Consider the following 115343-nt stretch of genomic DNA (forward strand, 5'->3'; position numbering starts at 1 on the left):
CTCCTGCCCGTTCACCGTCGTGCGCAACGTCAGGTCGCCCGGGTCGCCGATCTCGTCGCGGCTGACGAACCACGGCCCGAGCGGCGTGCAGGTGTCGCGGTTCTTCACGCGCAGGTTCGGGCGGTAGTAGTTCTCGAGATAGTCGCGGATCGCGTAGTCGTTCGCGACCGTATAGCCGGCCACGTAGTCGAGCGCCTGCGCGCGGCGCACGTTGCGCGCGGGCCGGCCGATCACGACGGCCAGTTCGCACTCGTAGTGCATGTGGGTGGCATCCGCCGGGCGCACGGTATGCGACCGGTGGCCGACGAACGTGTTCGGCCCCTTCAGGAAGATCAGCGGCTCGCTCGGCGCCTTGAACGCGAGTTCCTTCGCGTGGTCGGCGTAGTTGAGGCCGAGCGCGAACGTCGTGCGCGGCGCGACGGGCGGCAGCCACGCAACCGCCTCCTCGGCCACGACGCGCCCGGTATCGAGGCGGATCGTGCCGTCGCCGGCCGGTTCGGCCGCATGCAGTGCGCCGTTGTAGATGACGCGCGCCGTCTTCATCGTGTTTCCTCCGCAATCAGCGTGTGCCGCAACGTGCCGATGCCGGCGGCGGCGATCTCGACCGTGCTGCCCGCTCGGGCGCGCGGGGCGCCGCCCGCGACGCCGAGCAGCAGCACGTCGCCCGCGTCGAACGACATGAAGGCCGTCACGTCGGCGATCAGGTCGCGCACGGGGCGGATCAGCGTGGCGGTCGAAGCGGATACGACAACCTCGCCGTCGATCCGCACGGTCAGCGCGAGCGCGTCGACATCGGCGAGCGCGGCAGCCGGCACGATGGCGGGACCCAGCGGACAGAAACCGTCACGGCACTTGAAACGTACGGCCGGACGGTAGTAATCGGGATGCGGCACCGACACGTCGCTCGCGAGCGTGAAGCCGTGCACGTAGTCGAGCGCCTGCGCGGCCGGCACGCGGGTGGCGCGCCGGGCGAACACGACGGCCACCGACGCGCCGATCTCCAGCGCGTCGACACCGGCCGGCACGACGACGGCCGCGCCGTCGGCCGCATGCGTGTTGGCCGGCTTGATGTACAGGATCGGCGCCTGCGGCGGGCGGCCATAAGGCGGTGCGTTCACGGCAGCGCCGAGCGCGGCGAGCGCCGCGCGCTCGTTGAGCAGCGCACCGTAGACGGTACCGATGGCGACCGGCAACGGCGGCGCCGCGGCGGTCGTGCAAGACAGCTCCATGCGTCATTCCCCTGCCGCGCGTCGCGGCGCATCGTCAATAGTTAATATCTTAAGTAAACAATCGAGCGCTGGCAACCTCGATTACCCTGATACGCGAAATTCACCACCTTCGGCTGTTAAGATTGATGCGTCCCCGTCCACTGTCCACCCCGATGAACCGTACGCTCGACCATCGCAACCTGGCCATGCTGCTGCTGGAAGCCCGCGAAACGCTGATGGGTTTGTTCCGCCCCATTCTCAAGGAATTCGCGCTGACCGAACAGCAATGGCGGATCATCCGCGTGCTCGACGGCGAACCGGCGCATGCACTCGAAGCGGGACAGATCGCCCGGCGCTGCTGCATCCTGAGCCCGAGCCTCACGGGCGTGCTGGAACGGATGGAGCGCGACGGCCTGATCACGCGCACGCGCGCACAGGAAGATCAGCGCCGGCTGCTGGTCAGCCTGACGCCGCAAAGCAGGAAACTCGTCACGGAAATCGGTCCGCGCATCGACGAGCAATACCGGCAGCTCGAATCGCGCTTCGGCCAGGACGGCCTCGAAGATATCTACCGCGCGCTCGACCGGCTGATCGAACTCGGCGGCAACGCGTGAGGATGACGCCCGTTCCCGTCAGACGCGGGAACGGGCGCCGGTGCAGCGCCGGCGGTCAGTGCACCGCGCCGCGCATCAGCTCGGTTACCGCGACGCCGCGCGACGTGCGCATGCATTCCTCGACGTAATCGATGAACGGCAACGGCTCGAAATCGATTTCATCGCGCACGCGGCGGTTGTCGAACACGCGATCGACCGTCGCGAATTCCCCGCAACGCTGCAGCGCCCGGCCGATCACGCGTTCGAGTGCCGGATCGGGCCGCCCGAGCACATCGCGCACCACAAGCGGCAACTCGGCCGGCGCGCATGCCGCGTAGCGCGGCGCGCCCGTCATCCCCGCCGCCTCGTCCATCGCACGCACGATCTGCGCGACCTGCGGCGCCTCGTCGCCGGCCGACACGTGATAGACGTCGTGCGCGAGCGTCGGCTTGACGGCCAGCAGCATCGTCGCGCGTGCCACGTCGTCCACCGACACGATGTCGATACGCGTCATCGGCCGTGCGGTGAAGCGGCGCGCGGCATGCGCAAGCCGGAACATCCAGAACGAATTCGGCGCGGGCCGCGTGCCGAGCACCGTGTGGCCGACGACGTGCGACGGCCGCACGACCACGAGCGGCAGCCCGAGCGCGCGCAGGCGCTGCTCCGTTTCCGCCTTCGCGTGCAGGTAGTCGGCCGCGAGCACCGCGCCCGGCAGGCCTTCGTCGTCCTGCGCGACGTCGTTCGCCGCGTCGCCCGCCGCCTCTTCCTGCACGATCCCGCCACGGCCCGCATGCGCGTAGGCCGTGCCGACATAGACGAAGCGCTGCAGGCGCGGCGCCCGTGCGAAGCGTTCGGCAAAACGCACCGAATCGGCGATGTCCGACTGCAGGTGTGCGCCGTCGGCCGGCGATGCATGACCCGCGCAGTGAATCACGTGGGTCGCACCGCCGAGACGCGGCGCGTCGGCGCCCTGCCACACATCGCCAAGCGCGCCGACGATCACGTTCGCTTCGGTCAGGCGCGACGCCCAGTACGGCGCGAGCCCCGCGCGCAACGCCGCTTCACGCAGTCGCGCGACGGCGTGGCCGCGGTTCTGCGCACGCACGACGCACACGATACGTTCGAGCAGCCCTGCATTGACGAGCGCCGTCAGCACGGTACTGCCGATGAAGCCGGTTGCGCCGGTCAGCACCAGCCGTCCGACGTTGGCCGCCGCGACCGGTGCGCTGGCCGGCGACACGAGGCTGGTCCGCCAGTTGAGCGACAACGCGGTTTTCCAGATCAGCACGATAGTCTCCTTCGAAGAATCGGCCGGGCGGCGCGGCACCCGCGGTTGCGGGCTGCGCACGGCTCACCGGCCGGGCCGGGGCTAACGCGCGCCCTGGCAGTCCCGATCGGGCGTGCGGCCCGCGATCGCGTCGATCGCGTCTCTGGCACGAGGCGGCGGCAGCCGCCGAGGACGGGCGTCCGCGGCACAGGATCGGGAAGCTCCCAGTGTGGGGCCCGACCGTATGCAAGTCTGTCCCGAAAGTTTCGTGAAAGTGTGCCGATTTGTACGCGATTGTCTGAGTGTGTCGTTCCGGCTGCGCCGTCAGAACACTGACACATCCGTTCGGGCGGCATTCGGGCTGTGCCGTGTCGCATCGGCTGGCGCGGTTTCGGCGGCCGGCCGCACGCGACAGATCGACGCGCCCCACGGCCATGTCATCGCATGTCTCGAACGTCGGCCATGCGGGCGTCGATACCACGATCGCCGGTGTCGCCTGCGATTGCGCGCGCCGCCGGAATAACCATGAATCGTCAGACGTCGTTTCATCCGAAACCGAAATAGACTCAATACGGATTTATTGCGGATTATCACTTGCGTTTCACACCAGTCTATCTAGACTGTTCAAGTCAAAACGGTCGAATACGTCAATTTCTTGGGAGACGATCCTATGCGCCTCACTATTCGGATTAATGGCAGCGAATCAGCAACCCGGCAATCGTTCGCGGTACTGTGGGTCGATACCGACGAGGGGCTGTGGTCGCGCGAGGCACATCAGGGCATGGATCTTCCGACCTGGGGCAAGGTCCGCGATGTCGAGGGCGCAATGGCGCTCTGCGCGGCCGACGGCGGGAATGCCGTATGCCAGCTGAAGGGCCTGTCGTTCGGTGCGACGCAGCGCGAACAGGGCCCTGCCGTGCTCGCCGGCGATCACGCCGGTGCATGGCGGCTGCAGGCCGTCGATCGTTGCACGACCCAGCCGGAATACCGGGAATTTATTTCCGTCGCGCGATAGCAATATTGACCTGAATCGTCTGCGGTTTTCGGGTTTATTCCAGGCTCACCGATATTCATTTCGATATTCAGTATTAACAGCGCCTCATTTTGGGGCGCTTTTTATTTTCTGCACCAAATAAATAATCGGCGACCGGGCAATTGATCGAGTACAAGCGACGTTCGCGATCGACCTGACCTGGATATCCTGCCCCCGGATCGACACACCGCCGATCGCCCGTCTTTCAACGTCTGCCGCGCGGCGAAATTCCGCTTCCGCCCGCCTTTCCCGCCCTCTTTTCCGCACGCCGCCGAATGGCCGCCGAACGCTCTTTCTCGGGGCCGGAACACACTTTCCCCACACGACGTTTACTCCTTTATTACAATTGCTTTATTCAGACTGACTTGCCGCCGCCCGGCGGCCCGACCCGGCCATTGCATGAGCGTAAAAAAGAAGACCCACCCCGCCGATCCGTACGCGGCCGCAACCAAGAATCCGATGCTCGCGTCGCGCCTGCCGATGTGGCGCTCGAAGCTGATCGTGATCGTGGTGTTCCTCGCGTTCGCCGCACTGATCGGGCGCGCTTTCTGGGTGCAGGTCGCCAACCAGGATTTCTACGTCGGCCAGGGCCAGAAGCGCTACCAGCGCACGATCGAGCTCGGCGCGATGCGCGGGGGCATCGTCGACCGCAACGGCGCGATGCTCGCGGTCAGCCTGTCGACCTATGAAATCTGGGCGAACCCGAAACAGGTCGCCGATACCGACTACCCGCAGATCGCGAAGCTGCTCGACATGCCGCTCGTCGAAGTGAAACGGCGCCTCGGCAACGACAAGTCGTTCGTGCTGCTCAAGCGGCAGGTCGACGCGGACACCGCGGGCCGGCTCGACAAGCTCGCGATCGACGGCGTCACGCAGATCGCCGATTCGAAGCGCTTCTACCCGGAAGGCGAATCGGCCGCGCACGTGGTCGGCTTCACCAACGTCGAGGACAAAGGCCAGGAAGGCGTCGAACTCGCGGCGAATGCACGCCTGTCGGGCACGTCGGGGCAGCGCGAAGTGATCCGCGACCGGCTCGGCCGCATCGTGTCGGACACGCGCCCGCTCGTGCCCGCGCAGCACGGCGCGACGATCGAGCTGACGATCGACCGCCGGATCCAGCAGCTCGCGTTCAGCCAGCTCAAGGCGGCCGTGGTCGAAAACAACGCGGTGGCCGGCAGCGTCGTCGTGCTCGACGCGCAGAACGGCGAGATCCTCGCGCTCGCGAACTACCCGACCTTCGACCCGAACGACCGTGCACGCCTCACCGGCCAGCAGTTGCGCAACCGCGCGGTGATCGACACGTTCGAACCCGGCTCGACGATCAAGCCGCTCGTCGTCGCGCTGTCGATCGACGAACGCAAGGTCACGCCGAACACGATCATCAACACGTCGCCGGGCACCTACAAGATCGGTCCGGCCGTGATCCACGACACGTCGAACCACGGGTCGCTGACGGTGTCGCAGGCGCTGCAGAAGTCGAGCAACATCGCGCTCGCGAAGCTCGCGCTGAACCTGCCCGCCGAGACGATCTGGAACAAGTACCAGGAATACGGGATCGGCCGCGCACCGGAACTGACGTTCCCGGGCGTCGCGTCGGGCCGGCTGCGCGGCTACAAGCGCTGGCGGCCGATCGAGCAGGCGACGATGGCGTACGGCTACGGCCTGTCGATGTCGCTGCTGCAGATCGCGCAGACCTACACGGCCTACGCGGGCGACGGCACGCTGCACCCGGTGTCGCTGCTGAAGAACGGCACCGACCAGCAGACGATCGACGCGCATCGCGGCCACCGCGTGACGACGCCGCAAACGGCCGCGTCGATCCGCTCGATGCTCGAGATGGCGGTCGGCGAAGGCGGCACCGGGCGCCGCGCGCGCGTCGACGGCTACCGGATCGGCGGCAAGACCGGTACCGCGCGCAAGCAGGTCGGCGCGACCTATGCGAAGGGCAAGTACCGCGCGCTGTTCGCGGGGATGGCGCCGATGAGCAACCCGCGCCTGATCGTCGCGGTGATGATCGACGAGCCGCGCGGCAAGGGCTACTACGGCGGCACGGTGGCCGGCCCGGTGTTCGCGTCGGTCACGAGCGGCTCGCTGCAGTTGCTCGGCGTGCCGCCCGATGCGCCGGTCGAGCCGGAGAAGCCGCAGCCGGCCAAGGCGGTTGCACCGCAAAAGACGGTCGCGGCGCCGAAGGCGGCGGCTCAACCGAAAACGGCTGCCGCGCAGAAAGCCGCCGTGCCGGTCAAGACCGCCGCGCAGGCCGGCACGGCCGCCGTGCAGGCGAAGGCGGCGGCAAGCTGAAACCGCCACGCGGGCGATGCCGCACGCCCCACACCCCCATCTCGCTTTCATCCCACTTACTAGGAACACACCGCATTATTTGAGCGTTCCCGCCGCGTCCTCCTACAATTTTTTCGCGCCGCGGGCGGCCTTGCCCGCGCGCCCGACTACAACAATGGAGTGAGACGCATGCGATTCCACTGGAAAACGCTCGTGCTGGCCACCGCGAGCCTCACGCTGTTTGGCGGTGCCCCGGCCCGCGCCGCCGATGCCGCCGACGTGAAAATCGGCTTCCTCGTCAAACAGCCGGACGATCCGTGGTTCCAGGACGAATGGCGCTTCGCCGAGCAGGCGGCGAAGGAAAAACACTTCACGCTGATCAAGATCGCGACGCCGAGCGGCGAAAAGGTGTCGACCGCGCTCGACAGCCTCGCCGCACAGAAGGCACAGGGCGTGATCATCTGCGCGCCCGACGTGAAGCTCGGCCCCGGCATCGCGGCAAAAACGAAACGCGCGGGGCTCAAGCTGATGTCGGTCGACGACCAGCTCGTCGACGGCCACGGCGCGCCGCTGCAGGGTGTGCCGCACATGGGCATCTCCGCGTACAAGATCGGCCAGCAGGTCGGCCAGGCCATCGCGGACGAGACGAAGCGGCGCGGCTGGAATCCGGCCGAGGTCGGCATCATCCGGCTCGCTTACGACCAGTTGCCGACCGCGCGCGAGCGCACGACCGGCGCGGTCGATGCGCTCAAGGCCGCCGGCTTTCCGGCCGCGAACGTGATCGACGCGCCCGAGATGACGGCCGACACCGAAGGCGCGTTCAATGCGGCGAACATTGCGCTCACCAAGCATGCGAACTTCAAGCGCTGGGTGGCGTTCGGCTCGAACGACGACACGACGGTCGGCGCGGTGCGCGCCGCCGAGGGGCGCGGCATCGGCGCGGACGCGATGGTCGCGGTCGGCATCAACGGCAGCCAGGTCGCGCTCAACGAGTTCGCGAAGCCGAAGCCGACGGGCTTCTACGGTTCGATTCTGCTGAATCCGCGCCAGCACGGCTACCAGACGAGCCTCAACATGTACGACTGGATCACGAAGAACCAGGCGCCGCCGCCGCTCGTGCTGACGTCCGGCACGCTGATCACGCGCGACAACGAGAAGCAGGCGCGCGCCGCGCTCGGTCTGTGAGACTGCACCAGGAGCCGACATGACACGTACCACCCTCGTGACGGGCGCCGCCGGCGGCATCGGCCAGGCGCTGTGCCGCACCTTCCTCGCGGCCGGCGACCGCGTGCTCGCGCTCGATCGCGACCGCGCGGCGCTCGACCACTTCATCGACACGCTCGCCGACGCGCACGCGACACCGATCGTCGACGACCTGACCGACGCGGCGCGGCTGCATTCGATGCTCGAATCGCATCCGGAAGTCGACGTGCTGGTCGCGAACGCAGGCACGGCCGCGTCGACCACGCTGCGCGATACGACGCCCGCCAGCTGGCGCACCGATCTCGATGCGAACCTGACGGCCACCTACGTGAGCGTCGAAGCCGTGTTGTCCGGCATGCGTGCGCGCCGGCGCGGCGCGATCGCGATCATCGGTTCGGTGAACGGCGTGCATGCGCTCGGGCATCCGGTGTACAGCGCCGCGAAGGCCGGGCTGATCAGCTACACGAAATCGCTCGCGATCGAATACGGCCGCGACGGCGTGCGCGCGAACATCGTGCTGCCGGGCACGGTGAAGACGCCCGCGTGGGAAGCGCGCGTGCAGCGCAACCCGCAGGTATTCGAGCAATTGAGGAAGTGGTATCCGCTCGACGATTTCGCGACGCCCGACGACGTCGCGCAGGCCGCGCTGTTCCTGTGCTCGCCGGCCGCGCGGATCATCACCGGCGTCGCGTTGCCCGTCGATGGCGGCCTGCTGGCCGGCAATCGCGTGATGGCGCAGGAACTGACGCTCGAGACGTTTTACTGACCGCCGCGCGGCCCGGTGCGCGGCGCGATGCCGCGCGCCATCTCAATGCGCCGCCGCGACCGGCTTCACCATCCTGCCGAGCACGTGCTCGGTCATCCCGCGCGCGAGTTCGGTCTCGCCCATGAACACGGTGCCGATGCCCTCGCTCGACAGCAGCGCGGCCTCGTCGCCGCTGTTCGTGCACAGCACGACCTCGAGCGTCGGGTTGAGCGTGCGCGAGATCTCGACGATCTGCCGCACGTCGAACACGTCGGGCAGCGTGACGACCAGCATCCCGGCACGCGCGATATGCGCCTGCACGAGCACGATCGGCTCGATCGCGTCGCCCGACACGGCCGCGATACCGTCCGCGCGCAGCTTCTCGACGAGTTCGCGGTTCTGCTCGACGACGACATACGCGATCCCGCGCTCGTCCAGCGCATGCGCGATGCGCGTGCCGACCTTGCCGTAGCCGACGATCACGACCTGCCCGGTGAGGTGCGTCTGCGGCGTCGACATCGGCAGCGCGGCGAGCGGATCGTCGCGCGCCTCGAGCCTGCGCGCGAACGCTGAATGCTTGCGGATCCATGCGAGTGCCGGATCGATCATCGCAAACAGCAGCGTATTCATCGCGATCGAGATCAGCGCGACCGCGAGAATCAGGCTCTGCCCCTCGGCCGACAGCAGCCCGAGCGCACGGCCGAGCCCCGCGAGGATGAACGAGAATTCGCCGATCTGCGCGAGGCCGGCACCGACCGTCAGCGCGGTGTTCAGCGGATAGCGGAACGCGATCACGAGCGCGACTGCCGCGAGCGTCTTGCCGACCAGCACGATCGCCGCGACCTCGATCACGTGCAGCGGCTCGTCGAGCAGCACCTTCGGGTCGAACAGCATCCCGACCGAAATGAAGAACAGCACCGAGAACGCGTCGCGCAGCGGCAGCGTCTCGTCGGCCGCGCGCCGGCTGAATTCCGACTCGCGCATCATCATCCCGGCGAAGAACGCGCCGAGCGCGAACGACACGTCGAACAGCTTCGCCGCGCCGAACGCGATGCCGACCGCGGCCGCGATCATGCACAGCGTGAACAGCTCGCGCGAGCCCGTGCGCGCGACGAGCCACAAAATCCGCGGAAACACGCGCTTGCCGACCACGAGCATCAGCGCGATGAATGCCGCGACCTTCAGCATCGTGACGCCGAGCGTGCCCCAGATGCTGCCGCCGGCCACATGCGCGTCGCCGGGCGGCGTGCCGCCGAGCAGCCCCGCGACGGGCGGCAGCAGCACCAGCACGAGGACCATCACGAGATCCTCGACGACGAGCCAGCCCACCGCGATGCGCCCGTTGACCGTCTCGACGAGCCCGCGCCCTTCGAGCGCGCGCAGCAGCACGACCGTGCTCGCGACCGACAGCGCGAGCCCGAACACCAGCGCCGCACCGACGCTCCAGCCCCACGTGAGCGCGAGCCCGCCGCCGAGCAGCGTCGCGACGGTAATCTGCACGACGGCGCCCGGCAGCGCGATCTTGCGCACCGCGAGCAGGTCGCCGAGCGAGAAATGCAGGCCGACGCCGAACATCAGCAGCATCACGCCGACTTCGGCGAGCTGCTGCGCGAGCGAAAGATCGCCGACGAAACCGGGCGTGCCGGGGCCGATCACGATCCCGGCGAGCAGATAGCCGACGAGCGGCGGCATTTTCAGCAGCGACGCGAAGTAACCGAAGATCATCGCGAGACCGAAACCGGCCGCGAGCAACGCAATCAGGCTGACGTCATGAGGCATCCCCCCTCCCAAGTTCTTGTAACTATTTAGTAAGGTTCAAGAATGGAAGGATAAGGGATGAGGCGGAACAATGGCGCGCCGCCGCGAAAATTTCACGTGGCGGCGCGGCTTGGCGGGGTGCAACCCCGGCGAAACGCAAGGCGCCGCGCGAGCGCGCAGGCGCGTTGAAACGGCCCGGACAAGCGGGGCTAACGCCCCGCCGCTCCCGTCAGCGCGATGCTTGCGGGAACCGTGCGCCCGGCGGCGGTTCGGGCCGGGTCGACGGGACGCTCTTGCGCACCTTCGCGACCTGCGCGGCCGTCACCGGCGCGCCCGTGTTGCCCCAGCTCGTGCGCACGAAGTTCGACACGTCCGCGACTTCCTGGTCCGACAGGCGCCAGCCGAGCGGCGGCATCGTGAAGGTCGACGGCGCGGTGCGCGTGCCCTGCAGCGCGCTGCCTTCCAGCACGACGTGGATCAGCGACGTCGGATCCTCGCCCTGCACGACCGGGTTGCCGGCCAGCGCCGGGAACACGCGCGTGTAGCCGTGGCCGTCGCTGCGGTGGCAGGCCATGCAGTTGTCGCGATAGACGGCCGCGCCCGGCTTGCTCGCGTCGCCGGTCTGCAGCGCCTTCGCGGCGGCCGCGTCGTACACGTGCGCTTGCTCGCCCTGCGCGTGCGGCGGCAGCGTCTTCAGATAACGCGCGATCGCGTTCAGGTCGTCGTCGGTCATGTGCTGCATGCTGTGGCCGACCACGTCCGTCATCCCGCCGAACGCGGCCGTGCGCAGCGTGCGGCCCGTCTTCAGGAACTGCACGATCTCGGTGTCCGTCCACGTGCCGAGCCCCGTGCGCGGCTCGCCGCGCAGGCTCGTCGGCACCCAGCCGTCGATCGCCGCGCCGCCGGCCAGGAAGTCCGGGCCGTCCGCGTCGGTCAGCCCGCGCTCCTGCATCGTCGGCGCGCGCGGCGTGTGACACGCGCCGCAGTGACCGAGACCCTGTACGAGATACGCGCCGCGCGCGACTACCGGGTCGGTGTACGGCGCCGCGTCGAACGGCTTCGGCGACGGTGCGAACATCTTGCGCCAGATCCCGAGCGGCCAGCGCATCGACAGCGGCCACACGATGTCGACCGCGCGGTTCTCGTGCTCGACCGGCGCGACGCCGTGCATGAAGTACGCGTACAGCGCCTTCATGTCGTCGTCGGTGAGGCGCGCATAGGACGGGAACGGCATGGCCGGATACATCGTGTCGCCGTTCTTGCGCACGCCCTCGCGCACCGCGCGAGTGAAGTCGTCGACCGTCCAGCCGCCGAGGCCCGTTTTCGGGTCCGGCGTGATGTTCGTCGAATAGATGCCGCCGATCGGCGTGTCGAACTTCAGCCCGCCGGCGAACGGCTTGCCGCCGGTCGCGGTGTGGCACGCGATGCAGTCGCCCGCGCGTGCGAGATATTCGCCGCGCTTGACGAGGTTCGCATCGGCGGATTGGGCCGCGGGCGCGGCCGCCGCGCCGGAAGCCGCCGCGGGCGCAGCCGCCGGCTGGGCGAATGCCGCCGTGCCCGCGAGACCGAACGCGGCCCAGGCCGCACCGGCCGCCAGCGCGCGTCGCACCGGCGAAAGGCGACGCGCGGCGTCGTGGTTCATCGTCCTCTTCATACGGTCACCAGCGGGGCGGGATTTTTCAGGTATTGCTCGCGGATCGCGCGTGCCGACCAGTAGGCCAGCGCCGCGATGATCCCGGTCGGGTTGTAGCCGATGCCCTGCGGCAGCGCCGAGGCGCCCATCACGAACACGTTGTGCACGTCCCAGCACTGCAGGTAACGGTTCAGCACGCTCGTCTTCGGGTCGGTGCCCATCACCGCGCCGCCGACGAGGTGGGTCGTCTGGTACGCACGCGAATCGAAGTGCTTGCCGAACTCGCGCGTCGATACGCCGATCGACTTCGGCCCCATCGCCTCCGCGATCTTCTTCATCTGCCCGGTCACGTACTGCGCCATCCTGATGTCGTTGTCCTTCCAGTCGAAGGTCATCCGCAACAGCGGCTGGCCGTACGAATCGCGATAGGTCGGATCGAGGTCGAGATAGACGTCGCGGTACGACATGTTCGAGCCGTGCGCGTCCATCGAGATCGTGTGTGCGTAGTAGTCCTTCACGGATTTCTTCCACGCCGAGCCCCACTGCGGCGTGCCGGCCGGCGTCGCGATGCCGCTGATCGGCTTCACGCCGGCCTGGTTCACCCACAGCGGCGAGCCGCCGACGAAGCCGAGCGGGCCGTGGTCGAAGTTGTCCGCGTTGAAGTCGTCCACCGCGACGCCGTTGCCGCCGGCGCCGATGAACGGATTCGTGTAGGTGTCCTTGTCGAAGAACGCCTTGATCGTCGACAGGTTCTGGTACGCGAAATTGCGGCCGACCACGCCTTCGCCCGAGATCGGGTCGTACGGCTTGCCGATGCCCGACAGCAGCAGCAGGTGCACGTTGTGATACTGGAACGCGGCCACGATCACGAGATCGGCCGGCTGGTGCACTTCACGCCCGGCCGGGTCGACGTACGTCACGCCCGTCGCGCGTTTCTTCGTGTCGTCGAGGTCGACGCGCAGCACGTGGCACTTCGAGCGCAGCTCGAAGTTCGGCGCCTGCTTCAGCGCGGGCAGGATGTTCAGGTTCGGCGACGCCTTCGAATACATGTAGCACGCGTAGCCGCTGCAGTAACCGCAGAAGTTGCACGGGCCCATCTGCACGCCGTACGGGTTCGTGTACGGGCCGGACGTGTTCGCCGACGGCAACCGGTACGGGTGCAGCCCGAGCGACCGGGCCGCATCGAAGAAGCGCTGCGCCGAATACGTATTGAGCTGCGCGGGCAGCGGGAAATTGTCGCTGCGGTTCGCCTCGAACACGTTGCCGTCGCCGACCACCTTGCCGCCGACCTTGTACGCCTGCCCCGACGTGCCGAACACCTTCTCGGCGAAATCGAAATGCGGCTCGAGCTCGTCGTAGCTGACGCCCGTGTCCTGGATCGTCATCCCCGCGGGGATGAACTTCTTGCCGTAGCGCTCTTCGTAGTGGCTGCGCAGGCGCAACTCTTCCGGCGTGATCCGGAAATGCACGCCCGACCAGTGCAGCCCCGCGCCACCCACGCCCTCGCCCGGCAGGAACGCGGCGAGCTGCCGGTACGGCAGCGCGGTGTCCTGCACGCCGTGGCGGATCGACACGGTCGTCTTCGACAGGTCGAGGAACAGCTTCTTGCGGATGTTGTAGGTCAGCTCGTCGATCGTGTTCGGATACGCGCCGTCCGGATAGGTGTCGCGATATTCGCCGCGCTCGAGCGCGACGACCTTCAGGCCCGCTTCGGTCAGTTCCTTCGCGAGAATCGCGCCGGTCCAGCCGAAGCCGACGATCACCGCATCGACATGCGGTTTTTTATCTGCGGCCATCAGCTGCGCTCCCCGTTGATCGAGACGGGGCCGTACGGATAGGCCTTGCCGTTCTGGTTGACGAAATCCATGAAGTCCGCGCGCGCGCCCGGAAAACCGATCATCTTCCACGCGGCCATGTCGTGATTGCCGCCATGCACCGGATCGCAGAAGTAGCCTTCGCGCGTGTTCTGCAGCAACTGGCCGAAGAACACCTCGGGCGGCACGTCGTCGATCTGCGCGCCGCCCTTCTCCAGCGCGCCGAGCACCGTGTCGCGCGTCGGCGCGTCGAGCTCCGCGAACACCTTGCCGTGGGCCTTCTCGCAATAGCGGTTGACGGCCGCGATGCCGAGCCGGTAGATGTCGCGCGGCACGAGCTTCAGCTGGTAACCGAGCTCGGGCACGCCCTGCTGGAACGGCCCCTGCATGTACCACGTCGCGCCCTGTGCATACGGCGTCTCCATCTGGCGGTCGATGAATTCGGGCACGCCCGATTCGAGCGCGCCGGGGCCTTCGGCGTCGGCCGGGATCAGCCGGTCGACGGCGGCCTGGACGAACGCCCATTCCTTCGCATCGAAGAAGGTCGGCTTGTACGGGGCGCGTTCGGCGCCGACCGATGCGGCGGGCGCGCTGCCGGCCGTCGTCGCGGACTGCGACGACGAGCGCAGGTCGCAGCCGGCAACCGACGCGATCGGCACGAGCGCGACCGACGTGCGCAGGAAACGGCGGCGCGAGTTGGGTTTGTCAGATGGCGTGGACATGGTCGGATGTTGATCGTTGGGGATCGGGGGCCGGACGCGCGCATTCCGCGTGCGGCGTGTCCGGCACGGCAGCCATGCCGCACGCGGCCGGCCGTCCTGTTCTTTCGGATGCTGCGAACAACCTCGATGCAGCCGCGTGCGCGCCGGGTTCCGGAGGCGCTGCGCGGATCGACCTCTACGTGGGTCTTATCGTCGGACAAATACCAGCCATCGGCCCGCATCTGCCCGCCATCGCCATGACCCTGATTCAACTTAGACGCCACGTTTGCCGACGGCAAGCGCAACGTGCACGACCCTCTTTCGGGTCCGGCGACGCGTGGCGCGAATTATAAATGGAACCGGTTCCATTACTAGGTGGCTCAATGCAATTCAATGCATCGAAAACTGCAACAATTGAAAAATCCGGGATGTGGAATGCGCAAGGACGGCGCGATGACAGGCCGAACCGCCCGCCGGGCAGACGATTGTTCTGCGTCGGGCCGGGCCAATGACTGTCTCTTTCCAGCCACGCTGGCGCAACGCGACGGTGCCGGTTTGCAACGCGGTCTGGTAGCCTCCGCGTCTCATGAATACACAGAACAACAAATCGCTGGCGCCCGACGCGACCAGTATCAGCAAAACCCTCAGCTACCTGCTGCGCCACGCACCGCAGACCATCGGCCTGCAACTCGACCCGGAAGGCTGGGCCGACATCGGCGAGCTGATCGCCGGCGTCGCCCGCGACGGGCGCAGCCTCGATCGCGCAACGATTGAAACCGTCTGCGCGACCAGCGACAAGCAGCGCTTCGCCCTCTCCGACGACGGTCAACGCATCCGCGCGGTACAAGGCCATTCGACATCCGCCGTGCAACGCCGGTATCCGGCCGCGCAGCCGCCCGAGCGCCTCTATCACGGCACCGCGACGCGCTTTCTGGATTCGATTCGTGCGCAAGGGCTGAAGCCCGGCGCCCGACATCACGTGCATCTGTCGCCAGACATCGGGACGGCACTGGCCGTCGGTACGCGCTACGGCGTACCCGTGATTCTCGAGATCGATGCGCAGCGCATGCAGCGGCAAGGCCACACGTTCTTCGTCGCCGAAAACGGCGTATGGCTGACCGATGCGGTGCCGGCCGAATGCCTCACACCGATCGATCCGCCTGCGTGCTGAGCCGCACGCCGCTCACCACGGCCAGAACATCGACGCGATGGACAGCGCGAGGGCCGCGCAAAGCGGCGAGTAGTACAGCGTGTCCATCCGCGCGAAACGCGACCCGCGAATCCGCTTGAAGAAGCCGACGTAGCGGAAGTCGCCGACGGCCCGCACCGCGAAGATCAATGCGAGCGCAACGACCGCGAACGCGATCGTGCCGGGATACGGGTTCCGCCCGAACCAGCCGGCTCGCATGGCGACCATGCATGCGCCGGCCAGCAGCGCCGCCGCGACGGCGAGCGTGCCGACGGCGGTCGGCCGCAGCAGCGGCTCGCCGTCCTGTTCCGGAATGGCCGCACGCTTGCCCAGCCGCCCGCCGAACGCCCAGTAGACGTGAACGAGCGCAATCGCGCAAAGCGTCGGCACGCTGAAATACGCACCGGTCATGTCGGTAAATGTCCTCGTCTCGATGTGTCGTTGTTCTGCCGGAACGGTTCCGGCACGCGGCCCCGGCCCGCGACACGCATGACGATACCGAAACCCGACAACGCGTGCATTGCGACGTCCGGTCGCAACCCGCGGCCGCGCATGTTGCGATGCAGTGCGACTGCATCGTCACGCCGGCCGGCCGCTTGACTTCCCTCCGCGCACTACTACGCTGTTATTCCAGTACTGCGGCCCGCACGCCCCTGCGCCAGCGGCCGCACGTGCATCGTCCGCCGCGCCGCGTGGATGCACGACAACGATAACGAAGGCCATGGAGGTGACTCATGCTGATCGGTGTGCCGAAGGAGATCAAGAACCACGAATACCGCGTCGGCCTCACGCCGGCCAGCGCACACGAACTCACGCGCCACGGCCATTCCGTGCTCGTGCAGCGCGGCGCGGGTACGGCGATCGGCCTGCTCGACAACGACTACACGGCCGCGGGCGCGTCGCTGTGCGACGGCGCCGACGAAGTCTTCGCGCGCGCCGACATGATCGTCAAGGTCAAGGAGCCGCAGCCGGTCGAATGCGCGATGCTGCGGCGCGGCCAGATCCTCTACACGTACCTGCATCTCGCGCCCGATCCCGATCAGGCGGCCGCGCTCGTGAAATCCGGCGCCGTCTGCATCGCATACGAAACCGTGACGGGCCCCGGCGGCGGCCTGCCGCTGCTTGCGCCGATGAGCGAGGTGGCCGGACGCATGTCGATCCAGGTCGCGGCGACCCATCTCGAAAGCCCGCGCGGCGGCCGCGGCCTGCTGATGGCCGGCGTGCCCGGCGTGCCGGCCGCGCATGTCGTCGTGCTCGGCGCGGGCGTGGTCGGCACCGGCGCACTGCAGATGGCGGTCGGTCTCGGCGCGCGCGTGACCGTGCTCGACACGAACGTGAACCGGTTGCGCCAGCTCGACCTGGTCTTCGCGAACCGGATCACGACCGTCTGCTCGAACGCGCACACGATCGACGAAGCCGTACGCGATGCCGACGTCGTGATCGGCGCCGTGCTCGTGCCGGGCGCATCGGCGCCGCGGCTCGTCACGCGCGACATGATCGCGACGATGCGCACGGGGGCCGTCGTCGTCGACGTCGCGATCGACCAGGGCGGATGCTTCGAGACTTCGCACGCGACGACGCACGCGGACCCGACCTTCGTCGTCGACGGCGTCGTGCACTACTGCGTCGCGAACATGCCCGGCGCGGTCGCGCGCACGTCGACCTTCGCGCTGAACAACGCGACGCTTGGGGCTGCGCTCGCGCTCGCCGACAAGGGCTGGAAGCAGGCGATGACCGACGATCCGCATCTGCGCGCGGGCCTGAACGTCTGCGACGGACACATCACGTACGAAGCGGTCGCGCAGGCGCTCGGCCTGCCTTATGTCCCGGCGGCCGGCGTGCTGGCCTGACCTGAACGCACGGCTGGCGGCACGCGCTGCCAGCCGCCTTCACGCACCCTTCGAGCGGCTGCGCTTCGACGCGCCGCCCGCCCCCATCGTGCGCGCCAGCAGCGGCCGCAGTTGCGCGAGCGTGCGCGTGTTCAGCACGTCCTGCCGCGTAAGCCAGCCGCGTCGCGCCTGATCGACCCCGTACGCGAGATTGTCGAGTTCATCCGCGCTGCACGCATCCGAACCGATCGCCACCGGCACCCCGGCCTTCGCGGCCTCGCGGCACCAGATGTCCGGCAGGTCGAGCCGGCGCGGCTGCGCATCGAGTTCGACGAAGCAGCCGCGCGCCGCGGCCTGTGCGATCACACGCGGCAGGTCGAGTTCGCATGCGTCGCGCTCGCCGAGCATGCGGCCGGTCGGGTGCGCGAGCATCGTGAAATGCGGATGGTCCATCGCGCGCAGCATGCGCTCGGTCTGCGCGTCGCGCGACAGGTCGAAGCCGTCGCGTACCGCGCCGACCACGAGATCGAGCCGGCCGAGCATCGCATCGGGCACGTCGAGGCTGCCGTCTTCGCGAATGCCGGCCTCCACGCCCTTGAGCAGCACGAAATCGTCGAACGACGCATTGACGCGATCGATCTCGTCGAGCTGCCGCGCGAGCCATTCGAACGCGTTGCGGCCGCCGCCGGTAGGCGGCGTCCGGTCGGTGACGGCCAGATACGCGAGCCCGCGTGCGCGCGCCGCATCGGCCATCGCGCGCAGGCTGTCGCGGCCGGCCGACGCGTCGGTATGCGCATGCAGGTCGCCGCGGACGTGCTTGCGCTCGACCAGCACCGGCAGCGTGCCGGCGCGCGACGCGTCGATCTCGCCACGATCCTCGCGCAGTTCGGGCGGTACCTCGTGCAGCCCGATTGCTTCGTAGACCGATGCCTCCGTCGCGCCGGCAATCCGTTCGTCGCCGCGAAACACGCCGTATTCGTTGATCTTCAGCCCGCCGGCCTGCGCGATCCTGCGCAGCGTGATGTTGTGCGCCTTCGATCCCGTGAAGTAGACGAGCGCCGCGCCGAACGCATCGGCATCGACGACGCGCAGGTCAACCTGCAACCCGTTGACGAGCACGACGCTCGAGCGCGTCTTGCCGTGTGCGAGCACGCGCGCCACGTCGCCGTAGCCGACGAATGCGTCGGCGACGGCGACCGGATCGCGTGAGGTAACGAGGATGTCGAGATCGCCGACCGTCTCGCGGCGACGGCGAAAACTGCCGGCCGGCACGGCCTTGCCGACGCCTGCAACCGCGCGCAGCCGTTCGAGCAACGGCATCAGCGCGTGCGCGGCATCCGGCAGCAGGAAACGTTGCGGATCGCGCAAGCGCTCGTCGATCGCGTCGAGCAGGTGCGCTTCGGTTCTCGCGCCGAAACCCGGCAGCTCGCGCACGTGCCCGCTCTTCGCTTCGGTGCGCAGCTGTTCGAGCGAATCGACGTGCAGCGCGTCATGCAACGCTTTCACGCGCTTCGCGCCGAGCCCCGGCACCTCGAGCAGTTCGACGATCGCGCCCGGCAGCGCATGGCGCAGCGTTTGCTGCAGTTCGCAGGTGCCGGTCGCGGCGATCTCGCGCAGCTTCGACGCGAGGTCGGGCCCGATCGACGGAATCTTCCCGAGATCGTCGCCGTTCGCGACCATCGCCGGAATATCGCGCCCGTAGTCGGCGATCGTCCGCGCGGCATTGCGGTACGCACGCACGCGGAACGGATTGGCGCCCTGGATCTCGAGCATGTCGGCGATCTCGGCGAACACGGCCGCGCACTCGGCATTGCGGATCGGCATGATCGGCGTGGCTCCCCTCCACGTGGATGACACCGTGCGCGTGCGCGACGGCATCTGCCTGCCCGGCGCCGCATGTCGACGCCGCCGGGCGCCCGTTCGTCATCGTACGCCGACCGCGCAGCACGTGCAGCGCGCAGGCGGCCGTCACGTCAAAGCGATGCGCGTGGTGTCGTGGCGTACCGTCGTTCGTAGATCGACTGGCAATGCGTGCAGCGTTCGGCGGTCGGACGCGCGAGCAGGCGCGCGTAGGCGACTTGTGCATCGCAGTCGATGCATTCGCCGTAGCTGCCGTCGCGCATCCGCTGCTGCGCGCGACCGACGGCACGCAGTTCGGTCAGCTTCATGCCGATCAGTGCATGGTCGACGTCGACGAACAGGTCCGCGTTTGCCTCGTCGCCCTCGTCCGGCGCCGCGCCGGCAAGGTCCGCATAGGATTCCGACGCGCGCTGGTCTTCGCTCGTGCGGATTTCCGCACGCAACGTCAACTCGCTCTCGTTCAGGCGCTGTTGCAGCGTCCGCCGTTGTTGTTGGTCGAGCGCCATGGCCATCTCTCCTGTTCCGGGTTCCGCGCGGAAATGCGGCGCGCGGTGTCGCGCCGGTGTGCGGCGGGCATGGCAAGACCGGCGCCGCCGCGCCCGGATGCACGCCCGGACACGTGAAGCGCCGAACGCATTCGATGCAGGATAAACCCATTGAACACGTGTGTGTTGACGGGAATCAGCGGGCCGTCGACGCGCGCGACACGCTCGCGGAAACTGGGGACCGACGCGAAATCGCCACGCTCGATGTGTGCCGGGAAGCCCGGTGGCGCAACTGCAGTGCAGCAATTCGCTGCGCCACCGCAGGCTTCCTTCGACACACTCGTACCGCCGCCAACCCGTTCGTTGGCGGCTTTTCACACGACGCACCACTTCCTGGATGATTCGCAATCCTCAGAAAGCATTCCGCCCGGTGAAACCGCGCACGACCGTCAACAGGATGATCTTCATGTCGAACCAGAAGCTCCAGTTCTGCATGTAGAAGAGATCGAACTTCACGCGCGCTTCCATCGCCTCGACCTTGCGCGTCTCGCCGCGATAGCCGTTCACCTGCGCCCACCCGGTGATGCCGGGCCGCACGCGGTAGCGGTACATGTAGCTGTCGATCAGTTGCCGATAGAAGTCATCGTGCTCGATCGCGTGCGGACGCGGGCCGACGACCGACATCTGCCCGAACAGCACGTTGAAGAACTGCGGCAGCTCGTCGAGCGACGTGCGCCGCAGGAACGCGCCGACGGACGTGATCCGCGAATCGTTGCGCGACGCCTGCCGCACGACGCCCGGCTGCGCGCGATGCACGCGCATCGTCCTGAACTTCAGGATGTTGAACTCGCGGCCGTCGACGCCCTTGCGGCGCTGCCTGAACAGCACGGGCCCCGGCGACGACAGCTTGACCGCGATCGCCAGCATCGACAGCAGCGGCAGCAACGGAATCAGCACGCCGACCGCGAACAGCCGGTCGAACGCGAACTTCGCCCACAGCTCCGGCGCGGAGCGCGGCGTGGTCGCGAGATTGATCGCCGGCATGCCGAGCACGTCGGTCGCGGAGCGATCGATCACTGCCATCCGCCGCACGTCGGGCAACAGCCGCAATTCGACGAATTCGTCGCGCAACTCGCGCACGATGCGCTGAATCCGCCACTCGTGCGACATCGGCAGCGTGAGCCACACCTCGTCAATCTCGCCGCCGCGAATCAGGTCGCGCAAGGTGTTCCAGTCGTCGATCACGGGCACGCCGCCGATGCCGCCCGCGGCGGCCTGTGCGTCGTCGTCGAATACGCACGCCGCCACGAAAGGGCCATTCGGCGCAAGCTGCATCCGTTCGATCGCCACGCGTCCGTACGCCGTTGCGCCGACGACGGCGACGCGGCGCTGCCGCGCGCGCGGGTCGTCACGCGTCAGCGCGAGTGCCAGCAGCACCGCGCGGCCGAGCAGCAGCGCCGCGTCGCCGGCCAGCACCGTGCGCACGATCCAGCGGGTCGTGACCGTGCCGCCGCGGTTCATGATCCACATCGTGCCGGCCACCGTGAGCACGCTCGCGCAGACGACGGCAACCATCGTCTGCGTCAGCGCGTGCACGCCGCCCTGCGCCGCCATGCCGCCGCGCACGGTGCGCAGGTAGCGCGGCAGCAGCGCCGCGGTCAGCACGCACAGCAGCGCAATCGCGCCGCGCTGCGCGTCGGACAGCTCGCGCCAGGCAAGGCCCGACGCCGCCTGCGCTGCAAGCGCGCCGGCCAGCACGAGCACGACGTCGGCCGCCGCGATCGCGGCACGCCGCATCGCATTCGTTCCACCGGACATCGACTGCATCGTCACGCACCATGTGCCGGGAATCCGCAACGTACCTCCGGCAGGCGGGGGCGAACCGGCGTCGGCCTCGTATTCCCGCGCGTGCCGAGCAACCGGCGATAGTCGGCGCGAATCAGGTCGTAGCATTCGCATGCGTGATGTTCGAGACCGTCGCGGTCGAGCACCGTGATGCGGCCGCGGCGCTGCCGGATCAGCCCGGCTTCCTGCAGGCTGCCGGCCGCTTCCGTCACACCCTCGCGCCGCACGCCGAGCATGTTCGCGATGGTTTGCTGCGTGACGGCCAGCTCGTCGCCGTCGATACGGTCGTGCGCCAGCAGCAGCCAGCGGCTGAGCTGCTCGCTGACCGAGTGATGCCGGTTGCACAGCGCGCTGCGCGAAATCTGCGCCATCGTCGCCTGGCAGTAGTTGAGCAGCAGCCGGTAGGTCGCCGGCGAGCGCTCGAATTCGGTGCGCATCACGCAACTCGGCACGCGATACGCCATCCCGCCGATGCGGACCTCGATCCGGCTCGACGCCGCGGCGCCGCCGACCAGCGTCGCGAGCCCGACCACGCCCTCGCGGCCGACCACCGCCACCTCGACCATCGCACCGTCCTCCATCAGGTGCTGCACCGACATCATCGCCGTCGTCGGGAAATGCATGTGACGCGCCGGCTCGCCGACCCGGTCAAGCATGCCGGCCTTGATCCTGACCAGTTCGAGGTGTGGTGCGATGGCGCGGATGCTGTCCTCCGGGAGGGCATCGAGGATGGCATTCGCCGAGTAGCTCGAGTGAAGATGAAGCATGTCTGTATCCTTTTATTGTCCGTGCAGCCTGCAGCCGCGTGCACGGAACTCGTTATCGCGATGCGCGCCCGGACGTTGACAGTGGTTGCGGCCCACAACCCTGAATCCGATTGACCATTGGCTTGTTGCCGTTGGATTGAATCGACCGTCCCGTTTCGACACGCCAGCCCGAATAAGCGATTTACGTGCCAATACCCGCCCATCCTTAATATATGAATCACGTCCGATTTAGATCGATCGAATTAGCCGTCTAAAAGCAAAAAAAGCGTCTCATTTCCGGACACTCTTCCGTGCGACGGACACTCTTCCGTGCAAAGGACCCGGCTCGCCATTCGACTGATCAAATCGCGCACGTCGTGCTGGAGCAGTCGCTTCGGAGCCTGCGAGGCTTATCGTTCAAATACTTACAGCCGATTTTCAATTGTTTCCGTGATGTGCTGGGCGGCGCTCCGCAGCGACCCCACGCCTCAGACACACGTTTGAAACTGTCTCAAATTTGAATCTGCACACTAACTCCCGGATCTGTACGCCATCGCACACATCGCACGCAAGCCATTGATCCATATGACCAATTTTTCATTGCTCGAGCATTTGTCAAATAGTGTTCAATGTGCGCCCGGCACTTTTCGCTGCACGATGCGCTGCGTCGCGCGATTGATTCCCGTTCGACATCGAATGGTTCGCCGGCCTGTCATTCCGTTTCCGGATGATTAATTTCGCGGAAATGAATCATTAAATCCATATAACGTTTGCGCTCAATCCCAATCGTCAAACTTTGTGAGATGACGCAAGGTGCAATTGTTTTAATTCAATTGCGTGTTAGCCTTTTCGCCAGAATCGTCATTTTATTTTCGATGAACACAAGTCCGCACGATCGTGCGAAATCCCGTTTTACGGGGTATCGCCGCGACGACGCGCGACCGCCACCCTACGAGGATGTGCCGTGACTCTCCAGGCCCTTGACGCCGTCGCGCACGCGAACGGCATGATCGAGCTTTCCCACAGCTTCGATGCCAACCGGTTTCTCGCGGCCATCGATCGGGACGAGCTCGCCACGCTGGTCCCCCACCTTCAACTCGTCCATCTGAAATCGGGGCAAGTGCTCTGCGAACCCGGCGAGATGCTGGCCGCGGTCTACCTGCCCGTCACGACGGCGATTTCGCTGCAGTACGTGTCGTCCGGCGGCATGACGCTGGAGGTCGCCGAAATCGGCAGCGAGAGCGTGGTCTGCGACGACGTGATTGGCGGCAGCGGCCGGATGCCCTGCCGTGCGGTCGCCTGCCGCGACGGCTTCGTCTACCGGCTCGACCGGCGTGTATTCGCCGCCGCATTCGATGCGTCGCCGGTGATCCGCCATCTGGTGTTCGTCTGCGTGCGGCTGCTGATGGCGCAGGTATCGCAGATCACGTTCTGCAGCCGTCATCACGTGCTCAAACATCAGTTATGCAGATGGTTCCTGCTGGCGTATGACCGGACGCGCAGCATCGAGATCCAGGTGACGCACAGCATGCTGGCGCAGATGCTCGGCGTGCGGCGGGAAACGGTGACGGATGCCGCCGGCGAAATCCAGAAGCTCGGCCTGATCCGGCAATACCGGAGCTCGATCGAGCTGGCCGACCTCGACGGCCTCGAAAAAATGTCGTGCGGCTGCCGCGCGATCGTGCGCGACGAGATGAAGCGCATCCTGTCGGCCGATTCGGGCGTGCCGGCCGCGGCGCGCGTCTGATCGGTGTGCCCGATCGGCGCGACGCTGCGGCGCCGGCTGAATCAGGGTTAGCTGATTGTAGGGTGGCGAACAGAACGCCGTGCCTGCCAATGGTCTACTGATGCCGGACTGCCGGGGGGATGTCAGCGCATAGCGCGCGTCTGCCCGAGCGGACGACACCACGCACGCCGGAGCAGCACGTGAAAAACGAAATCAGAACCATCCTCAGGCACGTCGCCCATCTCGAAGCCGCGATCGATTCGATCGGCGACGGGGACGACCTCTACGAAGCGGGCCTCTCCTCGCTCGATACGATCCAGCTGATGCTCGCGATCGAAAAGCAGTTCAACATCGAGATTCCCGACGAGATGCTGAACCGCAACCTGTTCCGCAGCATCGATGCGCTCGCGGACACGATCGCCACACTCCAACGCACCGAGCATTCCGCATGAGCGGGCTGCTTCCCGAACTCGCGGCCGACAGCGACGCGCATCGGCTCGACGAGGCCGCGCACGCCGTTGCGCAGATCGCCACGCAGCACGCGGATGCGGTCGATCGCGACGCGCGCTGCCCCGTCGAGGCGATCGAGGCGATGCGCGCACGCCGGCTCCTGAGCGCGATGGTGCCGACCCATCTGGGCGGCGCCGGCGCATCGCTGGCCGACGTCGCATCCGCCTGCTCGATCCTCGGCCAGGCCTGTGCATCGTCGGCGATGGTGTTCGCGATGCACCAGATCCAGGTCGCCTGCATCGTCAACCACGCCGTCGACCAGGGCTGGCACAAGCTGTTCCTGCAGCAGCTCGTGCGCCACCAGTGGCTGCTCGCGTCGGCGACGTCGGAAGACGGCGTCGGCGGCAACCTGCGCGCGAGCCAGTGCGCGCTCGAAACCGACGGCGGCGAGTTCCGGCTGCGCAAATCCGCGCCGACGATCTCGTACGGCGACTACGCGGACGGCATCCTGGCCACCGCGCGACGCGACGCCGACGCGCCGCCTTCCGAACAGGTACTCGTCACGCTGCTGCGCGACGGTTATACGCTCACGCGCCGCGGCGAATGGGACACGCTCGGCATGCGCGGCACGTGCAGCAACGGCTTCGCGCTCGATGCGCAAGGCGCCACCGTCCAGTGCCTGCCCGTGCCGTTCGCGAAGATCGCCGAGGAAACGATGGTGCCGGTCTCGCACATCCTGTGGGCCGCGGTATGGATCGGCGTGGCCGGCGACGCGTTCCACCGCGCGCACCAGTTCTTCCGCGCGCAGGCACGCCAGACCGACGGCGCGCCGTCGCCCGCGGCGCGGCGCATCGCCGAATCGCTCGCGCTGATGCAGGCGATGCAGACCCGCGTCGACCACGTGCTGCACCTTTATGCGAACGCGTCGGCCCGTTCGTGGTCGGCCGGCATGGCCTGGGCCGCCGAGATCAACACGCTGAAGACCTACGTGTCGGCGACCGCGCTGGAAGTCGCGCACCAAGCGATGATGATCTGCGGGATGGCCGGTTACAAGCAAGGCACGCCGTTCAGCATCGGCCGCCATATTCGCGACCTGTACGCGGCGCCGCTGATGATCAGCAACGACCGCATTGCCGCCAACACCGCGAGCCTGCTGCTCGCGCTGCGTCCTGCGACGCTGGAGAAACATACGTGAACGATCGCCTCGCCGTGCCTTCCGCCGCCTCCGCTCCCGCCGATGCACCGCTCGACCGCGCGGGCGTCAACCCGCTGCGCGATGCGCTGATCGATGCGGGCCTGCTGGTCTCGACCGGCATCCAGGGCCTGTTCGGCCGCAGCGAACGATTCGAGCGCGTCGTGGAAGCGCTCGACGCGTTCGTCACGCGCGTCGGCGCCGACCAGCAGGCCGAAGTGCTGCGCTTTCCGCCGGCGATGAGCCGCCTGGAGTTCGAGCGCAGCGAGTACATGAAGAGCTTTCCGCAGCTCGCGGGCAGCGTGCATGCGTTCTGCGGCGACGAGCATCAGCACCAGCGCCTGCTGCAGTGCCTCGATCGCGGCGACGACTGGACCGAAAACCAGAAGCCGACCTACGTCGTGATGACGCCGGCCGCGTGCTACCCCGTCTATCCGGTCGTCGCGCGCGCGGGTGCGCTGCCCGGCGACGGCCGGATCGTCGACGTGTTCTCGTACTGCTTCCGCCACGAGCCGTCGCTCGACCCGACCCGCATGCAGCTGTTCCGGATGCGCGAGTTCGTGCGGATCGGTACGCCCGAGCAGATCGTCGCGTTCCGCGAGACCTGGATCGAACGCGGCACGCGGATGATCGAGGCGCTGCGCCTGCCGAACGCGATCGATCTCGCAAACGACCCGTTCTTCGGGCGCGGCGGCAAGATCGTCGCGAACAGCCAGCGCGAGCAGAACCTGAAGTTCGAGCTGCTGATCCCGATCGAGCACGACGACCGCCAGACCGCGTGCCTGAGCTTCAACTACCACATGGACCATTTCGGCCTGCTGTGGGACATCCGCACCGCGACGGGCGACGTCGCGCATACGGGCTGCGTCGGTTTCGGCCTCGAACGGCTCACGCTCGCGCTGTTCCGCCATCACGGCTTCGACCTCGACGCATGGCCGCGTGAAGTCCGCGACGTGCTGTGGGGCACGCGATGAGGTTCGTGTCCCGCGACGGCGAAGACGCGTCGTTCGAGGATGTGCGCCACCGCGCGCGCCACTACCGGCCGCACCCGCTGCACAGTCAGGAGATGGTCTGGAAGCAGACCAACTGCTACGTCGACATGTGGCTCGAAGTGCTCCGGTGGTGGGGGTTCAATCCGTACGCGGCGCTGCCGTTTACGATCGCGCTCGATTTCGAGGGCGACCAGTTCACGTTCTTCAAGTTTCCCCACGACGAACTGGAGCGGCTCTACGGCGTCGTCGTGCAGGAACACTCGATCTACGAACCGCTCGACCAGCACATCGAAACGCAGGTCGCGCGCGGTCACCTGATGATCGTCGAGGTCGACGCGTGGTTCCTGCCCGACACGCGCGGCAGCAGCTATCGCACGCAACACACGAAGACGACGATCGGCATCGATGCGATCGACCGCGACAAGCACCAGATCGGCTATTTCCACAACAGCGGCTATTACGTGGCCGAGGATTTCGACTACAACGGGCTCGTCGGCGACAGCTCGACGATGACGCTGCCGCCGTACGTCGAATGCGCGAAGCGGCGTTTTGCGCCGCTCGACGAGCGCGCGCTCTGCGAAGCGTCGCTCGGCGCGCTGCAGCGTCACTTGCGGCGCCTGCCGGTCGTCAATCCGATCGCGGCCTTCCGGCGGCAGTTGCAGACCGATGCGCGCACGCTCGCCGATTCGCCGCTCGAGCGCTTCCATGCGTACTCGTTCAATTCGGTGCGGCAGCTCGGCGCGAATTTCGAACTGTTCGGCCATTACGCGCGCTGGCTGCAGGCCAGCGGCTGCGTCGGGCCGTTCGCCGAGATCCGCGCCGCATGCGAGCGCATCGCGTCCGAAGCGATGGTGCTGGAATTCCGGCTCGCGCGCGCCTGCGCGCGCGGCAAGGAAGAGCGCGGCGATTCGACGCTCGAAGCGATCGAGACCGCGTATGCCGACCTCGTCGCCTGCGCGCGGCAGATCGGCGCGCCGCTTCGGAACATGACGCCCGTGCGCAGCGATGCGGCGCCCGTGCCGGTCATGCGGTGACGCGCGCGCGTGCCCTGCCCGCATGGTCGATGCTGGCAACGGCCGCGGGCGCCGCGCAGGCACCGCGCGACCTCCCGGCCGCCGGCGACGGCTGGATCGCGGCGCCCGTGCCCGGCACGGTCGCGCAGGCGCTCGCGCTCGCCGGGCGGCTCGACGAAGCCGGGACGCTCGACGAACGCGACCACTGGTACCGGATCGAGCTGCGCGGACGCGGGCCGCGCGTGCTGCGCTTTCACGGCCTCGCGACGCTCGCGCAAGCATGGCTCGACGACACGCCGCTCCTCAGCTCCGACAGCATGTTCGTCGCGCACGACGTTACCGTGTCGCTCGACGGCACGCACCGGCTGATCCTCTGCTTCCGCGCACTCGCCCCGCACCTGCGTGACACGCGCGCGCCGCGCCGTGCGCGCTGGCGCACGCGGCTCGCGGAGCCGGCGGCGCTGCGCACGGTCCGCACCTCGCTGTTCGGACACATGCCCGGGTGGTTTCCGCCGTACGTGCCGGCGGGCCCGTGGCGGCCCGTCGACGTGCTCGATCCGGCCGCCGGGCCCGTTCTGGTCGATTGCGACCTGCATGCGCGCATCGAAGGTGACACGGGCTGGCTCGACGCGGAGCTGACGTTCTCCGCGCCGCTGCCCGATACGCTCGCGGCGCGGCTGTCGTGCGGTGAACACCACGCGACGCTCGAAGGCGCCGGCGCCGACCGGCTGCGCGCGAGCGTCGCGGTACCCAACGTGCGCCGCTGGTGGCCGCATACGCACGGCGAGCCGGCACTCTACGAGATCGCGCTGCACATCGGCGACGAGCGGCGGCCGCTCGGCTCGACCGGCTTTCGCACGATCGAGGTCGACGCCGGCGCCGACGGCAAGGGCTTCGGGCTGCGCATCAACGGCGTGCCGGTGTTCGCGCGCGGCGCGTGCTGGAGCAGCGCCGCACCGCTCGCGCTGCACGCGGACGACGCGACCTACGGCCGCCTGCTCGGGCTCGCGCGCGACGCCGGCTTCAACATGATCCGCGTCGGCGGCACGATGACCTACGAGGCCGACGCCTTCCACGCGTGGTGCGACCGGCTCGGGCTGCTGGTCTGGCAGGATTTCATGTTCGCGAACTTCGACTACGCGCTCGACGATCCCGGCTTCGCGAACAACATCGACCGTGAAGCCCGGCAGTTCCTCGCGCGTCACGGCGCGTCGCCGTCGCTCGCGGTGCTGTGCGGCGGCAGCGAGATCGCGCAACAGGCCGCGATGTCGGGGCTCGGGCCGAAGCAGCGCTTCGTCGAGCTGACCGCCGAGCGGCTGGCCGGCCTGGCGGCCGCGCGCCGCCCCGACGTCCCGTACGTGCCCGATTCGCCCGACGGCGGCGTGCTGCCGTTCATGCCGCGCGAACGCGTGTCGCACTACTACGGCGTCGGCGCGTACCTGCGCCCGCTCGACGACGCGCGCCGTGCCGACGTGCGCTTCGCGAGCGAATGCCTCGCGTTCGCGAACGTGCCGTGCGACGCGACGCTCGCCGAGCTCGGCTGGCCCGGCGTGCACGAGCCGCGCTGGAAGGCGGCCGTGCCGCGCGACCCCGGCACGTCGTGGGATTTCGACGACATCCGCGACCACTATCTGCAGACGCTCTATGACGTCGCACCCGACCGGCTGCGTCGCGAGGATCCGGCGCGCTACTTCGAGCTGTCGCGCGCGGTGATCGCGGACCTGATGCGCGAGACGTTTTCCGAATGGCGGCGCACCGGCTCGCGCTGCGCCGGCGCGCTCGTGTGGCAGTTCCAGGACGTGATGCCGGGCGCCGGATGGGGCGTGATCGACGCCGCGCACCGGCCGAAATCGGCGTGGTATGCGCTGCGCCAGGTGCTGCAGCCGGTGCAGGTGCTGCTCGTCGACGAAGGTCTGAACGGGCTCGACGTCCACGTGGTCAACGAGCACCCGGCGCCGCTGTCGGCGGCGCTCGAGCTGGTCGCGCTGCGCGACGGCCGCACGCCGGTCGCGCGGGCCGGCTGCCCGGTGCGGATCGCCGCACACGACGCGGTGCGGATCGGCTCGGCCGAGCTGCTCGGCCGCTTCTTCGACTGGACCTATGCGTACCGCTTCGGGCCGTGCGAACACGACACCGTCGTCGCGACGCTGCGCGCCGACGACGGCACGCTGCTGTCGCAGGCGTTCCATTTCCCGTCCCGCACGCATTCGGCCGTGCTGGCACGCCGCGAACTCGGGATCGAGGCGTGCGTATCGCGTAGCGGCGACACGTGGCACGTCGACATCGACACGCGACACGTCGCGCGCCACGTGCAGATCGACGCGCCGGGCTTCATGCCGCGCGACGACTGGTTCCATCTCGCGCCCGGCACGCCGGCGCGGGTCGCGCTCGTTCCGCTGGAAATTGCAGGGGATGCCGGGAAGCATCCGGCCGCCGCCGATGTGCCGCCCGTTGTCGAAATCCGCGCCGTGAACGCCGCGCGAACGGTGCGCGCCACGCAGGCCGGTTGACGCGACGCTCGCGGCCGCCGCGAGCGTCGCCAGTCCAATCTCAGTCGGACGAGCCCGTGCCGCGCGGCCGCTCGATCCCGTACGCCTCCATCCAGCGATACAGCGTCGCGCGCGACACGCCGAGCTCGCGCGCCGAAGCCGCGACACGCCCGCGCGTGCGCAGCAACGCGGTTTCGATCGCCTCGCGCTCGATCGACTTGCGGATGTCGGCCACCGACGGCGACGCCGCGTCGAGACAGTATTCGAGTTCGAGGTCCTGCGCGGTGATCAGGCGCCCTTCCGTCATCACGACCGCACGGCGCACGCGATTGATCAGCTCGCGGACATTGCCGGGCCAGTCGTGCTTGTACAGGGCCGTGATCGCATCCGTCGAGAAGCCGCGCACGCGATGGCGCGCGTCGCCGCGGAAGCGTTCGAGCATGTGATGCGCGAGCAGTTCGATGTCCTTGCCGCGCGCGCGCAGCGGCGGCTGGTCGATGCGCATCACGCACAGACGGTGGAACAAGTCCGCGCGAAAGCGCCCTTCCTCCATCGCGCCGCGCAGGTCGACGTGCGTCGCCGACACGATCCGGACGTCGACCGGCACCGGATCGCTGCCGCCGAGGCGATGAATCGAGCGTTCCTGCAGAAAGCGCAGCAGGCTCGCCTGGCTCTCGTGCGGCAGGTCGCCGATCTCGTCGAGCAGCAGCGTGCCGCCGTTCGCGGCCTCGACATAACCGATCTTGCGCGCGTTCGCGCCGGTAAACGCGCCGCGCTCGTAACCGAACAGCTCCGATTGCAGCAGGTGTGGCGGAATCGCGCCGCAGTTCACCGCGACGAACGGGCCGTTGCGCCGCTCCGAATGACGATGGATCGCGACCGCCGTCAGTTCCTTGCCGGTTCCGGTTTCTCCGAACACGAACACCGGTGCGTCGGTGCGCGCGAAACGCCGCACCGTATCGAACAGCCGCAGCATCGCGCTGCAGGTGCCGACGATGCCTTTCTCTTCCGATTCGAGCTGTTCACGATCCCGCGCGAACAGGCATTCCATGCCGTACGCATGGCCGACCGTATCGGCGATCCGCTGGTGCGACGCGGGCAACGTGACGTAGTCGAAACAATAGTCGCGCAACAGCGCGCGCACGTTCGGCGACGCGGTCTGGCCGACGTCGATGAGCGCGACCCAGACGACATCGCGCATCGACGCGCAGGTCGACGCGATGCTGCCGATCGCATCGGCATGACCGCCGCTCAGGTCGAGGATGCCGCAGGTGATTTCACCGGACGTGTCGCGCAACTCGCTCGCCTGCGCGACGATCGAGACTTTCCAGTCCCGTCGCGCCAGTTCCTTTCGCAGCATGACGGACGGCGACTGCGTCCAGTAAATCAGCGGACGCTGCCCGTTACCGCTCCCCGCGCCGGCGCTCTTATCGCGCGTTATTGGCATATTCATAACGAACCATCACTTTCTCCACTCCGCGAACCGTTCGCGTGCGCTGCGGCCGGCGGCGCATGGCCGCCTGTCCGCGCCGCGTTTCCGCAGCTTTGGCGAAGATCGAAACTGCACACGGCGAGAGCCCCCGGAGGTCGAGCCGGATGTTATCCGGCCTCGTTGTCATCGAACTCGAACGGAACGCGCGGCTGCGGAAGCCACGACGTTCCGGCTTTGATGCGACCCGCCGTCAGGCGGGGCACGTCGGCAAACGGAAATTCCGTCCGCATGTGCGTCGCGTCGTACACGACAGTCGCGCCCGATGCTGAACCGAATGGCGGCCAACCCGCTTCCGGAATGACCGCCTCATTACATCCGCTCCTGAATTTACACCCCGCTTCAAGATGGTCGTGTTACCAAAAGATAATCCTGATTCAGCCGGTTACGCTAGCGGTCGCCCCGTACTTTGTGCCTTTGACCACTGAGATTTGATTATCTCTAACCATTCCCGTCAATCAGTGGCAAATACTACTTTTCCGCAAGATTGGCGCCGTCGATTGCCCGCGAATTCCACCGAAATCCCCGAAAAAGGCCGGCACCGCATTCCATGCATCGCATAATCGCGCGTGCCGCCGCACGGCCATGGCGCGTCGCGACGGCGCGCGGCCCGCTCTTCCGTTACACGTCGTAATCAACCATGTCGCGGCGCGCGTCACGTTCATGGTGCCGACGCACCACGGGATGCGCGCTTCTCGTGCACGCCATTCTCCGGCGAACCGCCGTTGCCAGGCGCGAAATCGGTGGGGGTTGCACTCGCTCCCCGCAGTGCAGCATGACCGTCCGGCACGCATGCAAAGGCACGCTGCCGTCACCGGATTGGCCGCCCCGCTTGAACCCACGCGCAAACAACGGTGCATCGCCGCGGCCCGCCGGGATGGATCAATTATGAAAAGGCACCTGCACCGGCGGTGTGTGCTACCGCACATTGCAGCGTTCCCGGGGCCCGCGCGCGGCCACGCCGCCCCCTGCCTCCCGCGCGAATCCCGAGCGTGAGTACGCTTTCGAACAGACCGGTGCACGGCGTATCCGGATGATGAAGATCGTCGCATCGCACGGAACGATCGCGTCCGTGCGATGCGGCGTGCCGAAGGCATCACGCGAGGACCGCATCATGGAATGGCATTGTTGTGAATTCGAACATCTGAGCGCCGTGGATCTCTATGCAATCCTGCGCGCGCGCAGCGCCGTGCTGGTGGTCGAGGACGCGCATACGCATCTCGACATCGACGGTAAAGACGCAGACGCGCTGCATGTCTATGCGAGCGTGCACAACGGCGACACGACGGAAGTCGCCGCCTACGCACGCATCCTGCCGGGCGACGACATCGATCCGGATGTCGTGATCGACAAGGTGTTGACGAGCGAGAGCTGCCGCGACGACGACACGCTCGAGCGGCTGATCGGGCGCGCGCTCACCGCCGCGCAGGCCGCGTGGCCGGACGCCGCGGTGCGTACGCACGTACCCGCGCCGCGCCAGGCGTTCTACAAGCGCTTCGGATTCCGCAAGGCCTATGGCCCGTATCTCGAACAGGGCGCGCCGTTCGTCGGCCTGATCCGGTCGGCCGACCGCGCCGCCGGCGCGCTGCGCAATCTGCTGTCCCGGGCCGTTTCGGCGCCGCGGTCGCGCCACGATGAATCGCGCGCCGACGGTCGTGCGCTCAACCGGCTGCCCGCCGATACCGGAGTCACCCGATGACCCGCACCCTTCGCCCGGTTCCCGAACCCGATCTGCCGCGCATCCTGCCGGTGATCCTCGCCGGCGGCTCCGGCACGCGGCTGTGGCCGCTGTCGCGCGAGCAGTTCCCGAAGCAGCTGATCGAGCTGGTCTCGAACGAATCGCCGCTGTCGGCAACGGCACGCCGCCTGAACGGTATCGAGAACGCGTCGCTCGGCGACACGCTGCTGCTGGTCTGCGGCGAGCAGCATCGCGTCATGAGCGCCGCGCAGGTGCTGGGCCGCGCGGCGCCCGCCCGCATCCTGCTGGAACCGGCCGCGCGCAACACCGCGCCCGCGCTGACGCTTGCGGCGCTCGACGCGAGCGCGCTCGCGGACGATCCCGTACTCGCGGTGATGCCGGCCGATCACGTGATCGCCGATGTCGGTGCGTTCCAGGACGCCATCGCGCGCGCGGCGCGTTACGCGCAGGAAGGCGCGATCGTCACGCTCGGCGTACTCCCGCGCCGCGCGGAAACGGGCTACGGCTACATCCAGGTCGGCGAACCGCGCACCGGTCGCCACGGCGGCCAGGGGGGTTATGCGATCGGGCGCTTCGTCGAGAAACCCGATGCGACGCTCGCCGAGCGCTACCTGCACTCGGGCGATTACTGGTGGAACAGCGGGATTTTCGTCACGCGCGCATCGGTCTGGCTGAAGGCGATCGGCGCGCTCGCGCCGGACATCCTCGCGGCCTGCGAGACCGCATGGCGCGCGGGCGTCGCCGAGGATCCGTTCTTCCGGATCGATGCGGCGGCCTTCGACGCGTGCCCGTCGGACTCGATCGACTACGCGGTGATGGAACGCCTCGGGGAGCACGGTGAACTCGGCATCGAAGGCATCGTAGTGCCGCTCGCGGCCGGCTGGTCGGACGTCGGCACCTGGGATGCGATCTGGGAAATCATGCCGAAGGACGATCACGGCAACGTCGCGCGCGGCCCGATCGTGTTCGAGGACACGCAGGACAGCTTCGTGCGCTCGGAGGGGCGCCTCATCGCATGCGTCGGGATGAAGGACGTCGTCGTGATCGAGACGCCCGATGCGGTGCTGGTCGCGAACAAGCACGACGTGCAGCGCGTGAAGAACATCGTCGCGCGCCTGAAGACCGACCGCCGCCCGCAGGCGAGCGAGCACCGCAAGGTGCAGCGGCCGTGGGGCCATTACGATTCGATCGATCTCGGCGAGCGCTTCCAGGTGAAACGGATCGTCGTCGAGCCCGGCATGCGGCTGTCGCTGCAGATGCACTATCACCGCGCCGAGCACTGGATCGTCGTGCGCGGCACCGCGAAGGTGACGCGCGGCGCCGAGACGTTCCTGCTGTGCGAAAACGAATCGACGTACATCGCGGTCGGCGAAGTGCATCGACTCGAGAATCCCGGCCGGATCCCGCTCGAGATCATCGAGGTGCAGTCGGGCAACTATCTCGGCGAGGACGATATCGTCCGCTTCGACGATCAATACGGCCGGCCGACGTGCGCGCCGGCGGAACTCGAAGCGGCGATGGCGGTGCCGATCGCCCGATCGACGGCAGACGACGTGCGATAGCCGCGAATCAGCGCACGACGATGGCCGCGGAAACGACGTTCTGGATGAACGGCTTGCCGACCGCCTTGATGAAATACGTGCCCGCCCGCGTCTCCGGCAGCGCAATGCTTGTCGCGTCGGACGGATAGCGTCCGACCAGCCTGAACGACGACGGACCCAGCTGCTCGTAGAGCTCCAGGTGATCGACGGTGTCCGGATGAGTGATCCGGACGGTCACGCTCGCGCCCAACGGCTGCGCGTCGATCTCGGTACAACTCGCAATGCCGGTTTCGAGCGCACTCCCCTCCTCGTAGTCGTTCCACGTAATCAGCTGAACGAACGGAAGCTGCTGCCGCGCGCTGTAGCGCTCGTTGATGCTCCTGAACGTGTCGAGCCAGGTGCGGCCGCACGCAGGCGCGAGAAAGCGCGGCGCCGAGGCACCCCACGACGCCTTCTTGTCGTCGAACCCGCTCCACACGCCGCCGACCGTGATCATCCCCGGCGGCTGGTTCCGGCCAATGTTGTAGAAGCGCTCGCGATACAGCAGATCGTGCCGCGTGCCGGCCGGTTGCGGCGTGGCCCACGACGACGGCTGCGCCCAGACATACGCCCCCATGCTGTACGGCAGATCGAAACCCGGCGCAAGCGTATGGATCCAGTAGATGTTCGGGTACGCGGCATGAATGCGCGCCCAGTCTGCCTTCCCGACCGCATCCATCCCGAACTCGGACACGACCGGATGGCCTTCGTAACGCAGATACTGAGTCGACGTGAAGTATTCGCGGCTGATGTACGCGAGGTTGTTCAGGATCGTTTCGGTCAGGTCGCACCCGTGACACGCATTGAACTTGAAGCTGCCGCTGTCGATCATGATCGAGAACGTCATCCCGGGAAACTTCGCCAGTTCGGGCATGGATGCCTGCCACGCGGTGTCGACGAAATGGCCCTGCCCGTACCAGTCGACGATCACGCCGTCGATCCCGCGCGACTGCATGTCGGCGAAGGTGCGATAGGCCTGGCGAGGATCGTCGGATCGGTAACCGACGTCCACGCCGCGCGGGTCGGGGCCCCACCACGGCAGGTAGTGGGCCAGCACCCGGGTCGTGCTGCCCGGATACAGCAACGTATGCACATCGATCTTCGAAACCGAAGACGTGCCGGCGAGCAGCCCGTTCGATGAACCCTTGAAATCGCGGCTGCCGGACGTATTGGCGGGCGCGATCGTCGCCACCCGCTCTTCGCCGTAGCCATGCCCCGCCGACAGGGCCAATGCGCCGAGCACGGCCACCACGTTGCGTCGAAGTGCCCGCATGACGCTCCTCTTCCTAGACGTTCCGTTGCCCGTCAATGCCCATCCACGACGCGAGCTGCTCCGCGTAGTGCGACGGCGTGTATGCCGAACAATCGTAATGTCGATCATCGGTACGCAGGTGACGGTTCAACTCATCGAGTGCGCTCGTCAGGCCGGCCGGCGAATTCCGGTACAGGATCTTGTTGCCGATTTCGCTGCCGAACGTCGACAGGCTGCCGATCTCGTGCGCGAGAACCGGCAGCCCCAGCGTCGCCGCCTCGACCAGCACGAGCGGCGCGTTCTCGGCCCAGACGGACGGCAACACCAACGCATCATGTGCGCGCAGTGCGTGAAACAGCTCGCTGTGGTCAAGCCGCCCGGCAAAGCGCAGCCTTTGCGCCTGAACCAGATCCTGGTGGTGCGTTTCGAGTTGCGCGCGCATCGCCCCGTCGCCGTAAAGCGTCAGGCTGCCGATACGATGAAAACCGGTCTGGCGCGCCAGTTCGATGAACTCGTGAATGCCCTTTTCCGCATCGAGGCGCCCCACATAGGCGAGATCGAACCGCTCACGATGACACACGCGCGGCGGAAACGGCTCCGCCAGCGTGCTCACCGGGTTCGGCAGCAATGCGCTTCGCGTGATGCCGCGCTGCGCCAGTGCGGTGCGCATATACGGGCTCGGGCACAGGAACAGGTCGAATACGTGTTGCGGGTTGCAATAGGCGTACACCGCATGCCAGTGCAACTTCTTCACCGTGTCGTGAATACGCCCTCGAGGGCTCGCAAGCCTGAACAGTCGCGTCGGCTTCGACAGCGCATCGACCGGCACCGGCACCGGACGCCCGTTGCGATAGGCCAGCAGATTCGGGTTGTAAAAGACCAGGTGGTAGTCGTGGCACGTGAGATACGTACGGAATCCCTGCTCGCGGCGGTAACGCGCGAGTACCGGCAGGATCGATTGCGTCAGCAGGTTGTGATAGTTGTGCACGAGCACGCGATGCGGGCGCACCTCGTCGAGCAGCGCCGCCAGGGCGTTCGCCGCGGCGCGGTTCCAGCCGCGCGTGAACGAGCCTTCGCCCGGCGGGAAATTCGTCTCGTCGAACGAGTACACGTCGACGTCCGGAATCTTTCGCAGCATTTCGATGGAGGTCCGGTAGACCTCTTCCGCGCCACCCTTTCGCGCGTAGTCATTGATCACGACAATGCGCGTCGCTTCCGCGCGGAAGCCAACCGACGGGAAGCGATTCAATTGAACTTCCCTGACGCGGGTTGAAACATTCGATATCGCGGCACACCGCCGCCTTCATCAATCGCCACTATCCTCTCCCACTCCATGCAGTCCATTCCATTCACGTCGGCGACACGAGGTCGCCACTTTCAGCCGCAACGCTTCCGCGCCCGGTCAGTTTCGAACCGGATCATGCGCCGCGTTGACCGGATGATTGCCGGCCGGCAGATCGCCGCGTGGCCGCGACGCGGTCAGGCGGTGCGCAAGCCGGACACAGGGCGCCTCGCAATACCGGTAGCTTGCGTACGACAACGCAATCAACGGCGCAACGGGCACGATCATGTAGACGCCCAGCGGCCACCCGGTCCATTGATAACGCTCGCACAGCCAGTAAAACCCGAACAGCGGGATCGCATGAAACAGGTAGATCGAGTAGCTGACTTCGCCCAGCTTCGCGAACGACCGCGCGCGGATTTTCAATACCGTCGCCATCGCCGCGAATATCGCGATGCCGATCACGTAAGCCAGCGACGACGGCAGATGAACCAGGTTGTGATGTCGCCAATCGTTGACGGCGCCAATCAGCGCGACGCCGACGATCATCGCCGCCAGCAGGCCAACCACGGATCGGTACGTCAGCGTGATTCCGGCATGCTCGCCGCGCCCCCATCTCACACGCAACACGTCGAGCGGATGGTCGTACGCCAGACGAAAACAGGCACCCCAGAACATGATCGCGAGGTGATACGGCATGGCCTTGTACTGGCCCAATGCATTCTCGGGAATGATGTGCAACCCGAGGGTGATCACGAATACCGTGCAGAGTGCGATGCAGACGAGCGCGAGATCGCGCATCCGGTGCAGCCCGCCCCACCAGAACAACACGAGACACAGCGCGTAGAAATACAGTTCCGTTTCGAGCGTCCAGTAATGCCCCATGACCGGCTCCTGCCCGAACGCGGTCGGAATCATCGTTGCGTTGGCAACGAGCAGCGACAGGCTTACCGGTTTTCCGAACAACGTCCAGAACACGAGGCAGCCGACCGGAATGGACAACCAGAACGCCGGATACAACCGCAGGAAGCGACGGATCAGGAAGCGCTGTGTGCCTTGTCCACGGGCGCCGCGGAGGCTGCTCGGAATCAGCAAGCCGCTGATGCCGAAGAACACCACCACGCCGATCCGCCCGAAATTGACGGAGCGCTGCAGCGTGTCGAGCCACTGTTGGGTGCCCGCCAGCGCGACGAACCGCTCGGCGTAGTGTGTCCAGATGACGAGCAGGACCGCGACGGCGCGCATCGCGTCGATATGATCCAGACGTCCGGAGCTTTTCGAGTTCATCGTTGGGGGCGTGTAGTGGGCAGGCAGCGTGGCCGAGGACAGGCGAGTTACCGTATCACCGCCTCCGCTCGCCGACTGTGCGACATCTGACATAGCCCTCCCGTGCCGTCGGGCAGCAAAGAGGCCGGCGCGCGTGGTAAAACCGGCGCCGGCCTCGCGTCACGCGGGCGATCCAGCCTTGACGATCCTGCCGAGCGGCGCGCGGCGGGAATCGAGACCCTTGACGAATTCGCTGCACAACCCGATCACCTGTTCGGCCGCATGCGAACTGAACAGACTGTGATCGAGGTCGTCGAGCACGACCGTGCGCGCGCCCGAGAAGCGCGACAGCCGCTTTCCGCGCGGGCCGAAATACATCGTCATCAGGTCCAGGCTGCTGTCGTATGCGCCGCAGACGAACAGCGTGCTCACCTCCTTGCGCTGCAGCGTGCGCAGGATTTCATGAGGATCGACCGGTATCGTCTGCGCGCACGACCATCCGGCGATCCGGTGACGCCACGCGCCAATTCGAACCGCCGCAAGCGTCGCCATGCGCTTCAGGACGAGCCGGACGAACGGCATGATCTTTCGATCGCCGCACAGCACCTGCTTCCATTTCTTCAACTCGAAGAACGACGACCGGTAACCGGCGATCGAATTGGGTCGATGCCTGCGCAGCGCGTCGGTCGGCATGTCGTCGGGCATATGGAAACTCTGCAGGTTCACCGAGATGACACCCGACAGCGCGCGCCCCACGAGCGCCGCACGCAACGCACTGTACGCCCCCGAGCAGATGCCGAAGGACACGACATGGCGATACCCTTGCTCCTTCAACCAGTGGGCAGCCGTCGCGACGTCCTCGACGACGGTACTCGAATAGACCGGCGCACGGGCGCCGCTCCCGGAGACACTATCGCCGATCCCGCGTCCGTCGAACCGCAACGATGCGATGCCGCGGCGCGCCAGTTCCCGGGCAATGCGCACCGATAGCCGACTGTCGCCGACATGCGCGCTGGCCGACGTGTTCGTGATCAGCAGAACCGGGCCACGATCGCGCATGGCCGGCGGCAGGCACAGGATGCCGAACAAGCCCGCAACGCCGAACCTGACCGGCTGTTCGCAGGCTTCCGGCGTCCGGAGCATCAGGCCGGCATCCCAGTCCGCTTTCAACGCGACGCCCGGCGACGGCGCCTGCCCGGCCGCCCTGGCCGCGATCCAGTCGACCACGGCGTCGAATACACGCGTCGGCATGCTCGAGAACGTCGTTTCCTGCATGAACGCGGCGTAGCCTTCGAACGACCTTGACTCGACTTCACCGCCCAGCGCTTCCAGCTTCTGTTTCAGCGCTTCGCTGCTGCCGACATTCACGTCGACGATCAGCGTGTCCGGCGCCGGCGCGCGTACGCTGTCCTTCAACGCATCGACCGCGTCGAACGCGTTGAGCCGCGCACGAAACACCGGACTGTAGACCTGCCCGAGCACGTTGAATGGTGCGTCTTTCGGCTGGGCCTCACGCAAGGGCGCCGGCAACTGGTCGAGCCAGATATTGCGCATGATCGACAACTCGCGCACGTAGCTGCGCCCGCTCGCCACCGGCGCCAGCAGCACGAGCGCATCCACGTCGCATTGACTCGCCGCGACCAGCGCGAATGCCGCGCCCAGCCGCAGGCCGCACAGCGTGACCCGGGCGACGCCCGTTTCTTCGCGAAGCCGCGCGATGGCCGCGCGCACATCGTCGACGGCCGTCTCGAACTGGTCGCTCGCGCCATCGGCCCCGTCGGAATCGCCCGTCCCGCGGTAATCGAAACGCAGCACCGGAATCCCGCTGGCGGACAGGCGGTCCGCCAGGCTCCGCATGCCGCCGTGACTCCAGACGGATTCGTGCCCGTAAGCGTTGCACAGGACGACACCCCTCGTCCCTTCGCCCGGATGCAACCATCCGAACCGCCCGCCAAATATGATCGGTCTCATTTTTAATTAGATATCGGTGAAGAATGGGATATGGCGTCCTTCGGCCGAGCGGTTGAATCGATCGGCCGAAGGACGGCAAGTCGCTCGCGGAAGGCTCTCCCCTTTCCGGTTATCACGCATCCCCATGCGAGGGTCCGGAAGCCGGCCATCCGCGAACCGTTCAGATCACGACGTCGAGGCCCTCCTTTCGACTGCGCCAGCTTTCCGGTTGGATCGGGCGCGGCGCGCTGCCCGGCCCGTCACGACGGGCTGCCCGGCGTGGGCGCGATCACGTCGCGCCAGCGCCGATCGAATACCGACATGCTGAAGTGCTGCTCGCAATAGGCGGCGAATCGCGTCGCCGCTTCGACGACACGCACCAGATCCGCGGACGGTTCGGCGACGAACCGCTCCAGTCGCGCTTCGCTCATCGCCAGCGCGTCGTCGTGGAATCCGAGGCCCTCGTACGCGGCTTCGTTTCCGACCGGCACGCACCCGTACGAAATGGCTTCCAGCACCTTCGATTTGATGCCGCCGCGAAGAAACGCGGGACACAGCGCGATGGAGGATCCGGTATAGACGTCCGCCTGCGTTGGCGCGAATCCGGCGAATTCGACGTTCGGAACGGGATCGTAGCGACCGGTCATGCGCCCGAAGATCACCAGCGGCGTGGCCGGCCTGACGCGTGCCCACAATGCCACCAGGTACTCGATCGCGAGCCGGTTCTGCAACTGCCGGTCCGAACCGATAAACACGAACCGGAACGGCGCCGCCGGATGACGCACCGGTTTCAGCGCATTCATCGGCGGCGCGATCACATGCGTCTTCACGGCTTCGTCGTCGGTGAGCGACATCCTCAACGCATGCGCGTCTTCCGCGGAAACGAGCGTGACGGCATTCGACGACCCGATCGCCGCGCGTTCCTGCCGCTTGAGCGCGAACGCTTCATAACCCAGGAACGCGTTGCGGATCATCCTCGCGTTGGCGAGCCTGACGAACGGCCCCGGAATCGACTTTTCCAGATACCCGGCCGACAGCGGAAAATCCTGCTCGCGCAGGATGTTCGCGCGGCGCGACATGAGATCGTCGAAATCCACGACGATCCGGCATGCGGGCACGTTGCGCCGAACCAGGATCGCGTAATCCACCAGCCGGATGCCGTCGAAATAGATCACGTCCGGCTTGAACGCATCGACGGCGCGCAACAGCGCCGTCCGCTTGCCCGGGTGCGAGAACATCGCCACCTGAAGCGCGCACGGTGCGCCGCGCAACACGCTCCATCCGACGCGCACCGCCGCGCCGATCTTCGCGCGCAAGCCACCATCCTCGAACACGGACCGAATCTTGAATTCGGCCACTTCCGTCTGGTCGCCAAGCGCCTTCCGGATGAAGCTCAGCGTACGCTCCCGCCCGTTCGTCACTTCCTGCGGAATGTCCCGCGTCATCACCATCAGCACTCGACTCTTCACGAGCGGCCCCTCCATCGATCCGAAACTCTCTTCATTCCATTCACTGCATGCGAATCCCGGCGCTCGCGTTCGGCCGGTTGCCGGTGCGGCGAACCACGGGCCGCCCGGAAGCGGTTCGTCACGAGCGCTCCCGGTTGTACGCAAGATTCCCGAGAACGATGCACCAGAAGACGACGAGCGATACGGCGATGCCCGTCGACGGCGCATACATCACCAGCGAGCGCGGCATGACGAACGGCGCGGCGACGATGGCCGCGACGATCAGCACCTGCTTGATCATGATGAGCCGGTAACGGCGCACGGCCAGCAGCCACGTGCTCAGCCCCGCATCGACGAACGTGGCGATCGAGCATCCGGTCGCGTAGATCATGATCGGCACACCCTGGACGAACGCGGGCCCGTAGATCATCAGGAACACTTTCTGGCCGATGAAATAGCTGCCCACCCACGCGACACAGCCGACCAGGCCGAGATACAGGCCGAGCTTGAATGCCTTCGCACGCACGAGCGACTCGGTCCGCGCCGCAAAGACCATGCTCGGCGCCAATGCCAGCGCCAGCGTCGTTCCGACCGAATTCCACTGCTCGACCAGCGAGGCCGCCGACGCGTAGATGCCGAGATCCGCCTTGGAGACCAGCACGCCGAGCAGCAGCCGGTCCATCCGCAAGACCAGGACACTGGCCGCGATGGCCGGCCAGATCCTCAGCCCGCGCACGACCAGCGCTTTCGTCACGGCTGCGTTGCCGCGAAACGATTTGGGCGACTTCAGCGCCAGCGAGCGATAACGACTGAACGGCGCGACTGCGGCCACGCATGCCTCGAGCGGCCACGCGAACGCGGCCACGATCACGCCCATCGACGCGTGGGCCGCGACGTACAGCCACAGCACCCGGACACAGCTTGCATAGGCTCTCGCCCGCGTGATGACCCACGGCTTGGATTCGGCATAGGCCATCAGCGAGCCGAGCGCGATCGGCTCCACGATCAACGCGAAGGCCGCGATCAACGTGAGCTCGGACACGCTCGACGGGCGCATGACGATCACCACGATGCCCATGAACAGCAGCATGACGGCCAGCGTCAGCGTGAGCCGCAAGCGAAACGCGCGGTAGACGACCATGTGCCGCAAACGAGGGTGCTTGCCGAGGATCGGCTGGATCACCTGCGCGCCGAAGATCAGCGCGACGCTGCCGATCACATAGGCAAGCGACAACGCGAACTGCAATTCACCGAACAGGCGCGCGCCGTAGATGTTCGCGAACAGGTGATTGCTCGCGATCGCGGCGAGTGCCCCGATGATCTTTTCGCACACCACGCCCGCGAACGACGAAAACAGAAGCCTGACGAACGCGTTCAAGATAGCCCCGTCCGCGTCGCATCGGCGTTCGAGCGCCTCGCGTCGATGCAAACCCACCAGATCAGCGCGATCAGCAAGTAGAAGAGCGTGCGCGCCCCGAACAGGGTCCAGTAGTCGCCTTGCTGGATCGAGTAGGTTGCGTAGGCAAAGATCTTCGTGGTCAGCCACAGCATCACGACACCGCCGCGCATCGCGACCTGAATCAGCATCGCGCTCACCGCACCGTATATCACGCCCGTCAATGCAACGAAGAGCGCGCCGCCCGCATAACCGAACCAGTAGACCGGCACCGCCATGTTTCCCATCGTGAACGTGACGTCGTCGAACACGTAGGCCTTCAGGATCTCCGGCGTGCCGTACGACAGCATCAGGTCGCGCAAGCCGCTCACCGGCGCATCGCTGAAGAACGTCGGTTCCGTGAAGGAGCCGAGCGATGCCGCGAAACGCCCGAACGCCGCCATCCCGCCGAGCGCCGGCGCGCCGAACAGATGCGCGTCGCCGTCCACCACGTACCACGCCTGCCCCTGCTCGAGAAAACGCGACATCACCGTTTCGGCGACATCCAGCCCCTGCCCCTTGTACGCGTAGAACAAGGATACGCTGCCGATCACGAGCGCGACGGCCGAGCCGATCCCCAGATAGCGCATCACCGGTTTGCCGTTCATCGCCTGAATCGCGATGAGCGGAGTCAGGACGGTCATGCACACATGCAATACGGCCATGAACTGCTCGCCGTGCAACGCCTCGAGCACCAGATCGGCGACCATCATGAAGATGGACACCCATCGCACGGTCTTGTTCGAACTCGTGCAGAAGGTACTGAGCAGCACGGCAACGAAGGTCTGGTTGTTCAGGAACAGGTTGAACAGCGTACTGTTCGACGCGTCGTTGCGCAGCGCGTAGCGGTTGACGCCGCTCAGCACCGAGAAGCCGCCCGTCAAGCCCGCCAGCACGCCCGTGGCGAGGATCGCGGCGACCAGCCCCAGGCCGAGTACGACGCTGATCGGCTGGAGCGTCATCCGCGCGCGGATCGGCTCGTGCGCGGTACGCACCTTCAGAAACCGGTTGAACCCGAACTGTGCGCACGCAACGAAAATCACATAGAACGACAGCAACCGGCTGAATGCGCCGTTCGCGACGCCGAAGATGTCCGTTTCCCGGAGAAACCCGCCGGATTCGATCCCCACGCCGGCCACGAAAGCGGTCAACCCGATCACCAGCGTGTAAAGCATCGACACGGCGAACACCGGGCGCGCGACGATCAGCGCGATCACCCCCGCCACTGCCAACAGCAACGTACAGGTCGCACTCGGTTCCATCGCGCCGAGCGCCGGCAGCATCGCGTTGATCGTCAACGCGAGCAGGAACAGCGTCGCGACGGTCAGCCCCAATACCGCTTCGGCCCTGCCGTCGGCTCGAATCGTTCGCATCACCGCCTCTTTCACGCTTCGGCCCGGCTTGCGCGCGAGCCGTCATGCACGGCACGGTCGAGCACGTCGTGCAGCTGCGCGCTGACCGCGCGAGACGAAAAACGCTGTGCGTTCGCCCGCCCGTCGCTCACCAGTCTCGCGCGGAGTGTCGGGTCGCCCGCGACGCGATCGATCTGCCGGCCCCATTCGGCGGCATCCATCGCATCGGCCACGGCCACGAACGAATCCCCCATCGTGTAGCGATACACCGGCAGATCCGATGCGACGACCGGCACGCCGACGAACTGCGCCTCGATCACCGTGCGGCCGAAACCTTCGTGCAGCGTCGGCGACACATACAGGTCCGACGCCTGGAAGAAATAACCGAGATCGTCGTCGTCGACGTTCTCGACGAAATGGGCGACGATTCCCGCCTGCGCGGCGATGGCCCGGCACTCGTCGCGGTTGGCCTGGTTTTGCGCACTGCCCACGCGCAGCACCACGACGTCCTTGCGCCCGAGCGACGCCAGCGCGCGAAACAGCGTCGCGTTGTTCTTGCGCGTTTCATCCGAGCCGACGTTCAGCACGACCAGCGCTTCGCCGATCCGGATGCCGAAGCGCGCCAGCAGCGCCGCGCGTGCCTGTTCGCGCACGCCGGCGTCGATCGGCGCATAACGATCGTCGAACGCATTGGGGACGACCTGCAGCCGGTCGGCCTGAATGTGCAGATCCGCCAGCGCCTCTTGCGCCGTCACCTCCGACGGCGCGAGCACCACGTCTGCCGTCGCGATCAGCGACTGCGTCAACCGCATATACGCGTTCTTCAGCTTCTCGACCACGCCGCGCACCTGCCCGGGACGCTGCACGTGATGAAGCACGATGCCGACCCGCCCGCCGACCCACTGGATCAGCGGAATCATGAAGGCCAGGTCCTCCTGGTACAGCATCACGAAGTGCCCCGCGCGCGCCGCCGACACCGCGCGCAGCGGATACAGCACGAACTGCGTCCAGTAGCGCCGCAACGAACGCGGCGCGGCCGGAATGTCGATCGGCTCGACGTCGAACCCCGCAAATGCCGGGATGAAATCGATACATTTGAGGCTGTATCGCATCACGCCATTCCAGCTCACCGGCCGCGGCCCGAGAAACCACACGACCCGCACCGCTTGCGACGCACGTCGCAGTCCATCCTTGCTTGCCATCGAATCACCCATGCGATGCGCTCCTCGCCCACGCGATCACGTGCGTGCCGCGGCGAAGCCGGCACCGATTCGACGAACGCCATGCAACGGCGACGGCTCGAAGCCGTTGAACACCAGCCCGTCGACGCGCACGCCGACCTTGCGCAGGCTCTCGAGCGCATCCGTCATGCCGGCCGAACTGGCCGAACCCTGGCGCGCCACCAGCAGCGTCATGTCGGAGATGCGCGACAACGCGGCGATATCGCCCACCGGCAGCGCCGACGGCGCATCCACGACGATCATGTCGTACCGGCCTCGCAACGACGCGGCCAGCTTGTCGAGTCGAGCCATGTTGAACAGGTTGCGCGTCGACGTGCCCTGCTTTCCGGCAGACAGTGCATCGAGGTGTTCGGTCGCGCGGGTGATCGCCTCCTCGGTCGGCAGCGAACCCTTCAACACCTCGGACAGCCCCTTCGTCGCGGTCACCGGAAAGTAGCGATGCAGCCCCGGTGCGCGCACGTTGGCGTCCACGATCACCGTCTTGAGCCCCCTCTCGGAGAACAGGTAGGCGAGATTGGCGGCAATCATCGACTTGCCCTGCGCGGGCGCCGCGGACGACACCAGCACGATCTTCGCGTCGCCGCCATAGGCGGCCAGCCGGTGCCGCAACGTCAGCGCGAGGCTGTCCATCGCATCGGCCAGCGGCACGTCGGCCGGCTCCTTCGTCGCGATGAAGGCCGGCGTGCGGTGCGCATCCGCGTCCATCTGGCGTCGCGAATTCGGCAGGATGCCCAGCATCGGAATACCGAGCGCCGCTTCCAGGTCGTGCGGATCGCGAATGCGCCCCGACAGCAATGCACGGCCCTGCGCGGCCAGGAAGCCCAGCATCAGCCCGATCACGGCACCGGCCAGGATCGCGATCAGGCGCTTCGGTCGGACCGGCTTGTCGCTGACGACCGCCTTGTCGACGATCGATGCGTTGCCGACTGTCCCGGCTTCCGCGATCTGCAACTGCTGCGTGTTGTTCAGCAGCCCGACATAGAGCTGATTGTTGACCTCGACGTCGCGCGCCAGGCGCAAGTACGTCTGTTGTTGCGACGGCAGGCGCGCCGCCTTGTCCTTCAGCACGGCGGCCTGCTTGTCGAGTTCCTTCAGCTTGTTGGACGCCGCGACGACCTGCGGTTGCCCCGGAACGTATTTCGACAACAGGTCCTGGTATTCGAGCTTGGTCTCGAGCCGCGATTTGTCGACGAACGCGAGCTGTTCGACCAGCAGCCGGACGTCGCCCTGCGCATCGATCGAACCCTGCTGATTGCGGAACGCGTTCAACGCCTGCTCGGCTTGTTGCAGCCGGGCCTTGACGATCGGCATTTGCGCGTTGAGGAACGCGAGGCTGCGCTCGGCATCGTCGGCGCGGCGTCTCGCGTTGAAGCTCAGATAGGCCGCGGCGATCGCATTGAGCATGCGGGCGGCGAAGATCGGATCGGCATCCTCGAAACTCAGTTGCATGATGCCCGACTGCCGTTTCGTCTCGGTCACGCCCAGTTTCTTCAGGATCGCGTCAACGCGAACGTCGGTGGCCACGCGCCGCACGCGGAATTCCGCGCCGGGGCGCGCGATGATCCGCGCCACGTCGACCTGATAACCGTTGCTCGCGCTCGGCACGCCGACCACCCCGCTCAGCACTTCCTGACCGTTACGGTCCTTCAGCTGAAACCGGTTGTCGTCGAGATAAGCGAACTCCAGCGCCTTGCCGATCTGCGCGGACGGAACCTCGAACGTCCTGAATTCAAGACGCTCGCCGCCCCACGCCCACGACGACATCCCGAGCGGCGGCTCGGCGAGGCCATTCGCGTCTTTCGACAGGAACGCGCCGACGAGACTGCCGACGAGCGGGAAGTGGTTCTCGACCGACACCTCGGCCTGGGCAGCCGTCGCGTTGATCGCTTCCATCACGACCGAGCGCGAACGGACGATGTCGATTTCGCCGACCACGGCCGAATTCTGAATATCCAGTGCCTTCGAGATCGACGACAGCGAACCCAGCGCGCTGGCCTTGTTTTCCTCGATCTGGATCAGCGTGTCGGCCGAATACACCGGCGTTGCCGCGATCGCATAGACGATCGCCAGCAGCAGGCATGCCGCGACGACGGCTGCGAAGAGGCGCCCGTTGTCGAGCACGTTCTCCACCAAGTCGATCGGCGACAACCGCGTCACATGCCGGGAAACAGGTTTCGTTTCGTGTTGGTGCCCGGTCAATGCAGGTCGGTCCATCTTCATGCTGAACTCCAGAATTGAAGAGCCGGCTGGCTTCGCCGCTTTACGCGCGTTGTTGTTCACATTCATTTCTTTGAAAATCCGGCTGAAAACCCATCAGTGCCGACCGGGGATCCACCGCGCCGGAAACCTGAATTCCCCGGATGTTTCCGCTCGAATCGGCGCAACGGCCGGCAAGCCGTTATCGAGGCATCGTTCGTTTCATTCCGGCATGCGATCGCCGATCCTGCCGCCACGCCTAAACACGCGCGGCTGCGATTCCGGTCTCTTCCAGCGCCGCGCCGATGTCGGACAGCCGCGTCACGACGTCGATGCCTGATTCGGTTTCCGCGCGACCGGGCCGGTCGCCGACGAACAGGAAACGACGCCCCACGCCGGCGCGGGCGCCGGCATCGAGATCGGATGGCTTGTCGCCGACCAGGATCGATGCGGACATATCGAGGCCGAGATCCCGCTGTGCGTCGTTCAGCATCCCGGGCTCCGGTTTCCTGCACGCGCATGCTTGCCGGTAGCGGCCCATACCGGCCACCGGGTGATGCGGGCAGAAATAGACGCGGTCGATTCTCGCGCCGCGCTCCTCGAAACTGCGGCGCATCCAGTTCATGAACGCGACGAACTGCGACTCCGAAAAATACCCGCGGCCGATCCCGGCCTGATTCGTCACGACAACCACCTTGTGGCCGGTCGCATTGGCCAGCCGCACGAGATCGAAAATCCCGTCGACGAACACGCAGTCCTGCTGCCGGTGGACGTAGCCGTAGTCGACGTTGATCACGCCGTCGCGATCCAGAAAAAGGGCTTTACGCTTCACTGGTCCCGGTCTCCAGCATCAGCGGAATGACGGTTTGCGCACGCGCATAATCCGCCGGCACCCCGATATCGATGAACTCCGTCACCTCGGGGAACACGCGGATGTCGAGCGCGGTGACCTGTTCGCCCAGGAAATCCTGTTCGAACGAGAATTTCGCCGGGAGATCGAAGCCGAGCAGCGTGCGCGCATTGACGACATACGTGCCCGCGTTGATGTAGCCCTGTCCCGGACGCTTCTCGCGGAACGCCGACAACCGCCGCGACGCCGCATCGAAATCGAGCGTGCCGTAGCGTGAAGCATCGTCGACCTGCGCCGCCGCCACGACGAGATCGGGGCCCGTCGCGCGATAGAACGCCGACAACGACCGCAGATCCAGATTCGACAACGTATCGCCATTCATCACGATCATGTCGGGCGCACCGTGGGCCTTCATCGCGTGAACGATCGCGCCGCCGGTGCCGAGCGGCTCGTCTTCCTCGATCACCGAAATCGCGAGCCCGAAGTCGCGGGACGTCACGAGTTCCTTGATCGGGCCGCTGCCGTAGCCGAGCGACAGCACCACGTCCGTCACGCCCTGCTGCAGGAGCCCTCTGAGCATCCAGCACAGAAACGGCTCGCCATCGATCGACGCGAGCGCCTTCGGCATCGCGTCGCCCAACACCGGGCGCAGCCGCGTGCCGAGGCCGCCCGCCAGGATCAGGCATGGCAACATCGCGCTCATCCGAAGATCCGCTCTTCGACGATGCCGCAAATGATGTGGCCGCACACGAGATGCCCTTCCTGGATCTTCGGGGTCGACGCGGACGGAATCTCGATGCTGATGTCGGCACGCTGACGCATCTCGGCGGCACCAGGCCCGTTGCCGGTGAAGCCGACCGAAAACATGCCGGCCGCCTTCGCCACTTCGAGCGCACGGAGAATGTTCGGCGAACGCCCGGACGTCGAATAGGCCCAGAAGATGTCGCCGGGACGCCCCGTCGCCTGAATCTGGCGTTCGAACAGCTTCTCGTAGCCGTAGTCGTTGCCGATCGCGGTCATGACCGAGCTGTCCACGGTCAGCGCAAAGGCCGCGAGCCCCGGCCGGTCGAAGTTGAAACGGCTGACGAATTCGCCGGCGATATGCTGTGCATCCGCCGCGCTGCCGCCATTGCCCGCGAGCAGGATCTTGTTGCCCGTGCGCAGCGCCGCCGTCACCCGATCCGCCACCTGCTCGATCCGCGCCAGTTGCTCGCGGTCGGACACGAGCGCCGTCAAAACCGACAGCGTCTGGCGAATTTCGCTCTCTACTCCGATCGTCATTGATTCTTTCTCCACGACTGCGCGCCGATATCCGTGAACGTGCAGTTGAGCACCTGGCCGTTGATTCCTTTGTACGTATCCAGCGCACGCATCACGGCCGACCGTTCGACCGGATCGACGAAGAACATCATGAAACCGCCGCCGCCGGCGCCGGACACCTTGCCGGCCTTCGCGCCGGCGCGGACCGCGACCTTGTACAGGTCGTCGATCATCGAGTTCGAGATGTTCTTCGCCATCCGCTTCTTCGATTCCCATGCGTCGCGCATCGACGCGGCGAACGCATCGAAATCGGCGCGCAGCACGGCCTCTTTCATCCGGATGGCTTCGTCCTTCACTTCGTGCAGCGCGGCCAGCGAATCGACGACGCCTTCCGTCACGTTGCTGCTCTGTTCCTTGATGATGTTGGCCGACTCGCGCGAGACGCCGGTGTAGTACAGCACCAACGACGCCTCCATCTCGGCCTTGATTTCCTGCTTGATCCGCAACGGATTGACGATCACGCGGTCGCCGTAGAACTCCATGAAGTTCAGCCCGCCGAAGGTCGCCGCGTACTGATCCTGCTTGCCGCCGGCCAGCCCGAGATCCTCTCGTTCGATGTCGTGCGCGAGGTGCGCGATGTCGTATTCGCCGAGCGGCAACGACAGCAGTTCGCAGAACGCCCGGACCAGCGCGACGACGATCGTCGACGACGATCCGAGCCCCGATCCCGGCGGTGCTTCGGAGCACGTCGTGATCGTGACGGCCAACGGGTGACCGCCGTGAAAATCCCTGACGATCCGGTTGTAGACGCCGACGTGCAACCCGAGCCCGTTCTGCACCTCGAGCACCGGCGCCACAGAGCCGATCCAGCGCGTGTCGGTATCGGCCGCTACCAGCTCGACCTTCGCGTCGTCGCGCGGCGCGATCGATGCATACGCGAATTTTTCGATCGTCACATTGAGCGCCAGACCGCCGAACCGGTCCGAATAAGGCGGCACATCCGTTCCGCCGCCGCCCAAACCCAACCGCAAAGGAGCCCTCGAACGGGCAATGAAGCGTGTCATGAAATTTCTCGCAGGCAATGAGTCGGAAGCCGGCGCGATGCCGTGCCCGACCCGCACATTCGTCGTTCACGCCGGGCCGCTCGCCTGACGCATCGCGCCGGGCACCGGTGCCGGAACACGAATGCGCATGACCAGGAAGCTGCTGCCTTGCCGCCGGGAATGCGCGACCATGTTCGTTGGCGCAACTATGCGATAGATGCGCAACACGCTGCGTGCGATGGCTTACATTAAGCCGTCTCCGCGAAATGGAAGCGGCCAACCTGCGTTACGCTCTGTTCGCGATCGGCAATCGCGACGTGCGAATCGGCATCGAAATCGCCGCCACGTCCCCGGCCGGGCATGCAAACGTCAATCCGTCATTGCCGATTTTTGACAATCGATTCCGGAAACGACGCCGCCATGAAGAACGGATCGATTGCCGTGGATTTGAATGCCATCGAGGAGCGTCATGACGATGTGAAGAGCGAATCGGGCTCGCGACAGCCGGCCCGAATTCGATCCGGATACCGTATCAAATGAACGGCCGCCGAAGCGTTGCGGCGACGACTGCGCCGGGTAGTCGTTGTTTCGCAATCTGCAGGCAAGCAGCCCGATACGCCGACACCGACGTGACGACCCGAATTTCCCGATTCAACGATGCTGGATAAAAAAATGAACAACGATCGACCGTTCGATGCCGTGACGCCGGATCACCATCGCACTGCCATGCGCCGCGTGTGCACGGCCCTCTCCTTCGCGACCGTCGCGATGCTTTCCGCGTGCACGTTGGTGCCGGGGCAGCACATGAGCTCGACCGCGTTGCCGGTCACGACCGCCGACAACGGCGACGTGACCAGCGACATGCAGGTGCCGGTCAAGCAGATCGACCTGACGCAGATCGAGCGGATCCGGGCCGAACAGAAAAACGCGCCCGCGACGTCCCTCCCGCCGAACCTGTTCGCGAAGCCGGACATCTACCGGATCGGCGCCGGCGACGTGCTGCAGATCACGGTATGGGATCACCCGGAATTCGCCACGGCCGCGGGGCAACCGGTGCAGAACACGAAGGCCGCGGATGCCGCGCCCGGTTTCGTCGTCGACAACAACGGCAACGTGCAGTTTCCGTACGTCCCGCGCCCGATCCGCGCGGTCGGGAAAACCGCCGCGCAGATTCAGCACGAGGTCACGACCGAACTCAGCAAGGTATTCGTCAAGCCGCAGGTCACCGTTCGCGTGGCGTCGTTCCGCGCCACCCAGGTCTATATCGACGGCGAAGTGCGCAACCCGGGCGCACAGGCGATCAACGACATTCCGATGACGCTGATCGAAGCCGTCAGTCGCGCGGGCGGCTTTGCGCCGACCGCGGATCAAAGCCGCGTCACGATCACCCGCAATGGCACGATCTATCCGCTGAACGTCGCGCGGATGATGAAGACGGGGAAGAATCCGGCCGACATCATGCTGAAGCCCGGCGACATGCTGCATGTCGGCGCGCGCGACGACAATCCCGTGTACGTGATGGGCGAAGTCGTCAGGCCGCAAGCCGTTGCACCGCTACGCGACGGTTCGCTCACGCTGAGCGAGGCGCTCACGCAGGCCGGCCAGCTCAACCAGCAGACCTCGAATGCGAAGCAGGTGTTCGTGCTGCGCAAGGACGCCGACAGCGCGCCCGTCATCTATCACCTCGACATGGAGTCGCCGGTTTCGATGCTGCTCGCGAACCAGTTCCCGCTGGCATCGAAGGACATCGTCTATGTCGACAACACCGGGCTCGTCCGCGCGAGCCGCGTGCTGAACCTGCTGTTGCCGGCGATCAGCGCGGGCTTGACCGGCGCACTCGTCACCAAGTAACGCTCCACATGCCGGCCGGGTCGCGCGGGTCTCCGCGCACCCGGCCCGGTTCGATGCGCACGCAACGAGCCGCACCGCCTTCATCGGCGCAATCCCCGCGCAAACGCCCGTCCGCAGGTACTTCTTACTCCGCTCCGCCACCGCAATCGGGAACGATGACCGTCTTTTCATCGCGTCTCGCGGCCGCGCCGAATAAAGATCGTACGTATCGGTAGAAACACCGATGCTGTAGTCAAACTACATTCATACCATTAGTCGCTGCAGAGAATCGCTACATCCGATTCGGCAGCGTCGGGCGGCCTGTGCGTCGCCGCCCGCGTTGACCGGTCGAGCCCAACCGGCCGTAACGATTCCCCGCCTGGCCTGGCATGCCGACGCGCAACCACCCTGCATCGCCAGCCGAATGCGTCCGGTGCGAATCCACCGGACGTGCGCAGCTCCAGACATCATTCGAACAACCGGCAATACGATCATGGAGAGCAACATGCGGGACACACTCTGGCCGGCCGTCGTGCTGGCAGCGACCCTCTGCACCAATGCCTACGCAAGCAATGCCGATTTCAACTCGCAGGGCGACGCCACCGATGCGTTCGCGTCGGCCGCCGCGCAACAGCGCGCCGACCGGCTCGTGCGCAAGATGACGCTCGACGAGAAACTGCAGTTCATTCATTCGCAATACGAAATGTCCAAGGTGCCGGGCGGCGGCGCCGGCTACATCCAGGGCGTGCCGCGGCTCGGCATTCCCGATCTCAACATGGTCGACTCCGCGACCGGTTCCGGCAGCACGTCGCAGGCCAGCACGACGTTCCCCGCGACGATTGCCGTCGCCGCGAGCTGGGATCGCCGCCTGTCGTACGACTACGGCAAGCAGGTCGCGATCCAGTTGCGCGCGCAAGGGTTCGGCATGGGCCTCGGCGGCGGCACCAATCTCGCGCGCGAGCCGCGCGGCGGCCGCCTGTTCGAGTATCTCGGCGAGGATCCGCTGCTCGCCGGCGACCTGCTCGCCGAACGCACGCTCGCCACACAGCGGCAGAAAGTCATCGCGACCATCAAGCACTACGCCGGCAACGAACAGGAGCACGGCCGGATGGGCGGCAATACGCAGATCGACGAACGCACGCTGCGCGAGCTGTACCTGCTGCCGTTCGAAATCGCCGCGAAGCGCGGTCGGCCCGGCAGCGTGATGTGCAGCTACAACCGCCTGAACGGCGCGTATGCGTGCGAGAACAACCATCTGCTGAACGACGTGCTGAAGAACGAATGGGGCTTCCAGGGCCAGGTGCAGTCCGACTGGGGCGCCACGCACAGCACCGCCGCCGCGATCAACGCGGGGCTCGACGAGGAAGAAGACGTCGGGACGACCGTGTACCTGACGCCAACGGCCGTCAAGCAGGCCATTGCGAACGGTTCGGTATCGACCTCGCGCCTCGACGACATGGTGCGCCGCAAGCTCGCCGTGATGATCCGCGTGGGCGTGATGGACGATCCGGCCAAGGGCGGCGGCACGATCGATTTCGCGGCCGCGAACGGGTTCGCGCAGGCGGCCTCCGAGCAGTCGATCGTACTGCTGAAGAACGACGGCAACCAGTTGCCGCTCGCCGCGTCCGCGCTGTCGCGTATCGCCGTGATCGGCGGCCATGCGGATGCGGCCGTACTGTCCGGCGGCGGCTCCGGCAACACGCGCGACCCGGTGTCGGGTTCGTTCGCGGGCTGCGGCGGCCTGACGTTCGGATCGTCGACGGGGTGCAGCTGGTGGCGTAATCCGTGGCTGAAGGTCGATGTGCCGATCGTCGCGGCGATCCGCGCGCTCGCGCCGGCCGCGCAGGTCACGTATGCGGGCAACAGCGACCAGCAGTCGCCGTTCCGCGCGTACACGCAGCAGGAGATCGACCAGGCCGCGGCGCTCGCGGGCCGCTCGGATGTCGCGATCGTCGTGGTCGCGCAGCCTGCCGGCGAGGATTTCGGCGACCTGCAGAGCCTGAGCCTCGCGAACCCGTCGAACCAGGATGCGCTCGTCGAAGCCGTCGCACGCGCGAATCCGCATACGATCGTCGTCGTCCAGAGCGGCAATCCGGTGCTGATGCCGTGGAAGGACCAGGTGTCCGCGATCGTCGAGGCGTGGTATCCGGGCGAAGCCGGCGGCAAGGCGATCGCGAACGTGCTGTTCGGCGCGGTCAATCCGTCCGGCAAGCTGCCCGTCACGTTCCCGGCGCGCGATCAGGATTCGCCGACCTGGGGGCAAAACGGCGCGTTCGACAACGATCCCGTCTACGCCGAGAAGCTGAACATGGGCTATCGCTGGTATGACGCGCGCAACATCAAGCCGATGTTCGAATTCGGCTACGGGCTGTCGTATACGCACTTCGCGTATTCGGGGCTGTCGGTGTCGCGGCAATGGGACGGCTCGCTGAGCGTCGCGTTTACCGTGCGCAACGACGGGCGTGTCGCCGGCGCGGAAACGCCGCAGGTCTATCTCGGCGTGCCGTACAAGGATGAGCCGCCGAAGCGGCTGGTCGGCTGGGAGAAGATCCGGCTGAATCCGGGCGAGGCGCGGCATGTGCGCGTCACCGTGTCGCCGCGGATGCAGAGCGTGTGGGATACGTCGCGCAACGGCTGGCGGTTCGTGTCGGGCGGGACGGTGTATGTCGGGGCGTCGTCGCGCGATATCCGGTTGCAGGGTAACTGAGCGTGACGTGAAACGGCCGGGGGCGCCGCACGTATCGTGCGCGGCACCTCCGGCCCTCTAATGGCACGACGGCCGCATCGTATCTCGTGCCATCGGCTTGTGCTGCTGCGTCAGCGGGCTTGCCCGCCCGCTGACGTCCTTTACCGCAACATCAGCGCGAACACCGTCGTCAGCACGGCGATCGCCGCGATCGCCGCCGTTATGCCTGCCAGATGCGCGGCAACCGCCAGGCCGGCGGGCAATCGCGTCGATGGTGCACCGCCCGCGCTGCCGGACCATCGGCCGCGCGCCGCCGGCCGGACCCGCGCGCGCGACGCGAGCCCGGCCATCACGCGCCGCTCCCTTCCAGCGTGTCAAGCAACGGTCTGGCCAGATGCATGACCTGGTACACGGTGCCCGCGCCACCGTCGTCCGGCTCGTGTTCCGATATGAGTATCCGCGTCAGCCGCCAGCGTTGCGGATCGAGGCTGACGGCCGCCGCGACCACGCCCTGCCGCGCGGCCGCTTCACGATTGCGCGCGACCTCCGTTGCAAGCGTCGCATCGAGATCGGCATCCGCCGGAATATCCACGGTTTCCAGACGGGCGAAGCGCCCGGTCGACGCGCTGCCCTTGCGCGCATCGAGCGCAACCTGCACGTCGATCGGCGCGCGTCCGAAGCTGTCCGTCACGACCCGATAGCGGCCGTCCGTCACGAACTCGGCGAACGCGCGGTCGTTGCGCCACAGGTAGAACGACGCGTAGCCGTTTTCCGTCGCGCCGTAGCGGCCGGCCTCGCGCAGCAGGAACCCCTTGAACAGCAGGTCCGGCGTGTCGTCCCACAGCTTGCCGCGCTCGCGGACGCGATTGCGGATGATGTCGAGGTCGTAGTCCGCCGGCAGGCGGTGCACGTAGTACGCAGTCAGCATGGTCGACTCCTGGCGAAAGAAACGGGGAGATTTCGGACGGCTTGAAAACAGCGTAGAAGACCTTGAATCATTTGAAAAGACGATGGCAGAATATTTCAATGATTCAATTCTGAAATGGATGAGTGCGCGATGAAAACACTCGACATCGAAGCCGTGCAGGCGTTCGTGCTGACCGCCGACCTCAAGAGCTTCACGCGGGCCGCCGAGGCGCTGGACACGACGCAGTCCGCGGTGAGCCTGAAGATCAAGCGGCTCGAGGACGGGCTCGGCCGCCGCCTGCTGGAGCGCACGCCGCGACAGGTCCGCCTGTCGGCCGACGGTACCGCGTTCCTGGAACCGGCGCGCGAACTGGTGGCCGCTCACCAGGGGGCGGTCGGCGCGTTCGGCACCGGCCAGCGGCGGCTGGTGATCGGCGTGAGCCACCATGTCGTCGGCGCCGATCTGCCGATGCTGCTGCGGCGCATGAGCGAAGCGGAGCCGGGGCTCGTGCTGGAGATCCGGGTCGCCGCGTCGCGAGACGTGCTCGATGCGTTCGACCGCGGCCAGCTCGACGCCGCCGTCGCGCTGCAGCACGACAGCCGCCGGCTCGACGGCGAAACCATCCTGTCGGAGTCGTTCGGCTGGATGGCGGCGGCCGATTTCGAGTACCATCCGCCGCAACCGCTGCGGCTCGCGACGCAGGCCGAACCCTGCAGCGTGCGCCGCATGGCGGTCGGCGCGCTCGACGAAGCCGGCGTCGCATGGACGGAAGTCTTTGTCGGCGGCGGCGTGGCGACGATCGGCGCGGCGGTGTCCGCGGGGCTGGCCGTCGCGGCGCTCGGGCATCGCGTGGCGCCCGCCGGGACGGTCGACGTCGGTGCGCAATACGGATTGCCGCCGTTGCCGACGCGCGAGGTGGTGCTCTACTCGAGCCAGACCGACGCCCGGGCCAGACAGGCACTGCGCACGTTGGGCGCGGCGCTTCGGTCATCGGTCGGCGTGCGGTGACGGCACGCGCGGCATCGGCGAGCCGGCACGCGCGCCGGACGCCGAACGAAGGCGCGTTCGCGGGACGTTTCGCCGCCCTCCCGCGTCGCACGCGGTATGCTTCGGCACGCGCCGCGCATCCGCCGCGGCCGAGACAGACAACACCCGGAATACCGGCAGGCGACGGCATCGATCGCGCCTGCCCCTGACGATCAACGTGACCTACACCCTATCCGCTCCCCGCACGACCGAACTCGAGATCCGCAAGAGCCGCTTCATCGCGTTCGCGATTCCCGTCGACGACCGCGACGCCGCGATGCAGGTGCTGCAGCGCCTTCGCAACGAGCATCCGGCGGCCACCCACGTGTGCTGGGCGCTGCTGGCGGGCGGCCAGTCGGGCATGTCGGATGACGGCGAGCCGTCGGGCACCGCGGGCCGGCCGATCCTCGAAGTGCTGCGCCATCACGATCTCGACGGCGTGCTGGGCGCGGTCGTGCGTTACTACGGCGGCGTGAAGCTCGGTGCGGGCGGGCTGGTGCGGGCCTATACGGATGCAATCGCGTCGGCGCTGCTCGACGCCGAGCGCGTCGAACGCATTCGCCAGACGCGGCTCGCGATCGAGATCGGCTACCCCGAGGAGGCGCGCGTGCGCCGCTGGGTCGAACAGGCCGGGTATGAACTGGTGGACAGCGCGTACGGAATGACGGTGAAGCTCGTGATCAAGCTGCCGGAGACCGCCGAGGCGAATGCGAGAACCGAGCTGTTCGACCTGACGCAGGGGCGATCGGGGTTCCCGGCGCTGTGAAGCACGGGTAAAGCCTCTCCCCTTCACCGCCCTGCCGATCGCGAGCCGGCAAGCAGCGCGCCGCCCATGCGACGCGCACACCGAATGAATGCCGGCGTCAGTAAGTATCCGGCACGATCATGTTGTCCGGCACCGGACGACGACTGTAATCCTCGTGATGCTCGCGCTGCGGCAGATCGATCGTCGGGCGCGGCACGTCGTGATACGGCACCTGGCCCAGCAGATGGTGGATGCAGTTCAGCCGCGCGCGCTTCTTGTCGACGGCCTGCACGACCCACCACGGCGCCTCGGGAATATGCGTGCGCGCCAGCATCTCTTCCTTCGCGACCGTATAGGCTTCCCAGCGTCGGCGGCTCTCGAGGTCCATCGGGCTCAGCTTCCACTGCTTGAGCGGATCCTCGATCCGGCTCTGGAAGCGCGCCTCCTGTTCATGATCCGTGATCGAGAACCAGTACTTGACGATCTGGATGCCGCTGCGCACCAGCATTTTCTCGAACTCCGGCGCGGACCGGAAAAACTCCTCGTACTCGTCGTCGGTACAGAAATTCATCACGCGCTCGACGCCCGCGCGGTTGTACCAGCTCCGGTCGAACAGCACGATCTCGCCGCCGGCCGGCAGATGCGCGACATAACGCTGGAAGTACCATTGCGTGCGCTCGCGGTTGTTCGGCGCCGGCAACGCGGCCACCCGGCACACCCGCGGGTTCAGGCGCTGCGTGATGCGCTTGATCGCGCCGCCCTTGCCTGCCGCGTCGCGCCCCTCGAAGATCACGACGAGCCGGTGACCGGTGTTCACGACCCAGTCCTGCAGCTTCACGAGCTCGCCCTGCAGCCGGAACAGTTCGCGGAAATACTGCTTGCGCGCCTCGCGACGCTCCTGCGAGAACAGCAGGTCATCGCTGTCGTCGAAGCGGCGGTCGTCGAGCTCCATCTCGAGCTCTTCGTCGTAGGCATCGACCAGGTCTTCCTCGAAGCGGCGCTGGCGCGTCTCCAGCGACTCCATATCGGTGCGGTTGTCGGTCTCGGTGCGGGTATCGTTTTCGCCCATGGGGCCTCCTTCCATCATTGACGCAGCCAAACTCGGCCATTATCTCAGTGTCGCGCGTCAAAATCATGAAAACGGCCGCTTACCCCCTCAGAATCGGAACGAGAACAGCACGCTGGCCAGCACGGGGTTCGCCGAAATGTCGAACGTGTTCGACGCGAGCTGCCGGTTCGGCTGGTCGATGTCCAGCGTAATCTTCGTACGTAACGGGACATACGTGACCATGCCGGTCACCCAGAAGCGGCGCGTGATCTGGTAGCTCGCGCCGACGGTGAAAACCGGCTCCCAGACACTCTTCACCTTGGCCGACACATTGGTCTTCCCGGACAGCAGCAGGTCGCCGCCGGCATCCCAGATCCGCTGGAACAACGCGGGATCGAGCAGCAGCGACTGCAGGCTGCCGATATCCGCGCCCGCCGCGAGCAGCCCACCGAGCGATGCGAGCTTGCGCTGGAACACCGGGTTCAGGTTCGTGTTCGTGAAGCGCGTATAGCTGATGCCAATGCCCGCGAACGGACGGAAACGATCGTCGCGCTCGCCGAGGTAGTACTTGAACACGACGGACCCGAGCCACGCGCGCGTGGTCGCGAGCGGGTTGCTCTGCGTATTCGCGAGATCGATCAGCGGCAGGCGCCCCTGGACGCCGGAAAAAATCCGGTCGAGCGGCAACCCGATGCTGCCGTGCCCGCGCAGCGTCAGCACCGGCGGAATGCCGCCGCCGACTTCGGCCGCCCAGTTCTCGGAGAAAAAGTGAGTGAACGTGAACGCCAACGTGTTGGTATTGCTGAGCGACAGGCTCGAACCCTGGTTCTCGAAGCTGTTCAGCCCGAGCGCATCGGTGTGCGTCGTCACGGGCGTCGATCGGCCGGTCGTCGCGATGAAGTGCCAGCCGAGGCCGACCATGTTGTGATCGTCGCCCATCAGCTGCTCCAGCAACGGCGGCGCCTGCGCGGCCGGCAGATCGGGCAGGCGCGATGGATCGACCGGATGCAGTTCGTACGGCATCCGGTCGGCGTGGACCACGCCGCCGGCCGGGGCGTCGTCCGCCGTTGCATCTTGCGTCGCCGCCGGATTGCAGCCGCCGGCCGCGCCGTTGCCGTCGAAGCCGATACCGTCCGCGCCATCGTCGCGCGCTGCCGCGCATGCGCGCCCCGCTCCGCCGGCACGCTGCCCGAGCGTGATCTTGCGGGCCGTCAGCGGAATGTCAGGCTGCGGCACCTCAGCCGAACCGTCGCGCCCGCCGCGCGCCGGCCCGGCCTCGGTCGCCCAGGCGCTCGCATCGAACCCGTCCGCATCGCCGCCCGGCCAGAAGCCGATCCCGTCGGCGCCGGCCTGCCAGCGGGTCTGCGTGTCGCCATCCGGCTGCGGCGCGCCGTGTGCGGCGGCCGCGCACGCGAACAACGTCGCACCGAGCCAGCGCGACAGCGGACGCACGGATCCCGGCCGCGCGCGGCGGCATTCGTCGCGACGCGTCATCGGCTCAGGCCGGCACGCCGAACAGGCGCTGGCGAATCCGGTACAGCGGCTCGAACAGCCATTCGAGCAGGCTGCGCCGTTCGAGCACGATGTCGGCCTTCAGCATCATCCCGGCCCGCAGCGACAGTGGCCGCCCGTCGAACGACGGCGTGCGATCGGCCAGTTCGACCCAGGTCTTGAAGTAGGTCTGCGGCGCAGCCGAATCGCCCGGCAGGTTCAGTTCCTTCGCCGAGAACGCGACGGGCGAGATCGACAGCACCTTGCCGCGATACGTGCCGAACTTCTCGACCGGATAACTTGCGTACGCAACCTTCACTTCCTGCCCCTTCTTCACGAAGCCGGCCTTCGACGACGGAATGTAGACCTCGGCGATCAGCCCGTCGGCCTTCGCGGGCAGGATCTCGACGACACGCGTGCCCGGCGGGTCGATCACGCCGCCCTGCACGACGTCGAGCCGCACGATCTGCCCGTCGGCCGGCGCGTACAGCACCTGGTTCACGTTCTCGTCGATGTTGTATTCCTTCGCGTTCAGTTCCTCCTGCTTGATCTTCAGTTCCGCGTTCGCGCCGTCGTACTTGCTTTGCATCGTGTCGAGGTCGCCGCGCAGCTTCATCGCGTTCTTCGCCAGCTCGGCGCGGCGCAGCAGCAGGTCCTGGTACGCCTGGCCGGCCTGCAGGTACTGCGTGTTGACCTGGTTGTACTGTTCGAGCGTCACGACCTGTTCGTCGAGCAGCTGCTTCACGCGCGCACGCCGTTCGCCGTACTCGTCGACGATGCGCTTCTGGTCCTGGATCTGCCGGTCGATCAGCGCGCGGCTCTCGCCCTGCGCGGCGATCTGCTGGTTGGTCTGCTGCACCGACGACCGGTATTCGAGGCGCGCCGCGTCGATCTGCTGCGTCACCTCGACACGCTGCCGGTCGAGCGCCGCGCGCATCCCCTGCACGTTGTTCCCCTGGCTGACGAAGCTCGTGTCGCGCGTCACCGCCAGCAGCCGCTGGCCGGCCTTCACCTGCTGGTCCTTGCCGACGTAGATGTCGCGCACGGCCCAGCCCGGCGGCGCACTGACGCCGATCAACCCCGAACGCGGCGTCAGCATCCCCGACACGCTCTCGGTATTCGCGTAGCTCAGTTCGACGAGCGCGGTCACGAACATCGCGAACATCGCCAGCGACAGGTAGCAGAAGAACCGCATCGATACCGGCACGTCGACGACACCGTGGATCACGGTGCCGAAGGTCGTGCCGCGCGCGAGCTTGCGCGACGGCTTCTGTTCTCGGAGAGCGGAGTTCCAGGTCGGCATGGGGCGGGCTCGTCAGGAGCGACGCCGCGCGGCCGCATCGAGCAGCGGCGTCGGCATCAGGTAAGGCGTGAAGTGTTCCCAGAAATGCCACTGCTCGGGCTGGCGCACCAGCGCCTGCTCGAGCCGGTCGACGATGCGCTGATGCGTCGCGCGCACGGGCGACGCGTCGTCGTCCGCGCCGAGCATCGGCGCGAGCGGGCTGGCCGCGAGTTCGGTGAAATGCACCGCGCAGCGATCGCGGAACGGCACGCCCGTCGCATACGCGACGAGCAGCGGAATCCCTTGCTCGACCGCGAGCTTCACACCGCCACCGGCCATCCGCACCCAGCGCCCGCCGAGCCGGCAGCGGTTGGTCTTGCCGAACTTGCCGTGCAGGTCGGAAAACAGCAGGAACACAGGCGCCTCGCGCCGCAGGCTCGTGATCAGCCGCCGCAGGTGCACGCGCTCCTCGATGTCGATGAACTCGACTTCGCCGGCACCGTATTCGGCGACGAGCCGCAGCGCGTCGTCGAAGAACGCGCCGGGCGCATCCCGGTGCAGGATCACCATCAGCTTGCGGTCGTCGGGGATCATGAAGCGCAGCTTCGTGACGAACAGCATCAGGTTGCCGAAGTGCAGCCCCGCGAGCATCAGCGGGCCGCCGCGCGCGAGTGCCGTGCGCAGTTGCGCGTCTCCTTCGCATGCCATCCCGTCGATCATCGCCTTCATCGATTCGAGGCTGTGCGTGCGCAGCTTGAGCCCCGCGAACTCGGCCTCGAACAGCTCGCGCACGATGGTCGCCGACACGTCCCGCACACGCTGCGGGTCGTCGTTCAGGTGCCCGCTCAGCATGTACGCGACCGCGCGTTCGATCGACTCGCGAATGCACGGAAAGCAGCGCAGGCACACGCCCGAGCACCAGCGCATCAGCCGCAGCCCGCGCGCGGGCGACGTGCGCAGCGCGACGGCGCGCACCGCGCGTCGCACCAGGAAAGCGTACGAGAACGGATTGAGCAGGAAGAGTCGCCCGAGCATCACCGCGTCTCCTGGATCGTGCGCCACTCGTCGGTCGCGTCGGTCAAGACGCCGTCCTGCATCCGGTAGATCCGGTCGACCATCGACAGGATCGACGCATCGTGCGTGACGAGCACGATCGTGCACGGCAGCGTCAGCACGTTGCGGCAGATTTCGTGCGTCGTCGCCTGGTCGAGGTTCGACGAGAATTCGTCGAGGATCAGCAGGCGCGGCTCGCAATACAGCGCCCGCGCGATCAGCAGCCGCTGCATCTGGCCGGCCGACAGGAATTTCTGTGTGTCGCCGAGCGGCGTGTCGTAGCGATGATCGAGCCGCTCGATCTCGTCGTGGATGCACGCGAGCTTCGCCGCGTCGAACATCGCGCCAATCCGCGGCGCGGGCGCGAAGTTCGTGATGTTGTCGCGGATCGTCCCGCGAAACAGCTGATCGGACTGCGTGACGGCCGCGAGATGCTTGCGGTACTGCCGCAGGTTCACGTCCGCGAGATCGACGTCGCCGACGAACAGCGTGCCGCGCTCGGGCCGCACGAGCCCGCAGATCAGGTTCAGCAGCGTCGTCTTGCCGCTGCCGGTGCGGCCGACGATCGCGATCTTGCCGCCGGCCGGCACGTCGAGCGCGACGTCGCGCAGGATCGGGCGATTGCCGCCCCGTGGCGTGTACGACAGCGCGCGGATCGACAGCGCGCCGTCGAAACCGTCGACCGGCCGCACGACCGCGTCCGGCGCCGGCTCCTCGGTCTCGGTCTGCAGCACGTCCGCGACGCGATCCATATGCACCTGCAGCACCTTGCGGCGCACGTAGAGCTGGATCGAATCGATGAACTTGTCCGCGAACAGGTTCTTGTACTGGATGAACGCGTAGATCACGCCGATCGTGCTCTGCCCGTGCATCACGAGCCACGCGCCATACGTGACGATCACGAGCTGCTCGACGTGCACGATCCCCTTCGACACCGCGTCGAACAGCAGTTGCAGCCGCTCCTGCTGGCGCATCGCCTGCAGCTTCTGCGTGAACGCGTTGATCCACAGGCTGCTGCGCGCGGTCTCGGCCGACAGCAGCTTGATCGAATGCGCGGAGCGGATGTTCTCGATCAGCAGCGCATCGGCCTCGGCGCCGCGCGTGAGGATCTGCGACATCGCGTCCTGCAGCTGCGGCTGGATCGCGAGCCGGCTGAGCGCGAACAGCACCATCCCGGCGAGGCTGATGCCGGCCAGCACGGGGCTGTAGTACAGCATCAGCACGAGCGTCAGCGTGCAGGTGACGATATTGAGCAGCCCGCCGACCAGGCCGTCGACGAGAAACCGCCCGACCTCCGACACCGACGACACGCGCGAGATCGAATCGCCGGTGTTGTGGAACAGGAAATAGCCGATCGGCAGCCGCGCAAGATGCCCGACCATGTTCGCCGACAGCTGCTGCGACACGATGTTGCGCAGGTAGCTCTTGATGTTGCCGACGAGGTTCGCGTACAGCGTGTCGAACAGGAACACGATCGCGAACAGGATCGTCAGCAGGTACAGGATGTCGACGTCGGTCTTCTTCAGTGCCTCGTCGATCGTCAGTTGCACGTACGACGGGCCGAGCAGCAGCAGGAGCTGCGCGGCGACGCCGCCCGCGATGCCGATCGCGAGGCTCTTGCGAATGCCCGTCAGCCCTTCGAGGTAATCGCGCAGCCGGATCCGGTCGGCCGGCCCCGCATGCGCGAAGCCGATGTCCGGATTCAGTTCGAGCGCATAACCGGTGATGTGCGTGAGCGCCTGCGCGAGCGGCAGCTTCGTCTCGCCGAGCGCGGGATCGACGATGTGCACGCTGCCGTAACCGACCTTCGTCAGCACGACATAGTGGTTCATCCCCCAGTGCAGGATGCACGGCGTCTTGAGCGCGTCGAGCTCGCCCGCGTCGAACTGCAGCCCGCGCGCACGCAGGCCGAGATCGTTCGAGATCTCCATCAGGTCGAAGAACGACAGCCCGGAATCGATCCGCACGGGATAGCGGTTGCGCAGCGTGCGCAACGTCGTTTCGCGCCCGTGCCACGACGCGATCATCGCGAGGCAGGCCAGGCCGCACTCCGTCACCTCGTCCTGCAGGACCGGACGGACTTTACGCGTATTGAAAAGCATGGTCGGGCACCCGGGGCGCGACAACGCGCCGCCCAGGCCTGCCGGTGCGGGCCCGTGGCGGGTCGTGCGCGATACGCATGGGCGCAGCCGGCACGCTGCCGGCTGCGACGGAAGATCGGTGTTGCCGGCCGCTCAGCGCGACGAGCCGAGCGACATCCGGAACTGTTCGACGGCGCGGGTCTGGTACTGGGTCATCAGGCCCTGCAGCGTGGATCCGATCGACTGATTGACGAGATCGACCGTATAGGCGGCCGAATTGGAGTAAAGCGACGCGCCGCCGCGAATCTGGCGGGCCTGGTCTTCCGTGATGTCTCGCATTTTTGTGGCCTTTATATTGTCGGAATGCCTGCAGCCGTCAGCCAATTGAAAATCAATAGCCGTTGACTTTATTACGGGGATAATCCGGCATTCCTGCCTCCTGATAATCGCCCGAACCGAAATGGTGCATTTCGATTCGATTTACTGCGATTGCGGCGATCGATTCTTTTCCTTCTGTTTCGCAGCATTTCACGCGGGGGGCGCCTCCCCGCGCACGGCGGTTACTTGCCGGTGTTATTGAACGTCTTCGGGTTCTGCAGGTAATTGCCGAGGCTCGGCAGGAACTGGCCGAGCGCGGTCACCACCGGCGCGGCGTCAACGGCGAGGCTACCCAGCGAGCTGATCGCACCGCCGCCATGCACATTCCTGACCTGTTCCGTCGTCATGACCTTCATCATTCTCTCCTCGTAAAAAAATAAAGATGATGCAAAGAACCTTCATTGAAAGACAAACGGCTTTTAATCCCTAGCGACTTGTTAATCTAATAATCACTGCGATTACGAGCCGAAATCAGGCTATCATGCGAGCGCATCGGAATTCAATGGAGGACACACTCTTACATGCGCGTTTTCCGATGCGCGGTGGATAGCAGTCATTCACGCTGTTTGAATTTCAATTTCAAAACGTTTAAATCCCGCCGCAATGCGTTGCGGCACGGGCAGGAGACGGAGACGGCCATGTTTGAAACGAGGCGTGCGAATCGCGGATCGGCGGAGCGAGATAAGGGTAATTCCCTATCAAGATTTTCGACTAGGTGGAATCCCCTACTTGCAACCGTAACACTGTTCACTGTAACGATAGTCGGCATGCCTGCGCACGCGCACGCGTTTTGCCTCGACACCGCTTACCAGTACGCGGCCGTGCACGATCCGCGCTACCTGCAGGCGCGCAGCGAATACGACGCGGCCCGGCAGAAATTTCCCGAGGCGCGCGCGCAGATGCTGCCGCAGGCCACCGCGCAGCTCGAATGGGGGCGCTACGGCACGCACGCGAACCTGTTCGGTATCGACGTCAGCGGCTCGAACAACGCCGCCTACGGTGCCGCGCAGGTCACGCAGGCGCTGTTCAACGTGCCCTACCTGTACGACATGCGGCGCGCGACCGAGTACGAGGAATCGTCGAAACAGAAGCTCGAGGTCGCGAAGCAGGACCTGATCCTGCGTGTTGCGAACGCGTGCTTCGACCTGCTGAGCGCGCGCGAGAAGCTGCAGTCGGCCGACGACGAGGTGAACGCGCTCACGCGGCTCGAAAGCGATACGCGACGCATGGCGCAGCTCGGGATGAAGACGATCGGCGACACAGCCGAGATCGAGGCGCGCCGCAGCCTCGCTCAATCCGACGAAGCGCTCGCACAGACCGACGTCGATGCGCGCCGCGCGCGCTACGAGACGCTGCTCGGTTCGACGATCGATTTCTCGCGCTGGCCACGGCTTGCGATGCGTGGGACGTCGCCGCGCATTCCGTCCGGCGACTACGCGCCGCAGGACAACCCCGCGTACCAGCAGGCGTACCGCGACGTCCAGGTCGCGCGGCTCGCCGCGAAGCGCGTCGGCGCGGAGCACCTGCCGACCGTCGACCTGTTCGCGTCGTATTCGCGCGGGCTCAATCCGAACCTGCGCGGGCTCACCGATCGTTCGGACTTCCATCAAAGTGCGTTCGGCGTGCAGGTGACGATCCCGATTTTTTCCGGCGGCAGCGTGTACTACCGGCAGGTCGAAGCCGAGCACGTGACCGAGCAATACCGCAACCGGCTGCGCGAGGTCGAGGAGCAACTGGGCACCGATCATCGCGAGGCGCTGTCCGCGCTCGAATCGGTCGGCACGCGCATCCGCGCGCTGCAGCAGTCGCTGCAGGCCGCACGGCTCGCGTACGACTCGTCGATGAAGGCGCATCAGGTCGGCTATAGCACGACGTACGAAACACTGAACCTGCGGCACGACATCTCGGGCATCCGGCAGAAGCTGTTCGACAGCTATCTCGATGCGCTGAAGCTGCAACTGAAACTGAAAAGCGTGCTCGGCACGCTCGACGAGCAATCGCTGATCGCGGTGGACAGCTTCCTCGAAAGCAACGCGGCGAACGACCGGAGTTGAGTGCGACGCAACGCGCAACGCGTGTACCCGCACGTGCACCACCGGCTCGCGCAGCGGTCGTGACGTGCAGGGGTATACGCGATGTTGCGTCCGAAAAAAACTTTGCATAGAGTGCATCCCATCGATCCGGCGGACAAAGACGTCCCACGATCGTGCGCAGCGCGAGCCCGATAGCCCGCGCTTCGCCGGCCGCACATTCGGCCACCTATCCGCATTCCCGTTATCCGACAGCGTTGTCGGATGAACGGATCGGCAAAGAAGCCCTTGCCTCGCTCGTCGAGGCAAGGGCTTTTTTTTGCGCTTCGAAAACGCACGTCTTCACCCGAACCAGGAGCACACCATGCGTCATGGCGATATTTCCAGCAGCAACGACGCCGTCGGCGTCGCCGTCGTCCAGTACAAGATGCCGCGCCTGCACACGCGCGCCGATGTCATCGCGAACGCACGCGAAATCGCGGAACGCGTGGTCGGCATCAAGCGCGGCCTGCCCGGCATGGACCTCATCGTGTTTCCCGAATATTCGACGCACGGGATCATGTACGACGCGAAGGAGATGTATGACACGGCCTCGACGATTCCCGGCGAGGAAACCGACATCTTCGCGGCCGCGTGCCGCAAGGCGAACGTGTGGGGCGTGTTTTCGCTGACCGGCGAGCGCCACGAGGAACACCCGAACAAGGCGCCGTACAACACGCTCGTGCTGATCAACAACCAGGGCGAAATCGTGCAGAAGTACCGCAAGATCATGCCGTGGGTGCCGGTCGAAGGCTGGTATCCGGGAGATTGCACGTATGTCGCCGACGGGCCGAAGGGGCTCAAGATCAGCCTGATCATCTGCGACGACGGCAACTACCCGGAGATCTGGCGCGACTGCGCGATGCGCGGCGCCGAGCTCGTCGTGCGCTGCCAGGGCTACATGTACCCGGCGAAGGACCAGCAGGTGCTCGTGTCGAAGGCGATGGCGTTCATGAACAACTGCTACGTCGCGGTTGCGAACGCATCCGGGTTCGACGGCGTGTACTCGTATTTCGGCCACTCGGCGATCGTCGGCTTCGACGGCCGCACGCTCGGCGAATGCGGCGAGGAGGAGAACGGCGTGCAGTACGCGGAGCTGTCGGTGAGCCTGATCCGCGACGCGCGCCGCAACATGCAGTCGCAGAACCACCTGTACAAGCTGCTGCATCGCGGCTACACCGGCAAGATCGGTTCCGGCGAATCGCCGAACGGCGTCGCGCAATGCCCGTTCGAGTTCTACGCGAACTGGGTGAACGACCCGGACGGCACGCGCCAGGCCGTCGAACGCCTCACCCGCGCGACGCCCGGCACGCCCGAATGCCCGATCGAGGGCATTCCGTCCGAAGCGCCCGCGCACCGCTGAGCACGCGCCCCACCCGGCCGTTCGCGCCGCGTGCGCGAACGGCTCCGTCTCACTCTGGAGCCCTCATCATGCTCGGTGTCGCTCTCTTCTTCATCGGCGCGGTGCTGGTCGTCAACGGCGTCGCGCTCACCGGCCGCATCGAACCGCGCGACGCGGCCGGCCTGAACCTGCTCGTCGGCTTGCTCGCGCTGCTGATCAATCTCGCCGGCCTCGTGCAGGCCTCGGCGCCGCCGCAGTTTTTCTCGAGCGCGGGCGGCCTGCTGTTCGCGTTCACGTATCTGTATCTCGCCGCGGTCCAGTGGCGCGGCCTGCAAGGCGCGGGTCTCGGCTGGTACTGCCTGTTCGTCGCGATCAGCGCGCTCGTCTATGCGGGCACGTCGCACGACGTGCGCTTCGGTGCGATGTGGCTGCTGTGGTCGAGCCTGTGGTTCCTGTTCTTCGTCGCGCTCGGGCTGAAGCGGACCGTGCGCTTCCTGCCCGGCTACACGATCGCGATCGGCATCGGCACCTGCTGGCTGCCCGGCATGCTGATGATGACGGGGAGGTGGTAATGAGCGCACGCGATACGCCGCTCGCCGCCGATCCGCTCGCCGGACACCGCATCGCCGACGCGCCGTTCTACCAGCCGGCCGGCGCCGAGGCCGACTGGTTCGAGACCGCCTGCCGCCATCACCTGCCGGTCCTGCTGAAAGGGCCGACCGGCTGCGGCAAGACGCGTTTCGTCGAATACATGGCGTGGCGCATGGGCCTGCCGCTGATCCAGGTTGCGTGCAACGACGACACGTCGGCGGCCGACCTGACGGGCCGGCATCTGCTCGATGCCGACGGCACCTACTGGGCCGACGGGCCGCTCACGCTCGCGGCGCGGCATGGCGCGATCTGCTATCTCGACGAGATCGTCGAGGCACGCCCCGACGCAACGGTCGTGATCCACCCGCTGACCGACTCGCGGCGCGTACTGCCGCTCGACCGGCTCGGCGAGGTCGTGCATGCGCATCCGGATTTCCATCTGGTGATCTCGTACAACCCCGGTTATCACGGCGAGCACCGGCGGCTGAAGCCGTCGACGCGGCAACGCTTCGTCGCGATCGACTTCGGTTATCCGGATGCCGCGCACGAGGCCGACGTCGTCGTGCGCGAAAGCGGCGCCGACCGGGAAACCGCGCGCCGCCTCGTCGACCTCGCCCACCGCACACGCGCGCTGGCCGGCAACGGGCTCGACGAAGGCGCATCGACGCGCCTGCTCGTGCACGCGGCCCGGCTGATCGTCGCGGGGCTCGCGCCGCTCGATGCGTGCCGGATCGCGATCAGCGACGCGGCAACCGACGACGCCGACACGCGTGCCGCGTTGCAGACGATGGCCGCCGCGCACTTCGCGACATGAGCGCGCTACAACTTGCCCGCTTCCTGCACGGGATGACCGCGCATGAAACCGACGTGCGGCTCGACGATGCGGCGCTGCGTACGACGCTCGGCCATGCCGCGTTGCGCGTGCCGCGCGCGTTGCCGCCCGATGTACGCATCGCGGCGGCCGCGCACGCGCTCGCGCACTGGCTGCATTCGCCGTCCGGCGAGCCGGTCGATACGCTGACGCCGCTCGGCATCGCCGTCGCCGGGTTGATCGAGGATGCGCGCGTCGAAACGCTGCTCGCACGCACATGGCCGGGGCTCGCGACGTTCTGGGCCCCCGCGTTCGCGCCGATCGACCGTGAAGGGCTCACGTTCGGCCGCCTGTGCGCGCGGCTCGCGAAAGCGCTGTTCGATCCGTCGTATCGCGACGGCAACCCGTGGGTCGACAAGGGCGCACAACTGTTCGCCGCGCAGCGCGACAGGCTCGGCGACTATCGCGCGTTCCGCACGATCGCATCGCGGCTCGCGAACGATCTCGGGCAGATGCGCGTGCGTTTCGAACCCGACGACGGTGCATGGCTGCGCTATCGCGACGACAACGCGTGGTTGTGGGCGCAACCGGCCGGCGCGGCCGAGCACGCGGGCAACGCAGGCGTCGAGATGTCGGCCGCGACCGGTGGCCACAGCGACGAACCCGACGACCCACCGCCGCCGGCGCCGGATGCGCGGCGCTATCCCGAATGGAATTGCCACACGCAGCGCGAGCGCCGCGACTGGACCACGGTCGTCGAACGCGCGCCTGCCACGTCCGCGCCGCCACGTTCGCTTGCCGCGCTGATCGAAGCCGACCGCCGTGCGGCAAAGCGGATGCCGTCCGCGCGTGCGGCGGAACCGATGCGGCGCGTCGGCCGCCAGCTCGACGGCGATGCGCTCGATGTCGATGCGGCGATCGCCGCGCGCATCGCGCACCGTGCCGGGCATGCGCCCGATCCGCGCGTGTTCCGGCGCCGCGTGCCGCACGATGCGCGCGGGCCCGTGCTGATCCTGCTCGATTTGTCCGCGTCGACGGCCGCGCACGTCGCCGCGCTCGAGAAGCGCGCCGCGTTCGTGCTCGGCGACCTGTTCGACCGGCAACGGCGGCGCTGGGCCGTGCACGGCTATACATCAGATGGCCGGCACCGCGTGTACTACGCGCGCTTCAAGGATTTCGGCGACGCATTCGACGCCGGCCGCCGCGCGGCGCTGCTCGCGGCCGACGCCGGGATGAGCACGCGCACGGGCGCGGCATTGCGCCATGCGCTGGCGTTGCTGCGCCGCGAAGCCGCAAACGCGCGGCCCGCCGTGCTGATGATCGGCGACGGCGAAGCCGCCGACATCGACGTGTTCGACCCGCGCTACCTCGTCGAGGATGCGCGCCATGCCGCGCGCCAGGGCCGGCAGGGCGGCGTCGCGATCGCCGGCCTGTCGTTCGGCACACCGCCCGGGTTGTCTACAATACTTGGCATCGGCCCAGGCTGCGTTCACGCGGCGAACGGCGACGCGCTGCCCGCCGTCGTCGCGCACGCGGCCGGGCGGCTGACCGCGTAACGCCCTTACCCGGAACGAACAGGGCAGACTCAGGACGGACACGAATGAACAGTGTGAAGGTTGGCGTATTGTTCTCGCAGAGCGGATGCACGTCGCACCTTGGCCAGAGCCAGTTGCGCGGCACGCTGCAGGCGATCGCCGAAATCAACGAAGCCGGTGGCGCGAACGGCTGCGAGATCGTGCCCGTCGTGCGCGACGCGTGTTCGGACCCTGCCGTCTATGCGCGGCTCGCCGAAGAGCTGATCGCCACCGAACGCGTGAACGTGCTGTTCGGCGCGTATATGTCGAGCAGCCGCAAGGCGCTGATTCCGATCGTCGAGAAGTGGGACAAGCTGCTGTTCTACCCGACCCTCTACGAAGGCTTCGAGTTCTCGCCGAACGTGATCTACACGGGCGCCGCGCCGAACCAGAACAGCGTGCAGCTCGCCGCGTTCATGACCGCGCAGTTCGGCGCGCGCGTGTATCTGGTCGGGTCCGACTACATCTACCCGTACGAGTCGAACCGCATCATGATCGACCTCGTCACGCAGCATCCGGAAGGCCAGATCCTCGGCGAGGTGTACATGCCGCTCGTCGCGTCCGAGCAGGATTTCGCGGCGGTCGTCGCGGATATCCGCGCGAAGGCGCCCGACTTCGTGTTCAGCACGCTCGTCGGCGACAGCACGGCCGCGTTCTACCGCGCCTATGCGCAAGCCGGCCTCGATGCGCGCAAGATGCCGATCGCGAGCCTGACGACGTCCGAGATCGAGCTCGGCCAGATGGGCGCGGCCGCGGCCGGCCACTACACGTCGTCGCCCTATTTCCAGACCATCGATTCGGACGTGAACCGTCGCTGCATCGCGCAGCTCAAGGCGCGCTTCGGCGACGATGCAAGCGCGTCCGCGCCGTGGGAAGCCGCGTATTTCCAGGTCCACCTGTTCGCCAATGCGCTCGCGCGGGCCGGCACCGACCAGCGTGACCGGCTCGTCGAACATCTCGCGGATGCGGAATTCGACGCGCCGCAGGGGCGCGTGAAGATCGACCGGCTCACGCAGCACACCTGCCTCTATCCGCGCATCGGCTGCGCGACGGCCGACGGCAATTTCACGATCGTGCGCGAAGCGACGCGGCGCGTGCATCCCGATCCGTACCTCGTCACGCACTCGCTCGGCGATCGCGTGCACACGCCCGACGAACAGAAGGCGTAACCGACGATGCGCGCCCGCACCCCGATCCGCTCGACGCCTCGCCTGCTCGCCGAACTGCGTTCGCTCCGCGTGATGGTCTACTACCCGGATGACGACAACGGCCTGCTGATCGTCGAGCAGCTGTCGCGTATCGGCTGCCCGAGCGAGCAGCGCTGGCCGCCGCCCGCGACGCTGCCGGAAAGCGTCGATCTCGTGATTCTCGCGGTACGGCCCGACCTGCTGCACCTGTCGATCCCGTGGCTGGAAGACGACGCACGGCCGCCGGTCATCGCCGTCACGACCTACGAAAGCCCGACCATTCTCGAACTGATGCTGCGCATCGACGCGCAGAGCGCGGTCACGACGCCCGTGCGCTCGTTCGGCCTGTTGAGCGCGATGGCGCTCGCGTGCCACCAGAGCCGCCGGCACGAAGAATACCGGCGCCGCATCGCGCAGCTCGAACAGCGCGTGATGTCCGCGCGCACGCTGCAGGAAGCGAAATCGCTGTTGATGCAGCACAACGCGATCAGCGAGGAAGAGGCGTACCAGCAGATCCGCTCGCAGGCGATGGAGCGGCGTATCTCGATCAACCAGCTCGCCGAGCAGATCGTGCACGCGCATGGGTTGCTGAAGCGGTGACACGGCGGCAAACGCGCCGCCGCCGACCATTCACCACTTACGATTGATCTCTCGCGAGAGACCCGACGTAGGCGCACCTCGGACCTTGGTGTTCGCCAAACGTGCTCGATCCTTGTCTTGCAGGTCATCCATACTTATAAAGAACTCCGGCTCTGCATCGACCTTACCCTCCAGAATTCGATGGCAGTGGATCGGTGCTTTTTTTCCATTCGCTGAAAGGTACTGATACGCGATGCGATGCCCTTCAATTAGTTGGGCATCAACACGTTGAGCTCGAGGCGCCCTCGTAAGAAAACGAACGACGACTGCCACATCAAGATCATCAAAATACACGACATCTCTGAACTCAAGCAGCTTTTCATCTGGAATCTTGATTTTCTCGATGACCCTCTCAACACACTCGCCAACCCGCCGCTTCAGAAGACGATCATAGAATTCATCAAAGACCTTTTTAGCAAAGCAGGTGGCCGTGAACGCCATAATTCCACCGAAAATTTCCATTCCGGAAAATGCGGTTATCCGAGGCGTTATTCGAAGGACAGGGTTTCCCTTGAAATATTCTGGCGCAGCCTCCCATCCATCTTCATTCAAGGCGGTTTTCAGCGACCCGATAGCATCGATCGCCACCTCCATAAAATGCGACTGCCCGGCCATACCCAGCGTGTATTTATATTTCTCTTCCATAGTTAACTCTCATCCCCGACAATATTTCAAATTTACGACAGGAATATTTTTTAATCAATTCAACACCAACAAAAAAGCCGCCTGGTATTTTGGCGGCTTCCACCTCAATCGCATGGCCGGTCACTACAACCGACCATTCGCTTATCAATGAATGATCCGCGTCACGCCACGCCCGCGCGGATCGGCCATCGCCTCCGGCGTCTTGCCGTCGATCTTGATGACCTGGATGTCGCCGCTGAAATCCTGCCCCTTCAGCGTATAACCGCGCGCCTCGATCTGCTTCGCGAGTTCGCCTTCGATCGGATGGTACGGCTCCCAGAAGATCGTGTTCGGCGGCAGCAGCTGGTGATGGAAACGCATCGCGCCGACCGCGTCCTTCAACGGCATCTTGAAGTCGTAGATGTTGTTGATCACCTGGAAGATCGACGTGAAGATGCGCGAGCCGCCCGGGGTGCCGATCACGAGCGACACCTTGCCGTCCTTCGTCATGATCGTCGGCGACATCGACGACAGCGGCCGCTTCTTCGGTTCGATCGCGTTCGCGTCGCTGCCGACCACGCCGAACATGTTCGCGACGCCCGGCTTCGCGGAGAAGTCGTCCATCTCGTCGTTCAGCACGATGCCCGTGCCGTCGGCGATCACGCCCGAACCGAAATAGCCGTTGATCGTGTACGTGTTCGACACCGCGTTGCCCCACTTGTCGACGACCGAGAAGTGCGTCGTTTCGGCCTTCTCCGGCATCGTCGTGCCGAGGCCCGGCTGCACGCTCTTCGTGTCCGACGGCTCCTTCGGGTTGACCTCGCCCGCGCGCTTCGCGATATACGCGCCGTCGGTCAGCTGCGCGATCGGTACCTTGTAGAAGTCGGGATCGCCGAGGTACTGCGCACGATCGGCGAACACGCGCTTCTCGATTTCCGCGACGAGGTGGATGTATTGCGGCGAGTTGAGCTTCACGCCCTCGAAGTCCTGCTTGAGGTCGGCCTTCATCTTCAGCAATTGCACGAGGCCGATGCCGCCCGAGCTCGGAGGCGGCGCGGTGATCACGTCATAACCGTTCCACTTCGCCTGCACCGGCTGGCGCCACACCGCACGGTATTGCGCGAGATCCTCGGTGGTGATCAGCCCGTTGCCGTCGCCGGTCTTCATCGAAGCCGCGATCAGCTCGGCCGTCTTGCCCTTGTAGAAACCTTCCGCGCCGTCGTTCGAAATCCGCGTCAGCACGTCGGCGAGATCGGGCTGCTTGAAGTTCACGCCGGCCTTCAGCCCGGAGAAGTGCTTGTCGAAGTTGGTCTTGCCGCCGAACTCCTTCGACGCGTCGACGCCGCGCTGCGCCAGTTGTTCGTCGACGACGAAGCCGTCGCGCGCATAGTGGATCGCCGGCGCGAGCACCTGCTTCCACTTCAGCTTGCCGAAGCGCTTCTGCGCTTCCCACATGCCCGCGACCGTGCCCGGCACGCCGACTGCGCGCGGCCCGTACAGGCTCATGCCCTTGACGACGTTGCCGTCCTTGTCGAGATACATGTCCTTGGTCGCGGCGAGCGGCGCGCGCTCGCGGTAGTCGATGAAGTACGGCTTGCCGTCCTTGTAGATCGTCATGAAGCCGCCGCCGCCGATGTTGCCGGCTTCGGGGTACGTGACGGCGAGCGTGAATGCGATGGCGACGGCCGCGTCGATCGCGTTGCCGCCTTCCTTGAAGATCCGCTCCGCGGCATCCGCGCTGTACTTGTCGGCCACCGCGACCGCGGAGCTCGTCAGCACCGCCGGCTGCGGCCCCTTCGCATAGGCAGGCGCGTTCGGCAGGAACCCGATGCCGGCCACCGTCGCGAGCACGACAGCGGATGATTTGAAGCGATTCAGCGTAGTCATTGCATGTCCCCCATGTGGATCTCGTTCAGGCAGGAAAAACACCTGATCCGCTTATAGCCGCTGGCGCGCCGACGGCCATACGTCGGTTTCGTAGTATAGGGGGACAAAAAGGGTCGAACACGCGGCGCGCCACGAAAGCACGTCGATTGTGTGCGCACGATCACACTGCGGTGCCGAAGCACGCATGCGGATCGGTCGAAATTGCACGCGATGCGCGTCATCGCGCAATGCACAAAACAGAAAGTTGCAAACCTCGCTGCGTGCGATGCAGCACACGCAAAAAATCTGCGAGCGAACCCCCCGCTGCGCGAGCCGATCTGAGAAGATAGCGCCCCGCTTTCGCGCCGCATCATTTTCTTTCGTTCACGCGCCGCTTCACGTTTCTTCGTCTCGCTTCCTATGGCATCACACAATGCGCATCATGCGTCCGGCTTCGCGGCCGGCGTCGCCGCCGCCGTTCTCGTTGCACAAACCGGCGGGACCGGCCCGTGGCACATGGGCCTGCTCGCCGCGTTCGTGGCCGGCATCGCGGGCGGCACCGCGCCCGACTGGCTCGAAGTCGCATGGTGGAGCCGCAAGCGCCGCCTGTGGATCACGCACCGCACCGTCACGCACTGGGGCATCGGCTGGATCGCGCTGCTCGCGCTCGGCTGGCACGGGCTCACCCATCATCCGCATCCGCTGTGGGCCGCGCCGTTGTTCGGCTTCGCGTGCGGCGGCGTGATGCACCTGCTCGCCGACTGGCCGAACCCGCTCGGCGTGCCGTGGATCTGGCGGCGTCACTCGCTCAATCTGTGGAATAGCGGGCATTGCGACCTGATCGTGGTGGCCGCCGCATGGGGCGGCACGCTGTGGCTCGCGCAGTCGCTGTGGACACGCGCGCCGTTGCTCGAACACTGGCTCGGCTGGCTGCATCGCGTGTAGTCGCGGTTCGGCGCGGGACCGAAGGCGGCCCGCGCGTGTCCCGCATGTTCATCACGTCCGTTGAAAGTACCACGCGAGACCTCATCTGAAGTGTCGGCCCGCGTGCCCGGACAGTACGCGATGCCCGGCACGCACGCGCGACGTCTGGCACACTGACGATTCGATTCGCGTGCGATTCGTCCGCGCGCTCGCACCCCATTTCAACGCTCCGATGGACGTCACAGCTACCCGCCCTGCCGCCAGTGCGCTCGACGTGTTCCACCCGGCCGTCGCCGCGTGGTTCCGGCGCACGTTCGCCGCACCGACCGGCGCGCAGGCGCTCGCGTGGCCGCACATCAAGGCCGGCAGGTCGACGCTCGTCGCCGCGCCGACCGGCTCGGGCAAGACGCTCACCGCGTTCCTGTGCGCGATCGACGAGCTGGTGCGCGATGCGCTGTCGCACGACGGCACGCTTCCCGACGCGACGCTCGTCGTCTACGTGTCGCCGCTGAAGGCGCTGTCGAACGACATCCATGTGAACCTCGACGCGCCGCTCGCCGGCATCGCCGAATCGCTCGCGCAACTCGGCCTGCCGGTGCCGGCGATCCGCACCGCCGTGCGCACCGGCGACACGACGCAGGCCGAACGCGCGGCGCTGCGCAAGCGTGCGCCGCACATTCTCGTCACGACGCCCGAATCGCTGTACGTGCTGCTGTCGTCCGAATCGGGGCGACAGATGCTGTCGAACGTGCGCTCGGTGATCGTCGACGAAATCCATGCGCTCGCATCGTCCAAGCGCGGCAGCCATCTCGCGCTGTCGCTCGAACGTCTCGACGCGCTGGCCGGCCGCGCGCTGCCGCGCATCGGGCTGTCGGCCACGCAAAAGCCGATCGACGCCGTGGCGCGCTTCCTGGTCGGCGGCCCGGCCGACGCGCCGCGCGACTGCACGATCGTCGACACCGGCCACACGCGCGAGCGCGACCTCGCGCTCGAACTGCCGAACGTGCCGCTCGAACCCGTGATGGCGACCGACGTGTGGGACCAGATCTACGACCGGATCGCGGGGCTCGCGGCCGCGCATCGCACGACGCTGGTGTTCGTCAACACGCGCCGCACCGCCGAGCGCATGGCGCGCCATCTCGCCGACCGGCTCGGCAAGGAAGCGATCGCCGCGCATCACGGCAGTCTCGCGAAAGAGCACCGCTTCGACGCCGAGCAGCGCCTGAAGCGCGGCGAGCTGAAGCTGCTCGTCGCGACCGCGTCGCTCGAACTCGGCATCGACATCGGCGACGTCGATCTCGTCTGCCAGGTCGGCTCGCCGCGCGGGATCGCACCGTTCCTGCAGCGCGTCGGCCGCTCGGGACACCATGTCGGCGGCGTGCCGAAGGGCCGCCTGTTCCCGCTGTCGCGCGACGAACTCGTCGAATGCGCGGCGCTGCTCGATTGCGTGCAACGCGGCGAGCTCGATGCATTGCGGATTCCCGAAGCGCCGCTCGACGTGCTCGCGCAGCAGATCGTCGCCGAAGTCGCGTGCGCGGAATGGCAGGAGGACGCGCTGTACGCCAGCTTCACGCGCGCGGCGCCGTATGCACGCCTGACGCGCGAGCGTTTCGACGAAGTGATGAAGATGCTCGCCGAAGGTTTCACGAGCCGCCGCGGTGTGCGCGGCGCGTACCTGCATCGCGACGTGGTTGGCGGCACGGTGCGCGGGCGCCGCAACGCGATGATGACCGCGGCCACCTCGGGCGGCACGATCCCCGACATGGCCGACTATGCGGTGCTGCTCGAACCGCAGGGCATCCAGGTCGGCACCGTCAACGAGGATTTCGCGATCGAGAGCCTGGCCGGCGACGTGTTCCAGCTGGGCAACCAGTCGTACCGGATCATTCGCGTGGAAACGGGCCGCGTGCGCGTCGAGGATGCGCAGGGCCAGTCGCCGAACATTCCGTTCTGGCTCGGCGAGGCGCCGGGGCGCAGCGACGAGCTGTCGGCGGCGGTCGGCCGGCTGCGTGCGCGACTCGACGGGTTGTTCGCCGACGGCGACCGGCAAGCCGACACCGGCGGACGCAAGCGCGCAGGCGCTAACGCGGCGAGCAAGACAGCCGCCCAAGCGGGAGCCTCAGCAAGCTCCGCAGAAAGCCGCCTTGCACCGGCGTTGCGCTGGCTCGTCGACGATCTGCACTTGTCGCCCGACGCCGCACACCAGATCGCCGACTACCTGGCCCGTACGCGCGCCGCGCTCGGCGCGCTGCCGACGCAGGACACGCTCGTGATGGAGCGTTTCTTCGACGAATCGGGCGGCACGCAGCTCGTGATCCATTCGCCGTTCGGCAGCCGCATCAACCGCGCCTGGGGGCTCGCGCTGCGCAAGCGCTTCTGCCGCAGTTTCAACTTCGAGCTGCAGGCCGCCGCGACCGACGACGCGATCATCCTGTCGCTGTCGCTCGCGCACAGCTTCGCGCTCGACGAAGTGTGGCGCTACCTGCGTTCGGCCAGCGCCGAGCACGTGCTGGTGCAGGCGCTGCTCGACGCGCCGATGTTCGGCGTGCGCTGGCGCTGGAACGCGACGACCGCGCTCGCGCTACCGCGCTTCACGGGCGGCAAGCGCACCGCGCCGCAACTGCAGCGGATGAAGAGCGAGGATCTGCTCGCGACCGTGTTCCCGGATCAGGTCGCGTGCCTCGAGAACATCGTCGGCGAACGCGAGATTCCGCATCATCCGCTCGTCGACCAGACGCTCGACGACTGCCTGCACGATGCGATGGACACCGACGGCTGGCTCGCGCTGCTGCGCCGGATCGAAAGCGGCGCGATCGAGCTCGTCGCGCGCGACCTGCCCGCGCCGTCGCCGCTCGCGGCCGAGATACTGAACGCGAAACCCTATGCGTTCCTCGACGATGCGCCGCTCGAGGAGCGCCGCACGCAGGCCGTGCAGTCGCGCCGCTGGAGCGATCCCGAATCGGCCGACGATCTCGGCGCGCTCGACGCCGACGCGATCGACGCGGTGCGCGACGAGGCATGGCCGCTCGTGCGCGACGCCGACGAAATGCACGACGCGCTGCTCACGCTCGCGTGCGTCGCCGACAGCGAAGCGCAAGCCCACGAAGGCTGGCCCGACCGGCTCGCGGAACTCGCCGAACGCCGCCGCGCGACGCAACTCGTCGCGCCGGGCGGCGCCGCGCTGTGGGTGCCGGTCGAACGGCTCGTGTGCGTGCGCGCGCTGCATCCCGACGCGCGCACGGCGCCGGCGCTCAAGGTGCCGGCCGCCTGCGCGCAGCCGTGGGATGCGGATGCCGCACTCGTCGACGTGATCCGCGCGCGGCTCACCGGCTTCGGGCCGCTTGCACTCGACGCGATCGCGACACCGCTCGGCCTGCCGGCAGCATCGATCGCGACGGCACTCGCAGCGCTGGAGCGCGAAGGTTATGTGATGCGTGGCCGGTTCACGCCGGGCGCGACGACGGACGAATGGTGCGAACGGCACCTGCTCGCCCGCATTCATCGCTACACGGTGAAGCGGCTGCGCCGCGAGATCGAACCGGTCGAACGCGCCGATTTCATGCGCTTCCTGTTCCACTGGCAACACCTGACGCCCGACACGCGCGGCACCGGCCGCGATGCACTCGCGGCCGTGGTCGAACAGCTCGAAGGCTTCGAGGCCGCGGCAAGCGCGTGGGAAGACGCGCTGCTGCCCGCGCGGCTCACCGACTACATGGCGGGCGGCCTCGACGAGCTGTGCCGCTCGGGCAAGCTCGTGTGGACGCGTATCGGCGCGCCGGCGCGCGCGGCCGGCACGCCCGTGAAGACGACACCGATCGTGCTGCTGCCGCGCCGCCACCTCGCCGCCTGGCACGCGCTGCGCGACCCGGACGCGCAACCGGCACTGTCCGCGCGAGCCTCGCAGGTGCGCGACGCACTCGCCGCGCACGGCGCGATGTTCTTCGATGCGCTGCTCGACGACCTGCACATACTGCCCGTCGAACTCGAACAGGCGCTCGGCGAGCTCGTGTCGGCCGGCCTCGTGAATGCGGACAGCTACGCGGGCCTGCGCGCGCTGCTGAAGCCGGCCGTCAAGCGCAGCGCGACCTATGCGCCGCGCACACGGCGCGGCGGCGCGCTGATCGGCGGGATGGACGACGCCGGCCGCTGGGCGCTCGTGCAGCGCCACACGCCGCCGGACGATGCACCGGCGCCGAAACGCGGCCCGGCCGCGACCGACCCCGACGCGCTCGAACACATCGCGTGGACGCTGCTGCGCCGCTACGGCGTCGTGTTCTGGCGGCTGCTCGAACGCGAGGCCGACTGGCTGCCGAGCTGGCGCGAACTCGTGCGCGTGCTGCAGCGCCTCGAAGCACGCGGCGAGATTCGTGGCGGGCGCTTCGTCGCCGGGCTCGCGGGCGAGCAGTTCGCGCTGCCCGAGGCGATCCCGATCCTGCGCGAGCTGCGGCGGCAACCGGGCGACGGACAGTACGTCTGCGTGACGGGCGCCGACCCGCTGAATCTCGCCGGCACGCTGCTGCCCGGCGACAAGGTGCCGGCGCTGGCCGGCAATCGCGTGCTGTTCCGCGACGGCGTGCCCGTCGCGTCGCTCGTATCGGGTACGTTCCACTACGCGCCCGAACTGTCGCCCGCCGCGCGCGAGGATGCGCGCCTGCGGCTCGCGCGCCACTGCTGACACCGACTGACACGCGGCGCCGCGCAGACTACTGATCGCCGGGCCGCGCTGCCGTCATCGTTCGGGTAGCATCGAACGATTGACCGCGCGGGCTCCCGCGCCCGAACACAACAACACCTCCGGAGACTGCCGCCGATGCCTTCACACGCCGATTCGCCCACCGCCCATCACGCCGGCTCGCTGACGATTTTCCAGGGCGCCGCGCTGTATATCGGCGCGGTGCTCGGCACTGGCGTGATCGCGTTGCCCGCGCTGGCCGCCGAGGTCGCGGGCCCCGCGTCGCTGCTCGCGTGGGCCGCGCTCGTCGTGCTGTCCGGGCCGCTCGCGGCCACCTTCGCCGCACTCGGTGCGCGCTATCCCGACGCGGGCGGCGTATCGACCTACGCGCGGCGCGCATTCGGGCCGAAGGCCGCGGCGATCGTCGGCTGGTGCTTCTACTTCGCGGTGCCGGCCGGCGCGCCGGCTGCCGCGATGTTCGGCGGCGCGTACGTCGCGGCCGTCACGGGCGGCGGGCATACGACGATCATCGTCACGGCCGCCGCGCTGATCGCGACCGTGTCGGCCGCGAATGCATTCGGCGTCACCGTATCGGGCCGCATGCAGCTCGTGTTGTCCGCGCTGCTCGTCACGCTGCTGCTCGCCGCGGTGTTCGCGTCCGCACCGCATGCGCGCACCGCGAACCTGCATCCGTTCGCGCCGCACGGCTGGCTCGCGGTCGGCCAGGCCGCCGCGCTGCTCGTATGGAGCTTCGCGGGCTGGGAGGCGATCACGCATCTCGCCGCCGAATTCCGCCGGCCCGCGCACGACATGCCGCGCTCGGCCGGCATCGCGGTCGTGGTCGTCGGGTTCCTGTATCTGTCGGTCGCCGCCGCGAGCGTGATGGTGCTCGGGCCGTCCGCGGGCGCATCGGGCGCGCCGCTCGGCGAACTGATCGCGGGCGGCATCGGCGGTCACGCGCAGGTGCTGGCCGCCGCGGCCGCGGTGCTGCTCACGCTCGGCACGATGAACGCGTATTTCGCGGGCGCGGCCAAGCTCGGCGCGGCGCTCGGGCGCGACGGCGCGCTGCCCGCGTGGCTCGCGCAAGGCAGCCAGGTCGGCGGCGTCCCGCGCCGCAGCCTCGGCGTGATCGCCGTGCTCGCGGCCGTCGCGCTGGCCGCGACGATCATCTCGGACGTCGGGCCGAAACCGCTCGTACTCGTCACGTCCGGATGCTTCGTGATGGTGTATGGGCTCGGCGCGGCTGCCGCGCTGAAATTGCTGCCGCGCGGCGGCATCGCTTACCGCTGCGCATGGATTTCGCTGGTCGCGGTCGCCGGGCTGTTCCTGACGACCGGATGGTATTTGCTGTGCCCGCTGCTGCTCGCGGGCGGTGCGCTGCTGTATCTGCAGGTGAGCGGATCGCGTAAATGACACGGCGCAGGTGACCCGGCGTATGCGCATGGGCTGATGCCAGCTCATGCGCGGCAACGCGCCGGTGAATCGCAAACCGAATCGCAGGCCGAATCACCCGCCAATTCACCGCGCACATCGCGCGAAAGGTCGCCGCAAACCAACCACGCGCCGATTCGTCACGCCGTCAGGCCGACACCAGTTCGAAGCTGAGCCGTTTGCCGAGCGCGGTGGCCGCGCTCGCGAGCGTCGCCAGCGTGAGGCTCGTGTCGGTTTCGTCGAGCAGCCGGTTGAGCGCGGCACGGCTGGTTTTCATCCGCGCGGCCATCGCGGTTTTCGTGATGTGCTGCGCCTTCATTTCCTGCCCGATCTGCCACGCGATCACGCGCTTGATCGCGGTGGCGGTGGCCGCTTCGAGATTGCCGTCCTCCTCGAGGAAGGCATCGAAGTCGCTGCCGATATGCGGATTGTTCGTGCTCGTCATGTCGTACTCCAGTGCATGGCGTTGCCGGTTGCCCGACCGTCGAAGACGGTACGTTCCGGCACAACCGGGAAATTCAGATGGCGTGCGTCAGCGCTTTCAGCCGCGCGACGGTGACGTCGAGATCGTCCGACGGCGTGGCCCGCGACTGCTTGAAGAAGCCATGCAGCAGGACCATCGTGTCGCCGACGACCGTGAACATCACGCGCGCGCTTCGCCCCGGCAGCATCACGCGGATCTCCCACAGACCCTTCGCCATCTTCCGGACCACCGGCATGCCGAGCGGCCAGCCGAGTTGAACGGTCTTGATCTCTTCGCCGATCAACCTTCGCTCCGCTTGCCCGAGCGCGTTGAGCCATTCGCGCACCGGCTCGTTGCCGCGGGCCGTGCGGAAGAACCGTACGCCAAGCGTCACCTGGATCTGCTGTCTCGCCATCGTCTTGTCACCAATCGTACCAAAAACGATACGATATGCCAAGCACCGCGAGACCGGCTACTGGCCGGATGGCCGATCCGCCCACGCGGAAAGGGAATGAGCCGGGCTTGCTGCCCGGCTCGGCGCGTCAACGATCGCGGCGAGCCGGCTTGCGCGCGGTGCGCTGCGTCCGGTCCCGGCGCGTATCGCCGAACCGCGACCGCGCGATGTCGCGCACGGCATCGATCAGCGTCCGCGCGACCGGCGACGGCTGCGCATCGGTACGCAGGACAAGCCCGACCGGTTCGTCGGTGCCCGCGGACGGCAGCGGCAGGCGCGCCAGCGCACCGGCCGACAGATCATATTCGGCCGCATAGAGCGGCACGAACCACACCGCGTCGTTCTCGAGCGCCAGCGCGCGCGCGACCGATACCGACAGCACCTCGATGAACGAATCCAGCGGCGGCACGCCGCATGCGCCGAGCAGTTGCTCGGCCGACTGGCGGATCAGCGTGCCGAACGGCGGCAGCACGACCGGATACCGCGCGAGCTCGGTGGCCGGCGCTGCGCTCGACAGCAGCGGATGCCCGGCGCGCACCACCGCAACGAGAGGTTCGTTGTACAACTGCTCGAACGCGAGCCCGATCATCCGCTCCGGCTCCGACAGCCGCCCGATCGCGCATTCGATCGCGCCGGCCTTCAGCCGCTCGAGCAGATCCGCGTTCGCGGCCGTCGCGATCCGAACGACGATGCGCGGCCAGCGCTCGGCCAGCGCCTTCATCAGCGCCGGCGCGAGCGATGCCGCGACGGTCGGCAGCATGCCGATTTCCAGCGTCGCGGCGGCGGCCCCGCCCTCGCGCGCGAGCAACCCGACGCCCTGCCGCAGCGCAAGCACGCACGCGTTCGCGTGCGGCATGAACAACTGCGCTTCGCGGGTCGGCTGCGCGCCGTGCCGGCCGCGCTCGAACAGCTTCACGCCGAGGATCGCTTCCAGTTCGGCGATCGTCTTCGAGACGGCCGGCTGCGTGATCGACAGGCTTTCCGCCGCCTTCTGCACGCCGCCCAACTGCGCGACCGCGAGAAAGCACTGCAGGTGCCGGAACTTGACGCGGCCGTCGGCGATACGGTTATTCATAACGGGGAGTTATGCGAGTGCCAGTGAAATGCCATTTTGCATAACTTTCCGGATATCCCCAAGCAATCGGTGATGCGTCACGCGTCGCGCCGCAGCGCCTGGAAACCGGTCGGCTCCCAGATCCGCTTCGCGATCAGCAAGCCCGTCCCGTGCTTCTGCCCGAGCGGCGCGGACGACGACTCCGCATGCAGCGCGGCCGCCTTGCTGCGCAGCCGGCGCAGTTCCAGCTCCAGTTCCGCGGCGGCGGCCTCGGTCAGCATCCCTTGCGAGAACGTCATCGTCTCGCCCGCGCCGTCGAAGCGGCTGTCGAGGAAATCGCCGAGTGCGTGCGCATGGAAATAACGGCGGATCGGCCCGCCCGGCAGCCAGTCGAAATCGCGCGCGACGCGCACGCGTATCCGGTCTCCCGGCAGCAGCGCGACCACGTTCATCCGGTCGAGCATCAGCAGGTACTTCACGCACTCGGCCTTCGTCACGCGATAGGCCGACACGATGTCCTGCACGGTCCAGTAGTTGATCGCGCACACGGCGACGAGCAGCAGTTTTTCGTCCGACACGAGCAGCGCCTCCTGCTGCTCGGTCAGCACGTGCAGCCTCGGCGCCGACGCCGACGCCTCCTGCACGAGCTCGGCCAGCGTATAACCGAGCAACTGCGCGATCTCCGCGACGCGCTCCAGCGTAAAGCGGCCGCTCGCGAACAGCCGCTTCACGCTGGTCTCGGATACGTCGAGTGCGCGCGCAACGTCGCGGTAGGTCATTCCCTGCGCCTTCAACTGGCGCTTCAGCGTTTCGATGAGTTGGGCGGTTTCGGTCATTTTGGTATCGAAAAACGATGCTCGAGGTCGGATATTAGGCTACCTGCGCATGCGGATGAACATTTTTGGATACTTGTCTGCATAATCCGCTCCGTCCTGTCACTCAACGACGGAGCCGAAATGGCCACCCGAACCGAAACCGCCGCTTACGAACCGCAGCACACCGCACCGCGCGATGCACGCGATACGGATCGCACCATGCCGCTCGCCACCGTCCGCACGCTGGCCGCCGGCGCGCATGTCGGGGATCTCGTGTTCATCCGCGTGCCGGCCGGTACGCCGCGCGATGCGGCAGGCGCGACGGGCGCGTGGACCAACCGCTTCGGGATCGTCGTCGATACGTCGGGCGACGAACCCGTGATCGCCGAGCCCGCGCTGGCGTGGACGAAACTCACGCCGCTGTCGCGCTTCGTCTCCCGGACCGACGGCGGACGCATCGCGCTGGCGCGCCGCGTCGCGGCATCGACCACCGACGCGCAGCGCCAGGCCCATGCGACAGCCGAACAGCGGATCGACGCGCTGCTCGGCAGCCGCTTCAACCTGCGGGCGCGGCGCGGGTTCTGCGCGCAGTACGTGAGCGACGTGATCGGTGCCGACCGGGCCGCGACGCCGGCTGCCCTGCTGCGCAGCGGCATGCTGTCGCTCGAATTCGACGGGATCGTGTTCGATCCCGGCCACCCATAACGACCGGCACGCTCGGGGAGACCGCATAACAACAACAAGAACGAAAGACAAAAAAGCAGCGACGGGCTGGCTGGAGGGCCGTGCACGGGGTCGTCACCGACGACGCGAAGCCCGATCGCTTTTTTCCGCCGGACAGGGCATCCTGTCCGGCGGAATTTTCATTGGTGCGCCATACATAACTACCAGTTATGCGTCTCGCGAAAAAAGGTCATTTTGCATAACTTTCCGGATTGGCTACAGTCCTGCCATCCACTTCGCGAAATACCTATCAGGAGACGCCCGATGGATTCCCCCACGATCCTCACGCCGCGCGACTGGCCGTCGCATCCGGCCTATGTCCACCCCGAGTACCGCTCGTCCGTGAAGCGCGGCCCGACCCGCCCGCTGATCCCGCTGAAGGACAAGCTGCGCGACCAGTACGCGCCCGTCTACGGCGCAGAAGATCTCGGCGCGCTCGACCACGACCTGACGAAGAACGCCGTGAAGAACGGCGAGCCGCTCGGCGAACGCATGGTCGTCACGGGCCGCGTGCTCGACGAAGGCGGCAAGCCCGTGCGCAACACGCTCGTCGAGGTATGGCAGGCGAACGCGGCCGGCCGCTACGTGCACAAGGTCGACCAGCACGACGCGCCGCTCGACCCGAACTTCCTCGGCGCCGGGCGCTGCCTGACCGACGACGAAGGCCGCTACCGCTTCCTGACGATCAAGCCCGGCGCGTATCCGTGGGGCAACCATCCGAACGCTTGGCGCCCGAATCACATCCATTTCTCGCTGTTCGGCGATTACTTCGGCTCGCGTCTCGTCACGCAGATGTACTTCCCCGGCGACCCGCTGCTCGCGTACGACCCGATCTTCCAGGGCACGCCCGAGGCCGCGCGCGATCGCCTGATCTCGCGCTTCTCGATGGACATCACCGAAGAAGGCTATGCGCTCGGCTACGAATTCGACATCGTGCTGCGCGGCCGCGACGCTACCCCGATGGAGCGCTGAACCATGACGACGCTGAAGCAAACCCCTTCGCAGACGGTCGGCCCGTACTTCGCCTACGGCCTGTGCCCGCAGCAATACGACTACGACCTGAAGAGCCTGTTCACGCCGACGATCGCCGCGACGCACGCCGACGGCGAGCATGTGCTGCTGGTCGGGCAGGTGTTCGACGGCGACGGCAACGTCGTCGGCGACGCGGTGCTCGAATTCACGCAGGTGGACAGCGCAGGCCACTACCCGGCGTCGCGCGACGACATCGCGAAGTCCGGCTTCACGGGCTTCGCGCGGGTCGGCACCGGCACCGATGCGCAGCAGCGCTTCGTCGTCGAGACGGTGAAGCCGGGCCGCATCACGGCCGACGACGCGCCGCACATCAACGTGACCGTGATGATGCGCGGGATCCTCACCCATGCGTTCACGCGCGTGTACTTCGACGACGAAGCCGCGGCGAACGCGGTCGACCCCGTGCTGAACGCGGTGCCGGCCGAGCGTCGCGCGACGCTCGTCGCGAAACGCGACGCGCAGCCGGGCCGCCCGACCGTCTACCGCTTCGACATCCGCATGCAGGGGCCGGACGAAACGGTGTTCTTCGACGTGTGACGCACGCCGGCGCAGGCCGGTTTCGAATGCCGACACACCGCCGCGTGGCGCGAATCCGACAGGGGGCGCGCCACGCGGCGTTTTTCGTGTTCCGCTGAAATCTTTCGATGCTGCAGCGCATCGCGCCGACGCACGGTTGCCGATGTCCATTGGCCGGGGCTTCTGCCCCCACATCGAACACGCGATTCAAACGCATGCTGCGAGAGCACATGAATCGTCTGAAAAGCACGATTACGTTTGCGCGTTATGCGGCGTATTCTTGGGTATCAAAGACGAGCCGTCAGGATTCAATCGGAAAAAGCAACAATCCCACAAGTCATGCGCGCACCGCCCTTGCTGGCTGTTCGCGCATTTTTTCTGACCGAGTGCCTTTAAACGCGTCTGACCGAATTTGGCAGGCGCGTATTTTTTTGCCTTGCCGCTACGACCGGCGAACGGGCATGACCCGCACCGGCGCCGTTCTCTTTCGGTCAGCGGCGAATCTCCAGATACCGGCTCGGCGTGTCGCCCAGAATGCGGCGAAACGCCGACGTGAACGCGCTGGCGCTCGCGTAGCCGAGATCGAGCGCGACGCGCGTCACCGGCTGCCCGTCGCTCAGGCGGGCAATCGCCGCGAGCATGCATACCTGCTGACGCCATGCGGCAAAACTCACGCCCGTCTGCGCGCGGAACTGCCGCGTGAACGTACGGCGGCTCACGCCCGCGTCGGCGGCCACCTGGTCGAGATCGGCCGCGATCGACGGCGACGCGAACAGGTGCCGGCACACCTTCGCCAGCCGCGCGTCGGCCGGCAGCGGCGCATGCAGCGACAGGCGCGGCATCGTCGCGATTTCCGCGACCAGCAGCGCCATCAGCTTGCCCGCGCGCCCGTCGACGTCGTACAGGGCCGGCAGGTCGATCGCATCGTCGATCAAATGCCGCAGCAGCGCAGACACGCCATACACGCCGCACTGCTCGGGCAGACCCGCCGCCTGCGCGGCGTCGCCCGACACGAACGTGTTGAGCATCGTGACCGGCCCGGTCATCGTCATCTCGTGCCGTACGCCGGCCGGCACCCAGCACGCGCGCTGCGGCGGCACCAGCCAGCGCCCGTGCGGCGTCGACACGCTGATCGTGCCGCGCGACGCGAACGCGAATTGCCCGCGCCCGTGCGCGTGGTCCGGAAACGTCGTGCCCGCCGCATAGTCGTTGGCGGTCACGACCACACTCCGGGGAATGTGTTCGTAGGGATCTAACAGCGTATTTCTCACGGCCCGAATTCCATCATCAATGACCCGATATCGAAGGCGGGTCACCTTCGATCGATCTACGATCCACTCCACCCTTGCGCGACCTGACGGCCGCAGGACCCGACGGCCTGATCGGCCGGATTTCAACACCCTCGGAGCGGACATGCCGAATACGTTTCATCGCGTGGGGGACGGCCCCCACCCCGTTCTCGTGCTGCACGGCTGGTTCGGCGACGCCCACGCCTTCGAACCCATCGAAGCGTGGCTGTCGCGCGAGCACTTCAGCTATGTATTCATGGACTTCCGCGGCTACGGCCGCATGCGCGACGCACGCGGCGACTACACGATCGACGAGATCGCCGCCGACACGCTCGCGCTCGCCGACGCACTCGGCTTCCCGACCTTCAGCCTCGTCGGCCATTCGATGGGCGGCATGGCGATCGAGAAAGTCGCCGTCGTCGCACCTGATCGCGTACGCGCGCTGGTGCCGATCGCACCCGTGCCGTGCGGCGGCCTGCCGTTCGATGCCGAGCGGCGCGCGCTATTCGAGCGCGCCGCCGACCATGTCGCCGATCGCAGGACCATCATCGATCGCAGCACTGGCGGCCGGCTGCCCGCCGCCTGGGTCGAGTGGAAAGCCGCGTATTCGGCCGCCCATTCGTCGCCGCAGGCATTCGGCGCGTACTTCCGCGCGTGGGCCGATACGGATTTCAGCGACGAGATTACGGGTGTGCATCCGGTGAAAGTGCTGATCGGCGAGCACGATCAGGCATTCGATGCGGCGCTGATGGCGCGCACCTACCTGCGGCGCTACCCGCGCGCCAGAGTCGACGTACTGCGCAACGCGGGCCACTATCCGATCAACGAGACGCCGCTCGCGCTGGTCGCGGCGATGGAAGCGTTCCTGCTCGCCTCGACAGCGCATCCCGCCGTCAGCGGCTGACACGCCACGCGCAAGCGGCCTCGTTGCGGCATGTATCACCGCAGCATGAACGACATCGCCGACAGGCTGTTCAGCGTGCGCACCACATGCTCGACCGAAGGCCCGTCGAAACGCAGCGTCACTGCGTCGACACGCTCGAGCGACGGCAGCACGCAGAACAGGTCGGCGAGCGCGGCCGTCTGCACGCGCAGCGTGCACGCAGCCGGTGCGGGCCGATGCGCGCCCGCGCGGCGACCGGACGACAGTGCCTGCATCACCGTTTCGCGCGCGGCGGTCGCGATGCGGGCGCACGACGCGGCGGGCGTGAGCGTATCGCCGCTCGATGCGCCGCCGGCCGTCTTGACCGTCTCGAAACGCGCATCCGGAAACAACGGCTGGGTTTCTTCCGCGAACACGTCGTCGCCCGTCGCCAGCGCGACGTGCGCGCCATATTCACGCGCCAGCGCGCCGTACAGCCCGGCTTCGCCGAGCTCGACGCCGTTCAGCCACACCTGCGTGAACGCGAAGCTGTTGATCGTGTGCGCGAGCACGCCGCGCGTCTGCGACTTCGCGTGATAGCCGATCATGAACACGAGGTCGGGCTGCTGTTCGAGGCCCGCCATCATCCCGAGCGTGCGCGGCTTGCCGAGCACGACGCGCGTGCGCGCATCGAGCCCGTCGGGCAGCAGGTTGCGATAGCCGCCATGCGAATCGTTGATCCAGACGGCCTGCGCGCCACCCGCGAACGCGCCTTCGATCGCCGCGTTCGCTTCCGCGGTCATCCAGCGGCGCGCGCGCTCGTATTCCGGATTGCCGGCGCGCGTCTGCTCGGTGGCGAACACGCCGGCGACGCCTTCGATGTCGGTCGAAATCAGGATCTTCATGAATAGTTGGGACGGTGTACGTTGAGCAGAGGGTCGAGATCGGGCACCGCGTCGCGCAGCGATTGCCGCACGTGGCCGTCGCGGCCGGTCACGGTAACGGCCTGCAGCAGCGCGTCGACGATCGCGCGCTCGACGCTGTCGGCCGCTGCCGCGAACAGCGGATCGAGCATTGAATCGGCCAGCAAAGCCGGTAGCGAAACGTAACGGGCGTCGTGCGCGATCGTGCCGGCGGTCGAGAACGCCAGCGCGATGTCGCCGCTGCCGTGTCCGTAGACGGACCCGGTGCGCGCGAGCCCCGCTGCCGCGCGGCGCGCGAGCCGCGACAGTTGCCGCGCGTCGAGCGGTGCGTCGGTCGCGAGCACCATGATGATCGAGCCCTGCTCGGGCGGCGGCGCCGCAACCGCGGCAGCGGCAGCGGCAGCGGCACGTGCAGCGCGCGCGGCGGCGATCCGCCCGACCGGCACGCCGTCGAGCGTCAGCATCGGCAGCCGGCCGAAATTCGCGAGCACGAGCGCGCCGACCGTATACATGCGGCCGGCCGCCACGGCGACGCGCGACGCCGAACCGATCCCGCCCTTCAGGTCGAAACACGACATCCCGCGCCCGGCGCCCACCGCGCCGCGTGCGATGTCGCGCGATGCCGCACGGCACGCATCGTCGTAATGCGCGGCCGTCACCGCGAACGCCTGGATGTCGTTCAGGTAACCGTCGTTGCACTCGAACACGAGCGGGTTGACGGTCGGCCAGTCGCGGCCGATGGCCGGATTTGCGGCGATCGCCGTGCGGATCTGCGCCTGTGCGACCGCGCCGACACCGAACGTATTGGTCAGCGCGATCGGCGTCTCGAGCGTGCCGAGCTCGTCGACTTGCACGAGCCCGATGCTCTTGCCGAAGCCGTTGATCACGGCTGCGCCGGCCGGCACCTTGCTGCGGTACACGTCGCCCGGATGCGGCTTCACGACCGTGACGCCGGTCTGGACCGGACCGTCGGCGAGCGTGCAATGGCCGACCGTCACACCCGGCACGTCGGCGATCGTGTCACGCGCGCCGGTCGGCAGCACGCCGCCGCGCGACGCGCCGTCGAATCTGCTGCCTGTCGCCATCAACGACGCTCCAGCTTCGGATCGAGCGCGTCGCGCAGCCCATCGCCGAGCAGGTTGAACGCGAGCACGGTCAGGAAGATCGCGACGCTCGGGAAGATCGCGATATGCGGCGCCGTGACCATGTCGGCGCGCGCCTCGTTGAGCATCGCACCCCACTCCGGCGTCGGCGGCTGCGCGCCGAGCCCGAGGAACGACAGGCTCGCGGCCGTGATGATCGACGTGCCGATCCGCATCGTGAAGTAGACGACGACCGACGACACGGTGCCCGGCAGGATGTGCCGCATGATGATCGTCCAGTCCGACGCGCCGATGCTGCGCGCGGCCTCGACATAGGTCATGTGCTTGAGCATCAGCGTGTTGCCGCGCACGAGCCGCGCGAACGCCGGGATGCTGAAGATCGCGACCGCGCAGATCACGTTGACCATCCCGTTGCCGAGGATCGCCACCACGCCGATCGCGAGCAGGATGCCCGGGAACGCGAACAGCACGTCGGCGACGCGCATCGTGATGCGGTCCCACCAGCCTTCGTAGTAGCCGGCGAGCAGCCCGAAGAACGTGCCGATCAGCGCGCCGAGCGCGACCGAGAAGAAACCCGCCGCGAGCGAGATGCGCGTGCCGGCGATGATCCGGCTGAAGATGTCGCGGCCGAGCGAATCGACGCCGAACCAGTGCACGACCGACGGCCCCGCGTTCAGCGCGTCGTAGTCGAAATAGTTCTCCGGATCGAACGGCGCGATGTGCGGGCCGACGAAGGCCAGCACGACGAGCGCCAGCACGAAACCGCCCGCGACGAGCGCGACGGTCTGCTTGCGGAACTTGCGCCAGAATTCGCGCCACGGCGTGCGGATCTCGGTCGCGGCGGCCGGCGCCGCGGTCTGGACAGTCGCGTTCATGCGCGCCTCACTTGAACCGGATGGTCGGGTTGATGACCGCGTACAGCACGTCGACGGTCAGGTTGATCAGGATGAATTCGAGCGAGAACAGCAGCACGATCGCCTGGATCACGGGGTAGTCGCGCATCGTCACCGCATCGACGAGCAGGCGCCCGAGACCCGGCCAGTTGAACACGACCTCGACGACGATCGAGCCGCCGAGCAGGAACCCGAACTGCAGCCCCATCATCGTGACGACCGGAATCATCGCGTTGCGCAGGCAGTGCTTGAGCACGACCATCGGCTCGTGCACGCCCTTCGCACGCGCGGTACGCACGAAATCCTCGTTCAGCACCTCGACGAACGACGCACGCGTGAAGCGCGCCATCACGGCCGCGACCGCCGCGCCGAGCGTCAGCGACGGCAGCACGTAGCTCCGCCACGAGCCGTCCGGCACGACCGGCAGCCAGCCGAGCTTCACCGAGAAGATCTCCATCAGCAGCATGCCGAGCGCGAACGCAGGAAACGAGATGCCCGACACCGCGATCGTCATCCCGAGGCGGTCGGGCCAGCGATTGCGCCACACCGCCGACGCGATCCCGATCGCCATGCCGAACAGCGTCGCCCACACCATGCTGACGAGCGTCAGCAGCAGCGTCGGCATGAAGCGCTCCCCGATCTCGGTCGAGACCGGCCGCTTGCTGCGCGTCGACATGCCGAAATCGCCGTGCGCGATCTTCACGAAGAAGTTCGCGAATTGCGTGGGCATCGGCTTGTCGAGGCCGAGATCCGCGCGCACGAGCGCGACCGTTGCATCGTCGGCTTCGGGCCCGGCCGCGAGCCGCGCCGGATCGCCCGGCAGCAGGTGCACGAACAGGAACACGAGCACCGCGACGATCGCGAGCGTGGGCAGCAGGCCGAACAGGCGTTTGACGAGGAAATTCAGCATGGGGCACCGATCGAATCAGCGCGCCGGCAGCTTCCGCCGCCGGCGCCGCGTGGCGGGCAAACCGCCGTCATTTCAGCGAGATCTCGTCGAAGTTGAACGAGCCGTCCGGCATCACGTACGCGCCTTGCAGCCGCTTGCTGCGCGCATACACGATCTTCTCCTGCACGAGGAAGATCCACGGCGCATCGGCCCAGATCTGCTTCTGCGCGTCGCCGTAGAGCTCGGTCTTCTTCGTGCGGTCGACCGTCTCGAGCGCCTTCGCGAGATCGCCGTCGACCGCGTCGCTCTTGTAGTACGCGGTATTGACGAGCTTCGGCGGCGCCGACGCGCCGGCGAGCAGCGGCGTGATCGCCCAGTTCGCCTCGCCCGTCGACGACGACCAGCCGATGTAGTACATCCGCACCGGCGCCTTCGCCGGATCCGGCGCGCTCTCGACCTTCGCGACACGCTCGCCGGCTTCCAGCGCCTGCACCTGCACCTTCACGCCGACCTGAGCGAGCTGCTGCTGCACGAACTGGATCGCCTTCTGCGACGTCGAGTTGTTATACGCGGACCACAGCGTCGTCTCGAAGCCGTTCGGATAACCGGCTTCCTTCAGCAGCGCGCGCGCCTTCGCCGGGTCGTACGGCCAGGGTCCCAGCTTCGTCGCATAGTCGACGCCCTGCGGCACCACGCCGGTGGACGGCGTCGCGAAACCGGAGAACGCGACCTTCGCGAGCGCTTCCTTGTTCACCGCGTAGTTCAGCGCCTGGCGCACCTTCGGGTTGTCGAACGGCTTTTGCAGCGTATTCAGCGACACGAAGCGCTGCACGATCGACGGCCGCTCGACGACATCCACCTTCGGGTTGCCCTTCAGGTCGGCCGCCTGCTCGAACGGGATGCGGAACGCGAAATCGGCTTCGCCCGTCTTCATCAGCGCCGCGCGCGTGTTGTTGTCGACCACCGGCTTCCAGTCGATCGCGTCGATCTTCGGATAACCCTTCTTCCAGTAGCCGGCGAACTTCTTCACCTTCAGGTCGTCGGTCTGCTTCCACTCGACGAACTCGAACGGCCCGGTACCGACCGGATGCAGCGCGATGTCGCGCCCCCACTTCTTCATCGCGGCCGGCGAGATCATCACGGCCGACGGGTGCGCGAGCGTGTTGATGAACGCCGAGAACGGCTCGTGCAGCGTGACCTTCACCGTATACGGATCGACGACCTCGGTCTTCTCGATCACGCGGAACATGTTGTAGCGCTTCAGGTGGTTCGCGGGATCGGTCACGCGGTCGAAGTTCGCCTTCACGGCCGCCGCGTTGAAATCGGTGCCGTCATGGAATTTCACGCCCTGGCGCAGCTTGATCGTGTAGGTCTTCGCGTCGGCGCTCGCGTCGTAGCTCGTCGCCAGCACGTTGACGAGCTTCATGTCCTTGTCGAAACCGAACAGCCCCTGGTAGAACGACTTGACGACGGCCTGCGACACCGTGTCGTTCGCATCGTACGGGTCCATCGTCGTGAACGTCGAATCCACCGCCATCACCGCGGTCTGCTGCGCGAACGCGGGTACCGCGGCCGACAGCGCGAACGCGCCTGCACCCGCAGCGAGCAGCGCGCGCGGTCGGAACATCGGGAACGAATACGACTTGCTCATCTTGTTGGGCTCCTGTGGATGATTCGGTAACGCGTGGTGGAAATCGCGGCGTGACTGCCCCAGTTCGGGATAAAGCCGCCGTTGTCTCGCTCGTGCGCAGCTGCGGTCCATATGCAACCTCCCGCACGTTCAGTACGCGCCGCCGACGCGATGCGTCGCGACGTAATGATCGGGGCCGACCGCGACCAGCGGCGCAATCACCGGCTCGTCGCCGGCCGCGCGGATCGGGCTCGGGATTTCGTCCGCCGCGAGCTGGCGCGGCGCATGCCGGCGCGCGGGGTCGGCCACGGGCACCGCGCTCATCAGCTTCTTCGTGTACGGATGCTGCGGCGCTTCGAACACCGCGCGGCGCGGGCCGATCTCGACGATCTGGCCGAGATACATCACCGCGACACGATGGCTGATGCGCTCGACGACGGCCATGTCGTGCGAGATGAACAGGTACGCGACGCCGAGCTCGCGCTGCAGGTCGAGCATCAGGTTGACGATCTGCGCCTGCACCGACACGTCGAGCGCCGACACCGACTCGTCGGCGATCACGACCTTCGGGTTCAGTGCGAGCGCGCGCGCGATCGCGATCCGCTGGCGCTGGCCGCCCGAGAATTCGTGCGGATAACGACGCGCGGCCTCGGGCGGCAGGCCGACCTTGTCGAGCAGCCAGTCGACGCGCGCCTGCGCTTCGCGGCCGCTCGCGACGCCGTGCACGAGCAGCGGCTCCATGATCGAGAAGCCAACGGTCAGGCGCGGGTTCAGCGACGCGAACGGATCCTGGAAGATGAACTGGATGTTCCGGCGCAGCGCCTGCAGGTCATGGCCCTTCAGCGCACTGATGTCACGGCCGTCGAATTCGATCGAGCCGCTCTGCGATTCGACGAGGCGCAGCAGCGAGCGGCCGGTGGTCGACTTACCGCAGCCCGACTCGCCGACGAGCGCGAGCGTCTCGCCCGCACGCAGCTCGAAGCTCACGCGCTCGACGGCGTGCACGTATTGCGACACGCGGCCGAACACGCCGCTCTTCACCGGGAAGCGCGTGACGAGATCGCGCACGCGCAGGATCGGCGGCGCCGCGTGATCGACGGGCGGCTGCACGTCGGCATGCGCAACGTCGTTCGCCGCAGGCGCGGGCGCCGCGGCGCCTGTGCCATCCACCTTGAGCAACGGGAATTTCTCGGGCGCGTCGGTACCCTGCATCGAGCCGAGCCGCGGCACGGCCGCGAGCAGCGCGCGCGTGTAGCGATGCGCGGGTGCCGCGAACAGGCGATCGGACTCGCCCTCCTCGACCTTCTCGCCGCGATACATCACGAGCACGCGGTCGGCCACTTCGGCCACCACGCCCATGTCGTGCGTGATGAAGATCACGCCCATGTTCATTTCGTCCTGCAGCCCGCGCACCAGTTGCAGGATCTGCGCCTGGATCGTCACGTCGAGCGCGGTCGTCGGTTCGTCGGCGATCAGCAGCGCGGGCCGGCACGACAGCGCCATCGCGATCATCACGCGCTGCCGCATCCCGCCCGACAACTGGTGCGGATAACGCGCGAACACGCGGCGCGCTTCCGGGATGCGCACGAGATCGAGCAGCCGCAGCGTTTCCGCGCGCGCCTCGGCCGCGCTTTTCGACTGGTGCAGCGCGATCGCCTCGCTGATCTGGTCGCCGACGGTGAACACCGGGTTCAGCGACGTCATCGGCTCCTGGAAGATCATCGCGATGTCCGAGCCGCGGATGCCGCGCATCGTCGAAGCGCTCGCCTGCGCCAGATCGACCAGCGCGCCGCCGCGGCGCCGGAACGCGATGCTGCCGCTCGTGATCGCGCCGCCGCCATGCTCGACGAGCCGCATCAGCGCGAGCGACGTGACCGACTTGCCGGAGCCCGATTCGCCGACGATCGCGAGCGTCTCGCCGCGATCGACGTGAAACGACACGTTGCGCACCGCGTCGAACGTCGCGCCTTCGCGGCGGAACGTGACCGACAGGTCGTCGACGGCCACCACGCGCTGCTCGGGCAGCGTCAGGCCGGACGGGTTACGGCTCGAAGTCATGCGTGTCTCCTCGTACGATCCGGAATCAGGCCGCGTCGTCGCGGTAAATGCCGACGACCGGCGCTTCGCCGACGCGCGCGTAGCCGCGGTACATCCCTTCGGTGTTGAACGGCATCGCGACGTTGCCGTGCGCATCGACCGCGATGAGCCCGCCGCGGCCCGCCAGGCGCGGCAGCTTGTTCATCACGACGTCGTGCGCGGCGTCGGCGAGCGACGCGCCGCGATACGCGATCTGCGCGGCAACATCATGCGCGGTCGCGAGCCGGATGAACATCTCGCCGGTGCCCGTCGACGACACCGCGCAGGTTGCATCGTCCGCATAACAGCCCGCGCCGATGATTGGCGAATCGCCGACACGCCCCGGCTGCTTGTTCGTGATGCCGCCCGTCGACGTCGCCGCCGCGATGTGGCCATTCAGGTCGCACGCGACCGCGCCGACCGTGCCGTGCTTGCGATCCGGATCGAGCGGTTCGGCCGGCTGCGGCTGCGAATTGCCGAACGCGAGCGTCGCCGCATCGTGGTCGAGCATCGGGCCGGCCGCCGCACGCGCCTTGATCCATTGCGCATGACGTGCTTCGGTGTCGAAGTAGCCGGGTTCCGCCAATTCGAGCCCTTGCGCGGCCGCGAACGCATCGGCGCCCGCGCCGGCGAACATCACGTGTTCGCTCGCTTCCATCACGCGCCGTGCGGCGAGCACGGGATTGCGCACGCGCGTCGCGCAGCAGATCGCGCCGGCGCCGAGCGTCGCGCCATCCATGACCGCCGCATCGAGTTCGTGCTTGCCTTCGGCCGTATACACGGCGCCGTGCCCGGCGTTGAACAGCGGGCAATCCTCGAGCATCCGCACCGCGACGGTGACGGCGTCGAGTGCGCTGCCGCCGTCGGCCAGCACCTGCTGCGCGGCCTGCAGGATCGCGGTCAGTTCGGCACGGTACCGGCGTTCGGTGTCGGTATCCATCGCATTGCGCAGGATCGTGCCTGCGCCACCGTGAATCGCGACGATCGCGGATGAAGTCATGATTTTTTCGGACGAGAGGAAGAAGGGTTGGCGGCCGGCAGCGCCGCTTGCGGCTGCACGAGCCACGGCAGCAGGAATTCGGTCATTTCGGCAGCGGACTTCGCGGACCGGTGCGTGCGCAGCGCGACCGCATCGATCAGCGCCTCGATCATCGTGAGCACGGCCGCTTCCGACGTGGCCGCGAAGCGTCGTTCGGCCTTGACGTACAGGTTCAGCGACGCGATCGGCGCAAGCGGCGATTGCGGGCCGTCGGAAATGCCGAGCACTTGCGCACCGCGCGCGGCCGCGCGGCGGGCCAGCTCGATCGTGTCCTTCACGTAGCGCGGAAAGGCGAGTGCGATCACGAGATCGCGCGAGTCGGCCGTATACAGGCGTCGCGCCGCATGCGACGGGCCGCCGAGCAGCGCGAGCGACTGCACGCTGTCGTGGCACACGGACAGCCCGTGCTCCATCAGCCCGGCAAGAAACGCGCTCGACCCCGCGCCGAGGATCAGCACGCGCCGTGCGCCGACGATCGCCTCGACCACGGCCTCGACGTCCGCCGCGTCCAGTTGCACGCGCGTGTTCTCGATGTTCGCGACGGCCTGGTCGAACACCGCGTCGATCCATGCGGCACCGCGCACGCCGGGCTCCTGCTCCTGCGCCGAGCGCAGCCGTTCGACCGGGCCGAGCGTCGCCTCGAAGCCGCGCACGAGCGCCGCGCGCATCGCCGGATAACCGTCGAAGCCCAGCGCCTTCGCGAAACGGTTTGCGGTCGCGATCGATGCATTCACGGCCTGCGCGAGTTCGTCGATGCGCATCGTCGCTGCACGAAACGGATTCGCGAGCACGAACTCGCCCATGCGCCGATGGATCGGCGTCATCAACGGCATCGCCGACGCGATCCGCTCGGCGATCGCGGGTTCGTCGTGACTGGCGTCGTGTGAAACGAGAGGCGTCATGCGAAGGGTCGTTGCAAGGTGGATGAAAATGAATTTACACAATAAGCGATCAAGAAAAAAATAAATTTTCACCGAGGTTGTCGCGCCTCATGCCGCGCCCGCAGATCGCCTGGTCGTCGCACAGCCCCGCCGCACGGGCATCCCGCACGCGACCGCCATGCGTCTCCGCGCGCCGCCGCCACCCGGGCATCGGGAAAACCCCGATCATGTTCGTTCGAATGCAAATTCACGTTGACCGGATTCGAATTCGAACATAGGATGCTCGAAAATGATCAGTCGTCAGATAACATCCCCATCCGACGACCACGGAATGTTCGCTTGAACAGCGTAATTTCGATACAAACCGGTAAAGCCGGCGCCTATTAAGATCGGACATCGTATGAATAAGCCGATAAAGCCGGCCTGACCGGACGGCTTGCATGGATCAGGCGGGTGCGCATGCACGCCCTGCCCAACAGGAGACAGCAGTGAAAACAGTCAAGGCGTTGCGCTGGTGGATCATCGTGCTCGTATGTCTCGGCACAATTCTCAACTACCTCGCACGGAACTCCCTCGCGGTGCTCGCCCCCGAGCTGAAGCAGGTATTCACGATCTCGACGCAGCAGTACTCGTACATCGTCGGCGCATTCCAGATCGGCTACACGATCATGCAGCCCGTGTGCGGGTTCGTCGTCGACCTGATCGGGCTGCGGCTCGGGTTCGCGCTGTTCGCGATGCTGTGGTCGGTGGTCGGCGTCGCGCACGGCTTCGCGTCGGGCTGGCTGTCGCTCGGCATCCTGCGCGGCTTTCTCGGGTTGTTCGAGGCCGCCGCGATCCCGTCGGGCATGAAGGCCGTCGCCGAATGGTTTCCCGATCGCGAGAAATCCGTCGCGGTCGGCTACTTCAACGCGGGCACGTCGCTCGGCGCCGCGATCGCGCCGCCGCTCGTCGTGTTCCTGTCGATGCGGTTCGGCTGGCAGGCCGCGTTCATGGCGACCGGCGCACTCGGGTTCGTGTGGGCCGCGCTGTGGTACTCGCAATACCGGTCGCCCGCCGATCATCCGCGCATCACGCCGCAGGAGCGCGCGCTGATCCGCGACGGCCAGGCGACGATGCCGCCCGTGTCGAAGCGCCGCATTCGCGACGTCGTCACCGCGCGGCGCTTCTGGGCCATCGCGCTGCCGCGCTTCTTCGCCGAACCCGCGTGGCAAACCTTCAGCTTCTGGATTCCGCTGTACCTCGCGACCGAGCGCCACATGCCGCTCACGCAGATCGCGATCTTCGCGTGGATGCCGTTTCTCGCGGCCGACGCCGGCGGCATCGCGGGCGGCTACCTGTCGCCGTATCTCGCGAAACGGTTCAGCCTGCCGCTCATCTGGTCGCGCGTCGCCGGCGTCGCGCTCGGCGCGGTGCTGATGCTCGGGCCGGCGCTGATCGGACTCGTATCGTCGCCGTACACGGCCATCGCGCTGTTCTGCGTCGGCGGCTTCGCACACCAGATGATCTCCGCGCTCGTCAACACGCTGTCGGCCGACGTGTTCGATCCCGAGGAAGTCGGCACCGCGAGCGGCTTCGCCGGGATGGCCGCGTGGATCGGCGGGCTCGGTTTCTCGCTGCTGGTCGGCGCGCTCGCCGACAAGATCGGCTATGCGCCGCTGTTCGCGTGCCTCGGCCTGTTCGACATCATCGGCGTCACGCTGCTCGCGGTGCTGATCCGCGGGCAGTCGAAGCAGGAACGCCTGCTCGCACGGCACGCCTGACATTCGCTCTCACCAGGAATCGCATTCATGACCTCGCTTCTTCATCCGCCCGTGTTCCGCATCGCCGGCCGGCACGCGAACCGCGTGCTGCTCGCATCCGATGCTGGCGCGACCCTCGAGATCTTCGTGCTCGAAGACGACATCGTGCGTGTTCGCGTGCTGCCCGATGCGACGGCACGCAACCCGCGCACGTGGACGATCGCACCCGGCCTCGACGACGTGCCGCTCGACGGGCGCGACCGCCTCGACCTGGACGGCTTCGCGCTGCCCGCCTATGAACTCACCGAAGACGACGACGGCCTGCGCATCGAAACCGCGCGGATCCGGCTCGCGGTGCGCTGGCAAGGCGGCCATTGCACGTGGTCGATGCGCGGCGCGGACGGCACGTGGCGCGTCGCGCTCGCCGACCGCGCGACGCAGGCGTACAACTTCGGCTGGTGGGACGATCGCGCGTATCACTACGTCGCTCGTGACCGCGGCGACAAGGTGTTCGGTCTCGGCGAACGCGCGGGCGACCTGGACCGCACGGGCGCGCGCTTCGAGATGCGCAACATCGACGCGATGGGCTACAGCGCGAAGCACACGGATCCGCTGTACAAGCACATCCCGTTCTACATCACGTGGTCGCCGGACGCGTGCCAGGGGTTCGGGTTGTTCTACGACACGCTGTCGGACTGCGCGTTCGACATGGGCCGAGAGCTCGACAACTATCACGGCCCGTACCGTTATTTCGTCGCCGAGCACGGCGATCTCGACTACTACTTCATTGCGTCGCCCGATACGCCGCTCGCGGCCGCACGGCGCTTCACGTGGCTCACCGGGCGCCCCGCACGCACGCCGAAATGGGGGCTCGGCTACTCGGGCTCGACGATGAGCTACACCGATGCGCCGGACGCGCAGCAGCAGATGAACCAGTTCGTCGAGCAGTGCGACGCGCACGACATCCTGTGCGATTCGTTCCACCTGTCGTCGGGTTATACGTCGATCGGCGCGAAGCGCTACGTGTTCAACTGGAACCGCGACAAGTTTCCCGACGCGAAGGGTTTCGTGAAGCACTATCGCGACCACGGCATCCGCCTGTGCGCGAACATCAAGCCGTGCCTGCTGCGCGACCATCCCGCGTTCGACGATGCCGCCAGGCGCGGGCTGCTGATCCGCTCGGCGTCCGGCGAACCTGCGTGGGTGCAGTTCTGGGACGAGGTCGGCGCGTATCTCGACTTCACGCAGCCGGACGCATACCGCTGGTGGCGCGAGCAGGTCACGTCGGCGCTGCTCGAATACGGGATCGAGTCCACCTGGAACGACAACAACGAATACGAGATCTGGTCGCCCGACGCTATCGCGCACGGCTTCGGCCAGCCGTTCCCCGCGCGTGAGGCGAAGGTGCTGCAGACGATGCTGATGATGCGTGCATCGCGCGAAGCGCAGCGCGCGCATGCGCCGGCGCAGCGGCCGTTCCTCGTGTCGCGCTCCGGCGGCGCCGGCATGCAGCGCTACGTGCAGACCTGGTCCGGCGACAACTATACGTCGTGGGAAACGCTGCGCTACAACCTGAAGATGGGCCTCGGGCTCGCGCTGTCGGGCGTATCGAACATCGGCCACGACATCGGCGGCTTCTCCGGGCCCGCGCCGTCGCCCGAGCTCCTGCTGCGCTGGGTGCAGTTCGGCATCTTCATGCCGCGCTTCAGCATCCATTCGTGGAACGACGACGGCACCGTCAACGAACCGTGGATGTATCCGGAAGTCACCGCGCAGGTCGCGTCGCTGATCAAGCAGCGCTACCGGCTGCTGCCTTACCTCTATCACCTGCTGTGGCTGTCGACGACGCGTTACGAGCCCGTGCTGCGGCCGACCTTCGCCGATTTCCCCGGCGATGCGCGCTGCTACGACGAGTGCGACGACATGATGCTCGGCGACGCGCTGCTGGTCGCGCCGGTCGTCGATCCCGGCCGCACGGAACGCACGGTCTATCTGCCGGCGGGCGCGCGCTGGATGTGCTGCGCGAGCGCGCGGTCGTTCGACGGCGGCGCGAGCGTGACGCTGCCCGCGCCGCTCGACACGCCGGTGATGCTGCTGCGCGAAGGACGCGTGCTGCCGCTGAACGTCGCGGAACAGCATTTCGGCGCACGCGCCGACACGCGCGGCTTCATCGTCGCGCCGCGCATCGAGGATGGCGTGGCGTACGGCGAATGCGTCGAGGACGACGGCGAGACGGAAGCGTGGCGCGACGGCGAATACGGACTGTGGCGGATCGAAACCGGCCGCGAGGCGTCGGGCACGCTCGGCGTGTCGGTCCGCTGGGATGGTCGCCCGGGCCGCCCGGCCGATCGCGTCGAAATCCTGCTGCCCGCGTCGCTGCAAGGCCCGGTCGCCGTGCGCGGCGCACGCGTCGAGCAGGAAGCGCAGGACGGCGCATGGCGCCGCATCGTCGTCGCGCTCGACGACTGATACGTCAAGCACTGCACCGATCAGGCGGGCCGTTCGCGCGGCCCGCCGCCCGCCACAGAGGAGGTCGCCAAGCCTCCCGCCCCGTTGAACTGATGAAGAGATCTGGAGATCGACAATGAAAGTACCCGTCAACCGCTTTGCAATCCTGATTTTATCGGCCGCATCGCTCGGCTCGACCGCCGCCCGCGCACAGAGCAGCGTCACGCTGTACGGTGTCGTCGACGATTCGCTCGCGTACGTGAACAACCAGCAGGGCCACTCGAACATCTACATGCGCGACGGCAACCTGTATGCATCGAAGTTCGGGCTGCGCGGCGACGAGGATCTCGGCGGCGGCACGCATGCGATCTTCGATCTGCAGTCCGGCTTCAACCTGAACACCGGCGCGCAGGCCGCCGCCGGCACGATGTTCAATCGCCAGGCATTCGTCGGCCTGCGCAACGATCACTTCGGCACGGTGACGGCCGGCCGCCAGTACACGCCCTACTTCCTGTTCGTCGGCCCGTACGCGTCGAGCAGCTGGCTGACCGGTGCGACGGGCGCGCATCCGGGCGACATCGACGGCCTCGACACGACGATCCGCGTGAACAACTCGGTCACCTATACGTCGCCGATCTTCGGCGGGCTGAGCGCGAGCGCGATGTACGCATTCGGCGGCATTGCCGGCGCGACCGGCAAGGGCAACACGTTCAGCGCCGCGCTGCGTTACGCGAACGGGCCGATCGGGATCGCGGCCGGCTACCTGCGCATCAACAGCTCGGGCTCGTCCGCGGGCTTCCTGAACCCGGCCACCGCGCCGTCGGGCAGCTTCGCGGTGTCCGTGCTGAACCAGGGCTACCTGACCGCGAAGGCCGTCGAGCAGGTCGCGGCAGCCGGCAACTACACGCTCGGCGACCTGACGATGGGCGTCAATTATTCGAACGTGAAGTACCTGCCCGGCAACGGCTCCGCGTTCACGGACACGGCCGTGTTCAACACCTACGGCGCACTCGCCGCGTACCGCTTCACGCCGGCGTTCTCGGTGGCCGGCGCGTTCGCGTACACGCTCGCGTCGAAAGCGAACGGCGTCCCGAACGCGGCCCGCTACCAGCAGTATTCGCTGAAGGAGTCGTACAGCCTGTCGAAGCGCACGACGCTCTACGCACTGCAGGCGTACACGCATTCGAGCGGACAGACGCTCGGCGCGCAAGGCGCCGGCCACGTCATCGACGCGGCGCCGATCGTCGGCGATTCGCAGCAGCTCACGCCGTCGACGACGCACGGCCAGTTCGTCGGCATGGCCGGGATCGCCGTCACTTTCTGACCCCGCACGGCAGCGCCTTCCGCGCGCTGCCCCGCCCCGGACGATGCGCACTTCACGCGCGCCGTCCGGGCGCCCGCTGTACCCCCGCCGCAGCGCTTTCGTCGTTCCATCCGCTCGCCGCGCGAACCACGCGGGTTTTCTCGATTGCCCCGATACCTTACAATTCGTCAGGTTTATCCCTTCTGCATGCCCCTTCTTGCAGTCCTGACACCGCGGTACACTCGACGCACGCCGTATCAGGGTCCGACGCGCGACGCGCGCGCCGGGCGGCGTCGCGCCTCGTTGCGCCCACAACTGGATGCCCGCCATGCCAGATTCCCGTCCCTCGCCCCGCACGACATTCAAGCCGCAGGTCGTCCTGCCCGCGCTCGCGGTGATCGGTGCGCTGCTCGTCGTGTGCGCGCTGCAACCGAGCGAAGCCGGCGCGCTGTTCTCCGCCGGCCAGCAATGGGTCATCGCGCGCTTCGACTGGTTCTACGTGCTGGCCGTCACCGGCTTCCTCGTGTTTCTCGTGCTGGTCGCCGCGAGCGGCTTCGGCAACATCCGGCTCGGCCCCGACGACGCCGAACCCGAATTCAGCTTCGTGTCGTGGACAGCCATGCTGTTCGCGGCCGGCATGGGCATCGGCCTCATGTATTTCGGCGTCGGCGAGCCGATGCAGCATTTCCTGAAACCGCCGACCGTCGACCCCGGCACGCCCGCCGCCGCGCGCGAAGCGATGCTGATGACCTTCTTCCACTGGGGCTTCCATGCGTGGGCGATCTACGGGCTGATGGGGCTCGTGCTCGCGTACTTCGGCTTTCGCTACAACCTGCCGCTGACGCTGCGCTCGGGGCTGTATCCGGTGCTGCGCGAACGCATCAACGGCTGGATCGGCCACACCGTCGACGCGTTCGCGCTGGTCGGCACCGTCGCCGGCATCGCGACGACGCTCGGCTACGGCGTGATGCAGTTGAGCGCCGGCCTGCATACGGTTGCCGGCTGGGACACGGGCAGCAACGTGTTTCGCATCGGGCTCGTCGCGGTCGTCGTGATCCTGGCGGGCGTGTCGGCCGCGACCGGCCTCGACAAGGGTGTGCGACGGCTGTCCGAGCTGAACCTGCTGCTGGCGTTCCTGCTGCTCGCGTTCGTGGTCGTCGCGGGCCCGACGGCGTTCCTGCTGCGCGCGCTCGGCGACAACATCGGCCAGTACCTGTCGAGCCTCGTCGACCTGTCGTTCCGCACGTACGCATATGCGCCGCCGCGCGAGGAAGGCTGGTTCGGCGGCTGGACGATCCTCTACTGGGCGTGGTGGATCTCGTGGTCGCCGTTCGTCGGCATGTTCATCGCGCGCATCTCGCGCGGCCGCACGATCCGCCAGTTCGTGATCGGCGTGCTGCTCGTGCCGACCGCGTTCAACCTCGTCTGGATGACCGTGTTCGGCAACAGCGCGATCTGGCTCGATACGCACGGCGCGGCCGGCGCGCTCGCGCAGACGGCCACCAACGTCGACGCGCTGCTGTTCCGCTTCTTCGATTTCCTGCCGCTGCCGCAACTGCTGTCGATCGTCGCGATCGTGCTGATCGCGGTGTTCTTTGTCACGTCCGCCGATTCGGGCGCGTTCGTGATCGACCAGATCGCGACGCGCGGCAATGCGCACTCGCCCGTCTGGCAGCGGCTGTTCTGGGCCGCGCTGCTCGGGGTGACCGCCGCGGTGCTGCTCGTCGCGGGCGGTCTCGGCGCGCTGCAAGCAATGACGCTGATCGCCGCGCTGCCGGTCGCCATCATCATGCTCGCGCTCTGCTACGGGCTGTGGCGCGGGCTCGCGGCCGACCGCGCACACTATTCGCAGGACGTCGCGCCCGCGACGACCTTCTGGACCGGCCAGCACTGGCGTCACCGCCTGACGCACATCCTGCGGCAGACGACCGAGGCCGAGGCACGTCAGTTCGTTGCCGAGACGGTCGAGCCGGCGCTGCGCAAGGTCGCCGACGAACTGCGCGCGAGCGGTGTCGATGCGCATGTGCAGCGCGACAGCGACGACGCCGTGCGGCTCACCGTGCCGACCGCCGAACATCGCGATTTCGTGTACGGCGTGCGCGTGACGGTGAAATCCGCGGCCGCGTTCCTGATGCGCGAAGCGGCCGAGCCGGAAGCGGCGCGGGCGCACGTGTACGGGATCGTCACGTTCTTCGAGGACGGGCGGCTCGGCTACGACGTCGAATACCTGCGCGGCGACGAAGTGATCGCCGACGTGCTGCGCCAGTACGAACGCTACGTATCGCTCGCGGGCGACACGCGCACGCATCTGCTGAGCCGCGCGCCGGGACACGCGACGGAGGCCGAATGAACGCGCACGCCGCAGCCTTGACTGCGCCGCGCCGGTCCGGCGCGTTCGACGGAGCCACGCGATGAGCTGGCTCCTGCAAAGCCGCTCCGCCGACATCGTCGCGCTCGGCACGCTCGCCTTGCTTTATCTCGGCGGAGCCGGCATCGCGCTGTGGCGCATCCGGGCCGCGGCGCCGCGCGGCAAGGTCTACTGGGTCGTCTGCATGACGCTGCTGGCAGGTGGCGCCATCGCGATGGGCGGCAACCTGTCGCCCGCGCCGAACAGCGGTGAAATGCCGCCCGGTTTCGCGCTCGGCGTCGAAGCCGTCCTGCTCGGCCTCGCGTTCGTTGCCGGCGGTTGTGCGTGGCCGATGCTGCGCAACCGGCGACGCTGACGCGCGCACGTCGCGCGGCCCGGCTTCATCACGCGCGAACGGCAACGCGCCGGGCGGACCGGCCGCCGCCGCTTCCCTGGTCCGCTTAATCGCAACGCGTTACGCACGCGCCGTCACGAGCCAGCACGCTGCGTCGAAGCGCACGTCCGCGCCGTGGATGTAATGCTCGAACGCCGCGCGCACCGTATCGACCACGCGCCGCCGGGTCGCGTCGTCCGTCTCCAGCAGCGCGAGCCCGACCGGGCCCAGCCGTGAGATGTAGTCGCCCAGCGCCGGCTCGGGCAGCACACATGCCATCTCGACCGGCTCGATCTCGACGTCGGCCCAGCCGCTGTCCGACAGCACCGATGCGATCCGCTGCCGATCGCCGAACGCGAACTGCCCCGGCGCACCGGGTCGTCGCGCGGGCAGGTTCGGCAGCAACGGCGCGGCGGCCCGCTCGGCCGTCGTCATGAACGGGTTGTCGGCCGCGCTGCGCCACGCGACGAACCGCATCTGCGCGTTCGGCCGCGCCGCGTGCCGCAGGTTCGCGAACGCCCGCACCGGATCGTCGAAGAACATCACGCCCAGGCGCGACACGATCAGGTCGACGCTCGCGGGCGCGAACGCATGCGTCTGCACATCCGCGCGCACGAAGCTGGCGCGAAGGCCGCTACGTTCGGCGCGCGCCTGCGCGGCATCGATCATCCTGGCCGAGATATCGATGCCCGTGCATTGCGCCTGCGCGCCGAGCCGGCGCGCGATCGCGAGCGTGACTGCACCCGTGCCGCAGCCGACGTCGAGCACGCTGCGCGCGGACGACGCGGCCGCCGCATCCGCGAGCAGCGTCTCGAACGGCGCGAACATCCGGTCGAGCGACGCCTGCGCATCGACCCAGGCGCGCCCCGACGGGCCGTTCCACAGCGCGGATTGTTCGTCATTGGGCCGGTTGGTTTCCATCGTCGATTCCCCTTCTGGTTCATTGATCATGAACCGGACTGTGCCGCTTCAAGCCGGCTTGAGGTCAAGGCCCCGGCGGCAACCTGCCGCAGCGGTCCCGACCCGGCTACGCGCGCCCGGTCTTTTCATATTTCTTACATTTGCGCTGCGTATCGTTGACGACTTTCCTACGGTGTCTCCCATGCGACGACTCTTCCCGCGCGCACTGCTCGTGCGCTGCGCTCCTCTTGTTGTCCTCGCCGCGCTCTCCGCGTGTTCGAATCACATCGATACGCCGGCCGATCCGGCCAGCGCGTCGGTCAACGTCCAGGCCGCATGGGTCGAGATCGGCGACGCGAACCAGGCGATCGCGCGCGTCATCACGAACTACACGCCCGCGTCGGCCAGCGAGCCGCTGTGTCCGCAACTGACCGTCGACGGCAAGCTGTCGCGCATGACGTTGCGCGCGGGCGCCGCGACCGTGGCCCAGCGGCCGACCGCCAGCGATCCGTCCGACTCGAAGCCGTCGAGCTTCCCGGTGTCCGTCTGCGAGACGACGCTGCCGGCCGACGCGCAGGCGGCGAGCGTCGCGGGCCGCACGCTGCCGCTGCCGAAAGCGCAGCCGCAGCGCATCGCGATCATCGCCGACACGGGCTGCCGGATGAAGAAAGCCGACAACGCGTGGCAGGCATGCAACGACGCGACGGTCTGGCCGCTCGACACGATCGCGGCCAGCGTCGCGAAGCTGTCGCCCGACCTGGTGCTGCACGTCGGCGACTACCACTATCGCGAGAACGCATGCCCGCCGGACATCGCCGGTTGCAAGGACAGCCCGTGGGGCTATGGCTGGGATACGTGGCAGGCCGACCTGTTCCGCCCGGCCGCACCGCTGCTCGCGAAGGCGCCGTGGGTCGTTGTGCGCGGCAACCACGAGGAATGCGCGCGGGCCGGCCAGGGCTGGTTCCGCTTCCTCGATCCGCGCCCGTATTCGGCTGCCCGCTCGTGCGACGATCCCGCCAACGACAACGACGCGAACTACTCCGAGCCGTATGCGGTCTCGCTCGGCAGCGGCTCGCAGGTGATCGTGTTCGACACCGCGAAGGTCGGCCGCACGCCGCTCAAGACGACCGACGCGCAATTCCGCATCTACCAAAAGCAGTTCCAGACGGTGGCATCGCTCGCGTCGAAGGCCGGCATGACGACGACGATCTTCACGAACCATCATCCGATCCTCGCGTTCGCGCCGATCGCCGGCAGCACGCCCGCGCCGGGCAACCTCGCACTGCAGTCCGTGATGTCGAGCCTCAACGCGCAGGCGTACTACCCGCCCGGCGTGCACGTCGCGCTGCACGGGCACGTGCACGACTTCCAGGCGATCAATTTCTCGTCGGGACACCCGGCGACGATCGTGTCCGGCAACGGCGGCGACAACCTCGACGTCGCGCTGCCCGACCCGTTCCCGGCCGGCCTGACGCCCGCACCGGGCGCCGTGATCGAGCGGCTGTCGCACAACAACAGCTTCGGCTTCCTGATCATGGAGCGCAACGCCGCCCCAGCGACGGGCTGGGTGTTCCGCGCGTATTCGGCCGCAGGCAAGCTGCTCGCGTCGTGCAACCAGTCGGGCACGACGCTCGCTTGCGACAAGACGGGGTTCATTGCGCCGTGAGTGACGAGGTTCGATGTGACGGCCGCGTTGCGCGCGGCCGGAAAACGCTGCATGCGCTTGCCGCGGCCGTGCTCGCCGGCCTGGCGCTCGCGGCCCATGCCGCGCCGGCCGATACGGTCCTGCTCCCCGGCGCGCCGCCGTCGCGCGTCGTCGACACGATCGGCAACGGCACGCCGCAGGTGACGGGCAAGATCGACGCGGCCACCGCGCGCTTCGCGCCCGACCCGACACTCGTCGCGCTCGGCCGCCGGATTTTCTTCGACCCGCGGCTGTCCGAGCCGCGCGGCATGTCGTGTGCGGGCTGCCACGATCCGGGCCGCGCATTCGCGCCGACACTGTCGGCCGCCTCGCTCGCGGGGCCCGGCGTGCCTGAGGGCAGCCGGCACGGGCGTTTCAGCCAGCGCAATGCACCGTCCCTGCTCTATGTGCGCTACGTGCCGCGCCGCCACTTCTACCAGGACGACGATGCGCCCGCGCCGTCGCCGTTCGGCGGCCTGTTCAGCGACGGCCGCGCGGATACGCTCGCCGAGCAGATCCGCGGGCCGCTGTTCGATTCGAACGAGATGAACAACCGGTCGCCGGCCGCGCTGCTGCGCAAGGTCAACGCGACCGAGCTCGCGCCCGATCTCGCCGCGCGTTTCGGCGCCCCCGTGCGACGCGATCCCGAACAACTGGTGCACGCGCTGGGTTCGGCCGTCGAAGCCTTTCTGCAGAGCGACGAGATGGCGCCGTTCACGTCGCGCTTCGACGCGTTCCTGCGCACGCGCAAGCCGCTTGCGCCTGCCGAGATGCGCGGCCTCGCGCTGTTCCGCAATCCGGACAAGGGCAACTGCATGACCTGCCATACGCTGTCGGAGACCTCGAGCCGCCCGGAGCGCTCGCTCTTCACCGATTTCGGTTATGACGCGATCGCGGTGCCGCGCAATCGCGCGCTGCCGGCGAACCGCGATCCGCGCCATTTCGACAACGGGCTGTGCGACACCGCGCGGCGGCTGCGCTGGCCCGAGCCGACGCAATGGTGCGGCTACCTGCGCACGCCGGGGCTGCGCAACGTCGCGGTCAAGCAGACGTTCACGCACAACGGCGTGTTCACGACGCTGCGCGATGCGGTCGCGTTCTACAACACGCGCTCGACCGACCCCGGTTTCTGGTACCACGGCGCCACGACGTTCGACGACGTGCCGGCCGCCTATCGCGGCAACATCAACGTCAATTCGACGCCGATGAATCGCCGGCCCGGTACGCCGCCCGCGCTGACCGAAGCGGAAATCGACGACATCGTCGCGTTCCTCGGCACGCTGACCGACGCGCGCTATGCGGGCATCGCCCCGCCTGCTGCTCCCGCCGCGCGGATCACCGGAGCCGCCGTGCCGGCGCGCTGACCCTGGCCGAACGGCCAATCGCACGCGCCCGCTTGCAGTCGACTCATATACTGGTTATATTTACAGTACTGTATTTATGAACAGTGAGGTGCGCGATGGAACATCTGGTCCGTATCGTCAACGACACCGATCGCCAAGTGCTGGCGTGGCTTCGCGCGCAGGCCGGCGATGCCCGCGTCGAGCGCGCGGCGCGCCAGCTCGGGCATACGCGGAAGCCATTCCCGTCCGCCGTATGCCGGTACCTGGGCATGAGCGTGCCGGCTACGCTGCGCCCGGCTACCCAGCCGCGCGCCGCCCGCGATTTCTCGGTCGGTGATCGTTACCTGTCGCTGATCCGCCAGCACCTCGCCACGCACTCGGCCGGCCGCTGACATGGCGGCGTTCGGCGGCCGCGGTGGGTCGGCATGCCGGCGCACACGGGCGAGCCCGGCCGGCAGCCGCCGTGCTTACGCAGCAGCAGCCGCGTCGCGTATGAGGCGCCCGAGCGTTTCGAAAGCCGCCTCGTGCGCCGCATCGAACACGCGCGTGCAGGCGAGCCGGATATAGGCGTCGAAGCGGTCGGAATTCGAGAAGATCGAACCGGGCGCGATCTTGACGCCGTGCGCCAGCGCGGCATCGAACAGCGCATCGGAACGCACACCGTCCGGCAACGCGATCCACAGCAGCATCCCGCCCGGCGGCTGGTTCATCCGGGTTCCGGCCGGGAAATGCCGTGCAATCGCGTCGATCGTCACGTCGCGCTGTACGCGCAACTGCTCGCGGAACCGGTGCAAATGGCGATCGAACGCGCCCGAGCCGACGAATTCGGCCGCAACGGCCTGCAGCAACGCGGCGTTGTGCCGGCTGTGGGCGAACTTCAGCATCTTCACGCGCGCATGCCAGCGCCCCGCGCTCACCCAGCCGAGCCGCATCCCGGGGGCCAGCACCTTGTTGAACGACGGGCAGTAAATCACCGTGCCGTCGCGGTCCCAAGCCTTGACCGGCTTGACCGTCTGCGGCGCTTCGACGAGCTCGCGATAAGGCTCGTCCTCGATCACGGCCACGCCGTGGCGCGAACACAGCGCGACGAGCGTTGCCTTGCGCTCGTCGGGCATCACGCAGCCGAGCGGGTTTTGCAGGTTCGGCACGACGACCACCGCACGAATATCCGGATACGCGGCCAGCGCCACTTCGAGCGCCTCGATCGACAGGCCGGTTGTCGGACTGGCCGGGATTTCGAGCGCGCGCAGGCCCAGGCTTTCGAGCAACTGGATCAAGCCGAAGAAGGCCGGCGATTCGATCGCAATCGTGTCGCCGGGGCGCGCGACCGCACGCAGTGCGAGATTCACGGCGTCGACGCCACCGCTCGTCGACATCACGTCGTCCGGCGACACGGTCACGCCGTACGACAGCGCGCGTTTGGCCATCGCCTGCCGGAATTCGGGCGAACCGCCGACGGGCCCCGCGTCGGTCAGCAATGTGGGCTTGCGACGTAACAACCGGATCGCCAGCGCCTGCAGGCGCTCGGTCGGATACAGCGTGGCCAGTGCGGACGCGCCGCCGAGATTCAACGCATCGGTCGCCGCGTTGGCGCGGTCGATCACGCGCGACACGCGTTCGTGCAGGCCCGCATACGGCGGCTCGACGCTCAGCGGCGGTCCGTCGCTTTCCGGCAGCGTGGCCAGCGCGGCTGACGCGCGGCGCCGCACGAAGTACCCCGAGCGCGGCTTTGCCTCGCACCAGCCCGTATCCTCGAGCCGGCGGAACGCCTGAATCGCGGTCGACAGGCTCACGCCGTGCTGCGCCATGAACGCGCGCACCGACGGCATCCGGTCGCCGGGCGACAGCGTGCCGGCCGTGATGATGCGGCGGTAATGCTCGGCGAGCCGTTCGTAAAGCGGCTCGCCATCCATCGGCAAAAGCGTGCGGGATGCGTCGGTAAAAGGCGTCATGCGGGCCATCGTGCCCGCGCGGCCGAGGGCACGCCAGATACAGATTCGGGGCAAACCCACCGATACAGCGATAAAAAATCGTCGCCTGCACCGCAACAGATTCCCGTCCCCTGAATCTGTCGTGCCCGTGCCCGTTTCCCTAACCTGATTGCACGCTGTCGCCTCGCCGTCGCGGGGCCGCGCAACCGGAAAAGGAATCGCCATGCGGACGCAACATCTCCGGCTCGACGCCGGGCAAAGCCACTTTGCGTGGTTCGACAAGGGCAGCCAGGTGATCGTGCTGGACGGCGCACTCGCGGTGACGCTACGTCACGGTGGGCTCGACTGGCTACCCGACGCGCCGCAGTACGTTCGCCGCGTGCTCGACGAAGGCGAATGCCTGACGTTCGAGACGGCCGGCCACGTGGCGTTATCGGCCGGCGGCGCGGGCGCGGTCAGCACGACGGTCGTGGAACCTGCCAGCCGGCCCGGCGCACTCGCGGCGTGGCGCGCGATCCTGCGCCGGCTGTCCGGGCGGGTGCGTGGCGGCCATCATGCGCGCGAGCAGTCCTGATATCGCCACTTGCTTCGTCACGACGGGCGTCACGCAGCCACCGCGTCATTCAGCGATGTGCGGGCGCGATCCGGTCCGGCCATCCCCATCCGCAGACCTCAACGGCTGCCGCGGTCTGCCCGGCACGCGGCAGCGCCACGCTCACCGTGCGCTCCTGCGCCGCTCGGCCCACTCGAATACCGCCATCCCGGCCAGCATCGCGACGAAGAACACGATCCCCTTGGCCGATCCGAGGCCGATCGACACGATCGCGGGCCCCGGGCAGAACCCGGCGATCCCCCAGCCGATGCCGAACACGGCGCTCCCGGCAACCAGGCGCACGGTGATCGCCCGCAAGGCCGGCAACTGCATCGGCAAGCCGAGCCACGACCGCGTCCGGCGCTTTGCCCA

96 protein-coding genes (2 of these 96 only partly in view) are annotated in these 115343 nt (G+C 67.2%); 43 read left to right on the top strand and 53 right to left on the bottom strand.

All coding sequences use genetic code 11. From position 1 onward, the window contains the following. Positions 1 to 543, bottom strand: partial view of a fumarylacetoacetate hydrolase family protein gene (locus ACTRWB_RS10435; RefSeq protein ID WP_446901837.1) — the 5' portion only. 222 nt of this gene lie to the left of the window's left edge; 543 of the gene's 765 nt are visible here — the first part of the coding sequence; it begins with the start codon at positions 541 to 543; its stop codon lies beyond the left edge, outside the window. Beyond that, positions 540 to 1229 (bottom strand): fumarylacetoacetate hydrolase family protein, encoded by a 690-nt coding sequence (locus tag ACTRWB_RS10440; protein ID WP_446901838.1) that lies wholly within the window; start codon positions 1227 to 1229, stop codon positions 540 to 542. The genes ACTRWB_RS10435 and ACTRWB_RS10440 overlap by 4 nt, the downstream gene beginning before the upstream one ends. 152 nt (positions 1230 to 1381) lie before the next feature. Here ACTRWB_RS10440 and hpaR point away from each other — a divergent pair, with 152 nt between their 5' ends. Beyond that, positions 1382 to 1822: a homoprotocatechuate degradation operon regulator HpaR gene (gene hpaR, locus ACTRWB_RS10445; RefSeq protein WP_034179682.1), complete on the top strand. Its 441-nt coding sequence runs from the start codon at positions 1382 to 1384 to the stop codon at positions 1820 to 1822. Between the two features lie 55 nt (positions 1823 to 1877). Here the strand turns inward: hpaR and ACTRWB_RS10450 are convergent, their stop codons facing one another. Beyond that, positions 1878 to 3089 (bottom strand): SDR family oxidoreductase, encoded by a 1212-nt coding sequence (locus tag ACTRWB_RS10450; RefSeq protein ID WP_412024680.1) that lies wholly within the window; start codon positions 3087 to 3089, stop codon positions 1878 to 1880. A 649-nt stretch (positions 3090 to 3738) separates the two neighbouring features. Here ACTRWB_RS10450 and ACTRWB_RS10455 point away from each other — a divergent pair. The 4 genes from ACTRWB_RS10455 (at position 3739) to ACTRWB_RS10470 (ending at position 8347) form a co-directional block, all read left to right on the top strand. Then, the gene (locus ACTRWB_RS10455) at positions 3739 to 4083 is read left to right on the top strand and encodes a DUF3564 family protein (protein ID WP_129517420.1); all 345 of its coding nucleotides are present in this window, start codon (positions 3739 to 3741) and stop codon (positions 4081 to 4083) included. A gap of 417 nt (positions 4084 to 4500) precedes the next feature. Next, entirely contained in the window at positions 4501 to 6399 is a 1899-nt protein-coding gene (locus ACTRWB_RS10460) for a peptidoglycan D,D-transpeptidase FtsI family protein (protein ID WP_446901839.1), read from the top strand. 168 nt (positions 6400 to 6567) lie between these two features. Further along, positions 6568 to 7563, top strand: a complete 996-nt coding sequence (locus ACTRWB_RS10465; RefSeq protein WP_193100684.1) for an arabinose ABC transporter substrate-binding protein — start codon at positions 6568 to 6570, stop codon at positions 7561 to 7563. A gap of 19 nt (positions 7564 to 7582) precedes the next feature. Next, positions 7583 to 8347, top strand: coding sequence for an SDR family oxidoreductase (locus ACTRWB_RS10470; protein WP_446901840.1), 765 nt, complete (start codon positions 7583 to 7585; stop codon positions 8345 to 8347). Positions 8348 to 8389: 42 nt separating this feature from the next. Here ACTRWB_RS10470 and ACTRWB_RS10475 read toward each other — a convergent pair whose 3' ends face one another. The 4 genes from ACTRWB_RS10475 to ACTRWB_RS10490 form a co-directional block, all read right to left on the bottom strand. Beyond that, positions 8390 to 10105, bottom strand: a complete 1716-nt coding sequence (locus ACTRWB_RS10475; RefSeq protein WP_446901841.1) for a cation:proton antiporter domain-containing protein — start codon at positions 10103 to 10105, stop codon at positions 8390 to 8392. A 208-nt stretch (positions 10106 to 10313) separates the two neighbouring features. Further along, positions 10314 to 11738, bottom strand: a complete 1425-nt coding sequence (locus ACTRWB_RS10480) for a c-type cytochrome (RefSeq protein WP_446901842.1) — start codon at positions 11736 to 11738, stop codon at positions 10314 to 10316. After that, the gene (locus ACTRWB_RS10485) at positions 11735 to 13513 is read right to left on the bottom strand and encodes a GMC family oxidoreductase (protein WP_446901843.1); all 1779 of its coding nucleotides are present in this window, start codon (positions 13511 to 13513) and stop codon (positions 11735 to 11737) included. Before ACTRWB_RS10485 ends, ACTRWB_RS10480 begins: the two co-directional genes overlap by 4 nt. Beyond that, a complete protein-coding gene (locus tag ACTRWB_RS10490) occupies positions 13513 to 14253 on the bottom strand; it encodes a gluconate 2-dehydrogenase subunit 3 family protein (protein WP_446901844.1) in 741 nt (246 codons plus the stop codon). Before ACTRWB_RS10490 ends, ACTRWB_RS10485 begins: the two co-directional genes overlap by 1 nt. Positions 14254 to 14818: 565 nt before the next feature. On the opposite strand from ACTRWB_RS10490, the gene ACTRWB_RS10495 reads away from it, so the two are divergent. Continuing rightward, positions 14819 to 15403 (top strand): RNA 2'-phosphotransferase, encoded by a 585-nt coding sequence (locus tag ACTRWB_RS10495; protein WP_446901845.1) that lies wholly within the window; start codon positions 14819 to 14821, stop codon positions 15401 to 15403. Positions 15404 to 15415: 12 nt separating this feature from the next. On the opposite strand, the gene ACTRWB_RS10500 is transcribed toward ACTRWB_RS10495, so the two are convergent. Further along, a complete protein-coding gene (locus ACTRWB_RS10500) occupies positions 15416 to 15832 on the bottom strand; it encodes a DUF3995 domain-containing protein (protein WP_446901846.1) in 417 nt (138 codons plus the stop codon). Positions 15833 to 16155: 323 nt separating this feature from the next. Between ACTRWB_RS10500 and ald the strand changes: the two genes are divergently transcribed. Then, positions 16156 to 17271: an alanine dehydrogenase gene (gene ald / locus ACTRWB_RS10505; RefSeq protein ID WP_419689278.1), complete on the top strand. Its 1116-nt coding sequence runs from the start codon at positions 16156 to 16158 to the stop codon at positions 17269 to 17271. 39 nt (positions 17272 to 17310) lie between these two features. Here the strand turns inward: ald and polX are convergent, their stop codons facing one another. From polX to ACTRWB_RS10525, 4 genes are all read right to left on the bottom strand, one after another. Further along, positions 17311 to 19074 carry a DNA polymerase/3'-5' exonuclease PolX gene (gene polX, locus ACTRWB_RS10510; protein WP_446901847.1) on the bottom strand — a complete coding sequence of 588 codons (1764 nt, stop codon included), beginning with the start codon at positions 19072 to 19074 and terminating at the stop codon, positions 17311 to 17313. Between the two features lie 149 nt (positions 19075 to 19223). Continuing rightward, entirely contained in the window at positions 19224 to 19616 is a 393-nt protein-coding gene (locus tag ACTRWB_RS10515) for a TraR/DksA family transcriptional regulator (RefSeq protein WP_129517231.1), read from the bottom strand. A gap of 390 nt (positions 19617 to 20006) precedes the next feature. Next, positions 20007 to 21413, bottom strand: coding sequence for an undecaprenyl-phosphate glucose phosphotransferase (locus ACTRWB_RS10520; protein WP_446901848.1), 1407 nt, complete (start codon positions 21411 to 21413; stop codon positions 20007 to 20009). Positions 21414 to 21424: 11 nt separating this feature from the next. Next, positions 21425 to 22207, bottom strand: coding sequence for a Crp/Fnr family transcriptional regulator (locus ACTRWB_RS10525; protein ID WP_129517228.1), 783 nt, complete (start codon positions 22205 to 22207; stop codon positions 21425 to 21427). A gap of 943 nt (positions 22208 to 23150) precedes the next feature. Between ACTRWB_RS10525 and ACTRWB_RS10530 the strand changes: the two genes are divergently transcribed. From ACTRWB_RS10530 to ACTRWB_RS10555, 6 genes are all read left to right on the top strand, one after another. Then, the gene (locus tag ACTRWB_RS10530) at positions 23151 to 23933 is read left to right on the top strand and encodes a Crp/Fnr family transcriptional regulator (protein ID WP_446901849.1); all 783 of its coding nucleotides are present in this window, start codon (positions 23151 to 23153) and stop codon (positions 23931 to 23933) included. Between the two features lie 179 nt (positions 23934 to 24112). Further along, on the top strand, positions 24113 to 24364 hold the full coding sequence (locus ACTRWB_RS10535; RefSeq protein WP_129517227.1) for an acyl carrier protein: 252 nt from the start codon (positions 24113 to 24115) through the stop codon (positions 24362 to 24364). Further along, entirely contained in the window at positions 24361 to 25557 is a 1197-nt protein-coding gene (locus ACTRWB_RS10540; protein ID WP_193100695.1) for an acyl-CoA dehydrogenase family protein, read from the top strand. Before ACTRWB_RS10535 ends, ACTRWB_RS10540 begins: the two co-directional genes overlap by 4 nt. Then, entirely contained in the window at positions 25554 to 26528 is a 975-nt protein-coding gene (locus ACTRWB_RS10545) for an amino acid--[acyl-carrier-protein] ligase (protein ID WP_193100696.1), read from the top strand. Before ACTRWB_RS10540 ends, ACTRWB_RS10545 begins: the two co-directional genes overlap by 4 nt. Continuing rightward, complete coding sequence (locus ACTRWB_RS10550) at positions 26525 to 27580, top strand: DUF1839 family protein (protein WP_446901850.1); 1056 nt, start codon at positions 26525 to 26527, stop codon at positions 27578 to 27580. Before ACTRWB_RS10545 ends, ACTRWB_RS10550 begins: the two co-directional genes overlap by 4 nt. After that, positions 27577 to 30069, top strand: coding sequence for a glycoside hydrolase family 2 protein (locus ACTRWB_RS10555; protein WP_446901851.1), 2493 nt, complete (start codon positions 27577 to 27579; stop codon positions 30067 to 30069). Before ACTRWB_RS10550 ends, ACTRWB_RS10555 begins: the two co-directional genes overlap by 4 nt. Positions 30070 to 30109: 40 nt before the next feature. Here ACTRWB_RS10555 and ACTRWB_RS10560 read toward each other — a convergent pair whose 3' ends face one another. After that, complete coding sequence (locus ACTRWB_RS10560) at positions 30110 to 31501, bottom strand: sigma-54 dependent transcriptional regulator (RefSeq protein ID WP_164992106.1); 1392 nt, start codon at positions 31499 to 31501, stop codon at positions 30110 to 30112. Positions 31502 to 32651: 1150 nt separating this feature from the next. Between ACTRWB_RS10560 and ACTRWB_RS10565 the strand changes: the two genes are divergently transcribed. Both ACTRWB_RS10565 and ACTRWB_RS10570 read left to right on the top strand, forming a co-directional pair. Beyond that, on the top strand, positions 32652 to 33236 hold the full coding sequence (locus ACTRWB_RS10565) for a drug:proton antiporter (RefSeq protein WP_193100699.1): 585 nt from the start codon (positions 32652 to 32654) through the stop codon (positions 33234 to 33236). Next, positions 33233 to 34798 carry a mannose-1-phosphate guanylyltransferase/mannose-6-phosphate isomerase gene (locus ACTRWB_RS10570; RefSeq protein WP_446901852.1) on the top strand — a complete coding sequence of 522 codons (1566 nt, stop codon included), beginning with the start codon at positions 33233 to 33235 and terminating at the stop codon, positions 34796 to 34798. Before ACTRWB_RS10565 ends, ACTRWB_RS10570 begins: the two co-directional genes overlap by 4 nt. Before the next feature lie 7 nt (positions 34799 to 34805). On the opposite strand, the gene ACTRWB_RS10575 is transcribed toward ACTRWB_RS10570, so the two are convergent. The 13 genes from ACTRWB_RS10575 to ACTRWB_RS10635 form a co-directional block, all read right to left on the bottom strand. Further along, entirely contained in the window at positions 34806 to 36089 is a 1284-nt protein-coding gene (locus ACTRWB_RS10575; RefSeq protein WP_446901853.1) for a hypothetical protein, read from the bottom strand. A 13-nt stretch (positions 36090 to 36102) separates the two neighbouring features. After that, positions 36103 to 37317, bottom strand: coding sequence for a glycosyltransferase family 4 protein (locus ACTRWB_RS10580; protein WP_446901854.1), 1215 nt, complete (start codon positions 37315 to 37317; stop codon positions 36103 to 36105). A gap of 153 nt (positions 37318 to 37470) precedes the next feature. After that, on the bottom strand, positions 37471 to 38637 hold the full coding sequence (locus tag ACTRWB_RS10585; RefSeq protein ID WP_446901855.1) for an acyltransferase family protein: 1167 nt from the start codon (positions 38635 to 38637) through the stop codon (positions 37471 to 37473). Between the two features lie 159 nt (positions 38638 to 38796). Continuing rightward, on the bottom strand, positions 38797 to 40587 hold the full coding sequence (locus tag ACTRWB_RS10590) for an alpha/beta hydrolase (RefSeq protein ID WP_446901856.1): 1791 nt from the start codon (positions 40585 to 40587) through the stop codon (positions 38797 to 38799). A gap of 239 nt (positions 40588 to 40826) precedes the next feature. Beyond that, complete coding sequence (locus tag ACTRWB_RS10595; RefSeq protein ID WP_446901857.1) at positions 40827 to 42035, bottom strand: glycosyltransferase; 1209 nt, start codon at positions 42033 to 42035, stop codon at positions 40827 to 40829. Between the two features lie 118 nt (positions 42036 to 42153). After that, the gene (locus ACTRWB_RS10600) at positions 42154 to 43392 is read right to left on the bottom strand and encodes a hypothetical protein (protein WP_412024701.1); all 1239 of its coding nucleotides are present in this window, start codon (positions 43390 to 43392) and stop codon (positions 42154 to 42156) included. Next, a complete protein-coding gene (locus tag ACTRWB_RS10605; RefSeq protein WP_446901858.1) occupies positions 43389 to 44822 on the bottom strand; it encodes a DUF6418 domain-containing protein in 1434 nt (477 codons plus the stop codon). Before ACTRWB_RS10605 ends, ACTRWB_RS10600 begins: the two co-directional genes overlap by 4 nt. 11 nt (positions 44823 to 44833) lie before the next feature. Further along, positions 44834 to 46015 (bottom strand): glycosyltransferase, encoded by a 1182-nt coding sequence (locus tag ACTRWB_RS10610; protein ID WP_446901859.1) that lies wholly within the window; start codon positions 46013 to 46015, stop codon positions 44834 to 44836. 24 nt (positions 46016 to 46039) lie between these two features. Further along, positions 46040 to 48262 (bottom strand): GNVR domain-containing protein, encoded by a 2223-nt coding sequence (locus ACTRWB_RS10615; RefSeq protein ID WP_446901860.1) that lies wholly within the window; start codon positions 48260 to 48262, stop codon positions 46040 to 46042. A 235-nt stretch (positions 48263 to 48497) separates the two neighbouring features. Continuing rightward, positions 48498 to 49070 (bottom strand): D-glycero-beta-D-manno-heptose 1,7-bisphosphate 7-phosphatase, encoded by a 573-nt coding sequence (gene gmhB, locus ACTRWB_RS10620; RefSeq protein ID WP_446901861.1) that lies wholly within the window; start codon positions 49068 to 49070, stop codon positions 48498 to 48500. After that, positions 49060 to 49791, bottom strand: coding sequence for a nucleotidyltransferase family protein (locus tag ACTRWB_RS10625; RefSeq protein ID WP_446901862.1), 732 nt, complete (start codon positions 49789 to 49791; stop codon positions 49060 to 49062). Before ACTRWB_RS10625 ends, gmhB begins: the two co-directional genes overlap by 11 nt. Beyond that, the gene (locus tag ACTRWB_RS10630; RefSeq protein WP_129517211.1) at positions 49788 to 50369 is read right to left on the bottom strand and encodes a D-sedoheptulose-7-phosphate isomerase; all 582 of its coding nucleotides are present in this window, start codon (positions 50367 to 50369) and stop codon (positions 49788 to 49790) included. Before ACTRWB_RS10630 ends, ACTRWB_RS10625 begins: the two co-directional genes overlap by 4 nt. Beyond that, positions 50366 to 51412, bottom strand: coding sequence for a GHMP family kinase ATP-binding protein (locus tag ACTRWB_RS10635; RefSeq protein WP_193100710.1), 1047 nt, complete (start codon positions 51410 to 51412; stop codon positions 50366 to 50368). Before ACTRWB_RS10635 ends, ACTRWB_RS10630 begins: the two co-directional genes overlap by 4 nt. Positions 51413 to 51657: 245 nt before the next feature. On the opposite strand from ACTRWB_RS10635, the gene ACTRWB_RS10640 reads away from it, so the two are divergent. The 3 genes from ACTRWB_RS10640 to ACTRWB_RS10650 all read left to right on the top strand — a co-directional run bounded on the left by ACTRWB_RS10640 (position 51658) and on the right by ACTRWB_RS10650 (position 55928). Next, complete coding sequence (locus ACTRWB_RS10640) at positions 51658 to 51864, top strand: hypothetical protein (RefSeq protein ID WP_446901863.1); 207 nt, start codon at positions 51658 to 51660, stop codon at positions 51862 to 51864. Between the two features lie 199 nt (positions 51865 to 52063). Next, a complete protein-coding gene (locus tag ACTRWB_RS10645) occupies positions 52064 to 53242 on the top strand; it encodes a polysaccharide biosynthesis/export family protein (protein WP_446901864.1) in 1179 nt (392 codons plus the stop codon). Positions 53243 to 53726: 484 nt separating this feature from the next. Next, positions 53727 to 55928 (top strand): glycoside hydrolase family 3 C-terminal domain-containing protein, encoded by a 2202-nt coding sequence (locus tag ACTRWB_RS10650; protein ID WP_446901865.1) that lies wholly within the window; start codon positions 53727 to 53729, stop codon positions 55926 to 55928. Between the two features lie 140 nt (positions 55929 to 56068). Here the strand turns inward: ACTRWB_RS10650 and ACTRWB_RS10655 are convergent, their stop codons facing one another. Together ACTRWB_RS10655 and ACTRWB_RS10660 are read right to left on the bottom strand one after the other, a co-directional pair. Then, a complete protein-coding gene (locus tag ACTRWB_RS10655; RefSeq protein ID WP_343495379.1) occupies positions 56069 to 56260 on the bottom strand; it encodes a hypothetical protein in 192 nt (63 codons plus the stop codon). After that, positions 56257 to 56835, bottom strand: coding sequence for a DUF4865 family protein (locus ACTRWB_RS10660; protein WP_446901866.1), 579 nt, complete (start codon positions 56833 to 56835; stop codon positions 56257 to 56259). The genes ACTRWB_RS10655 and ACTRWB_RS10660 overlap by 4 nt, the downstream gene beginning before the upstream one ends. Positions 56836 to 56964: 129 nt before the next feature. Here ACTRWB_RS10660 and ACTRWB_RS10665 point away from each other — a divergent pair, with 129 nt between their 5' ends. Both ACTRWB_RS10665 and ACTRWB_RS10670 read left to right on the top strand, forming a co-directional pair. Next, entirely contained in the window at positions 56965 to 57822 is an 858-nt protein-coding gene (locus ACTRWB_RS10665) for a LysR family transcriptional regulator (protein ID WP_048245447.1), read from the top strand. 196 nt (positions 57823 to 58018) lie between these two features. Further along, positions 58019 to 58606, top strand: coding sequence for an IMPACT family protein (locus ACTRWB_RS10670; RefSeq protein ID WP_048245448.1), 588 nt, complete (start codon positions 58019 to 58021; stop codon positions 58604 to 58606). A gap of 97 nt (positions 58607 to 58703) precedes the next feature. On the opposite strand, the gene ppk2 is transcribed toward ACTRWB_RS10670, so the two are convergent. The 7 genes from ppk2 to ACTRWB_RS10705 all read right to left on the bottom strand — a co-directional run bounded on the left by ppk2 (position 58704) and on the right by ACTRWB_RS10705 (position 66274). Further along, a complete protein-coding gene (gene ppk2, locus ACTRWB_RS10675) occupies positions 58704 to 59654 on the bottom strand; it encodes a polyphosphate kinase 2 (RefSeq protein ID WP_446901867.1) in 951 nt (316 codons plus the stop codon). Between the two features lie 87 nt (positions 59655 to 59741). Continuing rightward, the gene (locus tag ACTRWB_RS10680; protein WP_446901868.1) at positions 59742 to 61127 is read right to left on the bottom strand and encodes an OmpW/AlkL family protein; all 1386 of its coding nucleotides are present in this window, start codon (positions 61125 to 61127) and stop codon (positions 59742 to 59744) included. A gap of 4 nt (positions 61128 to 61131) precedes the next feature. Next, positions 61132 to 62427, bottom strand: coding sequence for an HlyD family efflux transporter periplasmic adaptor subunit (locus ACTRWB_RS10685; RefSeq protein ID WP_129517201.1), 1296 nt, complete (start codon positions 62425 to 62427; stop codon positions 61132 to 61134). Positions 62428 to 62439: 12 nt separating this feature from the next. Continuing rightward, positions 62440 to 63444 carry a hypothetical protein gene (locus ACTRWB_RS10690; protein ID WP_446901869.1) on the bottom strand — a complete coding sequence of 335 codons (1005 nt, stop codon included), beginning with the start codon at positions 63442 to 63444 and terminating at the stop codon, positions 62440 to 62442. After that, positions 63441 to 65561 carry a peptidase domain-containing ABC transporter gene (locus ACTRWB_RS10695; protein ID WP_446901870.1) on the bottom strand — a complete coding sequence of 707 codons (2121 nt, stop codon included), beginning with the start codon at positions 65559 to 65561 and terminating at the stop codon, positions 63441 to 63443. The genes ACTRWB_RS10690 and ACTRWB_RS10695 overlap by 4 nt, the downstream gene beginning before the upstream one ends. A gap of 132 nt (positions 65562 to 65693) precedes the next feature. Continuing rightward, positions 65694 to 65879, bottom strand: a complete 186-nt coding sequence (locus ACTRWB_RS10700) for a hypothetical protein (protein ID WP_048245454.1) — start codon at positions 65877 to 65879, stop codon at positions 65694 to 65696. A 221-nt stretch (positions 65880 to 66100) separates the two neighbouring features. Continuing rightward, entirely contained in the window at positions 66101 to 66274 is a 174-nt protein-coding gene (locus tag ACTRWB_RS10705) for a hypothetical protein (protein WP_006495012.1), read from the bottom strand. Between the two features lie 282 nt (positions 66275 to 66556). Between ACTRWB_RS10705 and ACTRWB_RS10710 the strand changes: the two genes are divergently transcribed. The 7 genes from ACTRWB_RS10710 to ACTRWB_RS10740 all read left to right on the top strand — a co-directional run bounded on the left by ACTRWB_RS10710 (position 66557) and on the right by ACTRWB_RS10740 (position 74092). Beyond that, entirely contained in the window at positions 66557 to 67972 is a 1416-nt protein-coding gene (locus ACTRWB_RS10710; protein WP_446901871.1) for a TolC family protein, read from the top strand. Positions 67973 to 68312: 340 nt separating this feature from the next. Continuing rightward, on the top strand, positions 68313 to 69350 hold the full coding sequence (locus tag ACTRWB_RS10715; protein WP_174969392.1) for an aliphatic amidase: 1038 nt from the start codon (positions 68313 to 68315) through the stop codon (positions 69348 to 69350). A gap of 68 nt (positions 69351 to 69418) precedes the next feature. After that, positions 69419 to 69901 carry an AmiS/UreI family transporter gene (locus ACTRWB_RS10720; RefSeq protein WP_129517196.1) on the top strand — a complete coding sequence of 161 codons (483 nt, stop codon included), beginning with the start codon at positions 69419 to 69421 and terminating at the stop codon, positions 69899 to 69901. Beyond that, entirely contained in the window at positions 69901 to 70734 is an 834-nt protein-coding gene (locus ACTRWB_RS10725; protein WP_343495368.1) for a CbbQ/NirQ/NorQ/GpvN family protein, read from the top strand. Before ACTRWB_RS10720 ends, ACTRWB_RS10725 begins: the two co-directional genes overlap by 1 nt. Next, complete coding sequence (locus ACTRWB_RS10730; RefSeq protein WP_446901872.1) at positions 70731 to 72287, top strand: nitric oxide reductase activation protein; 1557 nt, start codon at positions 70731 to 70733, stop codon at positions 72285 to 72287. Before ACTRWB_RS10725 ends, ACTRWB_RS10730 begins: the two co-directional genes overlap by 4 nt. Before the next feature lie 44 nt (positions 72288 to 72331). Continuing rightward, a complete protein-coding gene (locus tag ACTRWB_RS10735; protein WP_193100728.1) occupies positions 72332 to 73474 on the top strand; it encodes a transporter substrate-binding domain-containing protein in 1143 nt (380 codons plus the stop codon). Between the two features lie 6 nt (positions 73475 to 73480). Next, positions 73481 to 74092, top strand: coding sequence for an ANTAR domain-containing response regulator (locus tag ACTRWB_RS10740; protein ID WP_129517192.1), 612 nt, complete (start codon positions 73481 to 73483; stop codon positions 74090 to 74092). A 30-nt stretch (positions 74093 to 74122) separates the two neighbouring features. Here the strand turns inward: ACTRWB_RS10740 and ACTRWB_RS10745 are convergent, their stop codons facing one another. Then, positions 74123 to 74776: a hypothetical protein gene (locus ACTRWB_RS10745; RefSeq protein ID WP_446901873.1), complete on the bottom strand. Its 654-nt coding sequence runs from the start codon at positions 74774 to 74776 to the stop codon at positions 74123 to 74125. A gap of 144 nt (positions 74777 to 74920) precedes the next feature. Continuing rightward, positions 74921 to 76642: a gamma-glutamyltransferase gene (gene ggt / locus ACTRWB_RS10750; RefSeq protein WP_446901874.1), complete on the bottom strand. Its 1722-nt coding sequence runs from the start codon at positions 76640 to 76642 to the stop codon at positions 74921 to 74923. Positions 76643 to 77041: 399 nt separating this feature from the next. On the opposite strand from ggt, the gene ACTRWB_RS10755 reads away from it, so the two are divergent. From ACTRWB_RS10755 to ACTRWB_RS10765, 3 genes are all read left to right on the top strand, one after another. Next, positions 77042 to 77566 (top strand): metal-dependent hydrolase, encoded by a 525-nt coding sequence (locus tag ACTRWB_RS10755; protein WP_129517190.1) that lies wholly within the window; start codon positions 77042 to 77044, stop codon positions 77564 to 77566. 211 nt (positions 77567 to 77777) lie between these two features. Continuing rightward, complete coding sequence (locus tag ACTRWB_RS10760; RefSeq protein ID WP_446902040.1) at positions 77778 to 82220, top strand: DEAD/DEAH box helicase; 4443 nt, start codon at positions 77778 to 77780, stop codon at positions 82218 to 82220. 135 nt (positions 82221 to 82355) lie between these two features. Then, entirely contained in the window at positions 82356 to 83630 is a 1275-nt protein-coding gene (locus ACTRWB_RS10765; protein ID WP_446901875.1) for an APC family permease, read from the top strand. Positions 83631 to 83796: 166 nt separating this feature from the next. On the opposite strand, the gene ACTRWB_RS10770 is transcribed toward ACTRWB_RS10765, so the two are convergent. The 4 genes from ACTRWB_RS10770 to ACTRWB_RS10785 all read right to left on the bottom strand — a co-directional run bounded on the left by ACTRWB_RS10770 (position 83797) and on the right by ACTRWB_RS10785 (position 86455). After that, positions 83797 to 84093, bottom strand: coding sequence for an XRE family transcriptional regulator (locus ACTRWB_RS10770; protein WP_048245468.1), 297 nt, complete (start codon positions 84091 to 84093; stop codon positions 83797 to 83799). Positions 84094 to 84166: 73 nt separating this feature from the next. Then, entirely contained in the window at positions 84167 to 84526 is a 360-nt protein-coding gene (locus ACTRWB_RS10775) for a type II toxin-antitoxin system RelE/ParE family toxin (RefSeq protein WP_048245469.1), read from the bottom strand. Positions 84527 to 84653: 127 nt separating this feature from the next. After that, positions 84654 to 85640 (bottom strand): pca operon transcription factor PcaQ, encoded by a 987-nt coding sequence (pcaQ, locus tag ACTRWB_RS10780; protein WP_446901876.1) that lies wholly within the window; start codon positions 85638 to 85640, stop codon positions 84654 to 84656. 77 nt (positions 85641 to 85717) lie between these two features. Then, positions 85718 to 86455: a helix-turn-helix domain-containing protein gene (locus ACTRWB_RS10785; RefSeq protein WP_446901877.1), complete on the bottom strand. Its 738-nt coding sequence runs from the start codon at positions 86453 to 86455 to the stop codon at positions 85718 to 85720. A 120-nt stretch (positions 86456 to 86575) separates the two neighbouring features. Here ACTRWB_RS10785 and ACTRWB_RS10790 point away from each other — a divergent pair, with 120 nt between their 5' ends. From ACTRWB_RS10790 to pcaG, 3 genes are all read left to right on the top strand, one after another. Next, positions 86576 to 87139: a YiiX/YebB-like N1pC/P60 family cysteine hydrolase gene (locus ACTRWB_RS10790; RefSeq protein ID WP_446901878.1), complete on the top strand. Its 564-nt coding sequence runs from the start codon at positions 86576 to 86578 to the stop codon at positions 87137 to 87139. 282 nt (positions 87140 to 87421) lie between these two features. Next, the gene (pcaH, locus tag ACTRWB_RS10795; protein WP_034179751.1) at positions 87422 to 88129 is read left to right on the top strand and encodes a protocatechuate 3,4-dioxygenase subunit beta; all 708 of its coding nucleotides are present in this window, start codon (positions 87422 to 87424) and stop codon (positions 88127 to 88129) included. Between the two features lie 3 nt (positions 88130 to 88132). Next, positions 88133 to 88726 (top strand): protocatechuate 3,4-dioxygenase subunit alpha, encoded by a 594-nt coding sequence (gene pcaG / locus ACTRWB_RS10800; protein WP_446901879.1) that lies wholly within the window; start codon positions 88133 to 88135, stop codon positions 88724 to 88726. Between the two features lie 470 nt (positions 88727 to 89196). On the opposite strand, the gene ACTRWB_RS10805 is transcribed toward pcaG, so the two are convergent. Then, positions 89197 to 89976, bottom strand: a complete 780-nt coding sequence (locus tag ACTRWB_RS10805; RefSeq protein WP_129517177.1) for an AraC family transcriptional regulator — start codon at positions 89974 to 89976, stop codon at positions 89197 to 89199. A gap of 142 nt (positions 89977 to 90118) precedes the next feature. Between ACTRWB_RS10805 and ACTRWB_RS10810 the strand changes: the two genes are divergently transcribed. Continuing rightward, entirely contained in the window at positions 90119 to 90898 is a 780-nt protein-coding gene (locus tag ACTRWB_RS10810; protein ID WP_446902041.1) for an alpha/beta fold hydrolase, read from the top strand. A gap of 35 nt (positions 90899 to 90933) precedes the next feature. Here the strand turns inward: ACTRWB_RS10810 and ACTRWB_RS10815 are convergent, their stop codons facing one another. The 8 genes from ACTRWB_RS10815 to ACTRWB_RS10850 form a co-directional block, all read right to left on the bottom strand. Beyond that, positions 90934 to 91761 (bottom strand): M55 family metallopeptidase, encoded by an 828-nt coding sequence (locus ACTRWB_RS10815; protein ID WP_343495341.1) that lies wholly within the window; start codon positions 91759 to 91761, stop codon positions 90934 to 90936. Further along, positions 91758 to 92864 carry a DmpA family aminopeptidase gene (locus tag ACTRWB_RS10820; RefSeq protein ID WP_446901880.1) on the bottom strand — a complete coding sequence of 369 codons (1107 nt, stop codon included), beginning with the start codon at positions 92862 to 92864 and terminating at the stop codon, positions 91758 to 91760. Before ACTRWB_RS10820 ends, ACTRWB_RS10815 begins: the two co-directional genes overlap by 4 nt. Beyond that, the gene (gsiD, locus tag ACTRWB_RS10825; RefSeq protein WP_129517173.1) at positions 92864 to 93757 is read right to left on the bottom strand and encodes a glutathione ABC transporter permease GsiD; all 894 of its coding nucleotides are present in this window, start codon (positions 93755 to 93757) and stop codon (positions 92864 to 92866) included. The genes ACTRWB_RS10820 and gsiD overlap by 1 nt, the downstream gene beginning before the upstream one ends. A gap of 7 nt (positions 93758 to 93764) precedes the next feature. Beyond that, positions 93765 to 94685: a glutathione ABC transporter permease GsiC gene (gene gsiC, locus ACTRWB_RS10830; protein ID WP_048245480.1), complete on the bottom strand. Its 921-nt coding sequence runs from the start codon at positions 94683 to 94685 to the stop codon at positions 93765 to 93767. Between the two features lie 67 nt (positions 94686 to 94752). After that, on the bottom strand, positions 94753 to 96315 hold the full coding sequence (gene gsiB, locus ACTRWB_RS10835; protein WP_343495339.1) for a glutathione ABC transporter substrate-binding protein GsiB: 1563 nt from the start codon (positions 96313 to 96315) through the stop codon (positions 94753 to 94755). A 129-nt stretch (positions 96316 to 96444) separates the two neighbouring features. Further along, positions 96445 to 98352: a dipeptide ABC transporter ATP-binding protein gene (locus ACTRWB_RS10840; RefSeq protein WP_446901881.1), complete on the bottom strand. Its 1908-nt coding sequence runs from the start codon at positions 98350 to 98352 to the stop codon at positions 96445 to 96447. Positions 98353 to 98377: 25 nt separating this feature from the next. Beyond that, positions 98378 to 99370, bottom strand: coding sequence for an isoaspartyl peptidase/L-asparaginase family protein (locus tag ACTRWB_RS10845; protein ID WP_446901882.1), 993 nt, complete (start codon positions 99368 to 99370; stop codon positions 98378 to 98380). After that, positions 99367 to 100311: a MurR/RpiR family transcriptional regulator gene (locus tag ACTRWB_RS10850; RefSeq protein WP_412024744.1), complete on the bottom strand. Its 945-nt coding sequence runs from the start codon at positions 100309 to 100311 to the stop codon at positions 99367 to 99369. Before ACTRWB_RS10850 ends, ACTRWB_RS10845 begins: the two co-directional genes overlap by 4 nt. Before the next feature lie 467 nt (positions 100312 to 100778). Here ACTRWB_RS10850 and ACTRWB_RS10855 point away from each other — a divergent pair, with 467 nt between their 5' ends. The 5 genes from ACTRWB_RS10855 (at position 100779) to ACTRWB_RS10875 (ending at position 108503) form a co-directional block, all read left to right on the top strand. After that, positions 100779 to 102050 (top strand): MFS transporter, encoded by a 1272-nt coding sequence (locus tag ACTRWB_RS10855; RefSeq protein WP_446901883.1) that lies wholly within the window; start codon positions 100779 to 100781, stop codon positions 102048 to 102050. A 27-nt stretch (positions 102051 to 102077) separates the two neighbouring features. Next, positions 102078 to 104498, top strand: coding sequence for a TIM-barrel domain-containing protein (locus tag ACTRWB_RS10860; protein WP_446901884.1), 2421 nt, complete (start codon positions 102078 to 102080; stop codon positions 104496 to 104498). Positions 104499 to 104613: 115 nt separating this feature from the next. Beyond that, on the top strand, positions 104614 to 105801 hold the full coding sequence (locus tag ACTRWB_RS10865; protein ID WP_446901885.1) for a porin: 1188 nt from the start codon (positions 104614 to 104616) through the stop codon (positions 105799 to 105801). 307 nt (positions 105802 to 106108) lie between these two features. Next, positions 106109 to 108130 carry a BCCT family transporter gene (locus tag ACTRWB_RS10870; protein WP_446901886.1) on the top strand — a complete coding sequence of 674 codons (2022 nt, stop codon included), beginning with the start codon at positions 106109 to 106111 and terminating at the stop codon, positions 108128 to 108130. 61 nt (positions 108131 to 108191) lie between these two features. After that, positions 108192 to 108503, top strand: a complete 312-nt coding sequence (locus ACTRWB_RS10875; RefSeq protein ID WP_446901887.1) for a hypothetical protein — start codon at positions 108192 to 108194, stop codon at positions 108501 to 108503. Between the two features lie 99 nt (positions 108504 to 108602). Here the strand turns inward: ACTRWB_RS10875 and ACTRWB_RS10880 are convergent, their stop codons facing one another. Then, complete coding sequence (locus ACTRWB_RS10880) at positions 108603 to 109442, bottom strand: class I SAM-dependent methyltransferase (protein ID WP_446901888.1); 840 nt, start codon at positions 109440 to 109442, stop codon at positions 108603 to 108605. Between the two features lie 181 nt (positions 109443 to 109623). Between ACTRWB_RS10880 and ACTRWB_RS10885 the strand changes: the two genes are divergently transcribed. The 3 genes from ACTRWB_RS10885 to ACTRWB_RS10895 all read left to right on the top strand — a co-directional run bounded on the left by ACTRWB_RS10885 (position 109624) and on the right by ACTRWB_RS10895 (position 112840). After that, positions 109624 to 111087 (top strand): metallophosphoesterase, encoded by a 1464-nt coding sequence (locus ACTRWB_RS10885; protein ID WP_048245491.1) that lies wholly within the window; start codon positions 109624 to 109626, stop codon positions 111085 to 111087. After that, a complete protein-coding gene (locus ACTRWB_RS10890; RefSeq protein WP_446901889.1) occupies positions 111084 to 112469 on the top strand; it encodes a cytochrome-c peroxidase in 1386 nt (461 codons plus the stop codon). The genes ACTRWB_RS10885 and ACTRWB_RS10890 overlap by 4 nt, the downstream gene beginning before the upstream one ends. Positions 112470 to 112564: 95 nt before the next feature. After that, on the top strand, positions 112565 to 112840 hold the full coding sequence (locus tag ACTRWB_RS10895) for a hypothetical protein (protein ID WP_048245493.1): 276 nt from the start codon (positions 112565 to 112567) through the stop codon (positions 112838 to 112840). 75 nt (positions 112841 to 112915) lie between these two features. On the opposite strand, the gene ACTRWB_RS10900 is transcribed toward ACTRWB_RS10895, so the two are convergent. Beyond that, the gene (locus tag ACTRWB_RS10900; protein WP_446902042.1) at positions 112916 to 114409 is read right to left on the bottom strand and encodes an aminotransferase-like domain-containing protein; all 1494 of its coding nucleotides are present in this window, start codon (positions 114407 to 114409) and stop codon (positions 112916 to 112918) included. Positions 114410 to 114602: 193 nt separating this feature from the next. Between ACTRWB_RS10900 and ACTRWB_RS10905 the strand changes: the two genes are divergently transcribed. Next, positions 114603 to 114953: a hypothetical protein gene (locus ACTRWB_RS10905; RefSeq protein ID WP_446901890.1), complete on the top strand. Its 351-nt coding sequence runs from the start codon at positions 114603 to 114605 to the stop codon at positions 114951 to 114953. A 141-nt stretch (positions 114954 to 115094) separates the two neighbouring features. On the opposite strand, the gene ACTRWB_RS10910 is transcribed toward ACTRWB_RS10905, so the two are convergent. Then, a protein-coding gene (locus ACTRWB_RS10910; protein WP_419689217.1) for a DUF6691 family protein crosses the window boundary here: on the bottom strand, positions 115095 to 115343 show its 3' portion. The gene runs 174 nt beyond the window's last position; only the last 249 of its 423 coding nucleotides appear in the window; its start codon lies beyond the right edge, outside the window; its stop codon occupies positions 115095 to 115097.

This window comes from Burkholderia sp. YIM B11467 (genome assembly GCF_052952715.1).

Coding starts and splice junctions, on each gene's coding strand:
- ACTRWB_RS10440 (WP_446901838.1), bottom strand. CDS start 1,229: ATGGAGCTGTCTTGCACGACCGCCGCGGCGCCGCCGTTGCCGGTCGCC.
- hpaR (WP_034179682.1), top strand. CDS start 1,382: ATGAACCGTACGCTCGACCATCGCAACCTGGCCATGCTGCTGCTGGAA.
- ACTRWB_RS10455 (WP_129517420.1), top strand. CDS start 3,739: ATGCGCCTCACTATTCGGATTAATGGCAGCGAATCAGCAACCCGGCAA.
- ACTRWB_RS10460 (WP_446901839.1), top strand. CDS start 4,501: ATGAGCGTAAAAAAGAAGACCCACCCCGCCGATCCGTACGCGGCCGCA.
- ACTRWB_RS10465 (WP_193100684.1), top strand. CDS start 6,568: ATGCGATTCCACTGGAAAACGCTCGTGCTGGCCACCGCGAGCCTCACG.
- ACTRWB_RS10470 (WP_446901840.1), top strand. CDS start 7,583: ATGACACGTACCACCCTCGTGACGGGCGCCGCCGGCGGCATCGGCCAG.
- ACTRWB_RS10475 (WP_446901841.1), bottom strand. CDS start 10,105: ATGCCTCATGACGTCAGCCTGATTGCGTTGCTCGCGGCCGGTTTCGGT.
- ACTRWB_RS10480 (WP_446901842.1), bottom strand. CDS start 11,738: ATGAAGAGGACGATGAACCACGACGCCGCGCGTCGCCTTTCGCCGGTG.
- ACTRWB_RS10485 (WP_446901843.1), bottom strand. CDS start 13,513: ATGGCCGCAGATAAAAAACCGCATGTCGATGCGGTGATCGTCGGCTTC.
- ACTRWB_RS10490 (WP_446901844.1), bottom strand. CDS start 14,253: ATGTCCACGCCATCTGACAAACCCAACTCGCGCCGCCGTTTCCTGCGC.
- ACTRWB_RS10495 (WP_446901845.1), top strand. CDS start 14,819: ATGAATACACAGAACAACAAATCGCTGGCGCCCGACGCGACCAGTATC.
- ACTRWB_RS10500 (WP_446901846.1), bottom strand. CDS start 15,832: ATGACCGGTGCGTATTTCAGCGTGCCGACGCTTTGCGCGATTGCGCTC.
- ald (WP_419689278.1), top strand. CDS start 16,156: ATGCTGATCGGTGTGCCGAAGGAGATCAAGAACCACGAATACCGCGTC.
- polX (WP_446901847.1), bottom strand. CDS start 19,074: ATGCCGATCCGCAATGCCGAGTGCGCGGCCGTGTTCGCCGAGATCGCC.
- ACTRWB_RS10515 (WP_129517231.1), bottom strand. CDS start 19,616: ATGGCGCTCGACCAACAACAACGGCGGACGCTGCAACAGCGCCTGAAC.
- ACTRWB_RS10520 (WP_446901848.1), bottom strand. CDS start 21,413: ATGTCCGGTGGAACGAATGCGATGCGGCGTGCCGCGATCGCGGCGGCC.
- ACTRWB_RS10525 (WP_129517228.1), bottom strand. CDS start 22,207: ATGCTTCATCTTCACTCGAGCTACTCGGCGAATGCCATCCTCGATGCC.
- ACTRWB_RS10540 (WP_193100695.1), top strand. CDS start 24,361: ATGAGCGGGCTGCTTCCCGAACTCGCGGCCGACAGCGACGCGCATCGG.
- ACTRWB_RS10550 (WP_446901850.1), top strand. CDS start 26,525: ATGAGGTTCGTGTCCCGCGACGGCGAAGACGCGTCGTTCGAGGATGTG.
- ACTRWB_RS10560 (WP_164992106.1), bottom strand. CDS start 31,501: ATGAATATGCCAATAACGCGCGATAAGAGCGCCGGCGCGGGGAGCGGT.
- ACTRWB_RS10565 (WP_193100699.1), top strand. CDS start 32,652: ATGGAATGGCATTGTTGTGAATTCGAACATCTGAGCGCCGTGGATCTC.
- ACTRWB_RS10570 (WP_446901852.1), top strand. CDS start 33,233: ATGACCCGCACCCTTCGCCCGGTTCCCGAACCCGATCTGCCGCGCATC.
- ACTRWB_RS10575 (WP_446901853.1), bottom strand. CDS start 36,089: ATGCGGGCACTTCGACGCAACGTGGTGGCCGTGCTCGGCGCATTGGCC.
- ACTRWB_RS10585 (WP_446901855.1), bottom strand. CDS start 38,637: ATGAACTCGAAAAGCTCCGGACGTCTGGATCATATCGACGCGATGCGC.
- ACTRWB_RS10590 (WP_446901856.1), bottom strand. CDS start 40,587: ATGAGACCGATCATATTTGGCGGGCGGTTCGGATGGTTGCATCCGGGC.
- ACTRWB_RS10605 (WP_446901858.1), bottom strand. CDS start 44,822: ATGCGAACGATTCGAGCCGACGGCAGGGCCGAAGCGGTATTGGGGCTG.
- ACTRWB_RS10610 (WP_446901859.1), bottom strand. CDS start 46,015: ATGGGTGATTCGATGGCAAGCAAGGATGGACTGCGACGTGCGTCGCAA.
- ACTRWB_RS10615 (WP_446901860.1), bottom strand. CDS start 48,262: ATGAAGATGGACCGACCTGCATTGACCGGGCACCAACACGAAACGAAA.
- ACTRWB_RS10625 (WP_446901862.1), bottom strand. CDS start 49,791: ATGAGCGCGATGTTGCCATGCCTGATCCTGGCGGGCGGCCTCGGCACG.
- ACTRWB_RS10630 (WP_129517211.1), bottom strand. CDS start 50,369: ATGACGATCGGAGTAGAGAGCGAAATTCGCCAGACGCTGTCGGTTTTG.
- ACTRWB_RS10635 (WP_193100710.1), bottom strand. CDS start 51,412: ATGACACGCTTCATTGCCCGTTCGAGGGCTCCTTTGCGGTTGGGTTTG.
- ACTRWB_RS10640 (WP_446901863.1), top strand. CDS start 51,658: ATGGAAGCGGCCAACCTGCGTTACGCTCTGTTCGCGATCGGCAATCGC.
- ACTRWB_RS10645 (WP_446901864.1), top strand. CDS start 52,064: ATGAACAACGATCGACCGTTCGATGCCGTGACGCCGGATCACCATCGC.
- ACTRWB_RS10650 (WP_446901865.1), top strand. CDS start 53,727: ATGCGGGACACACTCTGGCCGGCCGTCGTGCTGGCAGCGACCCTCTGC.
- ACTRWB_RS10660 (WP_446901866.1), bottom strand. CDS start 56,835: ATGCTGACTGCGTACTACGTGCACCGCCTGCCGGCGGACTACGACCTC.
- ACTRWB_RS10665 (WP_048245447.1), top strand. CDS start 56,965: ATGAAAACACTCGACATCGAAGCCGTGCAGGCGTTCGTGCTGACCGCC.
- ppk2 (WP_446901867.1), bottom strand. CDS start 59,654: ATGGGCGAAAACGATACCCGCACCGAGACCGACAACCGCACCGATATG.
- ACTRWB_RS10680 (WP_446901868.1), bottom strand. CDS start 61,127: ATGACGCGTCGCGACGAATGCCGCCGCGCGCGGCCGGGATCCGTGCGT.
- ACTRWB_RS10685 (WP_129517201.1), bottom strand. CDS start 62,427: ATGCCGACCTGGAACTCCGCTCTCCGAGAACAGAAGCCGTCGCGCAAG.
- ACTRWB_RS10695 (WP_446901870.1), bottom strand. CDS start 65,561: ATGCTTTTCAATACGCGTAAAGTCCGTCCGGTCCTGCAGGACGAGGTG.
- ACTRWB_RS10700 (WP_048245454.1), bottom strand. CDS start 65,879: ATGCGAGACATCACGGAAGACCAGGCCCGCCAGATTCGCGGCGGCGCG.
- ACTRWB_RS10705 (WP_006495012.1), bottom strand. CDS start 66,274: ATGAAGGTCATGACGACGGAACAGGTCAGGAATGTGCATGGCGGCGGT.
- ACTRWB_RS10710 (WP_446901871.1), top strand. CDS start 66,557: ATGTTTGAAACGAGGCGTGCGAATCGCGGATCGGCGGAGCGAGATAAG.
- ACTRWB_RS10715 (WP_174969392.1), top strand. CDS start 68,313: ATGCGTCATGGCGATATTTCCAGCAGCAACGACGCCGTCGGCGTCGCC.
- ACTRWB_RS10720 (WP_129517196.1), top strand. CDS start 69,419: ATGCTCGGTGTCGCTCTCTTCTTCATCGGCGCGGTGCTGGTCGTCAAC.
- ACTRWB_RS10725 (WP_343495368.1), top strand. CDS start 69,901: ATGAGCGCACGCGATACGCCGCTCGCCGCCGATCCGCTCGCCGGACAC.
- ACTRWB_RS10730 (WP_446901872.1), top strand. CDS start 70,731: ATGAGCGCGCTACAACTTGCCCGCTTCCTGCACGGGATGACCGCGCAT.
- ACTRWB_RS10735 (WP_193100728.1), top strand. CDS start 72,332: ATGAACAGTGTGAAGGTTGGCGTATTGTTCTCGCAGAGCGGATGCACG.
- ACTRWB_RS10740 (WP_129517192.1), top strand. CDS start 73,481: ATGCGCGCCCGCACCCCGATCCGCTCGACGCCTCGCCTGCTCGCCGAA.
- ACTRWB_RS10745 (WP_446901873.1), bottom strand. CDS start 74,776: ATGGAAGAGAAATATAAATACACGCTGGGTATGGCCGGGCAGTCGCAT.
- ggt (WP_446901874.1), bottom strand. CDS start 76,642: ATGACTACGCTGAATCGCTTCAAATCATCCGCTGTCGTGCTCGCGACG.
- ACTRWB_RS10755 (WP_129517190.1), top strand. CDS start 77,042: ATGGCATCACACAATGCGCATCATGCGTCCGGCTTCGCGGCCGGCGTC.
- ACTRWB_RS10760 (WP_446902040.1), top strand. CDS start 77,778: ATGGACGTCACAGCTACCCGCCCTGCCGCCAGTGCGCTCGACGTGTTC.
- ACTRWB_RS10765 (WP_446901875.1), top strand. CDS start 82,356: ATGCCTTCACACGCCGATTCGCCCACCGCCCATCACGCCGGCTCGCTG.
- ACTRWB_RS10770 (WP_048245468.1), bottom strand. CDS start 84,093: ATGACGAGCACGAACAATCCGCATATCGGCAGCGACTTCGATGCCTTC.
- ACTRWB_RS10775 (WP_048245469.1), bottom strand. CDS start 84,526: ATGGCGAGACAGCAGATCCAGGTGACGCTTGGCGTACGGTTCTTCCGC.
- pcaQ (WP_446901876.1), bottom strand. CDS start 85,640: ATGAATAACCGTATCGCCGACGGCCGCGTCAAGTTCCGGCACCTGCAG.
- ACTRWB_RS10785 (WP_446901877.1), bottom strand. CDS start 86,455: ATGACCGAAACCGCCCAACTCATCGAAACGCTGAAGCGCCAGTTGAAG.
- ACTRWB_RS10790 (WP_446901878.1), top strand. CDS start 86,576: ATGGCCACCCGAACCGAAACCGCCGCTTACGAACCGCAGCACACCGCA.
- pcaH (WP_034179751.1), top strand. CDS start 87,422: ATGGATTCCCCCACGATCCTCACGCCGCGCGACTGGCCGTCGCATCCG.
- pcaG (WP_446901879.1), top strand. CDS start 88,133: ATGACGACGCTGAAGCAAACCCCTTCGCAGACGGTCGGCCCGTACTTC.
- ACTRWB_RS10810 (WP_446902041.1), top strand. CDS start 90,119: ATGCCGAATACGTTTCATCGCGTGGGGGACGGCCCCCACCCCGTTCTC.
- ACTRWB_RS10815 (WP_343495341.1), bottom strand. CDS start 91,761: ATGAAGATCCTGATTTCGACCGACATCGAAGGCGTCGCCGGCGTGTTC.
- ACTRWB_RS10820 (WP_446901880.1), bottom strand. CDS start 92,864: ATGGCGACAGGCAGCAGATTCGACGGCGCGTCGCGCGGCGGCGTGCTG.
- gsiD (WP_129517173.1), bottom strand. CDS start 93,757: ATGAACGCGACTGTCCAGACCGCGGCGCCGGCCGCCGCGACCGAGATC.
- gsiC (WP_048245480.1), bottom strand. CDS start 94,685: ATGCTGAATTTCCTCGTCAAACGCCTGTTCGGCCTGCTGCCCACGCTC.
- gsiB (WP_343495339.1), bottom strand. CDS start 96,315: ATGAGCAAGTCGTATTCGTTCCCGATGTTCCGACCGCGCGCGCTGCTC.
- ACTRWB_RS10840 (WP_446901881.1), bottom strand. CDS start 98,352: ATGACTTCGAGCCGTAACCCGTCCGGCCTGACGCTGCCCGAGCAGCGC.
- ACTRWB_RS10845 (WP_446901882.1), bottom strand. CDS start 99,370: ATGACTTCATCCGCGATCGTCGCGATTCACGGTGGCGCAGGCACGATC.
- ACTRWB_RS10850 (WP_412024744.1), bottom strand. CDS start 100,311: ATGACGCCTCTCGTTTCACACGACGCCAGTCACGACGAACCCGCGATC.
- ACTRWB_RS10860 (WP_446901884.1), top strand. CDS start 102,078: ATGACCTCGCTTCTTCATCCGCCCGTGTTCCGCATCGCCGGCCGGCAC.
- ACTRWB_RS10865 (WP_446901885.1), top strand. CDS start 104,614: ATGAAAGTACCCGTCAACCGCTTTGCAATCCTGATTTTATCGGCCGCA.
- ACTRWB_RS10870 (WP_446901886.1), top strand. CDS start 106,109: ATGCCAGATTCCCGTCCCTCGCCCCGCACGACATTCAAGCCGCAGGTC.
- ACTRWB_RS10875 (WP_446901887.1), top strand. CDS start 108,192: ATGAGCTGGCTCCTGCAAAGCCGCTCCGCCGACATCGTCGCGCTCGGC.
- ACTRWB_RS10880 (WP_446901888.1), bottom strand. CDS start 109,442: ATGGAAACCAACCGGCCCAATGACGAACAATCCGCGCTGTGGAACGGC.
- ACTRWB_RS10885 (WP_048245491.1), top strand. CDS start 109,624: ATGCGACGACTCTTCCCGCGCGCACTGCTCGTGCGCTGCGCTCCTCTT.
- ACTRWB_RS10895 (WP_048245493.1), top strand. CDS start 112,565: ATGGAACATCTGGTCCGTATCGTCAACGACACCGATCGCCAAGTGCTG.
- ACTRWB_RS10900 (WP_446902042.1), bottom strand. CDS start 114,409: ATGGCCCGCATGACGCCTTTTACCGACGCATCCCGCACGCTTTTGCCG.
- ACTRWB_RS10905 (WP_446901890.1), top strand. CDS start 114,603: ATGCGGACGCAACATCTCCGGCTCGACGCCGGGCAAAGCCACTTTGCG.